This is a genomic window from Actinoplanes sp. NBRC 101535, from assembly GCF_030269225.1.
GTDB classification, from domain to species: domain Bacteria; phylum Actinomycetota; class Actinomycetes; order Mycobacteriales; family Micromonosporaceae; genus Actinoplanes; species Actinoplanes rectilineatus.
This window is the reverse complement of the sequence record NZ_BSSY01000004.1, coordinates 230,687-346,029: the sequence shown is the minus strand read 5'-3', so window position 1 is coordinate 346,029 and position 115,343 is coordinate 230,687. Positions and strand designations below refer to the sequence as shown.

Below are 115,343 nucleotides of genomic sequence, written 5' to 3'. Positions count from 1 at the left end.
TCTGCTGTCGGGCAGCGGCCACGAGTGTTTCGGTGACGATGGGCAGTGCGGACGGATCGCCGAGTCTCGTCAAGGCGGACAGGATGCCGTTCGCCTCGGACGGCCACTTCTCGGACAGGTCGGCGTCGCGTAGCCGATCGTGCAGGCGCGGCACCAACTGATCGGCTGCCTGCGGCAGTGCTCCGGCCACCTCGACGGCGAGCCAGGCGTCGACGTCGCTGTCCAATGCCACCCGCAGGCTGGGAAGTGCCCGAGCGTCGCCGAGCCGGGCCAGCGCCATGGCCGCTTTCTGGTGCAGTCGGCGCAGGTGTGGTCGCTGGGTCGTCCATCCGTCCGGCCCGTGGCTCGCGAGCCGGCCGGCCAGGGCCTCACGGGCGGGTTCGGCGATCGGGTGGTGCCGCTCCAGCAGCGTTGCCGCCTCGGCCGCGACCTCCAGATTGTTCGCGGCGAGTTGGGCGGCGACGAGCCGGATCAGAGCGCTGTGGTCGCCACGGAAGGCTTGGAGAAGATCGCTCGTCATCCGGATCGCGTCCAGCCGGACGCCGGGCTCGGGGCTGCTCAGCTGCGCGGTCAGGAGATCGGTGCGTTGCGAGACGCGTGCGCCCAGCGATTGGTGCAGTGTTCTCAGCAGATCCGTGGTGAGTGCGTAGCGCCGATCGGCGCGCTCCAGATCGTCGAACGCGGCGGAGACGAACGGCGGCACATCGTCGGCCGGTGGCGTGACCGGTGGCGGCTCTGGCCACGGCTGCTCCTGCGGTGCCGCGTCGGCGATCTCGCGCAACAGAGCGATCGCGGCCGGTACGAGATCGTCGCTGATCGCCTCCGGATCGCATCCGGCCTGGTGGATCAACGCGGCCAGCCGGAACTCGGGTTCCCCGAGCGGGTTCCGGACCAGGCCGGCGAGCCATGCCGTCGCGGCCGGCCTGATCTCCGGCAGTCGCCGGGTCAGCGTGGCTGTCGTCCGTGTCACCAGGAGGCGTTCGAGGAGGCAGAAACTCATCGCCGAGCGGTCCTGCAACACGGCGAGCGCCCGGTCGGCGTCGTCGAGGAAGAGGCCCAGGCTGGGGATGGCGGCCTGACGAACCCGGCAGTCGGCATCCGCGGTGAAGTCGGCGAACGCCTCCGCATGACTGCGCGCGAACGCTGCGGCGCCGATGAAGTCCGCATCGGCGTAGTCGGTATCACCCTGCCCGACCGCCTCCGTGCCGATGTTCACCAGCAGGGCGATGACCTTCTCACGATCCGGGGTGGCCGGATCACCGGCCAATTCGAGCAGGAACGGCAGGCTCGCTGTCGTGCTGGAGTAGACGCTGCCCTGGTGATGAACCTTGCTGTAGAAGTCGCCGAGCGCCCGGTCCCGTTCCCCGGCGTCGGGGGAACGCATCGCCTCCAGAAGTGCCGGCACCTCGTCGGCTGAGCCGTAGGCATGCTGCAATGACGCCCAGTCGACGTCATGAATCCCGCTGAACATGCCGGACACTATGCCCGGACCCACCGACAGTTCTCAGAGCTGGCTGGCTCCGGCCGCGACGACAACCGTTACAGTCGCGTTCGTGAGCGCAGATCAGGGTCTTGTCCGGGTGTCCGAATCGTTTGGCGTACGCCGTACCCGAGCCGGATCGATCCTCGCGGATGACGGGGCAAACTACCAGGTCAAGTGGGATGACACCGGTGAGGAGGAGCTTGTCCCGCGGGGCGCCGGCGTTCACGTCGCGACGAGGGGTTCGCTGCGTTTCCTGGCTCTGTCCGACTCCCGGCTGTTCCACGCCGTCTTCGCCCAAGAGCCCCTCGCGGTGGTTCTCCACCTGCTGGCCGAGTCGTCGGTCCCGCTGAAGGTGCGAGAGATCCGGGAGAGTCTGGCCGAGCTCGGTCTCCGGAACGAGACCTGGGCCCGGCACGGGCCCCGCGCCCTGGCGGTTCTGCCCAAGTGGCCGAATGTCGTCCGACGTCAGAAGGGCGACACTCTGGCCTACGTCTGGGTGGGGGACGACCTTCCCGACCTTCCGGCAGAGGCCGAGCCTGAACCGGAGCCGGCACCTATGCCCGCGCCTGTGTCGAAGCCTGCTCCTTCTCCCGTCAAGCCGATCGTGACGGCTGCGACACCGGCCGAACCGGCGGTGCCGTCTGCCGAGCGCCTTCGGCGCCAGATGAGCGCGGCGCGGAGCCTCGGCGAGGTCGCTCGCCTGCTCACGCTTCCGAGAGAGTTCGTGGCTGAGCTGTCGCCGGAGGTGGTCGCCTCCGCGCTCCGCCGGATCGCCGCTGAGGATCGGCTGGTCGCGGGCTTGCTCGACGCCCTGACCGCCTCCGGGCCGATCGGTGCGCTGACCGAGGAACTGGCGACGGCCCGGGCGGCGAACGCCGCACTCCAGAGCCGGGTCGATGAGCTGGAGGAGTGGTGGACGGCCCTTGAGCAGAGCACCGATCCGGGTGCCGCAATCCGTCAGCCGGGTAGCTGAGGAGCTTCGAGGGCATCGGAACGGGCGCGAATCACCGTCGAGCGGTTGACCCGCAGGGCCGCGACATCGAACACCCGCTGGCGGATAAGCACCTGCACAGCAGGTGGAGCCCGGCGACCCCGCTCCGCCGGGCGGGACGCGCGGTCTTCGCCGACCTGCTCGAACGGGGCCTCGACCCCGCACAACTGCACCTGGATGGCCGAGACGTCGACAACATCGTCATGCCGTACTTTGCCGGCTTTTCAATGCGCCGCATGAGGTCGATGGCGCGATGCCTGACCGATTTCGAGGGCAGGGAGTGGCTCGAGGTCGTCAACCCAACCCGGACCAAAGACCTCGGCGCTTTGCGGATCCTTCCCAGATCTCCGGCCGCCCTCGAACGGTTGTCCCGCGTGCGCCTATAGCAACGTTCACCGCGTCAGCCTCGGTCCCCACCAGGCCGAACAAGTCTCCGAGGACTGACCGACGGGGTAGGGCGGCAGCGATTTGTAACAAGGGGTTGCAGGTTTAAATCCTGTCAGCCCGACGTAACAAAAGGCCAGCATGGCTGGCCTTTTGTATTTCTGGACATTGATGCGCATACGGTGCCGCGACACGTATTTTGCACGTACGCGCGTACGGGTTACGCCGGGATTCCGGATGATCTCCGTGGCCGGTTCGTGCTCGGTAGTTCTTGAGTCCTCTCTCTGGGTCTGCCTCGCTGTTGGGGCGTCCGGTCGAGCAGGACGTTCATGGCTGGAGTGATCAGCTCTCGAGGTGACGGGTCGCCTTGTCGGTGACGTCGAACGCCGATGCGATGCCGCCTTCTATGCGGATGATTGTGACACCTGGATGACACGAACGCTCGTACGGTGATCTTCATCTGTTCGGCCGGTCCTGTAGGGCCGGTGAGTCCATGATCGTGGTTGGTGGCGGGGTGCGGAAGCTGGCTGTGGTTGGCTCGTGTTGTCCGTGGTGGTCCCGGCGGTCGACCGATTGGCCTGCGGCGTACCGAGATCGGATGAAGGGCCCGTCGGTGTTGGCGGTCAGACGGCTGTGCTGGTCAGCAGATCCCGTAGTTGGGCCGCGGTGGGGATGTGTCCGGCGAGGACGACGTGCTCGTTGACGACGAGGGCGGGTGTGCTCATGACGCCGTAGCCGACGATGGTGGGATAGTCGGTGACGCTGGTGACCTCGGCGGTCAGGTTCAGTTCGGCGAGCGTGTCGCGGGTGATTCTCTCCAAGGTGTGGCAGTTGGTGCAGCCAGGCCCGAGGATCTTGATGATCATGGTGCCGGTCCTTTCAGAGGATTGCGTTGAACAGGTAGCCGGTGACCACGATGGCGGTGGCGACCACGCCGACGAAGGTGGCGAGCAGCGGTGGTTTGAGGACGCGGCGCAGCAGGATCAGTTCGGGTAGCGAGAGCGCGACGACGCTCATCATGAATGCCAGGACGGTGCCGATCGCCATGCCTTTGGCGTAGAGGACCTCGACCAGGGGCAGGATGCCGGCGGCGTTGGAGTACAGCGGCACTCCGATGGCCACGGCGATCAGTGGGCCGAACGGGTTGTCCGGCCCGGCGGCGCGGGTGAAGAAGTCCGCGGGTGCCCAGCCGTGGATCACCGCGCCGAGGCCGATTCCGGCGAGCAGGTAGGGCCACACCTTCCGCAGGATCGTGGCGACCTCCTCGCGGCCCATCGTGACGCGGTCCGACCAGGTCAGCTGTTGCCCCGGCACGACGGGCGTGCCGCGTAGCGTGGTCTGGTAGACGAACTCCTCCACCCAGCGTGCCGGGCTGATCCGGCCGAGGACGTATCCGGAGATCGCGGCGATCAGCAGTCCGGAGATCACGTAGAGGACGGCGATACGGGCGCCGAACATGCCGTAGAGCAGCACGACGGCGACCTCGTTGATGAGCGGGCTGGCGATCAGGAACGACAGGGTCACGCCGAGGGGGACTCCGGCGGTGACGAAGCCGATGAACGCGGGCACCGCGGAGCAGGAACAGAACGGTGTGGCGACACCGAGTCCCGCTGCGGCGAGGTTGGTGACTCCTTCGCGGCGTCCGCCCAGCAGGGCTCGGGTGCGTTCCAGGCTGAGGTAGGAGCGGGCGATCGTGATCACGAAGATGATGCCGGTGAGCAGCAGCAGGATCTTGACGCTGTCGTCGAGGAAGAAGTGCACGCCCGAGCCCAGCCGGGATCCGGCGTCCAGGTCCAGCCATTCGTAGACGACCAGGTCCCACCACGGCTGGTTCAGTTGGTACGCGGCCAGCCATGCGCAGGCCACGGCCACCAGGGTGGCACCCTGGGCGGCCGGTCGGTGCCAGCCGCTGACGGCCGGTGCGGGTACCCAGTTGCTGGTCATCGCGGCCTCCCGGGAAAGGTGGGCAGCGCGGCCTGGAGACGGACGGCGGCATCACCGGCGATGGTGTAGTCGATCCAGCGGCCGCGTCGCCGGGTGGTCACCAGGCCTGCCTCACGCAGCGCCTTGAGGTGGTACGACAGCAGGTTCGGTGCTACCGCGGCGACCGGCTGCAGATCGCAGACGCATCGGGTCCGGCCGTCGGCCAGATGGGTGAGCAGCCGCCACCGCACCGGGTCGGCGACCACGTCCAGCAGCGCCGCCGATTCGATCGGGGTTGCTGCAATCGCCGTTGAAGTGTTCACCCCCGCAGCGTCCACCCGCCGTCGTCGGCCTGCGTAGATCCTGTCGACTCGTTCGACAAGGACTGATGGGCCGTCGGCGTCTTGCACCGTGGAAGCCGTGAACTGTTCGTCTGTCGCCTCGATGCCGGGCACCAAGCCACCGGTGCATCCTCGGTGGCGAACACGCCGGCGACGTGGGTCCGGGTGCTGGGCGAGTCGCCCTTCACGTAGCCCTCGTCGTCGAGCTCGATCTTGCCCTTGAACAGCTCGCTGCGCGGGTCGTGCCCGATCGCCACGAAGACGCCGGTCACATCGAGAACTTGGACTCACCGGTCTGCACGTACTTCAGACGGGCACCGGCGACCTTGCCGTCGGAGCCGAGGATCTCCTCGACCACCGAGTTCCACTCGACCTTGATCTTCGGGTTGTCCAGCGCCCGCTTCTGCATGACCTTGCTGGCCCGGAAGGAGTCGCGGCGGTGCACGATCGTCACGGTCTCGGCGAACCGGGTCAGGTTCTACCGGTGACGTTCTCTGGCCGGCCGACGCGTGGCTGACCTGGTGTCCGGTGGCTTCCACGGGCCGACCAACACCGAGATCAGCGCCGCTGAGAGGAGGCGGATCTTGGCTGACATCCGTTCCGGACTCCGTCACCGAACGCCTGACGAAGATCCAAGAAGTCCGCAGCACGTGGCTTCCACCTTCACCACGGCCTGCGATCATGACCAGGCGCCGCGTGTCGCGGCTCGTATCAACCGGGAGTGCCCGCAGCGTGCCGGCTCACCACGAGGCTGAACAGATCGGTCCATATCGACATCTCATAGTTGAACTTCGGCGACAGAGAACCTGTCGCTGATCTTCAAGGCAGCGCGGGCCCGTGACGTCTACCGTCGCCGCGTGGATCTTCTGCCCGGATTGTGGGTCGAGGGGTTCGGGCCTCTTCGCGCGTATGCCTGTGGTGCTGAGATCGATCTCGGGCCGCCCAAGCAGCGGGCCGTCTTCGCGCTGCTCGCCCACGGTGGAGCCGGGATGGTGTCGCGGGCCGAAATCGTCGACGGGGTCTGGGGCGAGTCGCCGCCCAGCACGGCGGCGGGCAGTGTGCACACGTACGTGTCCGGGTTACGGCGTGTGCTCGGCCCTGCCAAGGGCCTGCTGATCGCCGACCGGAACGGGTACGGCCTGCGGATCCACCGGGATCTGTTCGACATCACCCGGGCCGAGGATCTGGCCGTCCGGGCGCGTGCGAGCCGGGCCCTCGGCGCGTACGAGCAGGCGCTGGAGCAGTGGCCGGCCGGCCCGGTATTGACCGGGGTGCCGGGCCCGCATGCGGCCCGGGAACGCAGCCGTCTGACCGGGCTGCGACTGCAGGTGCTGATCGAGTACGCCGAACTGGCCCCGCAGGACAGGCTGCCCGAGGTGGCAGGTCAGCTGCTTGCCGAGGTCTCCGGGCATCCGCTGGACGAGCGGCTGTGCGGTGTGCTGATGAGCGTGCTGCACCGGGTGGGCCGTACCGGTGATGCGCTGGCCCTCTACGGCGCGTTGCGACGGCGGCTCGTCGCGGAGCTGGGCATCGGCCCGTCCCCGGCGTTGCAGGCCGTGCACGGTGCGATTCTGGCCGACGACCGTGGTGACGTCGGCGACCCGCCGCCGTCCGCGGCCGTCACTGTCGGCGGGCCGGTGCGCCCGGCGCAACTGCCACCGGGCAGTGACCTGTTCGTCGGGCGGGCCGACGAGATGCTTGCCGTGGTGCGTGCCGCGGCCGGGGACGTGACGTCGCGGTGCCGTACCGTGCTGGTCGCCGGTGTCGGCGGGATCGGCAAGACCGCCCTCGCGGTCCGGGCCGCGCAGCTGGTGCGGGACAGCTATCCGGACGGTCAGCTCTATCTCGACCTGCGGGGTTTCGACCCGGACCGGGCAGCGCTCACCCCGGATGCCGCGCTGCGGCACCTGCTGACCTCGGTGGGTGCCCCGCGGATTCCGGCTTCCCGGACCGGCCGGGTCGCGTTGTGGCGCAGCATGACTGTCGGCCGTCGGCTTCTCTTGGTGCTCGACGATGCCGCGTGCGCCGCCCAGGTCGAGGATCTGCTGCCCGGCGGGGACTCCTGCTTCACCGTGGTGACCAGCCGTGGCCGGCTGTCCAGCCTGGCCGTGCACCATGCGGCCCGGCGTATCACGCTGGGTCCGTTGGCCGAGCGGGACGCGGTGGAGTTGCTGACCGTGGCGTTGGGTGCGTACCGGGTGCGCACCGATCCGGAGGCGGCCCGGCGGCTCTCGGTATTGTGCGGCTACTCGCCGATGGCCCTGATGATCGCGGTGGAGCGGGTGTCCTCGGCGCCGGAGGGGGAGCTTGGCGCAGCGGTGGCGGAGGGGCCGGGCCGGTTGGACACGCTGCAGGTGGCCGGGGAGCCGCTGCTGTCGGTCCGCCGGTCGCTGGCCGGGACGGTCGTGGTGCTCGACGACGCGGCGGGCCGCGCGTTCCGGCTGCTCGGTGTCTTTCCCGGTCCCGCGCTGACCGCCGGTGCCGCCGCCGCGCTCTTCGGCACCGGGCCGGAGGAGGGTGGTGTGCTGCTGGACCGACTGATCGAGTTGTGCCTGCTGGAGCGGCGTGACCAATGGTTCGGCGCCGACGAGCTGACCCGGGCGTACGCGGGGGAGCTGGCCGCCGAACTGCCGGAGCCGGAGCGGCGGGCGGCACTGTCGCGGGTCTTGGACTGGTACCGGGCCATGCTGACGCGCGGAGACGAACGCGATCTCCGCGACTGGTGTGCCGCCGAGTGGCGCAATCTGACCGCGCTGATCACCGCCGCCGAGCAGGCCGCCCTGCATGCCGCCGCGTGGCGGCTGGCCGGGCTGATGACCGGGCAGTTCATCGCGGTGGGCCGCCCGCTGGAGTGGCTGGACCTGCTGCGTGTGGCGCTGCGTGCGGCCGAGGCCGACGGGGACCGGGCCGCTCGGGCCGTCCTGCTCGGGTTCCGGGCCACCGCGTACTGCCGGCTGGGCCAGTCCGGTGTCGCGATCCCGCAGATGCAGGCGGCGCTGGACCTGCTGACCGAGCCGGGCGACCGGCGCAACCGGATCACCGTGCTCCTGCTGATGGGCGGCACGCTGCGCCGGGCCGGCCGGTACGACGACGCCTTGGTCCGGGCCACCGAGGCGGGGGAGCTGGCGCGGGCCGGCGGGGACGACCAGTCTCAGGCTCGGGCACTCGCCCTGCTCTGCCAGCTGCACGCCGACACCGGGCGATGGGCGGAGGCACTGCGCCACGGCGGCACCGGGATGGCGTACGCCCGGCGGGCCGGTAGCCCGATGCTGGTGACCCGGTTGCACCTCGGGCTGGCCCTGGCCCATTCCGGTCTGGGCCAGGCCGGGGAGGCCGAGCGGTCGTACCGGGAGGCCGCCCGGATCAGTCAGGGGGCCGGCGACCGTTTCCACGAGGCTCGCGCCCTGTTCGGACTGGCCCGGTTGGCGGTGGGGGAGCCGGTTTCCGCGTCGGTGCTGGCCCGCCGGGCGCTGGCCCGGTTCGAGGACCTCGACGTCGGTGAGGCCAACGAGGTGCGGTTGTTCCTGGCCGGCTGCGAGACCTGAGCCGCGGTCAGGTGCGGCCCTGTTGCCAGATCAGGACGGCCTCGACCCGGTTGCGGGCGCCGAGCTTGGCGAAGATCCGGTTCACGTGGTTCTTCACGGTCTTCCGCTGGATCCGCAGGTGGGTGGCGATGGCGGTATTGTCCAGCCCACGACCGATCGACTCCAGCACCTGCGCCTCACGCGGGGACAACACCGCGGTGGCGTCGGTGGCCGAGGCCCGGGGCGCGGTGTCCTGCGCCGCTGCGGTCCGGGCCTTGGGCAGCACGTTCAGCCGGTAGCGGGCCGTGGCCGGACCCCGGCGGCGGGCGTGTGGACCGGCCATCCCCTTGATCGCGGCGGCGATCGCGGTCCCGGCCACCGGGGTGCCGGTGACAGGGGTGATCAGCACCTCGACGGTGGGGAGGCCGTCGATGCGCACGTTCAGGCCCTTGACGGCGAACTCGTGCCGGATGTGGGCCAGGATCTCCGGGCTGGATACGGCGATGCGCAGCCACCCAGCACCCCGGTCCGGTACGACGGACTCACTCGACATGGCGGTCAGTGTCGCCACCGGTGGTGTCCGGGTCCTTCACATTCGCTCCAGACGGACCGGTACGTGCGGTGACGCCCGCGATGACGGTCAGGCGGCGCGCAGGCGTACCGGCTGCGCCAGTAGCCCGGTGTCCACCGACCCGTCCATCCCGACGACGAAGCGCCAGACCGGGTCGGCGGGTCCGGCGGTCACCACCGACCAGCGGCGTACCCGCTCTGCCAGCAGCAGGTCGACCTGGTAGCGGTCGCGTCGCTGGGGTGGAACCGCGAACAGCAGGACACCGGCGTCCATACCGGTCAGCAGCGGTCCCGCCTCGGCGAGCCGGCCGACGTCCAAGCCGGTGAAGCCGGGATCGGGCTCGAAACCCACCCGGACCACCCGCAGCCCACCTGACCACGGTGCGGCGGTGAGCCGCCGTGCCCACGACCGGATCAGGCTGCCGGCCAGCCCGAGATCGCCCTCCAGACCGATCACGCCGGGGGCCGCGGCGAGGTTGAGCAGCAGCCGCGCGTCGCCGACCGTACCGAGGGAGACCAGCGCCGGGCAGGGATGGGGCAGCCGGTCGTCCACCGGGGCCCGGTCCAGCCGGTTCAGTTCGGTGCTCCAAATGCGGCCTGGCGGTTCGGCGAACCAGCCCGGCGGGGGCGCGAGGTCGGGTCCGGTCAGCCTCAGCGTGATCGTCGCCGGGCCCAGCTCGACAGTGCCGATGCCGGGTGCCGGCCGGCCCTGCTGACGGCAGCCGGTCGCCAGCGCCCGGACCGCCCGGTCGACGGTCCAGGCGCCGGCCCGCTCGTACGCCCGGGGCTCATGGCTGTCCTGCGCGGCTGGTCCCCGCCCGTTCATCGTCGGCTCCTTCACCGCTGTCGCCCGCCGTCCGGGCTGTCCGAAATCGTGGGTGCCGTGGTCTCGGGTGTCAACGACGGGCGTGGGCCCCTGGGCCCAGGCGGACTACGTCCGATCTGGACTATCCACGCTCATGGTTCCTAATTTGTACGGCGTTGCCGATCGAGGTGGTCGGCGTACGGTGCGGCTCGCAAACCCCCGAAGGGACGACCCCCATGGCGAATCTGAACATCACCTACCAGGAGATGTCGGACAGCGCGACCCGGATGCGGAACAACAAGAACGAGGTCGACGCCCGGCTCACCGAGTGCAAGTCGATCGTCGACGACCTGACCGCCTCCGGGTTCGTCACCGACCAGGCGTCCGGCCGTTTCGGTGAGGTCCACACCGAGTTCGTCGGCGCGGCCAACGAGCTGATGGAGAACCTGACTCTGCTCTCCGAGTGGCTCGACCAGGCCGTGGCGGCCATGCAGGACATGGACACGCAGCTCGCCGGCTCGCTCAACCAGTAAACGGGGAAGCACCGTGCGCATGCTGATCACCCTGGCGTCCCCGCCCGCGTGGTCGGCCGACGTGGTCGTGGACGCCGAACCGGTCACCCCGGTGCGGGACATCGTCAAGAACCTGCTGGACAACCTCGACCCCGTGCACGGCGCCGCTCTGCCCGCCGGTCCGGTCCACCTCGGCGACCGGCCGCTGAACCTCGATGCGCCGCTGTCCGCCAGCGGTCTGCGGGACGGCTCGGTGCTCTGGTTCGGCGGGCCGGGCCCGGCGCCGTTCGCTGTCGGCGGGCTGGTCACCGTCCGTGCGGTGGCCGGCGCCGACGCCGGCCGGATCTGGTCGCTGGGCCCGGGCGAACACCGGATCGGGTCGTCCGGCGTCTGTGCCGTGCGCCTCTCCGGTGATGTGGCGCCGGTGGCCGGGACCGTCCGGGTCACCTTCGGCGCGCAGTGTTTCGTCCGCCCGGACGCCGTCGGTCTGCTGCTCGACCGGGCCGCGTTGGCCGCGGGTGAGACCGCCTGGCGTGAGACCGCCCAGCTGGCGGTCGGCGGTACGGTCCTGGAAGCACACCCGGTTCTCTGCCCCGACGCGGACATCGCGCCGTCGGAGGAGAGCGAGTACCTGGATTACAACCGTCCGCCGCGGCTGCTGCCGCCGGTACGCCGGGACAAGTTCAAGATCCCGGCGGCGCCGAAGCCCCCGAATCCGAACGCCCTGCCGTGGCTGGCGGCGGCGCTGCCGGCGGTGTTCGGTGCGGTGATGGCCACGGTGCTGGGCAACCCGGTCTACCTGATGTTCGCGGCCATGTCGCCGCTGATGGTGCTGGGCAACTGGTACAACAACCGTCGCCAGGGCGGGCGCAGTCACCGCAGTCAGCTCGACGAGCACCACCGCCGGGTGGCCGCGATCGAGGCGGACATCGAGGAGACCCTGGTCCTGGAGCGCCACGACCGGCGGGTGGCTACCCCGGACCCGGCCGAGATGCAGATCATGGCGACCGGTCCGTACGCCCGCCTCTGGGAACGCCGACGCACGGACCCGGACCATCTGGTGGTCCGTGCCGGGACCGCGGATCTGCCCAGTGCGATCAAGGTCGATCGGGCCGGTGACGACCGCCCGGCCGAGCCGCGGTGGCTGCAGGACGTGCCGGTCACCCTCTCGCTGGTGGAGTCCGGTGTGGTGGGGGTGGCCGGCCGCGACGACTGGCCGCGCCGGCTGGCCCGGTGGTTGGCCGGTCAGCTGGCGGTCATGCAGAGCCCCCGTGACCTGCAGCTTTACATCCTGACCGACCCGTCGGGCGGGCCGCTGTGGGAGTGGGCGGTCTGGCTGCCGCACACCCGGCCCGGGCTCGGCCAGCAGACTCTCACCCTGCTGGGTACCGACGCCGAGACGATCGCCCGCCGCGTCGCCGAGCTGATCGAGCTGATAGACGGCCGCCGCCAGGCCCGCCTCGACGCCGGCCGGCACCACGTCAGCAGCGACCCGGACGTGGTGGTGGTGCTCGACGGCGCCCGGCGGCTGCGGGCCCTGCCCGGGGTGGTGTCCATCCTGCTTGCCGGCCCGTCTGTCGGTGTCTACTTCATCTGCGTCGACGCCGACGAGCGGACCCTGCCCGAGGAGTGCTCCACGGTGCTCGCCGGCGGTGACGGGCTGCGGACCACCCTGCGCCGGCAGCGCACCGCCCAGGTCGACGACGTCCGGGTCGACGAGGTGGTCGACGACTGGTACACCACCGTGGCCCGCCGGCTCGCCCCGGTCCGCGACGTCAGCGACACCCAGGGCGAGGCCGCGTTGCCGCCGTCGGCCCGGCTGCTCGAGGTGCTCGGCCTGCAAGACCCGACACCGGCCGCGCTCAGTGCACGGTGGGCGGCCTCACCGCGCGGCACCCGCGCCCCGATCGGGTACAGCCTGGACGGCCCGTTCGCCCTCGACCTGGTGCAGCACGGGCCGCACGGCCTGGTGGCCGGCACCACCGGCTCCGGCAAGTCGGAGTTCCTGCAGACGGTGGTCGCCTCTCTGGCCGTCGCCAACCGTCCGGACGCGATGAACTTCGTGCTGGTCGACTACAAGGGCGGCGCGGCTTTCAAGGACTGTGTCGACCTGCCGCACACCGTCGGCATGGTGACCGACCTCGACACGCATCTCGTCGAGCGGGCGCTCACCTCGCTGGCCGCGGAGCTGACCCACCGCGAGCACGTGCTGGCCGCGGTCGGTGCCAAGGATCTCGAGGACTACGTCGACTACGCCACTCGGCGGCCGGTGCCCGAGACGATCCCGCGGCTTCTGATCGTCATCGACGAGTTCGCCTCGATGGCCCGTGAGCTTCCCGACTTCGTCACCGGCCTGGTCAACATCGCCCAGCGGGGGCGGTCGCTGGGCATCCACCTGATTCTGGCCACTCAGCGGCCCTCCGGGGTGGTCTCCGCCGAGATCCGGGCCAACACCAACCTGCGGATCGCGTTGCGGGTCACCGACCCGGCCGAGAGCACCGATGTCATCGACGCCCGGGAGGCGGCGAGCATCTCGGCGGCGAACCCGGGCCGGGGGTACGCGCGGCTGGGCCACAGTTCGCTGATCCCGTTCCAGACCGGCCGGGTCGGCGGGCGCCGGCCGCAGGAACGGGCCACCGTCACGGTGGCGGCGCCGTTCCTGCGTCAGGTGAGCTGGCTCGATCTGGGCCGTCCGGCGCCGCAACGGCCACGGGGCAAGGTCGAGGTGGACGAGGCGACCGATCTGTCGGTACTGGTCGCCGCGATCCGTACCACCAACGACATGCTCGGTGTCCCGGCGCAGCGGCGGCCCTGGCTGCCCCCGCTGTCGGCGGTGCACGTGCTCGATCTGAACCGGGAACCAGCCCGGGACTCCCGGGGCGAACCGTCGTTCGTGTGGGGTGTGCAGGATCTGCCGCGTACCCAACAGCAGTTGCCGTTGACCATCGACCTGTCCACCTTCGGGCACCTGCACATCGCGGGTGCGCCCCGGTCCGGGCGGTCGCAGGCGCTGCGGACCATAGCGGCGGCCGCGGCCAGTGCGGCGAGCGTCGCCGACCTGCACCTGTACGGCCTGGACTGCGGCAACGGAGCCCTGTTGCCGCTGACCCGTTTCCCGCACTGCGGGGCGGTCGCCCAACGTTCCGAGGTGGACCGGGCGAGCCGGTTGCTGAACCGGCTGCACGCCGAGGTGCAGCGCCGCCAGCAGCTGCTCGGCGAGGGCGGGTTCGCCGACGTCACCGAGCAACGCGGCACGGTGCCGACCGCCGAGCGGCTGCCGCACATCCTGCTGCTGGTCGACCGGTGGGAAGGCTTCATGGGTTCGCTCAGCGAACACGACGGCGGCGCGCTGACCGACCTGATCCACACCCTGCTGCGGGAGGGCGCCAGCGCCGGGGTCCACGTCGTGATCGCCGGCGACCACGCCCTGCTCAGTGGCCGGATCAGCTCGCTGTGCGAGGAGAAGCTGGTGTTGCGGCTCTCCGACCGTACCGATGCGGCGCTCGCGGGTTTGAATCCGCGCAAGATCCCGGAGAGCATGGCGCCGGGGCGTGCCTATCGGGCGCCCAGCGGTGTCGAGACGCAGGTCGCCCTGATCACCGGCGATCCGGCCGGCCCGGCCCAGGTCGCCGCCATGCACGAGCTGGCCACGGCGTTGACCGGGCGGGAGGCCGGGGTGCCCAAGACGAGGAGGCCCGCCCGGATCGCGTTGATGCCCAGCAAGATGGACTTCGAGCAGGTCTGGGAGCAGGTCGAGCGGCCGGTGACGCTGTGGGCACTGCTCGGTGTCGGCGGCGACGAACTGGAGCCGGTCGGCGTCGATCTGGGCGGCGGGCCGCCGACCTTCCTGATCGCCGGGCCCGCGCAGTCCGGGCGCAGTACCGCGCTCGGGGTGATGGCGGAGTCGCTGCTGCGCGGCGGCACCGAGCTGGTGATCGGCGCCCCGATGCGGTCACCGTTGCGGGAGCTGGCCGGGCGTACCGGTGTGCGCGGGATCCTCACCGGTGACGCACCGGCCGAGGCGGAGTTCGCCGCGCTGGTCGATCCCGGGGAGGGGCCGGTCGCGCTGCTGATCGACGACGCCGAGGTGTGGCGCGACATCGCGGCCCGCGACTACCTGCGGCGGCTGATCCGTGGGGCCGCGGGCAACCGGCGTGCGGTCGTGCTGGCCGGGGATGTCGCCTCGGTGGCGATGGGTTTCTCCGGCTGGCAGATCGAGGTCAAGAAGAACCGGCGGGGCGCGCTGCTGTCGCCGCCCACGATGAGCGCCGGCGATCTGGTCGGGGTGCGCCTGCCCCGGTCCGCGATCGCCGATCGGGTGGTGCCCGGCGCCGCCCGGGTCCACCTGGGCAGCGGTGACCTGCAGGCGGTCCAGATTCCCCTGCTGCACGCGGATCCGGGCGGATCGCCCGGCGAGAGGAAGTGGTGAGCGCGATGGCCGACCTGGTGGTCAAGGACCTGGCCGACCTGTCCAGCACGCTCAAGGCCCTGGTCGCCCAGTTCCAGGGTGCGCTGGGTCTGGAGGAGGAGTTCCGCGACGAGTGGGGTCAGGCGAACGCGAATCAGTCGATGAGCGTCTTCGCCGACAACTGGACCCACAACCGCTACAACCTGGAAGAGGACATGGGCGGATACGCCGACAAGGTCGCCGAGGTCGACAAGGCCTGGGCCGAGGCGGAGACCGACCTGGCGAACAGCATGGAGTCCCAGTGAGCGACGGCCGCCTCGACACCCTGCGCAAGGCCGACCTCGGCCGGATCGCCGACGCGCAGCAGCGTTATCAGCACATCGCGGTCACCATCGACGACGCCGTGACGAAGCTCCAGAGGATCGTCGACGCCGGGTCGGAGACCCTGCAGGGGCAGTACGTCGAGCCGCTGCGCGGTGACGCCGAGGAGATCCTGGGCAAGCTCACCGCGGCGTCACGCCGGTACCACGACGTCAGCAGCGAGATCGACAAGTACGAACCCGAGCTCGCCCACGCGATCGACGAGGTCGGCAAGGCCGAGACCGCGGAGGCCGACGGGCAGAGCAACCTGACCAAGGCGAACGCGATGCCGGACGCCCAGCCCGGCCCGGACGGCACGATCCCGCCGGAGGAGCAGGACAAGGCCGATGCCAAGAAGCGGGCACTGGAGGCGGCGAACGCCGACATCACCGCCGCGCAGACCAAACTGACGACGGCCCTGGACGCGTTGGACCGGGCCGGTGAGGCCTTCGGCGCGGCGGTGGACTTCAAGCGGTACGACGACGGGCTCACCGACAAGGTCCACTGGACTCTCATGCGTCTGTTCGCCCTGCTCAGCAAGATCTTCGGCTGGATCGCGCTGGCCCTGACCATCCTCGCCTTCTTCATTCCCGGCGCCGGCTGGCTGGCCATCGCGGGCCTGATGGCCGGAATCGTCACCCTGGTCAGCGACTCGGTGCTCTACCACGGTGGCGATGGCAGCGTCGCCAGCCTGGTCCTGGGCGCGCTCGGCCTGGTCTTCGCAGGTCTCGGCACGCTGGCCGGCAAGTTCGCCGGGATCATCGGGAAGTTGATGCCGAAGGGCCTGCCCGGCGGTGGCCTGCAGGGCGCGAACGTGTTCCTGATGGGCGGACCCAAGTTCCTCGGTGCGGGCGCCGGCGGCAACATCGTCACCAAGCCGGGCTTCTTCACCAACTTCAGCAACCTGTTCACGGGCGGGCCCAAGGCGACCTTTTTCACCTGGTGGGCGTCCTACTCCGGGGGCAACACCCTCGGCCACCTCGGCATGCTGGACAAGTTCAACCTGCTCGGCTTCACCGTCAGCGGCACCACCGGCCAGTTCCTCTGGGCCGGATGGAACGTCACCAACCAATCCTTCAACTTCATCGGCGGCATGGTGATCGGCGGCCTGATGGTCGCCGAGGACCCGGCCGTTGCGGGCTGGGAATGACGGCCCCGGCCGATGCTGTCGCGACCACCTGGTGGTGGGACTGGGTGCCGGACCCGGACAGCGGCCCGGCAGACCGGGCGGCCTGGATCGCGGCGGTCACCGCCCGGCTCGACGAGTGGGTCGGTGCCAAGGTGGCTGCGGCCCGCGAGGCCTGGACCGCCGGGGATTTCCCGTTCGCCGTCGGCTCGATGGGTGACCAGGTGACGCGGGCGCTGCTGGAACGCGCCGCCACGCTGCCCGGGCACGCCCGGCTGCTCTGGGGCGCGGGCTTCCTCAACGGTGAGGCCCGCTGGCTGCCGGTACTGCTGCTGGTCGAGTTCCGGGTGCCGCTGCCCGGCGATTCCGCCTACCTGATGGCCACCGTCGGCGCGGAGGGCCGCCCGGACGACGTCCGGGAACCGGTGATCGAGTACGTCAGTACCGACCACGGCGACGGCGTTCAGGTGTTCGCACTGGTCGACAACGCCGATGAAGGCCTGCACGCCCGGGTCGAGGCGGCCCTGCGCCTGGAGTCCTTCGGCGCCGACGTCCTGATCAGTACGAAGGTCACCGCCCTGGACCAGATGCCGGTGATCGGAGCCGGGTTGACCACGGCGATGACCATGATCGACGCCTCGCTCGCCGCCGGGCCGGTTCGGTTGCCGCTGCCCGCGGAGGACCAGCCGTGATCGACTTCAACCTGATCACCCCCACCGGATGGGTACGCATCCCTACCACCCCCGACACGAGCCGGCTCCGCGAACGTGTCATCACCGGCGTCGTCCGTACCGTCCTGCCCGACGACCTGCCACGGGACAAGGCCGGACCGTGGCGGCGGATGCTGCACCGGCAGCTCACCGAGGCGGCCGGCCAGGCCGAACAGCAGGGCGCCCGATCGGTGGTGGTGCCCGTCCAGGAGATGTACGGCATGCGCCTGCCCGGCACCCTGGTCCTGTCGATCGTCGAGGACGACGAACCGCAGGACCCGCGGGCATTACTGGCCGCGATCGTCGCCGACGCCGGCCCCGGTGGGGAGATCCTCGACATCGGTGGCTGCCCGGCCGCCCGGGTCCAGACGGTCATCGCCAGCGACACGATCAAACGAAAGGCGCCATCGATCCGGGTCAACTACTACGTCTGCGCGCCCGGCCATCCCGGCGTGTGGGGTGTGCTGACCTACACCGTGCTGACGGACGGCGACGTCGAGGCCGACGCGGTGCAGGCGGTCGTCCTGATGTTCGACGCCGTCGTCGCCACCCTGCAGTGGGGCGACCCCGGTGACCATCCCAGCGAATCCTGAGAGTCCGGAGAAAGTGAGAACCCTCTGATGGTCCGGATGCCGAGGTTGCGCCGGCCGGTAGTGCTGGGCCTGGTGTTCGGCCTGGCCGGGCTGCTCGGGGCCGGTGGCTTCGCCGCCCGGCAGGCGGCCGCCGCCACCGAGCCGCTGGCGGGCAGCCAGGTCAGCGCCGGGGACATGCGCATTCTGGTACGCGCTGCCGCCTCCTGCCCGGCACTGACCCCTGCCCGGCTCGCCGGACAGGTCATGGTCGCGTCCGGGTTCGGTGCCGAACCTGTCCCGGAGATGCGCGACGGCGGCGCCACGGGCGTCGCCGCGCTCACCGCCGAACAGTGGCGCGCCGCGGCACCGTCGGCGGACGCCGACCCCACCGACCGGGCGGCCGCCGTCACCGCCCTCGCGGTCACCGTGTGCCGGCTGACCGGGCAGGCCCGGGCGCTGGGACTGGACGAGGATCCGTGGCGGATCGCCCTTGCCGCGCACCGCCGTGGCATGGACCAGGTGGTCGCGGTCGGCGGCATCCCCGTCGACGCCGCGGACTACGTCGGCACCGTCGAACGGTACGCCACCTGGTACGCGCTGCAACCCGCCTTCGGCGGCGCCGCGCCCACCCCGGTGGCCGTGGGCGCGGGCGTGGTCCCGCCGGTACCCGATCAGTACGTGACCCTGATCGCCGCTGCCGGTGAACGGTGCGACGAGATGCCACCGGCCCGGATCGCCGCACAGCTGATGGCCATGTCCGGCTTCGACCCCGACCTGCTCGGCCCGACCGGCGAACAGGGCATCGCCCAGTTCCGCCCGGTGATGTGGACCGGCTACGCGAAGGCGAAGAAGAAGCAGACGCCGTGGCAGCCGTCGGCGGCCATTCCCGCACTGGCCCGCACCATGTGCAAGCTGGTGCGGGAGTCCGGCGGACAGTACGGCCCGGCACTGGCCGCATTCACCCGCGGCGACGCCCGGGCGGTGTCCCCGCTGGCCGAGTTGGTCACCGAGGCCGAGACCACGTACGCCACCGACACGCGGCTGGGTGGGGCGCCACCACCGGTGGCCGCCTCCGTACCGGCGTCCGAGACGCCTCTCGCCGGGCAGCCGCCGTCAGCAGCACCGGTTCCGTCGCTGTCGCCGTCACCTGTGCAGACCGGCCGTAACCAGCCGGTGGTCAAGGCCGCCGACCGGGGCGCCGACGGCAGCTACGGCCCCTACTTCCTGCTCAACCTGGCCAGCGGACTCTGCGCGGACCTGAAGAGCTTCGGCACCAACCCGGCCGGTACCCCGGTTCAGCAGTTCACCTGCGGCAAGACCATCAAGGAGAACCAGGAGTGGGTGTTCGTACCGGCCGGAAAGGACGCTGCGGGCTACCAGCACTACCGACTGCGTAACACCACCGACAACCTGTGCATGGACCCGCCCGGCACGGGTGCGGCGTCGGCCGGCGCCCGGCTCACCACCGCCACCTGCACCGGCGGCGACAACCAGACCTTCCGCCTCGAACCGACCACCGTGACCGGTGGCTTCGAGTACTACTGGCTGCGCAACATCGTCTCCGACCTGTGCCTGGACGTCCCCGGTGCCGGCACGGCCACCCAAGGCCTCGACGCGCCGCTGCAACTGGCCGCCTGCAATGCCGGCGGCGACCACGAATGGGCCCTCGTCCAGAAATCGGAGTGGTGACCGTGCGCACGACGACCCGGGCAGTACTGGCCGTCATGCTGGGCGCCGCCGTGTCCGCCGGGCTCGGGGCACCCGCCGCCGCGGCGAACCAGTACTACTACACCGTCACGGCGAGCCACGGGGGAGCGCCGGAGAACCTGTGGGAGATCGCCGCCCGGTTCCTCGGCGACGCCGGCCGGGCCGGAGAGATCCTCGACCTCAACGCCGGCCGGCCCCAGCCCGACGGCGGCACCCTGAGCGACGCGAGCCGGCTGACCGAGGGATGGCGGCTCGTGCTGCCGTTCGACGCCGTCGGCACCGAGCTGCAATACGGGCCGTTGCCGGCGGTGAGGGCCGCCGCCCCCGCCTGCGACCACGATGACAGCACGGCCGACGGGGCTTGGGGGCAGGAAATGCTGGCACCGCAGCGGGTCTGGGCCACCGCCGACGGCACGGGCGTCGACGTGGCGGTGGTCGGTTCCGGGGTGGACGGCACCGCCGCCGCCCTGGCGGGGAGGGTCACCCCCGGTGCAGACCTGGCCGCGGGCACCGGCCGCGGCGACACCACCTGTGCGGGCACTGGAACAGCCCTGGCCGGGATCGTCGCCGGTGACGACGGCGCCGGGGGAGAACAGTTCGGGCTGGCGCCGAAAGCCCGTATCGTGCCGGTCCGCATCGGCAGCGGCACACCGTCCACCACCCTGGCCGCGTCGGCGATCACGGTCGCGGCGGGCACCGGAGCCCAGGTCATCCTGGTCGCCGACGGTGTCGACGCGACCGGCCCCGAGGTCCGCGCCGCGATCCGCGAGGCGATCACTCGCGACGTGGTGGTCGTGCTGCCCGCGACGGCCGGCGCCGAACCCACCGAGGGCCTGCTGCGCACCACGGCCGTCGACGAGACCCGCCGGCCCGCCGCTGATCCGTCCGGCGGCGGGGAACCCGGCGGCGGACAGGCCGGCGGCCCGGTGGACGTGCCGGCAGTCGGCGTGGACGTTTCCGGGCCGGGCGTCGCCGTGACGAGCATCGGCGGAACGGGAAGCGGTCCAGGCCGGGCAGCCGCGTTCGTCGCCGGCGCGGCCGCCCTGCTCCGCTCGGCGCATCCGGCTCTACCAGCCGTCGAGGTGACCCGGCAACTGCGGGCCACCGCCACGGACGGCCTGATCGATCCGGTCGCCGCGATCAACACCCCGCTACCCGAAGGCGTCGGGGCGAACGCCGACCCGGTCGCCACCGAGAGCGCCCTGAACATCACCGGCCGGGTACTCCTCCGGGCCGGCGCGATCCTAGGTGCGCTGACCCTGATGGCACTGCTGCTGCAGAGCCCGGCCCGCCGGCTCCGGACGGTCCTGGCCCGGCGCCGGGACCACCGTCAGGCCCTGGCCGCCCGAGCCCAGGTCTCCGCCGACATCGACGACCCGTTCTGGGATGCCCCGGCCGACCACCCGAACAGCGACGCCACCCAGCAACTGGTCATCCCGCCCCGCTGACACCGTCTTCATTCCGACCCCACGCTCCCGGAGGAGCGTGCTCACCAGGCGACGACACCCTGCCGGCTCGGCTGGATCGTGCCGATCTTCAGCGACGCCATGGTGATGCCGTTCTTCTCCGGCGCGGGGAAGCCCTCCAGTTCGGCCGGCTTGCCGGTACCGCCTCCGAGACTCACGCTCAGACCGTTACCTGCGCCGCAGCCGGCGTCACCCTTCTCGCAGATCGTCCACTTGATGCCCTGGTAGGCGCTGTTCCCCGACTTCAGGACAGCCGCCACGGAGGCGCCGGGCTGGTCGACGTTCTCGGCCGGCACGTCCACGACCTCGTTCGCCGGGTTCGTCAGGGAGACCGTCGCCCAGCCATCGATCCCGCACTCGGTACCGGACTCGTTGGTCAGCGTGACCAGCCCCATCCGGGTGTCACCGTCGCCGTCCGGTTGCAGCGTGATCGTCGCCGCCAGGGCACCGGTCTCGCAGTCCGGAACCTCGCCGCCGGTTTTCTCCGCCGCCGGGGAAGTCGTCGTGTCCGCGGCCTCCGAGGGCGAGGGGACCGCCGCCTTCGAGGCCGCGGGGGCAGCCGCAGGTTCGGCGGCCGTGGCATTCCCGCAAGCCTGCTGGGAAAGCAGCACACCGGCGGTCATGACACCGAGAAGAGCAATCTTTCGAGTACGCATAAAGCACTCCACCAATCGCCAGGGGATTCAGCTACGCCACCGACAATGCCCGGAAAAGCACCCTGCCAATCAGCGAAAAATGGATAGCAAACTGTTTTCGATACAGCTTGAATATGCGCGCCATTCCGTCAGGACATCGGTGACAGCCCCGGGGCCGGACGTCCTGTGGGACCCCGGCGGGCGTAGTCGGTCGGCGTACACCCGTATCGCTGTTTGAAGGCCCTGCTCAGGTGTCCACTGTCGCTGAACTGCCAGCGCGCGGCGATCTCGGCGACGGTCAGCCTTCCGTCCGGGTCGGCGAGGTCCTGGCCGGCGCGGACGAGCCGCTGTCGCCGGATGTACGCCATCACCGGCTCACCCTCGGCGGCGAACGCCCGGTGTAGCGTCCGCGTGGACACGTGCAGGTCCGCGGCCAGCGTGGCCGGCCCGAGATCGCGGTCGGCGAGCCGGTCGTCGGCGAGGCGCCGCGCGGCGTCGGCCAGTGCCGGGGCAGTCAGCGTATTCTCACTGCCGGCCGCACTCCGCAGCACACCCACGGTGAGTTCGACCAGGGCGTCGCGGGCCGACCGCATCCCGGCGGCTAGTTCCGGCCCGGTGCGGCGCAGCAGGTCGGCGTACGCGATCAGCAGCCGCATCTCGGCCGAGCCGGACTCGCCGCGTACGATCCGGTCGCCGAGCAGCGACCCGAGTGCGGCACCCGGCAGGGTGAGTGACATACCCGCCGTGCCGGGCCCGTTGGTGAACGCGACCGGCCGGTCGAGCCGCCGGATCAGAAAACTCCCGGCGCCGATGGCGTGCGTGTCACGCGGCGCCTCCAGGGTCGCCGACCCGCGCCGCACCAGGATCAGCGACACCGCCCCTTCGACGCCGGCCGGCTTTCCCGCCCGTACCGGAGAAAAGCCTTGATGGGTGTGGATCAGAGCGTCACCGACCCGCGTCTGCTGAAATCGCACCCGTAGGTCGGCCATCGTCGCCCGATCGTAGGCGGGTGTGGCGGACCGTTCCCCCAGAAACGTCTGCCACCTGCGTAGCGACAGGGGTAGCCCGGAGGCCCCGCCGACCCTGGTATCCAGTGTGAACGTTCGAACCCCGGCATCACTGGTCACCGGTCCCAGCCTATCCCGATACGTCGTGGACCGCGGCGGTACCCGGGGCGCCTGACGCCGAGGGCGGGCCAGGATCCGTGGTGTGTGCACGGCCCGCGCCGGGGAGGGGCGCGGGCCCTCGTCGGCGGGTCGGCGGATGTCGGCGTCCGGTGAGGTGGCTCAGGTCGTCATGACGGTCGATGCGTGGTCGACCTCGTTGCTTCCTGTGCGGATCGCGTCGAGGGTAGCGGTCCCCGGGGGCCACCCGATCGTGATAGACCAGTTTCAATGAAACAGCTGTGTAATGTTTCCGAAACGAGGTGGGCATGTCTGTCAGTCGTCGTGGTGTTCTGGTTGCCGGTGCGGGAGTCGCCGCCGGTTTTGCCCTTCCCCGGGCGGCGCGGGCCGGCCGGGCGAGCGTCCGGTTCCGGCTCGAGGCGCGGACGCTCGACGGTGGGGAGCAGGTCGTCGCGGTCACGTTGGCGACCGCGAAGCTCGGGCGGATCGATCCGGCGACGCTCACCAGCGGGACCTTCGCCGTGCACGCCACGGCCACGAGTCCGCTGGCTGCCGACGATGTGGTGCTCGGGACGTACGACATGGACCGGGTCGTGACGGCCGCGCGGCTGGACCGGCACGGGGACGTCGTGCTGGAACTCAGCCATGCCGAGGGTCAGGCGGGTGGGGCCACGCTGGGGTGGGCCGCGCTGCGCGGGCGCAACGTCCGGCTGGTGCTGGAGTACACGATCACGCAGCTGGCGCCGCTGCGGCTGCGCGGCGGCCGGACGGTCACTGTCGACGACTTCGTGCAGGGTGACCTGGTCGATCCCGAAGTGGACGCTTTCGGCTACCACACCTCCAGGGGCGGCTTGAAGTACCGGCTGTACGAGCCCGCACGAAGCGCCCGCCCCCGCCCGTTGGTGGTGTGGCTGCACGGTGGGGGAGAGGGTGCATCGTTGCCGGAGTACTACGACAACGAGACGCAACTGCGGGCCAACCGGGGCGCCCTCGGGTTCGTGACCGCCGAGGGGCAGCGGGCGTTCGGCGGCGCGTACGTCGTGGCCCCGCAGAGCACCTCCTTCTGGCTCGAGGACGGCGACCGGTTCGCCCCGCAGATCCGCGCGGTCATCGACGAGGTGGTGCGCCGCCACCGGGTCGACGCCAGTCGTATCCACGTGGTCGGGTGCAGTAACGGCGGTTACATGAGCCTCAAGATGACCACCGTGTACCCGGAGTTGTTCGCGTCGTCGGTGCCGATCTGCGGTGTGGTTCAGGCGTTCCAGCCGGGTGGCCCTCGCATGATCACCGACGCGGAGCTGGCCGCGATCGGCACCCCGACCTGGCTGGTGGCCTCTCGTGACGATGACACGGTGGCGCCCGAGCCGAACACCGTGCACGCGCACGACCTGATCCCGGGGTCGCGGCTGTCCCTCTACGACCGCGTCGAGTGGGGTGGTTACCGGTTCCCCGGTCACTGGTCCTGGATCTATGTCGGCCGCAACGACCCGCGCGTCGGCGGTGAGCGCATCTGGCAGTGGATGGCGAGGCAACGTTCCGAATGATGCGCGGCCATCTTTTGCATACTTAGGCAAAAGTTGACGCTGATCCATATGAAGACATGGACACGTCGATCGATGGCTTCTACTGTGTGTCGCACGTAACAGGTCGGTAACTCAGCGTTGAGGAGTTGCGCGTGCGTATCTCAGTCGACCCGCCCTACCTGCGACTTCTGCAGATGCTCCGGGACGAGGGGCCCCTCTCCCGGGCCGAGCTCGCGGACCGCCTCGAGCTGACCCGGCCGCGGCTCCTCGCCGAGGTGGAACGGCTCGTCGGCGCCGGGTACGTCGCTGAGGCCGGAATGGCCGCCTCTCGCGGGGGCCGGCGGTCCACCCTGGTGGAGTTGCAGCCGCGTCTGCGGTTCGCGGCCGTCGACCTGGGCGCCAGCTCCATCGACGTCGAGGTCGTCAACGGCCGGCTCGAGCCCGTCGCGGCGTACACCGAGGCCGCCGACATCCGGTCCGGGCCGAAGAACATCGTGCACCGGGTCAACGAGCTGCTCGCCAAGGCTCGTATCGACGGCGCCTACGAACGCCTCGACGGCATCGGCATCGGGGTGCCGGGGCCGGTCAGTTTCCGCGACGGCGTGCCGGTGTCGCCGCCGATCATGCCGGGCTGGGACCGGTTTCCGGTGCGCGAGCTGATGGCCCGGGAGCACGGTTGTCCAGCGGTGGTGGACAACGACGTGAACATCATGGCGATCGGTGAGCGGCACGGGGGAGTGGCGCACAGCGTCGACGACTTCCTGTTCATCAAGATCGGCACCGGGATCGGCTGCGGCATCCATCTCCACGGCGACGTCTACCGGGGCACCGACGGTTGTGCCGGGGACATCGGCCACATTCAGGTCGACCCGCAGGGCCCGGTCTGTTCCTGTGGCAACACCGGTTGTCTGGAGGCGGTGTTCAGCGGTGTGGGCCTGGCCCGCGACGCGACCGCCGCAGCCCGGTCCGGCGCCTCGCCCGCGCTCGCTGAACGGCTCGCGGCGAACGGAGTGCTCACCGCCCGGGACGTCGCCGACGGCGCCGCCGAGGGGGACGTGGCCTGCATCCGGCTGATCCGCGACGGCGGGCACCGGCTCGGCTCGGTGCTCGCCTCGCTGGTCAGTTTCGCCAACCCGTCGATGATCGTGATCGGCGGCGGGCTGGCCCACCTCGGTCACCTGCTGCTGGCCGAGATCCGCAGCGCCGTCTACCGCCGCTCCCTGCCACTGGCCACCGGGAACCTGCCGGTCGTGCTCTCCGAGCTGGGCTCGCGTGCTGGAGTCACCGGTGCTGCGGTGCTGGCCAGCCACGTGGCCTTTGAGCAGGCGTCATGACAGCCGATGTCATCCTGCGGCTTACCGACCTGGTCAAGACCTTTCCCGGGGTACGCGCACTCGACGGTGTCCAACTGGAGGTGCGGGCCGGGGAGGTGCACTGTCTGCTCGGGCAGAACGGCGCCGGTAAATCCACCCTGATCAAGGTGCTGGCCGGCGTCCACCGCCCCGACGAGGGAGTCGTCGAGTGGCTCGGTGAGCCGGTCGCCTTCGCGAACCCGCAGGCCGCGATGAAGGCCGGCATCGCCACCATCTACCAGGAGCTGGACCTGGTCGAGGACCTGACCGTCGCCGAGAACGTGTTCCTCGGGCACGAGCCGTGCCGCGCCGGGTTCGTCCGCCGGGGGCACGCCGCGGCGCGTACCCGGGAGATCCTCGGACGTCTCGGCCACGGTGAGATCCCGCCGCGCCGCCCGGTGCACAAGCTGCAGGCCGCCGCGAAGCAGATCGTCAGCATGGCCCGCGCGCTGTCGCACGACGCCCGGCTGCTGATCATGGACGAGCCGAGTGCGGTCCTGGCCCACGACGAGGTGGCGAACCTGTTCCGGATCATCCGGGAGCTGACCGCCCAGGGCATCGCGGTCGTCTACATCTCGCACCGGCTGGAGGAGATCCGGACCATCGGCGACCGGGTGACCGTCCTCAAGGACGGCCGCACCACCGCCGCCGGGCTGCCGGCCGCGCAGACCCCGACCGCCGAGCTGGTCAGCCGGATGACCGGGCGCACCATCGAGTACGTCTTCCCGCCCCGGCCGCCGGAGAAGACCGGGCAGAAGGAACTGCTGCGGGTGGAGAACCTGAGCCGCGGAGGCGAGTTCAGCGGCGTCTCGCTGACCGTCGCCGCCGGGGAGATCGTCGGGATCGCCGGTCTGGTCGGCTCGGGCCGTTCGGAACTCCTCGAAACCGTCTACGGCGCCCGCCGTCCCGATGCGGGCACGGTCACCGTCGACGGCCGCCGGCTGACCCCGGGCAGTGTCGGCGCGGCCGTCCGCGCCGGGCTGGGCATGGCCCCCGAGGAGCGCAAGAGCCAGGCGCTGCTGCTCGGCGAGCCGATCTACCGCAACGTGACCCTGTCCACCTTCACCAGGCTGGCCCGGTTCGGTTTCACCAGCGCCCGCCGCGAACGCGAGTCCGCCGGCCGGGTGACGAGGTCGCTCGACCTGCGACCGGCCGACGTCGACCGCCGGGTGCGCACGCTGTCCGGTGGTAACCAGCAGAAGGTGGTCGTCGGCCGGTGGCTGCTCGGCGGCACCCGCCTGCTGATCCTCGACGAACCGACCCGTGGTGTGGACGTCGGCGCCCGGGCGGAGCTGTACCGGGTGATCCGGGATCTGGCCGCCGACGGGGTGGGCGTGCTGCTGGTCTCCAGCGAGGTTCCGGAGGTTCTCGGGCTGGCGGACCGGGTGCTGGTGATGCGGGAGGGCCGGCTGGTGCGCACCGCGGCCGCCGGCGAACTCGACGAAGACACCGTCCTCGATCTCGTGATGGCGGGATCGCTCATGGAAGGGGCGCCCGCGTGACCGCCACAGCGGTGAAGAGCGACGTCAGACGCCGATGGGCCGGCGAGAACAGCGAGAACACCACGCGCAACCTGGTGCTGCTCGGGGTGCTGGCGGCGCTGATCGCGATCGGCGCGATCACCCGGCCGCAGCTTTACAGCGACTCCACCTGGGTCTGGAACAACGTCCTCTCCATTCTGCAACTGGCCTCGGTGATCGGCGTGGTCACCGTCGGCATGACCTTCGTGATCATCGGCGGTGGCATCGATCTGTCGGTCGGGGCGATCGTGGCCCTGGCCGGGGTGTGGGCCACCACCGTCGCCACCCAGTCGTTCGGCGCCGGCGGCATGATCTTCACCGCGGTGGCGGTCGGACTGGGCGTCGGGCTCGTCAACGGGCTGCTCATCGCGTACGGAAAACTGGTGCCTTTCATCGCCACCCTGGCGATGCTGGTGGCGGCCCGCGGCCTGGCCGCGCAGATCTCCGGCAAGCAGACCCAGATCTCCGAGAGCGCCGTGATCAACGGCATCGCCAGCACCAAGATCCTCGGTATCCCGCTGCTGGTCTACATCCTCGCGGTGGTCGCCGCGGCCGGATGGGTGCTGCTCAACCGCACCACGTTCGGCCGGCGCACGGTCGCCGTCGGTGGCAATGCCGAGGCCGCGCGTCTGGCGGGCATCGACATCAAGAGACACACCATGCTCCTGTACGGGCTGAGCGGGCTCTGTTGCGGCCTGGCGGCCATCATGTTGACCTCGCAGGCCACGTCGGCGCAGGCGGCCATGGCCAACCTGTACGAGCTGGACGCGATCGCCGCCGCCATCATCGGCGGGACGCTGTTGAGCGGCGGACGGGGCACCATCGTCGGCTCGCTGCTCGGCGTGATCATCTTCGCCACCATCACCAACCTGTTCGCCATCAACGGGCTGTCCACCGAGGCCCAGAACATGGTCAAGGGCGGCATCATCATCGCCGCCGTCCTGGTTCAGCAGTTCCGGTTCGACGCCGTCACCCGGCTTCTCGGCCGCATCAGGAACTGAGTTCCGGCCGGCCGCCGGGTCCCGTGTGCCCTTTTCTCGCTCCATCCATACCGATATATCGGGAGAAAAGATGACTCAGAGCAGTCGCGACCTGTCGCGGCGCCGCCTGTTGCTCGGCGGGGCCGCACTCGGCGCGGGAACCCTTCTCACCGCGTGCACCAGCAACGAGGCCGAGCCGAACGACGCCCAGATCAAGACCGGCGGGTCCGAGGCGGCCGGTGGCAACGCCGCGCCGGGCACCGAGGTCGTGATCGGGTTCTCCGCCCCGGCCGCCGACCACGGCTGGCTCGGCGCGATCATCACGAATGCGAAGGCGCAGGCGCAGGCGTACCCGGATGTGGAACTCAAGGCCGTCGAGTCGGGTTCGGACGCCGCCACCCAGCGGGCCGCCCTGGCCACCCTGCTCGGGCAGAAGCCGAACGTGATCGTCCTGCTGCCGCACGACGGCAAGGAGCTCAACGCGTTCGGCCTGGAGGCGATGGCCGCCGGGATCCCGGTGGTGAACCTGGACCGGGCCTTCCCCAGCGCCCGCGCCTACCGCACCCAGATCCTCGGCGACAACTACGGCATGGGGGTGGCCGCCGCCGACTACGTCATCGCGCAGATGAAGGCGAAGGGCGTGGCCGCCCCGATCATCGGGGAGATCGCCGGGATGGACGAACTGGAGCTGACCCAGACCCGGTCGAAGGGGTTCACCGACACCCTGGCCGCCGCCGGATTCGAGGTCGCCAACCGGCGGGCCGCCCGGTTCACCGTGGACTCCGGTCAGCAGGAGGCGTCCCAGCTGCTGCAGGCGTTGCCGAGGATGGACGCGCTCTGGAACCACGACGACGACCAGGGCGTGGGCGTGCTGGCGGCACTGAGCCAGGCCGGCCGCAAAGAGATGATCATGGTGGGTGGCGCCGGCTCGAAGAAGGCGATCGAGTCGATCCAGGCCGACGACTCGCCGTTGAAGGCGACGGTCACCTACAGCCCGTCGATGGCGTCCTCGGCGATCTCCCTGGCCCGGCTGATCGGGCAAGGGAGGGGCCTCGGCGACCTGGTCGAACTCCAGGTGCCCAAGGAGATCGTGCTGGCCTCGGAGACTGTCACCAAGGACAACGCGAGCGCGTACCTGAAGCTCGGTTTCTGACCGTACCGGAGGGGGAGACCCATCTTGTCCACGCAGACCACGGACCTGCGCATCGGCATGGTCGGCTACGCGTTCATGGGCACGGCGCACTCACAGGCGTGGCGCACCGTGAACCGCGTCTTCGACCTGCCGCTGCATGCCCGGATGACGGCGGTCAGCGGCCGGGATCCGGGCAAGGTCGCCGCGGCGGCCGCCCAGCTCGGCTGGCAGGAGCACACCACCGACTGGCGGTCGCTGATCGCCCGGGACGACATCGACCTGATCGACGTCTGCACCCCCGGCGACAGTCACGCCGAGATCGCCATCGCGGCCCTGGCCGCCGGCAAGCACGTCCTCTGCGAGAAACCCCTCGCGAACACGATCGACGAGGCACGTGCGATGGCCGCGGCCGCGGCCCGTGCGGCGGCCGGCGGCGTCCGGGCGATGTGCGGGTTCAACTACCGGCGGGTGCCCGCCGTCGCCCTGATGCGCCGGCTGATCGCCGACGGCAGACTCGGCGAGATCCGGCACGTCCGCGCGGTCTATCTGCAGGACTGGATCACCGACCCGCAGTTCCCGCTGGTCTGGCGGCTGCAGAAGGACAGGGCGGGCTCCGGCGCGCTGGGTGACATCGGCGCGCACATCATCGACCTCACCCAGTACGTCACCGGCCGGCGTATCACCGGAGTCAGCGCGCTGACCGAGACGTTCGTCAAGGAGCGCCCGCAGGCGGCCGGCGGGCTGGGCACGGTCACCGTCGACGACGCCGCGCTGTTCGTGGCCCGCCTCGACGGTGGCGCCATCGCCACCTACGAGGCCACCCGGTTCGCCACCGGCCGCAAGAACGGTCTCCGGGTGGAGATCAACGGTTCGCGGGGCTCGGTGGTCTTCGACTTCGAGCGGATGAACGAACTGGAGTTCTACGACGCCGCCCTCCCCTCGGACGAGCAGGGCTTCAGCCGGATCCTGGTCACCGAACCGGACCATCCGTACGTCGCCGCCTGGTGGCCGCCCGGCCACCTCATCGGGTACGAGCACTCCTTCACCCACCAGGCTCGCGACCTGATCGAGGCGATCGCCACCGGCGGCCCGATCACACCGTCGTTCGCCGACGCGCTCCAGGTGCAGCTGGTGCTGGACGCCGTCGAGCGGTCCGCCGCCCTGGGTTCCTGGTCGGAGGTGGAACCGGCGCTGACCGGGATCGCCGTCTGACCGCCGTCTGTCGCCGCCCGCGAGTGCGAAGGCTCGATGTCCCGGTGAGTCCCCCGCGACCGATGTGAAGGCCCTGCTGTGGGAACCGTCCGGAAGCCGAAGGAGCTGATGAGAGTGGCACGACCGATCACCCTGTTCACCGGCCAGTGGGCCGATCTGCCGTTCGACCAGGTGTGCCGGCTGGCCTCCGAGTGGGGCTACGACGGTCTGGAGATCGCCTGCTGGGGTGATCACTTCGAGGTCGACAGGGCGCTCGCCGACGACGGGTACGTCGACCGCAAACGTGAGCAGCTCGCCGAGTACGACCTGCGGGTGTACGCGATCAGCAACCACCTGGTCGGCCAGGCGGTCTGCGACCATCCGATCGACGAGCGGCACCGGGACATCCTGCCGGCCCGGATCTGGGGCGACGGCGAGCCCGAGGGGGTACGCCGACGGGCCGCCGACGAGATCAGGGACACCGCCCGGGCGGCCGCGAAACTCGGGGTGAACACCGTCGTCGGGTTCACCGGGTCGTCGATCTGGCACACCGTGGCCATGTTCCCGCCGGTCCCGCCGTCGATGATCGAACGGGGGTACGCCGACTTCGCCGACCGCTGGAACCCGATTCTGGACGTGTTCGCCGAGGTGGGGGTCCGGTTCGCGCACGAGGTGCACCCGAGCGAGATCGCCTACGACTACTGGACGACGAAGCGGACCCTGGAGGCGATCGGGCACCGGCCGGAGTTCGGCCTGAACTGGGACCCGTCGCACTTCGTGTGGCAGGACCTGGATCCGGTGAATTTCATCCTCGACTTCGCCGACCGGATCTATCACGTGGACTGCAAGGACGCGAAGGTGCGCACCGGTGACGGGCGCCGCGGCCGGATGGCCTCGCACCTGCCGTGGGCGGACCTGCGGCGGGGCTGGGACTTCGTCTCGACCGGTCACGGCGACGTGCCGTGGGAGGACTGTTTCCGGGCGTTGAACACGATCGGCTACGACGGTCCACTGTCGATCGAGTGGGAGGACGCGGGCATGGACCGGCTCGTCGGCGCGCCGGAGGCGTTGCGGTTCGTCCGCGGGCTGGCGTTCGACGCGCCATCGTCGGCGTTCGATGCGGCGTTCTCGTCGAACCGATAAGGCTTTTCTCAGATCGTGCGGAAGTTCAAGTGTTTCATAAAGATGTCCTACTAGTGACGAACGTGAATGCAATGTAACGTCCGGAAAGAACGTCGTTCTGCGTGAAAAGTTGCCGACCGCGGGGGTGCCGCGGTCATCCGCGTTCATCACCGAAACCGGAGGCACATCGACCATGCCTGAAATCAGCCGACGTCATCTCTTCGGCGTTGCCGCCGCCGCCGGCGCGTCCACCGCCCTCGGCACGCCCGCGTTCGCCGGTGCCGGATCGCAGCCCGGAACCGCCCACCGGGTACCCCGCGAACAGATCAGCGTGCAGCTCTACACGCTGCGCAACCAGCTCGCCGTCAACCTGGAGACCACCTTCACCGAGCTGGCCGCGATCGGGTACCGGCGGGTCGAGCACGCCGGGTTCGTCGGGCGCACCGCCGCCCAGTTCCGGGCCGCCCTCGACAACGCCGGCCTGAAAGCCACCTCCGGGCACGCCGGCATCCCGCAGCCGTGGAACGCCGACACCTGGAAGCGCACCCTCGAGGACGCCGCGATCGTCGGCAACGAGTTCATCGTCCACCCGTACTTCGGCGCCGGCGCGAACGGGCCGGTCCGCGACGCCGCCGTCTACCGGGCCTTCGCCGCGGACCTCGACAAGGCCGGTGAGCTGGCCCGCCGCGCCGGTCTCAGCTTCGGGTACCACAACCACCAGAACGAGTTCGTCCGCCAGAACGGCACCAGCCGGACCGGGTTCGACATCCTCACGAGCGAGACCGATGCGAAACTCGTACACCTGGAAGTGGATCTGTATTGGGCGTGGCGCGGCGCCGCCGACCCGGTCGACCTGATCGAGCGCCACCGCCGACGGATCAAGCAGGTGCACGTCAAGGACATGGACGTGGCCAGCGGTTTCGCCGACCCCGGCACCGGGCTGATCGACTTCGAGCGGATCTTCCGGCGGGCCGCCGACGCCGGCCTGGTCGAGTACATCGTGGAGCGCGACGACGCGGGCAGCCCGCCCCGCACCCCGGCCCAGGCGCTGGACACCGCCCGGGCCGGCTACCGGTACCTCGCCGGACTGAGGTTCTGACATGCGTGGACTTCTCGCGGCCGGTGCCGCCGCCCTGCTCGTGCCGGCCGTGCCCAGCCCGGTGCATGCCGCCCCGCCGCCGGACAGCGACTTCCAGAAGGTGACCCTCAACGACTTCCCGGGCGAGCCGATGGCCCTGGCCGTGCTGCCCGACGGCCGGGTGCTGCACACCGCCCGCAAGGGCCAGGTCCGCATCCACGAGCCCAGCACCGGCCGTAACGTGCTCGCCGCGACCATCCCCGTCTACCTGCACGACGAGGAGGGGGTCCAGGGCATCGCCGTCGACCCCGACTTCGCGAAGAACCAGTGGGTGTACGTCTATTACAGTCCGGTCCTGAACACCCCGGCCGACAACCCGGACACCCCGGTCAACGAGGGTGACGCACCGTTCGACGGCACCGCAGCCGACTTCGCCCCGTACAAGGGGCACCTGCAGCTGTCCCGGTTCAAGCTGCGCGGCAACACCCTCGCGCTCGGCAGCGAGCAGAAGATCCTGCAGGTTCCGGTCGACCGGGGCATCTGCTGCCACGTCGGCGGCAAGATCGATTTCGACGGCGACGGCAACCTGTACCTGTCCACCGGGGACGACACCAACCCGTTCTTCTCCGGCGGCTACACCCCGATCGACGAGAGCCCCGGGCGCAACCCGGCGTTCGACGCCCAGCGCAGCTCGGCCAACACCGACGACCTGCGTGGCAAGCTGCTGCGGATCACGGTCAAGCCGAACGGCTCGTACACGGTCCCGAGCGGCAACCTGTTCCGCAAGGGCACCGCGAAGACCCGCCCGGAGATCTACGCGATGGGTCTGCGCAACCCGTTCCGCTTCGACGTCGACGACAAGACCGGCGTGGTCTACCTGGCCGACTACTCACCCGACGCCAAGGAACCCGATCCGGCGCGCGGACCGGTCGGGCACGGCCGCTGGATGGCCGTCGACAAACCCGCCAACTACGGCTGGCCGTACTGCGTGTCACCGGACCTGCCGTACATCGACTACGACTTCGCCACCGGCACCTCGGGTGCGCCGTTCGACTGCGCGAACCCGGTCAACGACTCGCCCAACAACACCGGGCTGCGCCGACTGCCGCCGGTGGAGAAGGCCGAGGTCGTCTACAACTTCGGGGCCGGCGCGGAGTTCCCCGAGCTGGGCGCCGGTGGCGTCGGCCCGATGGGTGGGCCGGCCTACCACTTCGACAAACGCAACAAGTCGCCGTTCCGGTGGCCGGCCGACTTCGCCGGCAAGCCGCTGTTCTACGAGTGGACCCGCGACTACATCAAGGCGTTCAGCCTGGACCGCCGCAACCGGGTCACCGACATCGCGTCGGTGCTGCCGTCGATCGTCTTCGACAACCCGATGGACCTGGAATTCGGTCCGGACGGCGCCCTGTACGTTCTGGAATACGGCGACGGATACTTCGCCGAGAATCCCGAGGCGCAGTTGGCCCGGGTCGATCACGCGCCGAAGAACAAGACCCCTATCGTGAGGACGAGCGGCAGTCCGACGGTCGGATCGGCGCCGTTCACCGTCGACTTCTCCAGTGCGGGAACCGTCGATCCGGACGGCGACCGGCTGCGGTACGCGTGGGACTTCGACGCCGACGGCCGGGTCGACTCCCGGCAGCCGAACCCGTCGTACACGTACCTCGAGAACGGTGACTACCGGGCCACCCTGAAGGTCACCGACTCCACCGGCCGGTCCGCCTCCGCGGAGTTCCTGCTGCACGTCGGACCGGTGGCGCCCACGGTGTCGTTCGTGACGCCGGTCGCCGGGCAGGACTTCGCCTTCGGCGACACCGTCGCCTTCGCGGTGAACGTGGTCGACGACGCCCCGGTGAACTGCGCGAACGTAGAGGTGACCTACATCCTCGGCCACGACCAGCACGGCCACCCGCTGTCCACCGCGTCCGGCTGCACCGGCTCGATCACCACCTTCGTCGACCCCGGTCACGAGGGCGCGGAGGGCCTGAACGCGGTGTTCGTCGCCGAGTACACCGACGCCCAGGGCCAGACCGGTTCCGCCCAGGTCGTTCTGGCGCCCACCGGCGACTGAGGAGAACGAGAGCCTGCACCTGGCCGAGTTCGCCCGGGTCTGCCCGGCCGAGGCGCTGCTGCTCGGCCGCCTGCCCGGCTGACCCGGGCCCGCCGGCATGGCTTCCGCGTCGGTGACTGTCCGGACCGGTCAGCCGGTTGCGGCGGTGCGGGCCCGATGCCGGAACACGTGCCGGTAGGACTGGGGCGACACACTGATGATCCGCCCGAAGTGCTGGCGCAGGCCGGCGCTGGTGCCGAAGCCCGCCCGACGGGCGATCTGCTCCACCGTGTCGTCGGTGGTCTCGAGCAGTTCCTGCGCCAGCCGCACCCGCTGCTCGAGCAGCCACTGCAGGGGGGTGACGCCCAGCTCGTCGCGGAACCTGCGGGCGAACGTGCGGGCGCTCATGTGCGCCCGGCCGGCCAGGTCGGCCACCGCGAGCGGCTGGTCCAGCCGCTCGCGGGCCCAGGCCAGCACCAGCCCCAGGTCACCACGCTCGTCGGCCCGGATCGTGGGCTGCACGAACTGTGCCTGACCGCCCTCGCGGTGCGGCGGCACGACCATCCGGCGGGCGGTCTCGTTGGCCGCCGCCGCGCCGTGGTCACGCCTGACCAGGTGCAGGCAGAGATCGATCGCCGCGGCCGTGCCGGCCGAGGTGAGCACCGACCCCTCGTCCACGTAGAGCACCCGCGCGTCGACGGTCACGGCCGGATAGCGGTACGCCAGGTCGTGGGCGTTCAGCCAGTGCGTGGTGGCCCGGCGGCCGTCGAGCACACCGGCCGCGGCCAGCACGTATGCGCCGGTGCAGATCGACACGATGCGCCTGCCCGCCGCGTGGGCCCTGCGGACCGCGTCGACCAGCGCGGCCGGCGGGTCGATCTGTTTCGGACGGGTGCACGCCGGCACCAGCACCGTGTCGGCGGCCACCAGATCCTCGAGCCCGTATGCGGGGTTCACCGCCAGCCCGCCGGCAGTCCTCAGCGGACCCGGCTCGGCGGCGCACAGGCGCAGGTCGTACCAGGGGGAGGCGATGTCGCTGCGGTCGTTGCCGAACACCTCGACCGGCACCGACAACTCGAAGATCGGCATGCCGTCGGTCACGGCGACCGCCACCACATGAGGCGCCATGGCAGGAATCTAGCGCATCCCGACGTTTCTGCCACTATCCACGATGGATCGACCTGACGAGAGTAGGCGCCATGAGCGAATCAACTGCCCAGTCGCCCGGCGGCCGCCTGAACACCATCCAGGGCACCGCACTGTACGTCGGCGCGGTGCTCGGCACCGGGGTCATCGCACTCCCCGCTCTCGCCGCCGAAGCCGCCGGGCCCGCGTCGCTGCTCGCCTGGCTCCTGCTGGTGGTCGCATCCGCGCCGCTCGCCTTCACCTTCGCCGCCCTCGGCGCCCGCCACCCCGACGCGGGCGGCGTGTCGACGTACGCACGCCTGGCCTTCGGCCATCGCGCCGCAGCCGTCGTGGGCTGGTGTTTCTACCTCGCCGTGCCGCCCGGCGCGGCCGCCGCGGCCCTGTTCGGCGGGGCCTACGTGTCCGCCGCGCTCGGCGGCGGCGCCACGACGACCGCGATCGCCGCATTCCTGCTGATGGTCGTCGTCACCGCCACCAACGCGTTCGGCGTCCAGCCGGCCGGCAAGGTGCAGCTCGCCGCCGCCGTCCTGCTGGTCACCTTCCTGATCGTCGCCGTGGTGGTGGCGATACCCGACGCGAACACCGCCAACCTGCGGCCGTTCGCCCCGCACGGCTGGGGTGCCGTGCCGACCGCCGCCGCCCTGCTGGTGTGGAGCTTCGTCGGCTGGGAGACGATCACCCACCTGACCGCCGAGTTCCGCCACCCGCGCAAGGACGTCCCCCGCGCCACCGCCGCGGCCATCCTCATCATCGGCCTGCTCTACCTGTCGGTGGCGTTCGCCATCATCGCGGTGCTCGGGCCGCGCGCCGCCGAGACGGACGCACCGCTGGGCGAGTTGATGGCCGTGGGCCTCGGTGGCAACGCCAGGATCCTGGCCGCCGTCGCCGCGCTGCTGCTCACGTTCGGCGCCATGAACGCCTACTACGCCGGCGTGGCCAAACTCGGCTCGGCGCTCGGTCGCGACGGCGCACTTCCGGCGTGGCTGTCGCGGGGCAGCCAGGCCGGCCAGGTCCCGCGCCGCAGCCTCGGGGTCAACGCGCTGCTCTCCTTTCTCTCCCTGGGCATCGTCGTCGCGACCGGGTTCGGCGCGAAGCCGCTGGTGCTGCTGACCACCGGTTCCTTCGTGACGGTGTACGCGGTCGGCATCTTCGCCGCGCTGCGCCTGCTCCCGAAGGGCAGCGCGGGACGAGCCACCGCCTACGCTGCCTGCGTGGTGGTCCTGGCGTTGCTCGCGGTGACCGGCGTCTACCTGTTGTGGTCGCTGTTGGTGATCGGTGGGGCTCTGCTCTATCTGCGCGTCAACCGCAGCCGTGTCGCACCCGGCGTCGCGGTGGACACGGCGTCCGGGACTGGTCACCGGATCCGCGGCCGCTCGGCGCGCCCTTCCGCTTCTGCTCAGCGGGGGTGGTGCGGGTTCACCTCGAGGCGTTCACGGTGCGAACAGCCGAGGGCCGACACGAAACGGCGGCCCGGCTGAATCAGCCGGGCCGCCGTCATCGCAAGGCGGTGGATCAGAGCGGGCGGATGTTCTCCGCCTGCGGGCCCTTCTGGCCCTGGGTGACGTCGAACTCGACCTTCTGGTTCTCGTCGAGGCTGCGGTAGCCGCTCGACGCGATCGCGGAGAAGTGGGCGAAGACGTCGGCGCTGCCGTCGTCGGGGGCGATGAAGCCGAAGCCCTTGTCAGCGTTGAACCACTTCACGGTACCTGTAACCATTGTCTGCTCCTTCGCAGGCTGCTGGAGGCCGCACTGTGCGGACTCGCTTGCCGCTGCGTTGATCACCCGCGTCGGAACCGACTAAAAAACGAAAAGCGCCTGCTTGGGTTCAGATAACCCCAACAGGCGCCGAAAACGTCTACGGAAATCAAAACTGCAACAAGATCACGTTAGCACGGCCGGTTGCCCCGCGTCGATGGGGGTGCCGGTCCGAGCGGGTTCGGCCGGTGCGAGGGCCGGCCCGTCGCCGACCGGACGTGCTCCGGGCGAGTCCGCTGCTCGCCCGGAGCACCCGTCACGCCCGGGTGGCCAGCCCCAGGCTCCGGATCAGCAGCGAGTCCATCGTTCGCGCTGGTAACAGCCGGGAGGTGACGATGAGGGCACGGGAGCCGACCAGGTAGCGGGTTCGGGGCCGGGCCGCGGTCAAAGCCCGCTCCACGGCGGCGGCGACGCGGTCCGGGTCGCCGGCGGTGGCTTCGACCTTCCGGTTGGTCGCCAGCAACGCGTCCATGGTGGGGCCGTAGCGTTCCTCGGCGGCCCGGCCCAGAGCCGTACGGTCCGCGAGCGCCGCGGCCTCGGTGGCGTCACGGTTGCGGGACCTGAACGTGCCGGGCTCGATCACGACGACCGGGATCCGCCACGGCCGCAACTCCTGGCGCAGGGCGTCGGCGACGGCCTCCACGGCCTGCTTCGACGCGCAGTACGCCCCGTGCAGCGGGATCGTCACGCGCCCGGCGGAGGAGCTCATCATCACGATGCGCCCGTGCCCGGCCCGGATCGCGGGCAGGAAAGCCTGGGTCACCGCGACTGTCCCGACGACGTTGACGTCCAGCTGGGTCCGCAGGCGGTCGAGGGGGAGATGCTCCAGCGGGCCCACGAAGGTGACACCCGCATTGTTGACCAACCCGTCGAGGCGGCCGACGCGGGCGGACGCGTCGGCCAGCTGCGCCGGGTCGGTGACGTCCAGCAGCAGGGGGCGTACGCGGGGATGGTCCGGGGCGTCGGCGGTGCGGCGCACGCCGGCGAGCACGTCATGGCCGCGGGCGGCGAGCCGGAGAACGGTTGCCCGGCCGATGCCGCTGGAGGCCCCTGTCACGAGGTATGTCGCTGTCACGAGAAACCATGGTCACCGGTGGAGCCGTCTCTCGTGATCATGTGAGCGGATCCCGGGCCGGGTGGTGGCAGTCGCTGTCGTAGGCTTCGCGGATGCGCTGGGATGCCGAGGAGAACCGGGTCCGGATCCTGGCCGCCGCTCGCGCGGTGTTCGCCGAGGTGGGCGAGGACGCGCCGATGATCCGGGTCGCCCGCCGCGCACGGCTCTCCGTCGCCACCCTGCGCCGGCGGTTCCCCACACGCGACGACCTGACCGTCGCCGACTTCCGGCTGCTGATCGCGGGGAACAGGGGTGTGGTGGCGGCCGCGGGGACGGATCCCGCCGTCGCCTCGCGCCGCTACGTCACACACATGCTCCGTTCGTTCGCCTGAGCCGGGACGTCCCATGGGCACCGGTGGGCTCGCGGGTGGCCCTCGCCGTCGCCCAGCCTGGCAGCGGTGATGGGCCGGTGCGGTACTCGGCGAACACGATCGGTGATCGCTCCGCACCCGAAGGAGTGTTCATGAGTGACCTGTGGCGGCAACTGGATCACAGCCGTGCGATGGACGGCCGCTACACACGGATCATCAGCGACCGGCCGCACCTGGCGGGTCTGCTGACGGGCCTGCGGGACAATCATCGCGCCCACGCGGCGGAACTGGCCACGGCCATCGCTGCCGAGATCCGTGATGACAGCGATGCCGTGGTGGTGGCGGGCCTGCTGCGAGAGGAGACGGCAGGGGCGGCGGAGGCGGTCGGCGCCTGCATGTCGGCCGAGCCTCGGCATGCCGCGCTGTTCGGCAGCATCGCCGCTGCCCTCGCGACACACCGTGCGGTGTTGGAGGATCTCCCTTGATCACGGCCGAGCCATGACCGTGTGGCCGGGCCGCCCCGGCGGGCGATCCACACCGTCGTGGCCGAGGTCGTCAGGACCGCGGCGCCACCCGCGGCGAGCGGAGGGCGACGAAACGCACATGGGTGCGAACGTCGAAACCCATCGATTCGTAGAGCCGGATCGCCGCGGTGTTGCCGTCGATGACGTGCAGGAAGGGAATCTCGCCCCGGCTGCGGATGCCGTGCGCGACTGCCCGGACCAGCCGCGCCGCCAAGCCCTGTCCCCGGACCGCGGGATCGGTGCAGACCGCGCTGATCTCGGTGTACCCCGGTGGCCGGAACCGTTCACCGGCCATGGCTACCAGGCGACCGTCCCGGCGGATGCCGAGGTAGGAGCCGAGTGCGATGGTGCGGTCACGGAACGGCCCGGGCCTGGTCCGGGCGACCAGATCGAGGATGTCGGGCACGTCCGCGGGGCCGAGGGGGACCGCTTCGGGATCCGGTTCGGTCCGCATGCCGGCGCCGGTGTACTGGATGCCGTGCAGGGTGCCGGTACGGGTCCAGCCGGCGGGCGGTGCCGTCAGCCGGTCGAGGAGCAGTGTCTCCGTGCCGGGGGTGGTGAGCGCGGCCAGCCCGGCCCAGGCGGCCGGATCGCCGGTGTCGTCGAGGGCGCCGAACGGCGCGATGTCGTCCGGGTAGCGGACTGCGGATCCCGCCGTGTCGGCCAGCGCGGCGTGGGGGCCGCGAAGAGAGCTACCGACCGGGTCGTCCAGCACGGTGAAGTCGGTGATGGTGGTCAACTGTTTCCCTCCGTCGTTCGAACACCTGGCAGTCTTCGTTCGCCGGGTGCTCAGACGACAGGTCAGAAGCGGTCACCGACGGCCGGGGGCCGGTGCCGGCGTCCATCCGTGGTTCTCGACCGCGAGGTGCGGATCGAGGTGTGGTTGCCGTCTGCGCGACGGGGCGTCCGTACCTGATGAGACGGTCGTGGACGCGTACGCCGTGCGTGCCGCGGCGCGGGGCTGAGCGGGCCGTCACGGCCGCATGCCGTCCAGCTCCTGCTGCCACAGGGAACGGCAGATGCCGTCGACCGCGGCGCGGAGTCGCCGTTTGAAGGTGCTCTCGGCCACGCCGAGCCGTTCCGCCGCGACGGCGTACGGGATCCGCCTGCCGAAGTAGGCGACGCGGAGAGCCTCGTGGGTGTCGTGCAGACGCCGGTCCGCACCGAGTTCGGCGGCCGCTCGCTCGATGACCCGCCGCAGCCCGGTCACCGGGTCACCGTGTTCCGCGGCCACGACCCGGGTCCGCAGCAGCGGGCTCGCGGCGAGTCGTACCGGATCGTCGAGCACACGCAGCGCCTGGCGTACCCCTTGGGTGAATGCGTCGGCGGTGAGCACGGCGAGCGGCGGCGGCCAGGGCGCGGCACCGTCCAGCACTCGCTGGTCGAGCGTCCTGCTCCAGGTACTGACCGGCACGGTACGCCAGTCGTGGGTGTAGAGCCGCCGGCCCTGGTGGAGGCCCGGCAGTTCGGTGAAGCCGAAATAGTCCAGGAACCGGTGCCAATCCGCGGAGGCCGGGATCGCCACGTACGTGGCGGCCAGCCGGGGCGTCGTGAACAACTGCGCCGTGACCCGGAGGATTCCCAGGTCGGTGGCGGGCGACGGCTGGTAGTACCGCTGTGGCGAGACCAGGAAGCGCACCACGTTGAAACGTTCGCCGGGCCGCAGGTCGGCGGTGTCCCGTAGGTGGCGGCGGGCGTCTCCGGCCACCGGGTCGGTGTCGGACGCGTCGTCGTCGCCGTTCAGGAGCAGGCAGCCGACGAAACCGGTGAGCCGGCCCGTGACGGTGTGCCGGTGCACGTGGAACGCTTCGGGCTGCCGGTCCGACCAGAACGCGACCGCTTCGGCGCCCGCCGGTCCCTCGGCGCTGGCGGCGAGCTCCATCAGGGCGGCGCGGTCGTCCGGGTGGTACGGCTCCTCCCGCAGGCCGTCGTGCGGCCATGATCGCAGGTGGGGGCCGGAGCCCTCGGCGCGGTGATGGAGGTGGGTCAGCGCGGCCACGATCGGCAGTTCGGCGGCGCCGGTCACGGTGCGCAGCCGTCCGGTGAAGTGGCGGCGGATGCGAGCGTGCAGCTTCCGGTAGCCCTCCGGGTCGCGCCAGCGCAGGTCGTCGTCGAGGTGGCGGCGTACCGGCTCGTGCGGTACGAGCCCGTGTCGTCCGGCCTCGATGAACGGTTGCTCCCGCAGCCAGTCGAACAGCTCCTCGCCACCGTCACCGGTGACCTCGCGCAGCAGGCCGGCTGTCGTGTGGTGGGCGTGCGCGCAGACGTCCAGAGCAAGCTGATGTGCCGCGCTGGGCGCAACGCCGACGACTCGGCCGAGCAGGGTGGCAGAGGGGTCGACCGGAGGGGCACGCCGGGTCGCGAGGGCCAGGGCCAGCGGATACCCGGCGGCGTGCCGGAGCAGGCGGTGCCGTGACGCCGGTGGCACACCGTGCCGGTCGAGTATCGAGGAGGCCTCGGCGTCGGACAGCCAGGGCAGGGCGATCACCCGGAGCAGATCGGTCCACCCCGGGTCGGCCGCCCAGAGGGGGTCCGGTGGCCGACGGCAGGCGATCACCACGCGTACCTCCGCGCTCAGGTGCGGAAGGAACGTCTGCCAGAGCCATCCGGCGAGGGGATGACACAGTTCGAAGCTGTCGATCAGCAGGACGGTGCGCCGTCGCCATCCGGATGCCGCGGCCGACGCCCACAGGCCGTGGGTGGTCGGTGCGACGGTCCGGCAGTCGACCGACCTCACCGGGAAGCCCGCGGCCTCGGCGATGTCCGCGTACCGCCGCAGCAGCATCGTTTTGCCGATGCCACCGGGGCCGTGCACGTACATGACCCGGGCCGGGTCCCTGTCGTCGAGCATGGCCCGGAACCGGTCGATTTGGGCGTCCCGGCCGACGAACGACGTCCGGGCGGTCGCCCTCAGCCGTTCGGCCCATGTGTTGATCATCAGTCCCTCGATGTGCGCTGCCGCTCTGGTCGAGCGCCACCGTGCACCGGCGGACTGTTCAACGGTCAGGTCATTCGTTGTTCACTACGCCGGGTTCTCCGTGCGTAGCGGTTTCCTGTGCCCAGAGGCGGTCCGCCACCCGTTCCGTAGCGCGGGTCACATGCCGCCGGTATGTCGTCATGGGCAGCCGCAGCCGTGCCGCGGCGGCCTCCTGCGACGGCAGGTCGTCGAAGTAGGTGACGCGCAGCGCCTCGGACTCCCGGCCGAGTCGCTCGACCGCTTCGTGCAGGAGCAGGTCCAGGGCGGCGACGGGGTCGGGTTCCGGGTGCTCGGCGACCAGCCGGGTGCCCAGCAGCGGATTCTCCGAGGTGCGTTGTGGGTCACGACGCGACCGGAGGGCGTCGCGGACCGCGGTGTCGAAGCCGGACCGGGAGAGGATCGTGTAGCCGCCGGCCGGGACGCCGTCCGGATCCGGACGGCGTCCGAAGAGATCCTCGGCGCCGACCGCGGCCAGCCAGCCGGACAGCGGCCGGGACCGCCAGTCGTGGCCGTAGAGCCCGCCCTGCGGCAACGTCGCCACCGACTCGTGCTGGGAGTACGTCATCAGCTCGTCCCAGAACGACGGATCCGACCAGAGTGTGTAGGTCCAGGCCGGTGCCGCCGTGAGATAGGTTCCGACGAGACGTTGCAGCGCCAGGTCCAGGATCGCGGACGGTCGCTGGTAGTGGACCGGGTCGATGATGAACCGGGCGATCTCGATGTGTTCGCCGTCACGCAACGGTGCGGTGTGACGAGTGTGCTCCCAGGCGGCTGCCGTGACCGGGTCGGAGGCGGCGAGTCGTTCGTCGGCCGGCCCGAAGCGGAGCCGGGTGAGGAATCCGGCGGGCTCGTCGGTGTCGCAGCGGCGGTGGACGTGGAAGGCGTCCGGCTGGTGCCGCAGCCAGTGATCGACCAGTGTGACGGATTCCGGGCCTTCGGCACGGCGGGTCAGGTCGAGCAGCGCTGTTCGGTCCCCGGGGCGTACCGGCGTCTCGGTGACCTCCCCGCACCCGGTGAAACGGTAGTAGCGGCGTTTGATCCGCCCGTTACGGTGCAGGTAGTTGACGGCGTCCACCCGGTGCAGCAGCGAGCCGGGGGCCGCCGTCCGCACTTCCTGGACCAGATGTTCGAGCATCCTCCGGTGCATCGCCCGGTACTGCTCGGGATCACGCCACCGCAGATCGGTGTCGAGTACGTCGCGGATCATGTCGTGCGGCCGGAGGCCGTCACGGCCCTCCTCGATGTAGGGCTGGACCCGGAGCCAGCGGAAGATCGGCTCGGTGTCCCGGTCCGGGAGGGCGGCCCGTAAGAGCGCCTCCGTCGTTCCGCGGGCGTGTGCGCAGATGTGCAGGGCCTGCCGGTGCGCCGGTGACGGGACATCTTCGATCAGCCGGCGGAGCAGGGCCGAGGTGACGTCCTGCGACGGCTGCCAGACGCCCTCTCGCAGGGTCACCTCCGCGGCGAGGGAGAGCGCGAGCGGGTGACCGTTGGCGTAGGCGATCAACGGTGGCTGCTGTTCGGGCGGGACCCCACGGGCGCAGAGCAGCTCCGCCGATTCCGCCGGGGTGAGACCGCTGATGGACAGCACCCGTACCAGCGGGAACCAGCCGGGATCGGTCCGCCAGGCGAGATCCAGCGGGCGGCGGCCGGCCAGAACGACGACCGCCCCGTCGGGCAACCGGGGCAGGAACCGCTCTCGGAGCCAGCGTTCCAGGCCCTGACAGTGTTCGAAAGCGTCGATCAGCAGTACCGGACGGTCAGCGGTGAGCGCACCGGCGGCCTCCGCCTCGAACGCGGCGGGCCCGCCGGTGACCGCCGTCCCGTCGACCTCGATCGCGGGCCGTCCCGCAGCGGACGCCATGTCCGTGAAACGGCGCAGCAGCGCCGACTTGCCGATGCCGGCGGGACCCTCCAGATACAGCAGGACGGGAGCGCCGGGCGTTCCCGCGAGCGCCGTGCGGAACTCGTCCAACTGGGGATCGCGGCCGGTGAAGGTGGTGCTGCGGGTCTCTCTGAGCCGGTCCGCGAGACGGCGTGGCGGTGGATCGTCGGTCACGGACACGACGGCCATCGTATGCCCGTGTCGCGGGCCACCCGGCCGGTGGTCCAGGCGGGTGGACGGAGAACGGCGGGGAATCGGACGCTGATCGGCCCGGATCGGCGGTGTTCCGGTCTGGGATCGGCCGGCCCGGTCGCGAAGGCTGGACACCGCATGGCCGTGACCGGTTCGTGCACAGCAATCATGAGGAGTGACATGAGCAAGGCCTACGTCAGCGCGGTCGTCCCGGGAGAGGCCGCCGACGTCTGGGCGGTGATCCGGGACTTCGACGGACTCGCCGCCTGGCATCCGGGAATCGCGAGCAGCGAGATCACCTCGGGTCATCCGTCCGCGGTCGGGGCGGTCCGCGCCGTGAGGTTCGCCGCGACCCCGGCCGGAACCGGGGAACGGCTGACCATGCTCGACGACACCCGCCGGACGCTGGGCTACGAGGTCATCGAGCACCCGTTCCCGGTCCGCCGGATCGACGCGGTGATGCGGGTCCACCCGATCACCGACAGTGGTCACGCCTTCGTCGAGTGGTGGGCCGACCTCGACGTCGACGCCGCCGACGAACCCGGGAGCGTCGACTTCGTCATCGGCCTCTACGGCGCCGGCCTCACCGCTCTGCGCGATCGGTTCACGGCATGAGCGCCCCGGACGGCGCCACCTTCGGCGAGCCGCTGCTGGGCAGGACCGTACTGGTGACCGGCGGGGGCCGGGGGATCGGGGCGGCGATCAGCCGACGGCTGGCACGTGCCGGCGCCCGGGTCGCGTTGCTCGGCAGCGGGGCCGATCATCTCGCCCGCCTGGCCGGCGAACTCCCGCACGACCCGACCGTGATCCACATGGACCTTTCCCGGCCCGACGCCCCGGTGGCCGCGCTGCGGGAGGTGATCGCCCGGTTCGGCCGGCTCGACGTCCTGGTCAACAACGCGGGCTTCGGTACGTTCGGATCGAGTGACGAGGTCACCCCGGAGGCGTTCGACGCGTTCATGGCCGTGAATCTGCGGGCTCCGCTGCTGCTGGCCGGGCATGCCGCCCGGCACATGGCGGACAACGGTGGCGGCAGCATCGTCAACATCTCCTCCGGCATCGGGGCGACCGGTAACACCGGTTGGATCCTCTATGCCACCGCCAAGGGCGGCATCGAGGCGGCCACCCGTACCCTCACCGCGGAATGGGGCCCGCACAACGTGCGCTGCAACGCCGTGCGGCCGGCTCTGATCCGGACCTCCGACGCCTGGCCCCCGCCGGGCTGGGACGAGACGGTGCGGGACGGCTACCTGCGGGATGTTCCGTTGCGGCGCATGCAGGAAGCGGCCGACGTCGCCGAGGCGGTGCTCTTCCTGGCGAGTGACGCCGCCCGCAACGTCAGCGGCGCCTTCCTTGATGTCGACGGTGGCTGGGGTGCGGTCAAGCCGTCGGTCGTGGGCGCCGACATCTGACCCGGATCCGAGCCGGACGGGCGCCCGGCACGGTTCAGTGTCCGGACCGACACGGAAGGCGGTGACCGGCCGAAGGATGGACGCCATGATGATCACGATTGCGCTGCTGGTAGGTGTCGCCGGCGGGGGGATGCTGCTCGTCGCCCGATTTCTACGGCGGCGGACGCGGTCCGTGCCGGAGCATCCGGTGGACGTCGCGGACCTGAACGCCGAGGTGCTCAGCACAGCCGCGGGCCAGGGCGATGTCGCCGCCGTCCGGATCTACCGGCGCCGTACCGGGGCCGGTCTGCGGGAGGCCAGGGACGCGGTGGACCGGATAGTCCGGGAAAATCGTGACGTAGAGCCACATTAAGAGTGTCGCCGAATCGGTCACGGCGGCGGGTGCCGCCGTGACCGTGATACTCCTGCGCCCGACCGGCGCCGTCGGTACCCGGCGGTACGGCGCCGCACCATCGGCCCTCCTCGCCCGAGTGGCCGCCCGTCAGGACACCCCGCCCCGCCAGAGGTGCTGTGTGACCTCCTCGATGCCGCGGGCGAGGTGCCGGCGGTAGGTGCTGAACGCCATGCCCAGCCGGGCCGCGGCGGCCTTCTGCGTGGGCGTTCCGTAGAAGTACGTCGTCGCGAGCGCCCGGTGCATCCGGTCCCCGCAGGCCCGGGCGCGGAGCTCGTCGACCGCATCCATGATCTGGTCCCGCAGGAACTGTTCGGCGTCGTCGCCCTCGAGGCCGGCCGGGACGACGTGACTGGTGATCAGCGCCCCGGCACGGAACGCGCGAGGATCGGTCCAGGAACCGAGGGCTTCCCGGACCGCGGCGGCGAACTCCGGGCGGGTCAGCGCGGCAGGCGAGCCGGCAACCCGGTCGTCACGGACCGCCCGCCCGTCGATGACCCGATTGCTGATCGCCGTGATCCATGCGGGACCGGGTACGTGACGCCAGTCGTGACCGTAGAGGCACAGGACCTCGGTGCCGTACTCGATGGGGTCACCCAGACGGTCGTGCCCTGCCTCTTCCAGTGATCGTCCGAGGGGGATGGTCGCGGGCAGCACGACGAAGGACCATGCGGCCTGCCCGGCCTCGAGCCAGTTCTCGAAGGCCGCCACCCGTACCGCCGCGGCCAGTTCCGGCGACCACCGGCCGTTCGGCAGCAGGTGCAACCAGGTGACCAGGACGTGTCCACCGTCCTCCGGCATGCGGTCGGCGATACTCCGCCAGAGGCTCGTGGTGACCGGATCGTCGCCGCCGGCCGCCTCGTCGGGGGTGTGCCGCCGCCGGGTCACGCTGATCGCGGCCACCTCACCGGTACCGGTGTGGCGGAACATGCGTACCTGCGCGTCCGCCGTGACTTCCGAACCGGCGGGCAGCCCGTCGAGCAGAGGGCGATCCCGGGGGTGTGGTGTGCCGGCGAGGTACTCACCGGCGTCCTCATCCCCGGTGTCCGGCAGGTCCCGGTACAACAGCCACGACAGGCCCCGCGCGGTGTGTGCGGCATCGCCGTCGGTCTCCCGGCGGGCGTGGAACAGATGCTGAACCAGGGCGTGCCGTATCTCGGCGTGCCTCTGCGGGTTCCTCCAACGGAACTCCCGGTCCAGCACGGTTCGTGCCGTCCGCATCGGGCGCAGCCCGCCGGGTGCCGCCTCGATGGCCGGGTGGCGGCGCAGCCATGCGTAGAGACCGGGTGCCTGGTCTCCGGCGACCGAACGGAGCAGGGCTTCCGTGGTGACCAGGGCGCAGGCACTCACCGCCAGGGACAGCGCGTGTGCCGCCGACGGCACCGGGCCGGTCAGGCGCCGGGCCAGCGTGGTGACCAGTTCGGGGCCCGGTTCCCAGGAGTACGGGTCGGCGGCCTGCCGGGTGGCGGCCGCGCCCAGAGCGAGGGCCAGGGGATTCCCGCCGGCGAACGCCAGCAGAACGGCCCGGGCCGGGCCGGGTACGTGCCGGCGGCGAAGCAGTTCGGCTGCCTCCCGCACTCCGAGGTCGTTGAGCTCGATCACGGGTATCGGGTCCGGCCACGATCGAGCACACCACTGCGTTCCGGGTGGTTGCCGGGCCGCGACGACGATGACCGTTCCCGGGCCGAGCGTGGGGAGGAGCCGGCCGGTCAGCCAGTTCATCATGGCCGGTGACTGCTCCAGCGCATCGATGAACAGGACGTCCGCGTCGGACGCCACATGAGCGCGTGCCCCGGGAACCGGCGGTGGCCCCCCGATCAGGGTGCCGTCGAGGTGGACGACGCTGCGTCCCTGCTCCCGTGCCTCGTCGGCGAACCGGTGGAGCAGGGCTGATTTACCGGTTCCGCTGCGGCCGTGCACGTAGAGCAGGCAGGGCGGGCCGGATCGGTTCGCCAGAGCGGCCCGGAAGATTCGCAGCTCGGCCTCCCGGCCGACGAAGGCGCGGCGACGGGCGTCGCGGATCCGCTCCTCCAGGGTGTGGGGTACGCCAACGCTGGTACGCATGATCTGCAGGCTCCCGACGTCGCTCATCCGGTGTGGTGGACACCGTCATCGTGGGCGCGTCGTCTGCTCGTTTCCCAGGCCATCGTCTGTTCACCCGGATCGCGGCAAGGGGCGCCGTGAGGCCCGGGATGAACACGTCTGGGCCGGTATTCGAGCCATGCCGGACCGCATGATCATCGCTGCGACACGTCAGCCGTGAGGAGAGGAAGTCCCGTGACAGCAGCCGTTGACGAAACTGAGCCCGAGGTGGCGTTCGGCCACCTGTCGGTGTGCCGGGTGCGGATCGATGATCTCGACCCGTTCGGGGTCATGCACAACAGCCGTTACGCCCTGGTCGTCGAGCGGGCGATCGAGGACTACTGGGCAGACCGCGGTTACGCCTTCGTGGGCACCGAGGCGACCAAGCCCGACGTCTACCAGTTCGCCCGCGAGATGACCGTCGGGTACCTCCAGCCGGTGCGTGGTGCCGGCGACCTCGTGTGCCATTTCTGGCTGGAGAAGATGGGCAGGACCAGCGCCGAGTACGGCTTCCGGATGCTCTCCCCGGATCGGGAGACGACCTATGCCGAGGGCTCACGGGTGGTGGTCCGGATCGACCCGGCGACCGGTCGTCCCACCTCCTGGACGCAGGAGGGCAGGGACATGGCCGCCGCGTTGATCCGTCCCGTGGATGCCGGTCTCTGAGACCGGTGCCGGCGGGGCGGCCGGCGGCACGCTCGCCGGCCGGGTCGGCTCGCGTGAGCAACGGTGGCCTGCGAAGTGAGCACCGCCGTCCGGCACTCTGCATCTCGACCGTGGCGGCGAGCGGACGCTCATGTCATCTCGTCGCCACGCCGGGGTCAGGGCCCGGGTCGTCGTCCTCCCCAGGGCCGGCCCGGGCCCGTCGTCATTTGTGGGGACAGGACACCACCCCGCTGACTGCCACGATGTCCTCGGACTCGACCGCGCACCCGCGGCCGGAGACGGTTCACCGTTTGACCCTCACCCCAGCACGGTGTCGGGGCTGTGGTGACATTCCGGAGTTGATCCCACAGTCGGCGATGACCGTTCGTGACGGGGAAGCCATGGTGGCATTGATCATTAAAACTGGTCTGTTAGCCCGGAAGGCCTACGATCACTCGCGCATCAGATGTTGATGTGACGCAATGTGATCGTCTTATGAACACACAATGAGATACCAGGCGGAGGTGCCGTGACATGATCACGTCGACATCCACGCTGCTGCGAGACCAGCGCCAGACCCAGCGCCAGGTCCACGTCGGCCGTACCCCAGAGATGACCCTGTTCGGACGGATGCTGGCGGGTGACCCGCAGGCGCCGTCCGTTCTGCTCGTGCACGGCCCCGGCGGGGTGGGGAAATCCGCGCTGCTGACCCGGATGGCCGAGGAGGCCCGGGACGCTGACCGGACGGTGCTGCGACTCGACGGCCGCACGACCGTCTCGGCGCACCGGTTCGAGGCGGCGGCGCACACCGTCAGACACGACGAGCGCGCCGTCATCCTGCTCGACTGCTTCCAGGCGGGCGAAAACTGGGAGAACTGGCTGGCCGAGAGCTTCCTTCCGGGCCTGCCGATGGGCGCACTCGTCGTGATCGCCGGCCGTCGTCGCCCGTCCGGAGACTGGCGACTCGATCCCGGCTGGTCGCAGATGGCGGCGGAGGTCGCGCTCCGCGAGCTGACCACCGTCGAGAGCCGGCAACTCCTGCAACCGTTCCAGCTTTCCGCACATCACGGGGACGCCGTTCTGCGGTTCGCCGCGGGGCATCCGCTGGCCCTCGTCGCGGCGGCCATGGACGCGGCCCGGAAACCTCACGCCGACCCGTGGGAGCCGGGACCAGGCCTGTTGGACATGCTTCAGCGGCGTGTCCTCGGCGACGTACCGTCCGAGGAGCATCGTGCCGCGCTGCGGATCGGCGCACAGGTCCACAGCATCACGCAGGAACTGCTCGGGGCCGTGCTCCCGGGCCGGGCCGACCAGTTGTTCGTCTGGCTACGCGACCGGCCCTACATCGACCGGAGCCCGACCGGACTCCACCTTCGGCAGGTGGTCCGGGAGATCCTCGTCGCGCACTGGGCACACCGCGATCCGGAATCGTTGCGGGCGGCCCGAAGCCGGGTGGGTTCCTTCCTCGTCCACAAGGTCCGCGACGCCGCCGAGGTCGCCGTCATGCCCGCGGTGGCGGAGCTCGACCACCTGGGACGCGGCGCCGGACGGCCCGGCTACCCGCGGGGAAAGGTCGTCGACGAGGCGATGGAGCCGGCGGACCGGGCGGTGATCCTGGACCTGGCGGAACAGGCCGAAGGCGCCGAGTCCGCTGCCGTCGTGCGATTCTGGCTCGATCGGCGACCGGAGGCCTTCCGGGTCTACCGGAGCTCGCCCGACGCGCCCCCGCACGCCTTCATGGCCTGGTTGCGGCTGGCGGCGCCGGACCCGGTGGAGTCACGGGCGGATCCCGTCGTCGCCGAGGCTTGGCGGCATTGCCGTTCGGTGGGCCCGCTGCGTCATGGCGAGTACATCGGGATCTGCCGGTTCAGCGTCGATCCCCTCACCTACCAGCGCCCCTCCCCGACCCGTGAGCTCATCGGGATGCGGGTCGCCGCCCACTGGTACCGGGAGAGCCCGCTGCGGTGGTCCTTCGTCTCGGTGGCGGACATCGGCGACTGCCGTCCGGACGCCGGCGGCGTCGAGCACCGTCCGATTCGGGCCCGGCCGCGCGTCGGTGACCGTACCCATGCCCTGCTCGCCCGGGAACGGAACGACCAGGCCGGGGAACCGGACCAGGCCGGGGAACCGGACCAGGCCGGGGAACCGGATCGGGCCGGGGAACCGGATCGGGCCGGCGGCGGGAATCCCGGTGCCGGCCTGATCGTGCTGACCCGTCCGGAGTTCGACGCCGCCATCCGTGCGGCTCTGCATGCCTGGCGGCGGCCGACCACTCTGGCCGCCAACCCGCTGCTGCAGACCCGTCTGATCGTGGATGCCGGGGAACCCGACCGGGCCGGAGTTCTCCGGAGCCTTCTTCAGGACGCGATCGAGTCCGTCGGGGAACTGTCCCGGTACACGAAGGCGTATCACGCGCTGACCGTCACGTACCTCAAGGGCGCGCCGACGCAGAGGGTCGCCGCCGCGGCGCTGCGCCTGCCGCTGAGCACCTACCGACGTCACCTGCGGACCGGGCTCGCCGCGGTGTGTGAGGTGTTGTGGGCACGTGAGTTGTGGGGAGGCACGGTCACGCGGCCGGAGCGGTCCCCGGCGCGTTCCCGCCCGGTACCCGGGACGCCTTCCTCGCCGCCGCTCTGACGTGCTCGCCGTCGTCACCATGGTGACGACGGCGGTCCGGCGCCGGGCCGTACCCGCGGACCGGCGGCGGGAGGAGACGATCGGCCGCGATCGCCTCCTCCCGCCGCCGGATCAGAAGACCTTCAGCTCGTACACGGAATAGCCGTAGTCGCCGGCACGCCGGGTGCCGGAGACCCTGACGTAGCGACCGGTCAGATCGTCGACGGTGATGGTGACGTTCCCGCCCTGTCCCGAGGAGGTGCTGTGCACGGTGGTCCAGGTGGCCGCGTCCTCGGAGACCTCGACGCGATAGGCGACGGCGTACGCCCGTTCCCAATCGATCTCGATTCGCCGGATCCGCCATCGTCGGCCGAGGTCCACCTGTAGCCATTGCGGGTCGCTGAAAGCGCTGCCCCACCGGGTCTCCGGATCACCGTCGACGGCCTGCCCGGCGGACCAGCGGTCGCCTTCGGCACTCGACGCCGTAGCCGTCGTCCCGAGCGCGAGGTTGCGCCCGGACGGGTTGGCGGAACCGTCCGGAGCCGAGGAGGCGGGTTCGGTCCGGGGCGTGGCCGGTGCCGCCGACCCCGTGCCGGCCGACGGCGACGGCGTGCGCTTTCGCACCCGTGCGGGGGCGGATGACCCGGCCTCGGATCGCGTCGCACCGGCCGGTGCCGAACCGGTGGGCGCGACGCTCGCCGAACTGCCGGGCGGCGCCGCACGTTGCTGGGCGTTGCCCTCCCCGTTGGCCACGATCGTCGCGCCGATCAGCCCGGCGACCGTCAACAGACCCGCGGCGGCGACCGCGGCGGGCCGGGCATGGCCGCCCCGGCGCGGCCTTGCCGGTTGTCCGGAGATCTTGGGGGTACGCGGCCGCGCGGTCGCGACAGAGCCGGCCGCATGCCCGTTCACCATCATGGCGAGCAGTTCCGGAGCGGTGGGCCGGTCGGCGGGGTCCTTCGCCAGGGCATGCAGCACCGGTTCGCGCAGGAACTCGGCGATGCCGTCGACTCGTGGTGGCCGCGACAGGATGCGGGCCACCGTCGCCTGCGGTGATTCGCCCCGAAAGGGGGTCCGCCCGGTGGCCGCGTACGTCACGAGGCAGCCCCAGGCGAACACGTCGGCTGCCGCGGTGACGGCCGAGGCCGGGTCGTCGGAGAAGAGCTCCGGTGCCATGTAGGTGATGGTGCCGACCATCATGTCGGTGCGCGTGTGCCGGCTGGTCGCCTCGAAGGGCCGCGCGATGCCGAAGTCGATCACCTTGGGCCCGCCGAGTGCCAGCAGCACGTTGCCGGGCTTGAGATCCCGGTGGATGATACCCACGCTGTGGATGCCGGTCAGAGCCGTCGCGGTCCCCACCGCCAGCGAACGCAGCGCGGCGTGCTCCAACGGCCCCTGCCTCGCGACGACCTGCGCCAGGCTGGGCCCGTCGACGTACTCGACGACCAGATAGGGCGGATCGTGGTCGAGGTCTGCGCCGAGAAAGCGCGCGGTGCAGAAGGCCGGCGCCTGCCGGGCCCGTTGCACCTCGCCACGGAAACGTCCCCGGAACTCGGCGTCACTCGCGAGGTGGGAATGGATGAGCTTGACCGCCACCCGCTCCCCGTCCCGGGACCGGGCCAGATAGACCACTCCCATGCCGCCTTCACCGAGCCGGCCGACCATCCGGTACCCCCCGAGCCACGCGGGATCGGATCTACGGAGTGGACTCACGCGACCTGCGGTGTCCACAGCGCTTCTCCTGATCTGTCGTGGGGCCGAGCCGCCGTGCGGAACGAATCGCCCGTCATTCTGATGCTCCCGGCTGTCCAGTCACCGGCTCACCGGTGCTCATCACGTGCTCGCGAACGACGATCGGGAGCCGCTGCCAGAAGGGTCACCGGGCCCGCACCCGGCGAGGTGAGCAGCGCTGACATCGCGAGTGAATAGCCGTCCTTCCTAACTTGCAGTGGTGAAATCTCGTTCCAGGGACTACCCGGGTTCAGGGGCGGTCCTGCTGGCGGCCGTCCTGTGGGGAACCATCGGCCCGGCGCAGCTGTTCGCCGGAAGCCATCTCGGCACGGCCGCGCTGGCCGGATGGCGACAGCTCGTCGGCGGACTCGCGCTCGCCGCGGTGTGTCTCCTCCGGCGGCCCGGGCGTCGCCGGTCGCTTCGTGGCGCTCCGTGGCAGGTGATCGGTGCGGCGGGCGTCATCGGTGTCGTCTATCAATACTTCTTCATGTCGTCGGTGACGCACAGCGGTGCGGCTCTCGGCACGCTCCTCGCCGTAGCGTTCATCCCCCTCTTCGCCGGGGTGTTCGACTGGGTGCTCCACGGCCGGCGGCCGGGCCGGACCTGGCTGATCGGCTCCCTGACGGCGACCGTCGGCTGCGGTGTGCTGCTGGCCCCGGCCAGTGGCACCGCTCCGGACCTCATCGGCCTAGCCTGGGGACTGCTGGCGGGTGCGACCTTTGCCGGCTACACCGTCACCGCGCAGCGGATGGCGTCGTCGTCCACATCCCTGCTGCCGGCCACCGCCGTCAGCATGCTGGTGGGCGCGGTCTGTGCGTTCCCCTGGATCGTGGGGGAGGGCGGCACCGTTCTCCAGCCGCACACGGCAGCGCTGGTGGCCTGGCTCGGCTTGGCCGCGACGGCGTTGCCCTACGCGCTTTACGCCCGAGGGCTGCGCAGCGTCAGCGCCGGCGTCGCGGGAGTCCTCGCCCTCGCCGAGCCGGTGACCGCGGCGGCCCTGAGTGCGGTGCTCAACGGCGAGCGCCTGTCGCCTGTTCAACTGGCCGGCTGCGGCTGCGTCCTCGCCGGTCTTCTCGTGGTCGTGTCCCGGCCCCGCCGCACTGGTGCCGTCGCGCCCGGAACGGCCCGCTCCGTCACAGACCGTTCCGAGTCGATGGACACACCTGAGGAACGGGTGGGGAGCCGGTGATCACCCGGCCGATTGTCCGCCGCACTGGACGTGACGGATCCGGAGCCGCCGCCGGCCGGTCACCCTCTGCGGACGGCGCCGAACGTACCGATCACCCCGCATGTCGGTGCGTTCACCGAGAGCATGCGGCAGCGGATCTACCGGCTGGCATCGGCGCAGGCTCACCGATACTTCTCCGGGGTGCCACTGGTCGATCAGATCCGGCGATGGCACCGTGCCCGCTACGGTCCGCCGTAGCGGGCACCGCAACGGATCACCCCAGCTTGCCGGTACGGATCCATTCCTCGGTGTAAGCACGTGTCACGACGTCCGCGTACTCGATCCGGGTGCCCAGAATCGGGTCCGGCGCCGTGATGACCGCGATCGGCAGCGCGTCCGGCGCCGTGCGGATGATCGACTCCAATCGGATCCCCTGCTCGGCGAGGATCGCCAGTCGTCGCTCCATGTCCTCTTCCCAGCAGCCGTAGTACAGGATCTGCCCCATGTTCCGCCGGCTGAAGATGCCGTCGCCGACCGCCTCGATCAGCTCGAAATAGGGTTCACGGGTCTGCGACATCGCCTGCCGCTGCTGGAAGTTCGTGAAGACCCTGCCGCCGTCCTCCAGATGGGGGCTCGTCGTGACGCTCGGTTCGGTGAACGTGATCCCGAAGACCTCGCTGTAGCGTTCGATGGCCGCCTCGATGTCCGGGACGACCACACCCACGTGGTAGTACGACTCGGGGAGATGCGCGGTGGTGATCATGATTGCCTTTCGCTCGGCTACGAGCGCCACCGTGTGCCGACAGGGTGTCCAGCGGCCAGGTCACCGGTGTTCGTGTGGCCGGCTGTGCCGCCATTCGCGTGGTTCCGGCCGCACATCAGTCCACTGCCCCGGCACCACCGTCGTCACGGCGATGAACCTTGCGGCCCGTGATGTCAAGGGCGCGGAGTGATGAATCGGCCCTGTTCGTGGGCGTAATCGCCCATCGTGGTGCAGACGTCGGTGAGGAAGTGTTCGACCTGGGCCAGCAGCTCGGGTGGGTATCTGCTCATCATCGTGCCCAGGCGGTCGACGAGCGGGGCGAAGAAGGCGTCGACCGTGGCCTCGACGCCGTCGGTGGAGCGCAGCGTGACGGCCCGGCGGTCGGTGGTGTCGCGGGTGCGGGTCACGTGGCCGGCGTTCTCGAGCCGGTTGAGCAGGGCTGATGTGGCGCCCGGCGTCAAACCGATGCGGTGACTCAACCCGACCTGCGTCAGCGGGGTGCCCTGGTCCTGCGCGGAGAGGATCTCGACCAGCGCGGCGGCGTCGGTGGTGTGCAGGCCCATCCGTGTGCCCAACTGGCGGCCCAGGTCGCCGTGGAGGGTCGCGTGTGTCCGCAACGCCGTCAGTAGCCGATCCCGCTGGTCGTCGGCTTCGGCCACGGGGAGCCCTTCGGCCACGGGGAGCCCTCCTCTGTCTCGGTGCCGGATGCGCCACGAATAGTATCATCGCAGAATGGTTTCACGGTGATACAGTATCGCGGTATAACTAATGGGCTCGCTCCACCACTCCGACGGAGGGAACCTCCATGGGACACCGGCCGACCGTCCTCATCGCCGGCGCGAGTATCGCCGGGCCCGCCCTGGCCTACTGGCTGGACCGGTACGGATGGGCCACCACCGTGGTCGAACGCGCGCCCGAGTTCCGCACCGGCGGCCAGAACATCGACGTTCGCGGCGCGGCACGGGAGGTGCTGCGCCGTGCCGGCCTCGAGGACGCGGTCCGGGACGCGACCACCGGCGAACGCGGGACCCGGTTCTTCAGCGAGCACGGCAAGTTGATCGCCGAGTTCCCCGTCCAACGATCCGCCACGGCGGGCGCCACCGCCGAGGTCGAGGTGCTGCGCGGCGACCTCGCCCGGATCCTGGTCGACAAGACCGCGGGGCGGACCGGCTATCGCTACGGCGACGAGATCACCGCGCTCACCGACACCGGCTCCGCGGTCGAGGTGACCTTCGCCGGCGGCCGGCAGGAGGGTTTCGACCTGGTCGTCGCCGCGGACGGCCTGCGCTCCTCGACCCGGCGACTCCTCCTCGATCCGGCCGACGTCGCGGTCCGGCCGCTCGGCATGGAGATGACGTACCTGACGATCGCCCGCCAGGACGACGACACCGACTGGTGGAACTGGTACAACGCCCCCGGCGGCCTCGGCGTCACCCTGCGCCCCGACCGGCACGGCACGACCCGCGCCGTCCTCTCCGCGATCCTCTACGACCGTGCCGGCGCCGCGGACTGGGGCCGGCGCCGCACCGCATCGGAGCAGAAGGACCGGCTGCGCCGGCAGTTCCACGGCGTCGCGGGGCCGGCACGCAGGATCCTCGACGCGCTCGACGACGCCGGCGACATGTACTTCGAGTCCCTCGCCCAGATCCGGGCGACCCGCTGGTCCCGGGGCCGCGTCGCGCTTCTCGGCGACGCCGCCTGGTGCGCCGCCCCCGTCAGCGGGATGGGCACCACCCTGTCGATCGTCGGCGCCTACGTCCTCGCCGGTGAGATCGCCCGCCACGCCGACCATCGTCAGGCCTTTGCGGGGTACGAGCGGATCATGCGCCCCTTCGTCGACCGGGCCCAGCAGCTCCCGCCCGGGGTGCCCCGGATCGCCAACCCGCGCACTCCGGCCGGCCTCGCCGTCTTCCACGCGGGGCTCCGCCTCGCCGCGACGCCGCTGGCCTCCCGGATCGGCGCACGCCTCGTCGACCCGCCCGCGGACCGGATCGACCTGCCCGACTACGCCGACCTCGATCAGCGACAGGACGGGCTGGACCGCATCTGACAAGCGGTCGTTCCGGTGCTGTCCTCGGGCGGGATGCGGGCGGCGACCCGGCGTACCCACGCCTCGGGGCTATCGGCCTGCGAGACCGTGGGCCAGTGTTGCCAGGCCCGGCGTACGCCTCGGCCACGGCACTGTGTGACGGTAGTCACTCCTCGTAGTAGCCGGGGAAGTAGACCTGGGCGAAGTGCACCGCCTGCCCGCCCCGGGTCGTCAGGAGGACGGTGTCGTCGTTTCCCGTCAGCCATTTCCGGAACTCCGTCGCGGTCGCCTTGCAGGTGGCGGCCACCAGGTCGGTGTCGGTGCACTTGCGCCAGTCGTCCGGGTCGATCAGGGCGTACGTGGCGTCGTCGGCGCGGGGCAGGGTGATCCGGGCGTCGCTGAACTCGATGCCGAACGGCGCCAGGCACTGCTTGTCGTCCGCCGGGATTCCGAACGCCTTACAGAACTCCGGCTTCTTGAGGAAGATGACCGGTTCCACCACGACCGAGCGGTTCCTGCCGGCGGTGAACGCGCGGATCCGCACGATCGAGGTCGTGTCGCCGACGCGTACATCGGTGAAGGTCGGTGTGGTGTCCGGGGTGGCGGACGGCGGCGCCGCCGAGGACGGCGCCGGCGACGACGGGGGCGTGCTGGTGGAACTGCACGCCGCCAGTGTCGCCAGCAGCAGGGACAGCGGCAGCAGGACCCGGGTTCTCACAGTTCTCGGATCTCCACATCCTGGAAGGTGACGTTGCCTTCGGTGGTCTCGGAGTAGGGCTCCTGGCCCATGCTGAGCCACACCTGACCGCTCTGGCGGCTGCGTGCGGGCAGCTTCCCGTCGAGGAGCGGGGCGTCGTCGACCGACACGGTTACCGCCTTGTCCTCGACCGTGATCTGCACGCGGTGGCCGGCCTTGTCGGCGAGGACCTCGGTCGGCGCCTCGGCGAGTGTCGTGCGGGAGTCCTCCTGCTGGTCCCACACCTCGGCCTTGGCGGCGCAGAGGTCGACGGCGAACTCGCCGCTCTCGGTGACGCCGTCCGAACCCCAGAACCAGATGACCGCGCAGCTGGTGGGCGTTCGCAGCGCGACGGTGACGGCGATGGCGTGATCGCCGGTGATCTTGTCGTCGGGGCCGTCGCAGGAGACGAACTCGGCCGGGAACTCCTCGTTCCCGCTGCGGGCGACCAGCCGGCCGTCGGCGAACTCGCAGATGCCGTTCTCGTTCGACTCGTGCCATTGGCCATCGCGTTCCAGCGGGTCACTGATCAGCAAGCCTTCACCGATCGGGGACGACGGGGGCAGTGCGGCGGCCGAGGGCGCGGCCGACGTGCCGGGCAGCGTGGCCGTGTCCCCGTCGAGAGCCGCGAGCCGCAAGCCGCCGATCGCCCCGAGCAGGGCGAGGACGGCGACCCCGGCGGCGGCGACCGCCACACGCCGGCCTCGGCGGCGCCTGCGGATGCCGCCCCGCCGGGCCGCCTGCGCGGCCCGGCGCAACTCCGGGCTGCCGGCCAGGTTGCCGACACTGTGCGAGCCGGTGTCCAGGAGGAGTTCCAGCAGCGCCGCCGCGGTCGGGCGGCGTGCCGGGTCCTTGTCCAGCGACCGGCTGACGATCTCGCGCAGCGGCGACGTGAGCCCACCGAGATCCGGCGGCTGCGTCAGGATCCGTGCCGCGGTCGCCGCCGGCGAATCGGACTGGAACGGGGTCCGGCCGGTCGCCGCGTACGCGACGACGACACCCCAGGCGAACACGTCCGCCGCGGGCCCGACACCGCGGGCATCCGCCTCGAACCTCTCCGGCGCCATGTACGCCAGAGTGCCCACCATCTGATCGGTCCGGGTGTGGTTGCTCGTCGACTCGAAGGCCCGCGCGATGCCGAAGTCGATCACTTTCGGCGTGCCCAGCGAGAACAGCACGTTGCGGGGCTTGAGATCCCGGTGGATGACACCGGCCCCGTGGATCGCGGTCAGCGCGGTCGCCACCCCGATCGCGACGCTGTAGAGCTCGCCGCCGCTCAACGGGCCGCGTCCGGCGACGACCTCGGCGAGATCCGGGCCGTCGACGAACTCGACCACCAGGTAGGGGATGGCGCCCTCCGGGTCGGCGTCGAGCACCGCGGCCGTACAGAAGGAGGGAACCTGACGGGCCCGGTTGACCTCGCTGCGGAACCGGCCCCGGAACTCGGGATGGCTGGCCATGTCGGCGCGGATCGCCTTGACCGCGACCGGCCCGTCCGGCCCCTGTCCCAGGTAGACGGCACCCATGCCGCCTTCGCCGAGTCGTCCGAGCAGGCGATATCCGCCCAGCTCGGTGGGATCGGACGATCGAAGAGGCTCGGTCGGCATGGCAGGAAGGCTACCGACTTCGAAAAGCGAACTTCGATCGCCGTCAGTGCCCGGCCATGTCTCCGGAGAGGCTCTCGGCCCGGCGCTGTGGCGAGGCGGCAGCGCCATCACGGCCCGGCGTGCCGAGGTGCTGCCGCGCACCGTCGAGAAGGTCGCATACCGGATCTTCCGGCGGTACCGGCCGCACGCGGTCGCCTTTGCGGTGCGCTCGGGCATCGTCTGAGGTCACAGCAGTGTGGTCAGGACACCTCCGTCGACGCGGACGGCCGTCCCGTTGACGGCGGAGGCGACGGGGCTGGCGAGGAAGGTCACCGCGGCGGCGATCTCGGCCGGTTCGATGAAGCGGCCCAGCAGGGACGTCTCGTTGGCGCCGATGATCGCGGCTTTCATCTGCTCCTCGGGGAGCGCCTGGGCCTGGGCCAGCGACCGGACCGTCTGGGCCACGCCGTCGGAGTAGGTCGGGCCGCCGAGCACCGAGTTGACGGTCACGGCGGTGCCCTTCGTGAGTTTCGCCAGGCCGTTGCAGACCGCGAGCATCGCCGTCTTGGAGGTGCCGTAGTGGATCATGTTGGCCGGGATGTTGACGCCCGACTCGCTGCTGACGAAGACGATCCGGCCCCAGCCCCGGTCGAGCATCGCCGGCAGGAGCCGGCGGGCGAGCCGGACTCCGCCGAGCACGTTGACCTCGAAGTACAGCCGCCAGTCGTCGTCGGTGACGAGCTCGAAGGGCTTGAGCTCGAAGAGGCCGACGTTGTTGATCAGGATGTCGACGTCCGGGAGCCGGCCGCACAGCCGGTCGACGTCGGCGGCGACCGAGAAGTCGGCGGGCAGGCCGCTGACGGAGGCGCCGGGCACCTCCTGGCGCAGCTCCTCGACGGCCTTCTCCAGTTTCGCCGGGTCGCGGCCGTTGAGGATCACGCCGGCGCCCTCACCGGCCAGGGTCCGGGCCGTGGCGTAACCGATGCCCTGGCTGGATCCGCTGATGAAGGCGGTCTTCCCGGCGAGCTTCAGGTCCATGTGTTCCTCCTCGGTGATGGCCGCTGTCCGTCAGCGGCAGACTCGATGCTGCCTGCGCCCGATGAGCATCCGATGAGTGAACCGGTCGCGGGTCCCGGTACGCGGAGAACGTCGCGGGAACCGGGCGGAACGCGGCCACGGGCGGCACGGCGGCGGACCGGTCCGCCGCCGTGCCGGGTCTCACGACGTCAGCCGGCGCAGGAGCGTGGTGAGGACGACGTCGGGGGAGTCCATGCCGGCGATCTCGGCGGCCACCGCGGCGGCCGCCGCCGGGGCCGATCCGGCCAGGATCTGTTCCACCGCGGCACCGGCCGCACCGGGCCGCGAGACGACGAGACCGGCGCCGCGTGCCGCCACCCGTTCGGCGTTGACGGGTTTGTCCAGGCCCATAGGGAGCAGCACCATCGGCAGCCCCGCGCTCAGGGTGGACAGCACGGTGCCGGCGCCCGCGGTCGTGACCACGAGGTCGCTCACCGCGAGGAGATCCTTCATGGGTACGAATCCCGCGCTGTGTACCTGGGGATCGGGCAGGTCCCGTTCCTCGAGCCCGTATCCGCTGTACGGCGCGACCAGGATGTCGACGTCGAGCGGTGTCAGCGAACTGACGACGAACTCGACGGCGTCGCGGTCCTCGACCACCGTTCCCATGGTCACGAGGACCACGGGCCGTTCGCCGCGGCCGCGGAACGCCGGTGGGTGCCACGAGTCGCCGGGAACGCTGTGCGGTTCCGGCCGGATCGGGATCCGGGTGACCGGGAACCTGTCGGTGGGACGCAGCAGGCTGTCCGGCCACGGGTCGAGATAGGCGACCGGCGGCGTGGGCTTCACCCCGTACCCCGGGAAGTGGTCGTTGATCGCCTGTTCGAAGGCGGTGGCGAGCGGGGCGGCCAGGGGCAGGGCCGACCCGTGCACGGCGAACGGGATGCCGCGTGCGGCGGCGACGAGTCGGCCGAGGAAGTCGACCATGTCGGCGACGACGAGGTCGGGACGGAACTGTTCGGCCGCGGCGAGGGCCTGCTCGGCTCCCAGGTTCAGCCGTGACGCGACGAAGAACTCGGTCGCGCCGCGGGCCATGTCCTGCAGGGCGTCCAGCGTGGTCCGGTGGGTGACGTCGGCGAGGGTGGTGGCCATGTCCGGGCCGGCGGGCAGCAGGTCCAGGTCCGGGGCGGCGCTGTGCATGCCGGGGTGGGTGAGCAGGGCGACCTGGTGCCCGGCGCGGGCGGCGGCCCGGGCGAGGGGCAACAGCGGCAGCAGGTGGCCGTGGGCGGGGACGCTGGAGAACAGGATGCGCATGACGTCGCTTTCAGAGAGCCAGGAGGGTTTTGCCGACGACTGCGCGGTTCTCCATCGCGGTGTGTGCCGCGGCCGCCTGGTCGAGCGGGAACCGCCGGCCGATGAGCGGGCGTAGCCGGCCCGCTGCGGTCAGGGCGAGCGCCTCGGTCGTGCGCCGGGTCTGTTCCTCGGGCGGTCCGAAGACGCCGCGCTGGACCCGGATGCCACGTTCGGCGGCGACCTCGTCGGTGATCTCCGGCCAGCCGGCGGCCGCGCTGAACCCGAAGCTGATCATGCGGCCGCCGGTGCCGAGCAGGGTGAAGGCGCTCTCGGCGACAGCGCCGCCGACGCCGTCGAGGACCACGTCGATGCCGCCGCCGCTCGACCGGACCGTCTGCGGCCAGTCGGGTTCGCGGTAGTCGACCGCGATGTCCGCGCCCAACTCCAGGGTCGCCTCCCGCTTGACGGCCGATCCGGCCGCGGCCACGACCTCGGCGCCGGCGGCATGAGCCAGCTGTACGAGCAGGGAACCGACGCCGCCGGCGGCCGCTTCGACCAGGACCCGTTCGCCGGTCCGGATCCCGGCCGCTTCCATGATCATGAGTGCGGTCCGGCCGTCGGCGAGCAGGGCGGCGGCGTCGTCGGTCGCGACTCCGTCCGGCACCTCGATCACGTGCCGGGCGTCGACGGCCACCCGCTCGGCATAGCCGCCGGCGCCGCCGGTGCCGGTCACCACCCGCCGGCCGACCAGGTGCCGTTCGGCGCTGGATCCGGCGGCGACCACCGTGCCGGCCACGCCGTTGCCCGGGATCATCGGGGGTTTCGGGAACGGCCCGAAGCCGGTGGCCCGGAACATCGTCTCGATCCAGGTGATCCCGGCGAAGTCCACCGCCACCAGCACCTGGCCCGGCTCGGCCACCGGATCGGGGGTGTCCTCGATCCGCAGCGTGTCCGGTGCTCCGAAATCTCTCAACCACACTGCACGCACGAGACTCTCCTTCATTGGATAGAGCTGACTCTGACGAAAACTAGCAGCTATGATCAACTGATGACACCTCGAGGACGACGAGCGGAATACGCGCAGCTCACCCGGCAGGCGATCCTGGACGCCGCCCGCGACCTGTTCGTGCGCAACGGATACTTCGAGACCCGCGTCGAGGAGATCGCCGCCGCCGCCCGGGTCGCGCCCGCCACCGTCTACGCCGTCGGGGGTGGCAAGAACGGGCTGCTCCGGACCCTGATCGAGGACGGCGCCACCGCCGCCGACGTCACGGCGATCGTCAGCCGGATCCAGGCCGTCACCGATCCGGGCGAGCTGGTCCGGTTCATCGTCCACGCCACCCGGATCACCTTCGAGCAGTGGTCCGGGCTGATGCGGCAGGTCGCCGCCGCAGCCCCCCGCGAGGCCGGCGTGCGGGAGAGCCAGGTCATCGCCCACGACAGCATGCGTGGCGGCTTCGCGCTGGTGGCCGCACGACTGGCCGCGATGGGCGCGCTGGGCGACGGGGTGGACGAGAAGCGGGCGACCGACATCCTGTGGCTGTACCTGTGCAACGCGGCGTACTTCATCCGCACCGACGATCTCGGCTGGCCCCTCGACGACTCGGAGAGCTGGCTCACCGGCACGCTGACCGCGGCCCTTCTCGCCCCCGGCGCCACCCGATGACCACGTTCGCTGAGCACGTCCAGACGGTCCGGGCGGAGAGTTTCGCCGGGCGGGCGGCCGAGATGCGGCTGTTCCGGACCGTGCTGACCCGCGATCCGGCCCTTCCGGCGGTCCTTCACGTGCATGGCCCCGGCGGCATCGGCAAGACCGCCCTTCTGCACCGGTACGCCTCCGTCGCCCGCGCCGCCGGGCGGCCGGTGACACTCCTCGATAATCCGGAGGACGTTCCCGTCGCCGTCGCCGCCGCGTCGGACGCCACCGGTCCGGTATTGCTGATCGACGCGGTCGACGCGGTCGACGCGACCGACCGAGGGGACAGCGTGTGGCGCCGGCTGCGGGACACCCACCTTCCCCGGCTCCCGGCCGGCGCCGTCGTGGTCGTGGCGGGCCGTCGTCCGCCGGATGCCGACTGGCTCTCCGATCCCGGCTGGTCCCGGATCTTCCACGCCGTCGCCCTCGCCCCCCTGGCCCCGGCCGAGGTCGAGTCCCTGCTGGACATGCACGGGCTGACCGGCGAGCGGCGTACGGCGGTGGCGGATCTCGGCTGTGGCAACCCGTTCGCCCTCAACCTGGCCGCCCGGATGCCGGCCGGCCGTGATCTGACCCGGGCCGTCCTGGCCCGTGTCGTCGGTGACATCCCCTCGGCCGCGCACCGCCGCGCCCTCGACGTCTGCGCCCACGCCTACGACACCACGGAGGAACTGCTGCGCGCGGCGATCCCGGACGCCGACGCGACGGCGCTGTTCGACTGGCTCTGCGACCGGCCGTTCATCCACAGCGGCGACGACGGCCTGTACCCCGCCGAGGTGGTCCGGCGGGCGCTCGGCGACGAGCTGCGCTGGCGCGACCCCGACACGTACCGGGCCACCCACGCGGCGGTGAAGGCACACCTGCTGCACCGTGCCCGGACCGCGTCCGACGACCGTCTTCTCGCCGCGATCCGGGACGTGACCTTCACCCAGCGTCTGCTGATGTCCCGGTCCTTCGTCTTCGACCGCGGTCACGACCTGCGCGAACACCCTTATCGCGCGTCGGACCGGGAGGCGGTGCTGGCCATCGCCCGCGCGACGGAGGGTTCCGGGTCCGCCGCCGTCGCCGCCTTCTGGCTGGACCACCGGCCCGACGCGGTCACGGTCTACCGGGCGGCCGGGGACGAGTCGCCCACGGCCTTCCTCATCAGGCCGCGGCTGACCACACCGACCGCGGCGGAACTGTCCGCGGACCCGGCCGTCGCGGCGGCCTGGCGCCATGTCCAGCACACCACGCCGCTGCGGCCCGGCGAGCACTTCGCCGTGATGCGGTTCGCCGTCGACGCCCGGCAGCCCTGGCGCCCCTCGGCGTCGATGGACCTCATGCAGATCCGGTGCGCGGCCGAGATGATCCGGGCACGCAACCTCGCCTGGCACTTCATCGTGGCGCCCACGTCCGGTTTCTGGGCCGAGGCGTTCACCGCGCACGGCTCGGGCACCGAGATCGCCGCGCTGACCATCGGCGGCCGGGACCTGACCGTGTACGCGGCCGACTGGCGGGTCCGGACATCCGACGACTGGCACTCCTGGACCGACGACCGGATGCTGTCGCGCCGTACGGTCGACGACGCCGGCCGGGAACAGCTCGTGGCACGCCCGACGCGGCTCGAGTTCGACACCGCACTCCGCGACGTGCTGCGGCACTGGCGCCGGCCCGACCTGCTCGCCGACAGCCCGCTGCTCCGGGGCCGGCCGGTGGCGGTGATCAAGGAGAACGTCGAGGGAGCGCTGGGTGTCCTCGCCGGCGACCCGCGTCACCACAAGTTCTCCCGCGCGGTCCGGGCGACGTACCTCATCGGCGTACCCACGCAGGAGGCCGCCGCCGAACGTCTGGGCCTGCCGTTCAGCACCTATCGCCGGCATCTGGGCCGTGGCCTCTCCGCGCTCGCCGACATCCTCTGGAAGCAGGAGATGTACGGCGTCGACCCCGCCGGGGCGTCGTGACCCGGACGATCGTCACCGCCGTCACCGTCCCGGCCGGCAGTCCGTCCCGGGGTGCGATCAGGAACCGGCGCCAGCCCAGGAATTCGCCGCTGCCCGTGTCGACGGCGATCTCCACCCGGTCGCCCCGGGCGTCCAGGGTGACCGCTGTGCCGTTGCGGCCGTCGCGCAGCACGACCGGCTGTGGGTCCATGCTCAGCCCCGGCAGGGTGGCGAGGGCCCGGTAGATGTCGGCGCGGCTGCGGGCGGCGATCCCGCTCTCCAGGGCGGCGGCCGCGTACAGCAGCGACTCCTGCTCGAGGCCGGCCGCGTCGAGCTCGGCGCCGTCGGCGACCACGTCCGCGTGCAGCCGGGCGACGAGCGCCGCGGGTTCCTCCGGCAGCCCGGCGAGGAAGACCGGCGTGGGGTCCTGCCACAGGCCGGGCCGGGTGCAGGGGTCCTGACCCGGCGTCGGGAAGTAGTCGCCGCAGACACCCTGCCAGTCGTTGATCACCACACCGGTGTCCGCGCCCCGGTCCGGTGCCCATCCCTCGTCCGGGGCGAGTTCGCGGGTGCGCCGGTGCCACGGTTCCTCCGGGTCCGCGGGGATCCGCTCCCGCACCAGGAAGTCGTGGCGGTCCACACCGGTTCCGCCGTCCTCGCTGGGGAAGACGTCGAGCTCGAACTGCCGGATCGTGACGAGCCGTGCCTCGCCGTGGTCCGGCGCGGACCGTTCCGCGGCCTCGGCGGCGGCGCGCAGGGCGGCGGCCGCGTCCGGCGGCGTCGCACCGCGACCGGCCACCTTGGTGGCGGTCATCAAGCTGAGGATCAGCGCGCCGGCCGCCGCTGCCGCCACGATCCGCCCTCGCCGCCGGGATGGCGGGGGTGGGGGCGGGGTCGCGGTGTCGAGGTCGATGGCGCCGTCAGGATGCGTGGACATGATGGCGAAGACGACCACGCGGCGGTGCTCATTCGGAATGCCATCGGATGCTCAGGTCAGACCTGGTACCGGGCGGCCATGGTGTGCACGGCCTCGTCCACGGCCCGGTCGATCGCGGCCCGGTCCGGCGCCCAGTGCGGGAGCAGCAGGCCGGGCCAGAAGACGAAGTTGGAGATCATGCCGAGGAACTGGGTGGCGGCCAGTTCGGTGTCCTCGACCTTCGCGGCACCGGCGGCGTGCACGGCGGCCAGGTACCGGCTGACGGTCTCGAAGTAGGGCATCTTGCCCCGGCTGAACTGGGCCTCGCCCAGTTCGGGGAAGCGGGGCAGCTCGGCGATGACGATGCGGAACAGCGCGGTCATGCCGGGGCGGGTGAGCAGCTCGACGTAGCGGTGACCGATCGCGGTCAGTCCGGCGGTCAGGTCGCCGGGCGGCGGTTCCGGGCTGTCGTCCTCCTCGACCTGCCAGGACTCGGTGACGATCGCGTCGAAGAGGGCCGCCTTCGTCGGGAACTGCTTGAAGAGCGTGGCCTTGGACACCCCGGCCCCCTCCGCGATCTTCGCCAGGGAGGTGCCGTCGTAGCCGGAGGCGAGAAAGAGGCTGGTCGCGGCTTCGAGGATGACGGCGCGTTTCTGCTGCGCCACCCGCTGGTGGTACGCCGAGGGTTCGGTGCTCATGGCCCCAGTATGCCGGAAGGCGAGGTGAGTCACTTGACTCGCCACCGTGTGCGGCGGTAGCTTCAAATGGCGAGGTGAGCCGGTTAGCTCACCATTCGGATTTCATCGGAAGGCCGCCATGACACGCTTCACCTCACACACCGTCCTGATCACCGGTGGCACCGGCGGCCTCGGCGAGAGTCACGTCCGCGCCTACCACGCCGAAGGCGCGAACGTCGTGATCGGCAGTTCCGCCCGCGGACTGAGCCGGGCCACCGCACTCGCCGCGGAACTCGGCGACCGGGCCCTCGCGGTCCGCCTCGACGTCACCGCCGAGCAGGACTGGACCGCAGCGGTCAGCGCCGCCGAGCAGACGTTCGGAAAGCTGACGATCCTGGTCAACAACGCCGGTGTGCAGAACGCGGCCACACCCGTCGAGGCGACCGACCCGGCGGTCTGGGAACGGACGTTCGCGGTCAACGTGACCGGCCAGTTCCTCGGCATCCGGGCCGTCACCCCGGCACTGCGCCGGGCCGGCGGCGGCTCCATCGTCACCATCGGCTCGACGATGGCGTACGGCGGCACCGCCCTCTACGCGTCCTACGTCGCGAGCAAATGGGCGCTCCGCGGCCTGACCCGCAGCGCCGCCCTCGAACTGGGCCGCGACGGCATCCGGGTCAACGCCATCCACCCCGGCGTCATCTCGACCAAGCTGATCCACGAACCGGCCGAGCCCGGCGGACAGCCGATCGCGGACTTCTACGACCCGGCGCCGTTCGCGATCCCCCGCCTGGGACAACCGGCCGACGTGACCGCGGCCCTGCTCTACCTCACCTCCGCCGAGGCGTCCTTCACCACCGGCACCGAACTCGTCCTGGACGGCGGCCTGCTGCTCGGCCCCGCCCTGCCGGCCGCCTGACCCGGGGCACCCATGCCGACGGACCAGGCCATCCGCGCGGCGCTGGCGCTGACCCCCGCGTCACCCACCCGCGCCCGCATCATCGACATCACCACCACCGGACGCCGCACCGGCCGCCCGCGACGGATCGAGATCTTCTTCTACCGCGTACACGGCCGTTACTACCTCAACAGCGGGCTCCTGTCCCCGCCGAGCTGGTACGCCAACCTGCGGGCCCACCCCGAGTTCGTCTTCCACCTCAAGAACGGTGTGCGGGCCGACCTGCGCGCCCACGCCCGCCCGGTCACCGACCCGCAGGAACGGCTGACGGTCTTCACCGCGGTGGTCGACGACCTCAACCAGCCGAGCAACCCGGGCACCATCGCCCAGCCCACGCACCTCGCCGACTGGCTCCGCACGAGCCGCCTCGTCGAAGTGACCTTCCCCGGCGGGCCGGCATGAGCCGCCCGGCCCGCCCCACGGCATCAGCGTGAAAGGAACCACCATGCAACGCTTCCTCGGAAAGACCATCCTGATCACCGGCGGCGCCGGCGGCATGGGCGCCTCGCATCTGCGCGGCTACCTCGCCGAGGGTGCGAACGTCGTGATCGGCGACATCCGTGACGACCGCGGCCGCGCGCTCGTCGCCGAGGCCGGCGACCGGGCCCACTACGTCCACCTGGACGTCACCTCCGCCGCCGACTGGCAGAACGCCGTCACCGAGACCGAGAACCGGTTCGGGCCGATCTCGGTGCTGGTCAACAACGCCGGCATCCTCAGCCGGTCCGCGCCGATCGAGCAGAGCGATCCGGAGAACTTCCGCCACGTCGTGGACGTCAACCTCACCGGACCGTACCTGGGTATCCGGGCGGCCGTCCCGTCCCTGCGCCGGGCCGGCGGCGGCGTGATCATCAATATCGCCTCGACCTCGGCGAACGTCGGCACGGCACTCATCGCCGCCTACGTCTCCAGCAAGTGGGCGCTCCGCGGGCTGACCCGCTCGGCCGCCATGGAACTCGGCCGCGACGACATCCGGGTCAACTCCATCCACCCCGGCGTCGTGAACACCCCGCTGATCACCGAACCCCTGCACCCCGGCGCGCAGCCGGTCAGCGACTACTACTCGCCCGACGCCTTCGCCATCAAGCGGCTCGCCGAACCGCAGGACATCACCCGTCTGCTCCTGTTCCTCAGCTCCGACGAGGCGTCCTTCGTCACCGGCTCGGAGTTCGTCGCGGACGGCGGCATGCTGCTCGGCCCGGCCCTGGCCGCCGGACAGACCCAGAACCAGAGCTGACCCTCCGCTGCGAAAGGCCCCGGGCCGTCGTCCGGGGCCTTTCCCGTCCCGTCAGGAAGAGAAATGCCGTTTCACCTGCACCCCCGGATCAGCACCCTCATCGCCGCGGGCGCCGGACCGTCCGGATCACCGGGATTCGCCGGCCTCCGGCGCGGAGACCCCGCCGGACTGCGTGCCGTCCTCGACCACGGCCTGGCCCAGATGAGCGCACTGCCGCCCACCCCCGGCGTCACCGCCCGGACCTACCGGACCACCGCCGAGGACGGGACCCCGCTCCGGCTGCGCTGGTACACCCGCGACGGAACCACACCCGGTTCCGCGGTCGTCCACCTGCACGGCGGCGGCATGATCGCCGGCAGCGCCGATCTGTACGAGCCGCTCGTGCGCACGTATGTCGCGTGGACCGGGGTCCCGTTCCTCGCGGTCGACTACCGCCTCGCCCCGGGCGCGGCCGTCGGCGTCCCGGCCGGCGACGCCTTCGCCGGGCTGCGCTGGGCGCGGGCGAACGCCGGTGACCTCGGCATCGACCCGGCCCGGATCGCGGTGATGGGTGACAGCGCCGGCGGCGGCGTCGCCGCGGCCACCGCGATCCTCGCCCGCAACGCCGGCATACCGATCGCCCGGCAGATCCTGATCTATCCGATGCTCGACGACCGCAACCTGATCCCGAACCGGCACCTCACCGCCGAGCCGACGATCTTCTCGTACGACTTCAACTTCACCGCCTGGCGCGCGGTCCTCGGCGACATCCACGGCACCGACGCCGTACCCGCGATCGCCGCCCCGGCCCGCAACACCGACTTCGCCGATCTCGCACCCGCCTACATCGAAGTCGGTGAACTGGACATCTTCCGCGACGAGGACGTCGACTACGCCCGCCGGTTGTGGGCCGCCGGCGTCTCCACCGAACTGCACGTCCACCCCGGGCTGCCGCACGCCTTCGACGTTCTGCTCATCGGCGACGAGGCCGGCGAACGCCACAAGACCGAACGCGTCCGGGTGCTGCACGACCTCTGAGCAGGGTCACGGTGTGTCGCGGCCGGCGAGCAGGGCGGCGTCCAGCGCGGCCAGGTGACCGGCGACCGGTCCCAGGCTCAGCAGGCCGCTGGCCGCCCCGGCCCACTCGGCGGCCGCCGGGGCCAGGGCCCGCCGGGCGCGCGACATCGCCGGCCGGTCACCGGCGGTGATCGCGGCCCGGCCGAGCAGCGCCCACATCGCCTCGGCCAGCAGATCCGCGGGCGGGCCGGGCACCTCGGCGAGCACGGCCCCACCCGGGTCGAGCAGGGGACGGACCCACGGCTCGAACGGACCCCACTGCGATCCGGCCGGCGGCAGGTCCCGCCGCATCCGGAGGCCGAGCAGGGCCAGCGGCAGGAGACCGTCGTGCATGCCGGGCATTCCCGCGGTCGCCAGGCGGGCCGCCGCCGCACGGTAGAGCTCCTCCGCCCGCTCCACCGGCACCTGCTCGGCGACGTCGGCCCGCAGCGCCCGGTACCACTGGGTGAAGACGCGGGCGAGGGGACGGTCGTGCCGGTCGGCGAGGGTGTCGGCGGCGTGCGCGTGCTGGTCGGCGGCGTCGAAGTCGACGACCGCGCAGCTCGCCTGCAACCGGATCAGGTGCCCGAGCAGTTCCAGGCCGGCCATGCCGTGCCGGGTGGCCAGACCGACCAGCTCGGCGCCGATCGCGTCACGCCCGGCCGACCCGCCGGTGCGATGGCAGCTCTGCATGAAGACGGCGTTGAGGGCGAACCCGAGCAGCGCCGGGTCGTCCAGTTCCCGGGCGATGGCCTCGGCCTGCCGGGCACAGTCACGGGGCCGGGCGTCGTGAGAGCCCCGGGACTCGACGCCGATGGTGGCGAGCAGCCGGGCCCGGGCCGGCAGGTGACCGGTGCCGGGCAGGGCGGCGAGAGCCCGCTCCGCGGCGGCGACGATACCCGCGGCCTGGGCGGGATCGTCGGAACGGGTCCAGATCGCGGGCACGTCGTAGGCGCCGATCACCCGGGCGGTCAGCTCCGGGTCGCCGAGCTCCTCGGCCGCGGCGACCGCCGCCGCCCGCTGCTCCCGGGCCACCTCGAGGCCGTCCGGGCCGGTGACGGCGAGGTTGCGCAGCAGCCCGACCGCCGACTCCAGCCGCACCCGGGAACCCCCGGCCTCCAGCGCCGCCGACGCCCGGCTCCACACCGCCGCCGCCGGATCCTCCAGCCGCGCTTCCTGGCGCAGGATGTCGGTCTCCAGCCGGCGCAGCGCCGGTCCCGGTTCCACCCCGAGCTGACCGTCGAGCAACTCCCGCGCCCGTCGCAGCACGGCCAGCGCGTCACCCTGCCGCCCCGAGCGGTACAGGGCCAGCGCCAGCAGCCGCCACCCCGACTCCCGCCACGGATGCGCGGTGACATGCTCGTCCAGGTCCGGCACCGCCTCGGCGGCCCGGCCCACCCCGAGACACGCCTCCGCGCGACGTTCGACCGCCTGCGACCTGAGCTCGGCGAGACGGGACCGGTCCGCGACCGGCCAGGCCGTTTCCAGGAAGTCGGCGTACGCGGGACCGCGCCACCAGGAGAGCGCCTCGTCGAGCACCGCCAGCGCGGTGACGTCCGGTGCCGTGGCGGCCCGTCCCACGGCGTGCTCGAACCGCCAGGCGTCCACCGAGTCGGGGGCGGCTCTCAGCGCGTACCCCGAAGCCTGGGTGACCAGCAACGTGGCCGGCGCCCTGGCGGGTCTTCCGGGTTCGAGCGCGCGGCGCAGCGCCGCGACGAAGGTGCGGACCGCGGCCACCGCCCCGTCCGGCGGCGACACCCACAGGTCGTCGACGAGAACGGTCACCGGCACGATCCGGCCGCGGGCCACGATCAGGCGGCCCAGCACCGCGCGGTGCATCGGCCCCTTCACGTCGAGCGGCCCGTGCGCGTCCTCGGCGGTGACCGGCCCGAGAACGCCGAACCGAATCTCCCCACCCACGCCGTCACGCTACCCGCGGTGCTAGTTGCCCGCGCCGAGGGAACCCATCATCGCGGTGGGGTAGCGGTCGCCCCGGGCCGCGCCCGCGGGAACGGCCTTCTCGATCTCGGCCAGGTCGTCGGCGGTCAGCGTCAGGTCCAGGGCCGGCAGCGCCTCGGACAGCCGCTCGCGGGTGCGGGCACCCACCAGCGGGACGACGTCGGCGCCCTGGGCGGCCACCCACGCGATGGCCAGCTGGGCCACCGTGGCGCCCTTGGCGTCGGCGACCCGGCGCAGGGCCTCGACCAGGGACAGGTTGTGGTCGACGTTCTCGGCCGAGAACCGCGGGGTCATCCCGCGGAAGTCGCCCTCCCGGCCGCTGCCGGCCGCGTTCCAGTGGCCGGAGATCAAACCACGGCTGAGGACACCGTACGCGGTCAGCCCGATCCCCAGTTCGCGCAGCGTGGGCAGGATGTCCTGCTCGACCGCGCGGGAGATCAGCGAGTACTCGATCTGCAGGTCGGACACCGGGTGCACGGCGTTGGCCCGGCGGATGGTCGCCGCGTCGACCTCGGAGAGCCCGACGTGCCGGACGAAACCGGCGTCGATCATCTCCTTGATCGCGCCGACCGTGTCCTCGATCGGGACCGACGGGTCGAGGCGCGCGGGACGGTAGATGTCGATGTAGTCGGTGCCGAGCCGGTTCAGCGAGTACGCCAGGAAGTTCCTGACCGCCGCGGGACGCCCGTCGTTGCCACCCCACGAGTCGTCGGGGCCGCGCAGCGCGCCGAACTTCACGCTCAGCACGTAGCTGTCCCGGGGCCGGCCGCGCAGCGCCTCGGCGAGCAGCAGTTCGTTGTGGCCCATGCCGTAGAAGTCGCCGGTGTCGATCAGTGTGACGCCGGCGTCCAGCGCCGCGTGCACCGTGGCGATGCTCTCCTCGCGTTCGGAGGCGCCGTAGACGCCGTGCGACATGCCCATCGCGCCCAGGCCGAGCGCTGAGACGACAGGACCGGTGGTGCCCAGGTTTCGTTTCCGCATGGATCCCACCCTGTGCCGGTCGCCGGGGATGCGGGAGAGGAGCGCTTATCGTAGGAGTGCCGCTCCCTGGAAAGCCGTCCGGTCGGGAGGCACAGTGGGATGCATGCAGAGTGACGAGCTGGCCGACTTTCTGCGCCGCCGCCGGGAGGCGATCAGGCCGGCCGAGGTGGGCCTGGCCGAAGGGCCCCGCCGGCGTACGGCCGGGCTGCGCCGTGAAGAGGTGGCGATGCTCGCCGGCATGTCGTCCGACTATGTGGTACGCCTCGAGCAGGGCCGCAGCAGCCAGCCGTCCACGCAGATGCTGGCGGCGCTGAGCCGTGCGCTGCGGCTCTCCGACGACGAACGTGACCACCTGTTCCACCTGGCCGGTCACCAGCCGGTGCCCGCCGACGGCACTGCCCGGCTGGCCCGCGCCGGCCTGCTGCGCATGCTCGACCTGCTCGTCGGCACGCCCGCGCTGGTGGTGTCCGACCTGGGGGAGACCCTGGCGCAGAACCGGGCGGCGCTGCTGCTGGTGGGGGAGCAGACGGCGTACACGGGTGCCCGGCGCTTCCACGTGTACCGCTGGTTCACCGACCCGCGGGTGCCCGAGAACCACCCGCCCGAGGAGCGCGCGCACCTGGCCCGCGCGATCGTGTCGGACCTGCGGGCGGTCGCCGGGCGGCGGCACGACGACCCCACTCTGGTACGCCTGATCGCGGCGCTGACCGTCGAGAGCGAGGGGTTTCGCACGTTGTGGGCCGAGCACGAGGTCGGCGTCCGCCGGGCCGACCGCAAGACGTTCGTCCACCCGCGGGTGGGGCCGGTGCAGATGAACTGCGAAACCCTGGTCACGCCGGATCAGCGGCAGCTGCTGCTGGTGCTCACCCCGGCCGACGCCGCCGCCCGCGAACGCCTCGACCTGCTGAACGTGATCGGCCTCCAGGAGTTCCCGGCCGGCGTGTAGGGCATCGAAGATCTCCCCTACATGTTGCGGAGAATAAAGTCTGCAATCGCGGAAGTAAACCCTGCAGATGCGGAAAAATGATGGCCTCTCCGGCATGGATGGGGCTCTTTCCGGCATCGCTCAACGGCAGCTCACAGGGGTTTTGAGCAGGAGGTTGGCGGAGGAGCCCGCGATCGTTCTCAACGGTCCTCGGACGGTGGGCAAGAGCACCCTGCTTCACGAGCTGGCAGACCGGTCGCAGCAGCCGGTCATCGACTGTGACGATCCGGCGACGAGAGCGGCGGTCCGGGCCGATCCCGGGCGCTTCGCCAGTGGCCCGGGCCCGGTTCTGATCGATGAATACCAGCATGTCCCCGAGCTTCTGGACGTCATCAAGGCAGGGCTCAATCGCGACCTCAGCCCGGGACGGTTCGTCCTGGCCGGTTCGACGCGATATGAGACGGTTCCGCAGGCGGGCCAGGACGGCACCACGGTCGTGCCGCTCGACGCCCTCTGGACGAACCGCTCCTGATCTCAGGAGTCGCGCTGGCGGCGGCGCATGACGAGCCAGGTGATCCAGCCGGCGCCGATGATGAAACCGAAACTGATGATGCGGTAGAGCACGACGGCGGCGATCGCGGTCGCCATGCTGGTGCCGCCGGCCACCAGGCCCAGGATCAGGGCGTTGTCGATGATGCCGAGGCCGCCGGGGACCAGGGTGACGGTGCCGGCCGCCATGCCGGCGCAGAAGGCGAGCAGCACCTGCGTGGCGCTGACCGGCTGGTCGGTGACGGCGTGCAGGCACATCCACAGGCACGCGGCGTCCAGGCCCCAGTTCAGCACCGCGAAGACGGCGGCCATGGCGCCGCGCCCGGCGGTCAGGCGGGCCGAGCCGAGCTGGCCGACGAAGGCGCGGACGTGGTCGAGGCCCTGCCCGGCGGGCCGGCCGCGCAGCCGGTTGACCCGGGCCAGCACCGCCCCGGCGGGGGCGTCGACGATCTCGGGGCGACGGGTGACCTGCCGGATGCCGATCATTATCAGCGCGATGACGGCGACCAGGCCGGCGATGCTGAACCACTGTGGGTCGCCGTCGGAGGCCACCGCCCCGGCCGCGGTGACGACGGCGAGGGCGGTGGTGGACAGGATGCCGGACAGCGCGATGCACCAGGAGGCGACCGCCGGTGTGGCCCCGAACCGGCGCAGCTGCTGGTAGTTGAACTTGGCGGAGAACGCGGGACCGCCGGGCAGCGTCTCGTTGAGGGAGTGCGCGGCGTACGCGAGAGCGAGGTTGCGGTGCACCGGAACCCGCAGGCCGGCGGAGAGCAGCAGGGACTGCTGCATGCGGGCGTAGGCGCCCATGGCGATCAGTTCGGCGGCGAGCGCCGCGGCGAGCCAGCCGGCGTGCGGGGCGCGGAGCTGCGACATCGCGGAGACCAGCGACGGCCAGCCGAGCACGAGCTCGACGGCGAACAGGACGACGATCGCGGTGACCATGGTGTGCCGCAGCCACGGACGGGTCCGGCGCGGTGCGGCGGTGTCCGGGCCGTCGTCGTCGAGGTTCCGTTCGATGATCACGGTTGGTACTGCCCGGCCGGGGACGAAGTCACGCATGGGAGCGGCGCTCAGCCGATGTCGCGGGTCCGAGACCCGGGAGACCGCGGACGCGCTCGGCATCCCGGAGGGCACGGTCAAGTCCCGGGCCCACTACGCGCTGCGGACGCTGCGCCGCCACGCCGAGCCGCCCCGGCGTCCACACAGCTCACCCACTCTTTGCCCACAGGGGTCTTCCTAGCCTGAGCCCGGTCGGCCGCCGCCGCGACGCGACGGCGGCCGCGGACAGAGGGAAGGAACCCACAGTGCCCACACCCGTCATCTTCATCCACGGCCTATGGCTGCATGCCAGCTCCTGGCAGCCCTGGGCCGACCTGTTCACCGAACGCGGCTACCAGACGATCGCACCCGGCTGGCCCGGTGACGCCGAGACCGTCGCGCAGACCCGGTCCCACCCGGAGGCGCTGGCCGGGCACGGCATCGACGACGTCGTCGAGCACTACGCCCAGATCATCGGCGGGCTCGCCGAGAAGCCGATCCTGATCGGCCACTCGTTCGGCGGCATGATCGCCCAGAAACTGCTCGGACTGGACCTCGGCGTCGCCGCGGTGGGCATCGACGCCGCGCAGATCAAGGGCGTACTGCCGCTGCCGCTGTCCGCCCTGCGCTCGGGCCTGCCGGTGCTGGGCAACCCGGCGAACAAGAACCGCAGCGTGTCGCTGACCGCCGAGCAGTTCCGGTACGCCTTCGGCAACGCGATCAGCGAGCAGGAGTCCCAGGAGCTGTACGACCGGTGGTCGATCCCGGCCCCCGGCAAGCCGCTCTTCGAGGCAGCGGCCGCCAACTTCAACCCGCACTCGCCGGCCAAGGTCGACACCGCGAACGAGTCGCGGGGTCCGCTGCTGCTGATCGCCGGCGGCAAGGACCACACCGTCCCGGAGACGGTCGTGCGGGCCACCCTCAAGCAGTACCGGCACTCGCACGCGGTCACCGACATCGTCGATTTCCCGGACCGGGCCCACTCGCTGACCATCGACGCCGGCTGGCGTGAGGTCGCCGAGCGGACCCTCGCCTGGCTGAAGGAGCAGGGCCTGTGAATCTCACCGCCAGGGGGCTGGCCGCGCTGCTCGTCGCCGCCGTCGCCCTCGCGATCGGTTCGAGCGGCAGCGCCGCGCAGAGCCGGGACGTCGCCGCCGACCGGGTGCCGGCCGGTTTCACCGAGCAGAAGGTCCGGGTCGGCGACGTCGGCATCAACTACGTGCGCGGCGGCCGGGGCCCGGTGCTGGTGCTGCTGCACGGCTACCCGGAGACCTGGTACGAGTGGCACGACATCCTGCCGGCGCTGTCCCGCCACTACACCGTCATCGCCCCCGACCTGCGCGGCGCCGGCAAGAGTGACGCCCCGGCCGGCGGTTACGACAAGAAGACGATGGCCGCCGACATCCACGGCCTGCTCACCCGGCTCGGCCTCAACCGGGACGTCCGGCTGGTCGGCCACGACATCGGCACGATGGTCGCCTACGCGTACGCCGCGGCGCACCCGACCGAGGTGAAGAAGCTGGTGCTCAGCGAGGCACCGATCCCGGACGAGAGCCTCTACTCGTTCCCGGCCCTGACCGCCGACGGCCCCGGCCCGTGGCAGTTCGGGTTCTTCCTGCTCACCAACGGCCTGCCCGAGCAGACCGTGAACGGGCGCGAGGAGCAGTGGGTGCAGGGCTTCACCGACCACCTCGAGGTGGTCGAGGACGGCGTGGACGCCACCGACGTGCGGGTCTTCGCCGGTTACCTCAAGGACGACGCGCACCTGCGGGCCAGTTTCGAGTGGTTCCGGGCCTTCCCCCGGGACATCGCCGACAACAAGATCAACCAGAAGCGCAAGCTGCGGATGCCGGTCCTGGCGATCGGTGCCGACCACAGCCTCAAGGACGTGGTCGGCAAGCAGGCGGCGGAGTACGCCACCGACGTCACCCCCGCGCTGATCACCGGATCCGGTCACTGGATCTACGAGGAGCACCCGGAGGAGATGACCGAGCGCCTCCTCGACTTTCTGCGCTGAGACCGGACCGATCAGAAGGAGTCGTCGTGGATCCGCTTCTCTCCGGTAAGACCGCCCTGGTCACCGGCGCCAGCCGCGGTATCGGGCTGGCCATCGTCCGGGCCCTGGCCGGCGAGGGGGTGACGGTGGTGGCGGTGTCCCGTTCGGCCTCCGCCGAGCTCACCGCCCTCGCCGGGTCCGGGTCCGTCCACCCGGTCACCGCCGATCTCGGCACCGCCGAGGGTGCGGTCACCGCCGTCGAGCAGGGCGCCGCTCTGCTCGGCGGCCGGCTGGACATCCTGGTCAACAACGTCGGCGGGGTGCGTCCCCGGGTCGGCGGGTTCCTGTCGGTCACCGACGAGGACTGGCTCGGCGCGTTGACCATCAACTTCCTTTCCGCGGTACGGGTGACGCGCGCGGCCCTGCCGTTGCTGTTGCAGCAGGGTGGCGCGATCGTCACGATCGGCTCGGTGAACGCGGCGCTGCCCGACCCTCTGGTGATCGACTACAGCGCCGCGAAGGCGGCCCTGGCCAACTTCTCCAAGGCGCTGTCGAAGGAGGTCGGGCCGCGCGGGGTACGGGTCAACACGATCAGCCCCGGGCCGGTCGAGACGGACCTGTGGCTGGGGTCCGGTGGCATGGCCGAGACGGTCGGCGGCGCCCGGGACGCCTCGCCGGAGGAGATCGTCAAGGGTGCGGTCAGCGGCACCGTCTCCGGTCGTTTCACCCGGCCGGACGAGGTCGCCGACCTGGTCCTGCTGCTGGCCGGTGGCCGCGCCATGAACGTCACCGGCACCGACGTCGTCATCGACGGCGGCCTGATCACCACCCTGTGAGGGCGCGGATTAAGTCGCCGGTGGACACCCGCGTGTCCGTGACGTAGTCACCGTACGGATGCCCCTCGCGATCGCACGCCGCAGAGTCGACGGTGATCGTGAGGGGTGGATCCATGAAGACAGAACGACCGGTGTGGTTCAGCGTGCTGGGACCGGTGCAGGCGTGGCGGGACGGCCGGGAGATCGACCTGGGCGCGCCCCAGCAGCGGGCCCTGCTGGCGCTGCTGCTGGTGAACGCGGGACGGCCGGTGAGCCTGGCGGACATCGTCGACGCGATGTGGGGCGAGTGCCCACCGGACAGCGCCGTCAACTCCGTGCACCGCAACATCGGCACGCTGCGCCGGATCCTGGAACCCGGCCTGGCGGTCCGTGATGTCGGCCGGTGGCTGGTGCGCTCGGCCGGCGGATACCGGATGGACGTGGACGCCGGCACCCTCGACCTGCTGCGGTTCCGCGTGCTCGCCGACCGGGCCCGGCAGGAGGAGCCCTGGGCGGCGGCCCGCCTGTTGGCCGAGGCTCTGCTGCTGTGGCGCGGCGGGATGGACGTGGAGTGGTCCCGGCACGCGGTCAGCGTGGCCCTGGACCGGGAATACCTCGCCACCGCCCGGTGTGCCGCCGACGCCGCGCTCGCCGGGGACGCCGCCGACGAGGTGCTGCCGGCACTGGAGCAGGCCGCCCGGCGCGGACTGCTCGACGAGGCGTTGCAGGCCCGGCTGGTGCTGCTGCTGGCCGCCGCCGGCCGGCAGGCGGACGCGCTGGAGGCGTTCGGCAGGGTCCGGGAACGGCTCTCCGAGGATCTGGGCATCAGCCCGGGGCCGGAGCTGGTCGCGGCCCGCGACGCGGTGCTGCGCCGGCACGGTGCCCCGGAACGGTCGCCGGCCGCCGGTTCCGTTCTGCGGCCGGCCCATCCGCAGTGCTGCTGTTCCTGCCGCGGTGCGGGGCACACCCGGTGGGCGACGGCCCGGCCCGTCTCCTCCGGGACGCCGGCCTGGTCCGTCCCCGCCTGGCCGGCGCCCGCGGGCCGGTGAGTACCGGACCGCCGCCGCGGATCAGGTGCTGACGACGGCCCGGCGTCACGCCTGCCGGGCCGTCACACGGCGCGCCGGGCCGGGCCGTCACACAGCGGGCAGGGCCGGGCCGTCACACGGCGCGCAGGGCCGGGCGCCGCGCGGGCACCTGGTGCCGGTCGCCGAGCCGGGCCACCACCGCGTCGCGGTACTCGGGGGTGTGCGCGGCGATGGCCTTACGCCGGGCGAACCAGCGCACGATGCTCAGGTAGCGGTAGTGCTGATAGCCGGCCGGCTCGATCAGGTGCGCGTCGACGAGCACCTCCAGCATGCGTTCCGCCTCGGTCGCCGGCAGGTCCAGCAGCCGGGCCGCCCCGTCGACGGTGGCCTCGTCGCCGTCCGGGAGAGCGACCAGGCCGAACGCCACCGCGCTGAGCGGGTCGACGGCGCGCAACGCCGCCAGGTCCCGCTCGAACGGCGCCTCCACCCGGATGCAGTCCTCGTGCACCGCCACCGGCTGGCGCATCTCCACCCGCAGCCGCTCACCGATCGCCGCGATCGGCCAGTCCGGCCGGTCCGCCAGCCGTTCGGCGCCGAGCCGGACCGCCAGCGGCAGGTGCGAGCAGGCCTCCGCGAACCGCAGCGCCGCCGCGGTCTCCGCGTCCACCCGGTCCCGGCCGGTCACCTGGCGGAACAGCTCCAGCGACTCCTCCGGGCCGAACACCGGCATCCGGAACCAGCGGGTCACCGGCAGGTCCGGGATGCGCCGGCTGCCGGTCAGGATGACGGCGCTGCCCCGGTCGGCGGGCAGCAACGGCCGGACCTGCTCGGCACTCTGCACGTGGTCGAGCAGCACCAGCACCCGGCGCCCGCACGAGACGCTGCGCCACAGGGCGGCCCGCTCGGCGACCTGGCGGGGGATCGCCGCGTCCGCGACCCCGAACGCGCGCAGGAACCGGGCCAGCACCGTGCCGACCTCCACCGGGTTGCCGGCTGTGCCGCGCAGGTCGGCGTACACCTGCCCGTCCGGGAACGCCGGCCGGATCTGGCGGGCCACGTGGACGGCCAGGGTGCTGCTGCCCATCCCGCCGAGGCCGGTCAGGCCTGCCACCGGCGTGCTGGTCCCGTCGGCGAGCAGCAGCGCGGTCAGCCGGTCGACGAGGTCCGCCCGGCCGACGAAGTCCCGGATCCCGATCGGGAGCTGCTCGGGCGCCGTCGCGACGGGCGGCACCGGGGCCGGGGCGGCGGGCGGGGCGGGCACCGGCGGGGTGGCCGGCTCGCCGTCCAGGATCCGCTTGTAGACCTGGCGCAGCCCGGAACCCGGATCGAGCCCCAGCTCGTCGGCGAGCAGCGTGGCGATCCGCTGGTACTGCTCGATCGCGGCCGCCTGCCGGCCGGTCCGGTACAACCCGAGCATCAGCAGCCCGCGCAGGCCCTCGTCGAGCGGGTGCTGATCGACCAGCTCACTCAGTTCGGTCACCGCCGCGCCGACCAGCGGCGAGTCGACGTCGAGCCGCAGCCGGTCCTCCCGGGCGGCCTGGCGCTCCCGTTCCAGCCGGGTCCGCTGGGCGTCGGCGTACGCGCCCGGGATGTCGGCCAGCGCCGGTCCCTGCCACAGTGCGTCCGCCTCGCGCAGCGACCGTGCCGCGGTGGTGTGCTCGCCGGCCGCGGTCGCCGCGCGGGCCCGTGCCAGCGCGGCGCCGAAGTCCGCCAGGTCGAGCGTCGCGGACTCCAGGCGCAGCAGGTAGCCGCCGCCCCCGGTGACGATGACGCCGTCGCCGAGGGCCTGCCGCAACCGGGAGATGTAGGTCCGGACGGTGACCGCACTGGTCCGCGGCGGGTCGTCGCCCCAGACCGCGTCGATCAGGGCGTCCCGGGTGGCGTGCCGGCCCTCCCGCAGCACCAGGGTGGTCAGCACCGCGCGCTGCTGCGGGGTGCCCAGGTCGAGTTCGGCACCGCCCCGCCAGGCACGCACCGGCCCGAGTACCGAGATCCGAAGTTCGTGCCCGGTCATCACGTCAACCCTCTTTCGCTGCTCACCGAACCGTCGAGCGCGTGATCTGCGCGTCTACGTTTCACCAACTCTTCGTCCACCGCGCCACCGGCCCAATGGTGAGGCCGGTGCACCACCGGCGTCACCACTGTCGAGAAGGGCCGTTCCTCGTGAGCGCAACAGCCTCCCCCGAAATTCCGTCCGCGGCGGCCGTCGCCGCCCTGCGGGACGCCGTCACCGGCCCCGTCCTCGTCGCCGGGGACGCGGACCACCCGGCGGAACTCGCCACCTACAACCTCACGGTCGTGCACACCCCGGCGGTCGTGGTCGGTGCCGCCACCGTGGCCGACGTCCAGGCGGCCGTCCGGTTCGCCACCACCCACGGTCTGCCGGTCGCCGTGCTCGGCGCCGGGCACGGCAGCTCGGTCTCCTCGGCCGGCGCGGTGCTGATCACCACCCGGCGTCTGGCCGGTCTCACCGTCGACGAGGAGACCCGGACCGCCCGGGTCGAAGCCGGCGTGCGCTGGGCCGAGTTCATCGAACAGGCCCAGAAGGCCGGCCTGGCCGCTCTGAACGGCTCGTCGCCGACGGTGACCGTGGTCGGCTACACGCTCGGCGGCGGCCTCGGGCCGTTCGGCCGCAAGCACGGGTACGCCGCCGACCACGTCACCGCGCTGGACGTGGTGACCGCCGACGGGGAGCTGCGGCACGTGACCGCGGACAGCGAACCGGACCTGTTCTGGGCGCTGCGCGGCGGCAAGGGCAACTTCGGTGTCGTCGTCGCGATCGAGTTCACGCTCTTCCCGATGCAGGCGTTCTACGGCGGCGGCATCTTCTTCCCCGGCGAACTGGCCGGCGACGTGCTGCACCTGTTCCGCGAGTGGACCAGGGACGTCCCCGAGGAGATGTCCGCCTCGGTGGGCCTGCTGCACCTCCCGGCGGCGCCGTTCGTGCCCGAGCCGCTGCGGGACCGGCTCGTGGCGCACCTGCGCATCGCCTACCTGGGCAGCCCGTCCGAGGGGGCGTTGATGGTCGCGCCGTTCCGGGAGCTGGGCACGCCGATCCTCGACACGGTCGGGCCGATGCCCTACGCGGCGGTCGCCTCGGTGCACAACGACCCGGTCGATCCCCTTCCGCTGTACGAGCACGGGGCGCTGCTGCGGGAGCTTCCGGCGGAGGCGGTCGACACGATCCTGCGGTTCGCCGGCCCGGGGGCGCCGTCGCCGCTGGTCCTGGCCGAGATCCGGCACATGGGCGGCGCGCTCAGCCGCCCGCCGGCGGTCCCGAACGCGGTCGGCAACCGGGACGAGACGCTCTACAACGTCTTCCTGGTCGCGGCGGGCGGGCCGCCGGACGCCGCCGCGCTGCACGCGTACGAGCAGGAGCTGATCGACGCGCTGGCGCCGTGGTCGACCGGCCGCCGCTACCTGAACTTCATGTTCGGTGGCGAGACCGATCCGCAGACGGTCGCCCTGGCGTACGCGCCGGAGTCCTTCGAGCGCCTCACGAAGATCAAGCAGCGGTTCGACCCGGCCAACGTGTTCCGGATCAACCACAACATCCCGCCCGCGGCCTGACCGTGGGCGGCGGGTCCCGCACGATGCCGCGGGACCCGCCGGGCACAGGGCACGAGCCGGCATCAGAATCAGTCCTTCGCGTCGGCGATCGTCCGGAGCGCCGCCACGAACGCGGCCCGCCCGGACGGATCCAGCGGCTGCAGCAGATCGCACTCCGCCCGCCGGATCTCGTGATCAAGACCGGTCACGACGTCGAGGCCGCGCGCCGTCAGCACCGGTTTGCGGGCCCGCCGGTCACCCGGCCGGGTCTCCCGGCGCAGCAGGCCGGACTTCTCCAGCGCGTCGATGCGGTGGGTCAGCACGGCGGGGTGCACGTCGATGCGGCGGCCCAGATCGGCGAGGGTGCGGTGGTCGTCGCCGGCCATCGCCCGCAGGATCTCGTAACCGTGCCGGCCGCCGGGCAGCGACCCGAACAGCTCCCGGACATCGGCGAGGTACCGCTGCAGCACCATGCGCAGCGCCACCCCGAGGTCCTCGACGGGTCCGGGGTGCGGCGACGTCCGGGACGGGTACGGCACGCTGGCGCCTTTCTGCGCGGGGACGGTGCGCTCATCCTCCTCGCCCGGGTGTGGACGAACTGTTGGCGATCCGTTGACGGCCGCCGCTGCCGGATCCGCGGACGTCACCAGCCCAGAGTGGCCGCGGCATGTGGACGATTCGTCAACGCGGTGTTCCGCCGGGGTTGCCCGTCGTCGTGACGTGGCGTTCTATCGGGGATGAACGCCGGCGTCCTGCCGGTCGAGGGCCGCCTGGAGACCGGCCCGGGACACCACGCCCAGCTTCGGGAAGATCCGGTGCAGGTGGGTGCTCACGGTGCGGTGCGAGACGTACAACCGCTGACCGATCTCCCGGTTCGTCAGCCCGACCGCGGCCAACTGGGCGATCTGCAGTTCCTGCGGGGTCAGCCGGTCCAGCGCGGCAGGCGACCGGACTCCACTGGATTCGCCGGCGGCCCGCAGCTCCTGGCGGGCCCGCTCACCCCACGGGACCGTCCCCAGCGCGTCGAAGGTGTCCCGGGCGGTCCGCAACATCAGCCGGGACTCGGCCCGCCGCCGGGTGCGGCGCAGGCGTTCCCCGTACACCAACTGGGCCCGGGCCCGCACGAAAGGCCAGCCACCGAGATCGGTGGCGAGCAGCGCCCGCAGACGGTCCTCGACCTCGTCGTCGGCGGCCAGCAGCGCCCGGGCGTAACCGAGACCGACCCGCAGCGCGGCGGTCGGCACCCGCTCGGACACGGCCTCCATCCGGTCCATCGCGTCGCGGACCCGGTCCTGTTCGGCGCCGCGGAAGGCGGCCTCGGCGAGATCACCGACGGCGTCCCAGCAGCGCAGCATGTTGCCGGCCGGATCGGCGTCCGCGAAGATCCGCAGCAGATGCCCGACGGCGTCGGTGTACCGGCCGGTGGCCAGCGCGGCGAGCCCCCGGGCGTGCTGCACGGTGGCCAGCGCGGCCGCCGCCCGCAACGGCGTGGCCAGCAGTTCGGCCTGCGCCGCGCTCTCCTCGAACTCGTCGAACCGGCCCCGCAACGCGGCGATCTGCGCGTGCTCGGCCCAGCCGAGCGCCTCCACCGGCGGCACCGAGATCTCCCGGGCCAGCCGGATCGTCTCCTCGGCGGCCGGCACCGCGACACCGAGGTCGGCCAGGTTCGCCGCGGACCGGCCCTGCACCGCGAGCGCCCTGGTCAGCAGCCCGAGCCGGCCCTGATCCCGCAGCCGGGTCAGCGCGGGGGCGATGAACGACAGGCACAGCCGGTGCTCGCCGACGGCGTTCGCGGCGGTGGCCAGCGTCCACGCCGCCGTTGCGTCGCCTGCTCCGGAGGTGGTCCGGGTGGCCGGCGTGGCCGCTGTCGTGTCGCCGGTCGCGGAGGTGGTCCGGCTGGCCGGCGTGGCCGCTGTCGCGTCGCCTTCTGCGGACATGGCCCGGGTGGTCAGTGCGGCCGCCACTTCGGCCGCGCACTCCACCGGGTCGAGGTACGCCAGCACCAGCAGCAGCCGGGGATCGCCGGCGTCGACCGGGACCCGGCGGGCGGTCTCCACCGCCGAGCGCCGCAGCCCGGGGCCCGGTTCCGACCACGCGCACACCAGACCGACGGCGTGCAGCAGGTCGAGGGTCAGGTCGGGTTCACCCTGGCCGAGGGCCTGGCGGGCGTACGAGACCAGCCCCCAGGCGCCGTCGACGCTCCCGGCCAGGTGGTTGTCGAAGCGGCCGCGTACCCACGCGGTCCGGGCCTGCTGGACGGTGCTGATCTCGGCCGGGCCGATCAGGTCGAGCAGCCGGTCCACCTCGGTACGCCGACCGATCTCGGTGGCCAGGACGGCGGCCGACAGCAGTCGCTCGACGCGCCGGGCCGGGTCGGTGCTGAGCCGGGCCGCCATCTCCAGGGTGTGCACGGCGCCCGCGACGGCGCCCCGCTGCCGGGCACGTGCGGCGGCGGCCTGCAGGTCGAGGGCGATCCGCTCGTCGGGGCCGGCGCTGCCGCGGGCACGGTGCCACAGCCGTCGTTCCGGCTGGTCGGCGAGGACCGTGGCGAGGGCGTTGTGGACGGCCAGGCGTTGTACGCCGCTGATCCGGTGGTGGATCGCGGACCGGATCAGCGGGTGCCGGAACCGGATCCGGGTCCCGTCGACGGTCACCAGGCGGGCCTGAATCGCGGGCTGCAGGGCGTCCGGGTCGACCGGGTGGTTCCCCAGGCGGTCGGTCGGACGGTCCGCCGGGCGGCGTTCCAGCAGGCCGGCCGCGGCCAGCGTCTCGGCCAGCACGTCGCCGTCGTTGAGGGCGGCGACCCTCAGCACGCTCACCGCCGTCGGCGGCAGATCGTCGAGCCGGGCCGAGAAGGCCTGCTCCAGCCGGGCCGTCAGGGGCAGCCAGGGGCCGGCCGGGTCGAGCGCGCCGGCCACCGCGGGCAGTTCGACCAGGGCGAGCGGGTTGCCCTGCGCGGCCGCCAGGATCGCGGCGCGGGCCGGCGCCGGCAGACCGGGCGCCCGGGCGTGCAGCAGGGCCTGCGCGGCCCACGGTTCGAGGGCCGTCAGGCGCAACTCGGGGACGTCCGGGGCGACCGGGACGTCGCCCGCGTCACGGGCCGCCAGGAGCACCGCGATCGGCTCGGCGGCCACCCGGCGGGCCAGGAACGTGAGCGCCGCCGCGCTGGCCGGGTCGAGCCAGTGCGCGTCGTCGACCACGACCAGTACCGGCTGCCGGGCGGCGGCCTCGGCGAGCAGGCCCAGTGAGGCCAGGGCGATCAGGAACAGGTCCGGCGGGGCGGCCGCGGCCAGACCGAAAGCGGTCAGGATCGCGGTGCGTAACGGTCCGGCCAGCTCCTCGACGAGATCCAGGACCGGGGACAGCAGCTGGTGCAGGCCGGCGAAGTCGAGGTGGCTCTCCGCCTCGACGCCGGTGGTGCTCAGCACCCGGACACCGGACTTCCCGGCCACCTCGGTCGCCCGGGACAGCAGGGCCGACTTCCCGATCCCGGCGTCGCCGCGCAGGATCAGGGCGGCGCCCCGCTCGGGCAGGTCGGCGAGGAGACCGGTGACCCGGCGCAGTTCGTCCGCGCGTCCGAGCAGGCCGGCCTCGTCCGCCATCGGGCCGGTCACCTCGGTCTCTGAGTAGTAGCCGAGATGATGATATGACAGCGGACTATTCGATGGCCGACCGTCGATCTCCGGCCGGCGTTGCGATCACCGCACCGCATGCCCGCAGTTCGAGGTGGGCACGGTTGACCCAGGCCGTCGCGCCCGCCTCGGCGAACGTCGTCGCGGCGTCGGTCAGCTCGGCACGTGCCCGTTCCGGGCGGCCGGTGCGGCGCAGGTGGACGCCGTACATCAGGCGGGCCCGGGCGATCTGCAGGGGATACCGGTCGGCGCCGGCCGTCCCCACCACGAGCAGATGGCCCGCGTCGCCGTCCGGGCCGAGCAACGCCCGACTGCGACGGATCACGAGGGTGGTCAGCAGCGAACCGGCCGGCCCGACCCGCCGCTGGACCGCCGCGAGCGCGGACCGCGCGTGCTCCTCGGCCTCCGCGTCGCCGTGAGCGGCCTCGGCCAGGTCGGCGATCGCCAGCACGGCCACGTCCGGATGGACCGCCGTGGCGCGCAGCAGCGCGAACGCCTGTGCCGTCCGGCCCCGGGCCAGTGCCGCCACCCCGGCGGCCCAGTCCTGCAGGGAACCGACGTCCGCCCGTATCGGTTCACCGCCGGCGGCCGGCGTCCCCGGGACGTCGTCCTGCCAGGCCCGGACGGATGCGGTCACCGCCGACGCGAAGGCGATCGCCAGCGGCAACCCGGCGTCGTGCGCGTCGCGCAGCACCGCACCGGATTCCGCGGCGGCCTCCGCCAGCCGCCCCTCGGCCAGCAGCGCGAACCCCAGCCGGCTGCGAACCGCGGAGTGGTCGGTCATCGCACCGGCCACCCGGTAACGGTCCGCGGCGACCTGCCACAGGAGGGCCGCCGACGACCACTCCTGCAGGGCTTCAGCGGCGACGGCCAGGCCGGTGGCGAGTGCGGCCGGCAGCGCCGCCGTGTCCCGGGCGAACGCGCGGACCACCGGCCCGGTCGTCTGCGCGTACCGGGCCGGGGCCAGCACCGAGCGGGCGATGACCGATCGCAGGTCGGAGTCGGGTACCGCAAGCCCGGCGAGTTCCCGGTCGATGCGTTCGCGGGGTTCCGCCGGCATGCTGATCATGTGGCCGAGCACGGCGGCGCAGGAGATCAGGTCGATCGCCGGGTCGAGGTGGCCGGCCCGGGCGGCGCGCAGGGCCTGGTCGAGCAGGCCGTCCGGGGTGCAGGTGCGGGTGCCGGTGCTGACGTCGAGGGCCATCGCGGTCATCGCGACCGCGCTGTGTACCCGGACGTCACCGGTGCCGGCGGTGGCCTGCGCCGACAGCCGGCGGGTGGCGTCCGGCAGCCCGGCCAGGCGGGCGGCCTCCGCGGCCTGGGCCAGCCGCCGTCCCCGGTCGTCGGCGGCCGGGGACAGTTGCGCGGCCCGCTGCAACGACCGCATGGCCGCGCCGGGGACGCCCCGCGCGAGTTCCCGGCCGGCCGCCTCCTCCAGGTCGTGGGCGACCGGCTCGTCCGCGCCGATCGTCGCCGCGGCCCGGTGCCAGGCCGCCCGGGACGGGTCGTCGGCGGTCAGGACGTGGGCGAGCGCCTGATGGACCTGGATCCGGCGGTGCAGGCCGGCCGTGCGGCGTACCACGGACCGGATCAGCGGGTGGCGGAACCGGACCCGGGTGCCGCTGGTGGTGATCAGCCCACTGCCGATGCTCTCCTCGACGGCGTCGGCGCCGAGGTCCAGCCGCCGGGCCGCGGCCAGCAGTTCGGGCAGGGCGGGCTCGTCGTTCGTGGCGGCGAGCAGCAGCACGTCCTGGGCCTGCGGCGAGAGCGCGGCCACCTGCCCGGCATAACCCCTCTCCAGACGGGTACGCGGTGAGGTCCGCACCGCCGGCGCGGCGGGGGAGCGCCGTCCCCGGTCCGCCGCGTCGCGGGACAGTTCGACCAGTGCCAGCGGGTTGCCCTCGGCCTCGTCGACGACCCGTTCGACGAGGTGGTCGTCCAGGCCCGGCCGGCGTTGGCGTACCAGGGTGCGGGCGTCGGCGTCGGTCAGCCGGTCCAGCCGGATCTCGTCGAGTCCGAGGGCCGGCAGGGCTTCCGGTTCGCCGGGCCGGCGGGTCACCAGCATCACGATCGGGACGCCGGTCACCCGGTTGGCGAGGTAGCCGATCAGGTTGATCGTCGGGTGGTCCATCCAGTGTGCGTCGTCGAGCACCACCAGCAGCGGCTGCCGGGCCGCCAGGTCGGCGAGCAGGGTGAACACGGCGGTGGACAGCAGCAGCCGGTCGGGTGCGGTCCGCGGGCCGAGGCCGAACACGCTCAGCAGGGTGTCCCGGTACGGCGCGGGCAGGTCGTCGGCCCGGTCGACCACCGGGTGCAGGAGTTCGTGGAGTCCGGCGAATCCGACCTGGGTCTCACTCTCCACCCCGGTGCAGGTGAGCACGGCCCAGCCGGCCGCGGTGGCGATACCGGCGGCGGCCTCGACCAGGGTGGTCTTGCCGGCGCCCGCCTCGCCGGTGAGCAGGATCGCGGCACCGCCCTCGTCCACCGTGCCGATCGACGATGCGATCCGGGACAGCGGCTGTCCCCGGCCGACGATGCCGGGTGGTACGGACGACAGGTGACTCACCTAGGAAAAGTAGGTCCGGTCCGGGCCGCCGCGCATACGTCACGTGACGGACTCCCGTACCCGCAAATGTGGCTGAAAGGGGTTTATCGCCGCTATTCACTTTCGGTTGACACTGCTCTTTTCCGCCCGGATCGGCTGAGGTTAGGGTCTCGCCATGCATGGGCGGGCACGGGAACAGGCGCGGCTGCTGGCACTGCTCGAGGACATCGACGCCCGCGGCAGTGCGCTCGTCATCCGGGGCGCCGCGGGCATCGGCAAATCGACACTCGTCGACCACGCGCGGTCCGCCGCGATCGACCGCGGCTTCCGGGTGCTGACCTGCGCCGGCGCCCAGCGCGACAGCAACGCCGGGATGGCCGGCCTGCAACAGCTGCTGCACGTGGTGGTCGACCGCGCCGACCAGTTGCCGGAGCGGCAGCAGGCCGCCCTGCGCAGCCTGTTCGGGCTGGGCCCGAGCATCTCGCCCGACCAGCTGGTCCTGTCGGTGGCGGTCCTCGGGCTGCTGGAGAACCTCGCCCAGCAGCAACCCCTGCTGCTGATCGTCGAGGACCTGCAGTGGATGGACCAGCCGACCGCGAACATGATCGGTTTCGTCGGCCGACGGCTGCGGGAGACGGCGATCATCATGCTGATCACCTGCCGCGCCGACGGCCCGGACCCGGCCGCCGACCTCGGCCTGCCCGAACTGCCCCTGGGCCGTCTCACCGACGACGAGGGCGCCGGCCTGCTCGCCGAACTGAGCCCGTCGATGCGCCGCGAGATGCGCGACCGGGTGCTGGCCGAGGCGGAGGGCAACCCGCTGGCGCTCGTCGAACTCTCCCGCGGACTGCTCGACCGCGGCCTGCACGACGCGTCCCGCCTGCCGCTCCGGCTCCCGCTCGGCGCCCGCCTGGAGAACGCCTTCGCCGACCAGGTGGCCCGGCTGAGCGTGCCGGCGCAGGACTATCTGCTGCTCGCCGCCGGCCACACCGGCATCACCCCCGCCGAACTCGACCGGGCGGCCCGCCGGCTCGGCGTCGACGCGCCCGAGGACTGCCTGCGCGAGGCCGAGGATGCCGGGCTGGTGCGCTCGACCGGTGGCGTACCGGGGTTCCGGCACCCGCTGATCCAGTCGGCGATCTACGGCGCGGCGACGTTCCCCCGGCGGATCGCCGCCCACCGTGCGCTCGCCGAGGTGTATGCCGCCGAACCGGAACGCGCCGCCTGGCACCGCTCGGCCGCCACCGTCGGCCGGGACGAACTGGTCGCCCGCGACCTCGAGACGGCCGCCGGGCTGGCCGGCGGACGCGGCGACCTGGGTGGCGCGATGCGGTACCTGGAACGGGCCGCGGACCTGTCCCCGGCACCGGACGAGATGGCCCGCCGGCTGGCCCGGGCCGCCGAGGCCGCCCGGCGCAGCGGCCTGTCCACCGCCGTCATCCGGCTGGTCACGGCGGCCACCGCCGTCACCAGCGACCCGGTGGTCCTCGCCGACCTGGCGCTCACCGAGTCCCGCCTCGGCCTGACCACCGACGCCGCCGGCCCGGACACCGACCAGCTGATCACCCTCGCCCGCCGTGCCGTCGCCGCGGACCGTGAGGTCGCCGCCAACCTGTACACCTTCGTCGCCCTGCGCTGCGCGCTCTACACGCCCGGGGCGGCCGTCGGTGACCTGGTCCTCGACGAGATGCAGCGGCTGCTGCCGGACGAGGACCCCCGGCTGCTGATGGCCGAGGCGACCCTCGCGCCGGTGCGGTACGTGGACCGGATCAGCGGCGCGGTCCGGGCCGCGACCCGCGACTCCGCGTCGCTGACCCCGCTCTGGGCCGGTGGCCTGGCCACCGCGGCCGAGTCGCTGCACGACTGGGTGCTCGCCGGCCACTGCTGGGCGGTGGCCGTCGCCGGGTACCGCCGGTCCGGGGAGGTGAGCGACCTGGTCAACACCCAGCTGCGGCAGTCACGCAACATGCTGGTCCGCGGTGACCTGTCGGACGCCGCGCTGATCGGCGGCGAGGCCCACCGGCTCGGCACCGACCTGGGCCTGCCGGCGCTGGTCGCGCACGGCGCCCTGATGACCGCGCACGTGGCGGCCTGGCGGGGCGACGACGCCGTCGTCGCCGCGTCGCTGGCCGCCGTCGCCGAACTCGTGGCGGTGCCGCGTGCCGAGCTGATCATGTTGACCACCTGGGCCCGCGGCATCTGGGCCCTGGGTGCCGGGCGCTACGACGAGGCGTACGACGAGCTGTCCGCGGTCGTCGGGCACCCCGACTTCGGTCCCCTGGTGGTGGCCGACCTGGCCGAGGCGGCCTACCGGCGCGGCACCCTGGACCAGGCGGCGGAGGTGGTGGCCGCGGTCGGGGAACGGGTCCGGCCGCTCGGGTCGCCGTTGCTGCGCATGCTGATCGATCGCGGTCAGGGGGTGCTGGCGGCCGACGACGAACAGGCCGAGCGGCACTTCCGCCGGGCACGCGACGAGCCGGGCGCCGCCGACTATCCGCTGCAGGTCGCCCGGACCCGGCTCGCCTATGGCGGATGGTTGCGCCGGCGGCGGCGTACCGCGGCGGCCCGTGACGAACTGGCGGCCGCCCAGGCCGTCTTCGACCAGGCCGGCGCCCACCCGTGGGCGGCCCGCGCGAAGGCGGAGCTGCGCGCGGCGGGTGTCGCCGTGCAGGGGCCGGCCGAACCACGCGACGTCGTGCTGACCGCGCAGGAACTGCAGATCGCCCGGTTCGCCGCCGAGGGCCGGACCAACAAGGAGATCGCCGACCTGCTGTTCCTGTCGCACCGGACGGTCGGCGCCCACCTGTACCGGATCTTCCCGAAACTCGGCATCACCAGCCGGGCGGCCCTGCGCGACGCCATCGCCGATCTCACCTGAGACGGCCGTCAGGCCATCGAGCGACGCCATCGCCGATCTGGCCCGAGACGGGCGACGGGCCATTGAGTACGGTCAAGCCGTGATCGGCCGTGAACGGGAACTCGCAGAACTGCTCCGCCTGCTGTCCACGGCCCGCGACGGGACCGCGACCACCGTCGTGCTGCGCGGCGAGGCCGGGATCGGCAAGTCCACGCTGATCACGGCCCTGCGACGGGAGGCCGCCCGGACCGGGTTCCAGACGCTGACCGGCACCGGGGTGCAGAGCGAGACCTCGATCGGGATGGCCGGCCTGCACCAGCTGCTGCACGCCGCCGTCGACCGGGTCGGCGGGCTCCCGCCGCAACAGCGGGACGCGCTGCGCAGCGCGTTCGGGATCGGCCCCGACGTCACACCGGACCGGCTGCTGCTCTCGGTCGCGGTGCTGAGCCTGCTGGAGGACATCGCCGCCGTCGCGCCGCTGCTGCTGGTCCTGGAGGACGTCCACTGGATGGACGAACCCACCCTGGGCATGCTCAGCTTCGCCGCCCGGCGCCTCGGCCCGGCCCCGATCCTGCTGGTGGCCAGCTGCCGCAGCGACCTGCCGAACCCGTTCGAGCCGCTGCGGATGCCGGAACTGACCCTCGGCCGGCTGCCGGACGACGTCGCGACGCGGCTGCTCGCCGAGGTGAACCCGGCGCTCGGGCCCGAGCTGCGCGCCCGTGTCCTCGACGAGGCGGAGGGCAACCCCCTCGCCGTGGTCGAGCTGGGCCGGGGCCTCGCCGAACGGGGGCCGTCCGAACCGGCCGGCCTGGTGTCGCGGCTGCCGCTGCCGGAACGGCTCGAGACGTCCTTCGCCGCCCAGGTCGCCCGGCTGCCCGAGCCGACCCGCGACCTGCTCCTGCTGGCGGCCGCGAACACCGAGCCGGCACTCGGTGAGCTGGCGGCCGCGGCCGGTCGGCGGGGCCTGGGACTCGACGCCCTGGCCCCGGCCGAGCAGGCCGGCCTGATCAACGCGGTCGGTGACGAGATCCGGTTCCGGCACCCGCTGATCCGTTCCGCGGTCTACGCGGCGGCCGGCCCGGCCCTGCGGACCGCCGCCCACCGGACCCTCGCCGACAGCCTCGCCGACCAGCCGCGCGCCGCCTGGCACCGGTCGGCCGCCACCACCGGCGTCGACGAGCGGATCGCCGCGGACCTGGACCGCGCGGCGACCACCCTGATGGCCCGGGGCGACGTCGGCTCGGCGATGCGGTCCTGGCGCCGGGCCGCCGAGCTGTCCGGGGACGGCGAACACCGGGCATCCCGGCTGGCACGCGCCGCCGAGGCCGCCCGGCAGGCCGGCTTCAACGCCACCGCCCAGGACCTGGCGGCGTCGGCGGCCCAGAGCTCCGCGGACCCGGTCGTGCTGGCCCGGACCGGCCTGACCCAGAACGTCCTCGCCCTCACCACCGGGGTGATCATCCGGGACCCGTTGGACCTCGGCTCGATCGCGCGGGCGGCGGCCGCCGCGGGCCCGTCGCCGGCCGAGACCGGCGTGCCGCTCGCCCTGCTGATGAACACCGCGATCCTCTGCTCGGCCCACGCCGCGAGCGATGGCGTACGCCGTCGGGTGCTGGCCGACCTGGACGCGGTCGCGCCGGACGCCGACCTGCCGCACACCGCCGCGATCCGGGCGCTGCTCGACCCGGCCCGGCACGGCCAGGCCGCTCTGACCCGGCTGCGGGACACGCCGCCACCGGCGCATCCGCTGGAGGCGCTCAGCCTCGGACTCGGCGCCGAACCGGCCCACGACTGGGTCACCGCCGCCGGGTTCCACCGGTCCGCGGTCGACCGGGCCCGTGCCGACGGCCAGGTCGGTGACCTCGCCACCGCCGCGGTCACCCTGGGCCGCGCCCTCGCCGCCCAGGGCCGGCTGAGCGATGCGCTGGCCGTCGCCGAGGAGGGCCGCCGGCTCGCCGAGGACCTCGACGAGCGGCTGCTCATCGCGCTCGCCGACGCGGTCGTCGCGCACCTGCACGCCTGGCGCGGCGACTCCGCGGGACTCGCCGCAGCCCTCGACCGCAGCCGGTCCCTCGGCTCGTCGGCCCGGATCGACATCACCCTGTGGCAGCGCTGGAGCGCGGGCCTGGCCGACCTGGGCGCGGGCCGGCACTTCAACGCGTACGTCCATCTCGGCGCGGTCAGCGACGTGGCGGGCCTGGGTCTCTTCGCGATCGCGGACCTGGCCGAGGCGGCGTGCCGCGGTGGGTACGCCGAGCAGTTCGGCGAGCGGCTGGCCGCCGCCCGCCGGTTCGCCGGGTCGTTCGACAGCCCGCTGGTCCGGATGCTCCTGCTGCGCGCCGAGGCGCTGCTGACCGAGGACGAGGGGCTGTTCACCGCGGCCCTCGAGGTGCCGGGCGCGGGCGACTATCCGCTGCAGGTCGCCCGGACCCGTCTGGTGTACGGCGAGTGGCTGCGCCGGCAGCGCCGGATCGGCGCGGCGCGGACCGTCCTGACCGCGGCGTCCGCGGCGTTCCGTGCGGCGGGCGCGCAGCCCTGGGCCGACCGGGCGGAGAGCGAGCTGGCCGCCGCCGGTGTCGCGGCGACGGCACCGGCGGAGCTGCCGACGGCGGTGCTGACCACACAGGAACTGCAGATCGCCCGGCTCGCGGCGCGCGGCCTGACGAACAAGGAGATCGCCGACCAGCTGTTCCTGTCGCACCGGACGGTCGGCACCCACCTGTACCGGATCTATCCCAAGCTCGGCATCACCGGCCGGACCGCCCTGCGCGAGGCCATCGCCGACCAGGCGTAGGCCCCGGCCGGGACGGTTCAGTGGCCGGGGCCTCTCACTGGTCAGTGCCTTTCATCGGCCAGGGCCTTCAGCGGGCGAGGCCTTTCAGCGGGCGGGACTGATGCCGTAGATCAGGCGCAGGATCGCGTCGGTGAGGGTGTCGAGGAGTTCGTCCTCGTCGTGGGCGTCCGGGTCGGCATAAGCGTCGGCGAACATCGCGCTGCGCAGGTGGACGACCATCTTGGCGAGCAGGTCGGGCGGCCCGCCGACGGTCAGGCCGGCCCGTGCGTCGACCTCGATGCGCTTGCTGAACTGTGAGCAGCCCTTGTCGAGGAGCTGGTCGCGGACCTGGGTCACGTCGGGGCCGGGGTCCGGGGCGACGAACGCCTCGCGCAGCCAGCGGCCGTCGATCTTCCACCGGGCCAGTCCGGAGGCGAGGGCCCGGCGCAGTGCGCCGCGGTCGGCCCCCTCCGACTCGAGCCACTCGGCCATCTCCAGGTCGGCCTCGGCTATCCGCTGGCTGACCAGCGCGGCCAGCAGCGCCTGTTTGGACTCGAAGTAGAAGTAGAACCCGGACCGGGTGATCCCGGCGGCGCCGGCCAGCTCGTCGATGGTGACCTGGCTGATCGGTCTGTCGCGGAAGACGGTGCGGGCGGCGTCGACCAGGGCCTGTTCCCGCTGGTCGCCCTTCGTGGGGGCCCGGCGGCTCTTGATGGCTGACACGCCGTCGACTCTACAGACCATCAAATGGAATTGACGTCACGCCTCTGGTTTTTGACTCCGTGTTGAAAATGCTTGGCGGCGCGTCTACGTTGAGGGTCATGCCCCTGAAAACCCGTGCCGCGTTACCCATCGCCTGTTACGCGGTGCTGCTCGTCTCCGCGCTGCAGACGCTGGTCGTCCCGGTCGTCGCCGACATCCGGGCCGACCTGGACGTCTCCACCAGCGCGGCGAGCTGGGTGGTCACCGCCAACCTGCTCGCCGCCGCCGTGCTCACCCCGATGCTCGGCCGCCTCGGCGATCTGCACGGCCGCCGCCCCGTGATGCTCGGCGTGCTGACCGTGGTGCTGCTCGGCTCGGTGCTCGCCGCCACCACCTCCAGCCTGCCGCTGCTCCTGCTCGCCAGGGTCGCCCAGGCCGCCAGTTTCGGACTGTTCCCACTGGCCATCGGCGTGCTCCGCGACGAACTCCCGCCGCACCGCCTGACCGGCGCGATGGCCCTGGTCAGCGGCATGCTCTCGGTCGGCGCCGGCTTCGGCCTGGCGGTCACCGGCCTGCTGATGCGCGACGGCGGCGACTACCACCGCCTGTTCTGGCTGGCCACCGCGCTGACCGTGATCGGACTGGCCGGTGTCTGGATGCTGCCGCGCCGGGCCGGCGCCGCCACCGGTGGCCTGGACTGGGCCGGCGCCGGACTGCTCGGTCTCGGCCTCGTCCTGCTGCTCCTGCCACTGGCCCAGGGCAACGGCTGGGGCTGGGGCTCGGCCCGGGTGCTCGGCCTGCTGGCCGCCGCGGTCGTCGTGCTGACCGCGTTCGTGCTGTTCGAGCGCCGGACCGCGCACCCGCTGGTCAGCACCCGGATGCTCACCCACCGGCCGATCGTGGTGGCGAACGCCGCCGGACTGTTCCTCGGCTTCTCGATGTTCGCCGTCTTCCTCGCCGTCTCCACCCTGGTGCAGACCCCGCCCGAGGTGGCCGGTTACGGCTTCGGCGCCTCGGTGCTCACCGCCAGCCTGGTCTACCTGCTGCCCGGCACCGCCAGTGGCGTGGTCACCGCCCCGCTCGGCGGCCGGCTGGTGGTCCGCTTCGGCGCCAAGGTCACCCTGGTGGTCGCCGCGGTGATGGCCGGCGCCGGCTTCACCATGCTCGCCGTGCTGCACGACGCCACCTGGGAGGTCATCGTCGGCGCGCTGGTGGTCAACACCGCGGTCACCATCGGGTACGCCGCCCTGCCCGCCCTGATCATCGCGCACGTCGAACCCGCCGAGACCGGCATCGCCAACAGCGTCAACTCGATCGCCCGTTCGGTCGGGATGTCCCTGGGCACCGCGTTCGTGGTCACGATGATGACCCGCAACCCGATCCCGGGACCGCTGCCGCTGCCGCACGAGGCGCAGTTCGTGACCGTGTTCGTGGCCGGTGCCGTCCTGGCCGCGGTCGCCGCGGTCACCGTCGGGTGGGCACTGCCCCGGGCCCGGCGGGTGGACCTCACCCTGGCCGAGGTGGAGGCCGACGAGGTGCTCGGCGCGGCCGGTCTGGACCTGCCCGCCCCGCACCTCACCGCGCCGCGCAACAGCTGACGGCGGAGACGGCGGCCGGCCGGGTGGTGCGACCACCCGGCCGGCCGCCGGGGGCTGTCAGCCGCGACGCCACTTCTGGTTCAGGGTTCCGGCGCACTCCCACAGCACCAGCACGGCGCCGTCGTCGCCGTTCCAGGCGTCGATGTCGATGCACTTGTTGGCCTGCGGGTTCACCAGATCACCGGCGGCGCTGAGCACCCACTGCTGGGCCGGGTTGCCGCTGCACGTGGCGATCTGGATGGCGGCACCGTTCGCCGTCGAGCCCCACGCCACGTCCAGGCACATGTTGTTGCCGGTCCGCAGGGTGCCGCCGGTCGCCTCCCAGCGCTGCGCGCCGGTGCCGTTGCAGTTCCACATCTGCACCCGCACGCCGTCGGAGAAGTTGCTGTTCGGCACGTCGACGCACTTGTTGTTCCAGTTGCTGACGATCGCGGTGCCGGCGTTGCCGGTGGTGGTCAGCGACAGTCCGTAAACCGAGAGGATCTCGTTGACCGGCTGGAACCACATCGTGCCGCCCGAGGTGCAGTCGCCGGTGCCGCCCGAGGTGACGCCCTGCGCCTGGTTGCCGGAGATCCACGATCCGCCGGAGTCGCCGGGCTGGGCACACGCGTTGCTACGGCTCAGGCCGGAGACCGAGCCCTGCGCGTAGTTGATCGTCTCGTTCTTGCCGAGCAGGGTGCCGCAGCGCCAGCCGGTGGTGCGCCCGGACCGGCAGATCGAGCTGCCGATCGCCGCCTCGGTCGAGCCCGCGACGGTCACGTTGCCGCCGCTGTAGTTGTTCACCCACGGCTGGGACGTCCAGTTGCCGTTGGTCCGCACCCAGGCGTAGTCGTTGCCGGGGAAGCTGGAGCCGGCGAACGTCCCCTGCGCCACGTTGTTGTAGCCGAGGGTCGGGCTGCCCGCGCCGCCGCAGTGGCCGGCGGTGACGAACCCGCCCGCGACCGAGAACCCGACGGAGCACAGGGTGTTGCCGTTGATCACGTACTGGTCGCCGCCGCGGGTGTCGTACATCGGCACCGGTTGGGCCGCGGCGGTGCGGACCGTGACGGCCGCGGCGCCACTGGCGGCGGCGAACCGGCGGGCCGCGGCCTCGGTGCCGGGTTTCGTGGTGACGACGACGCTGTTGGTGGCGGGGTCGACGGACCAGCCGCGGACGGCGTCCGGTGCCGCGTCGCCGTTGCGGTCGAGTCTCGCCAGGTCAGCGTCGAGGGCGTCGCCGCCACGCTGGACGATCGCGGGGACGGCGCCTTCGGCGCGTACCCTCGCTGCCTGGTTCTTGTCGGTGATCGCGACGGTGAGGCGCGTCGCGCCGGCCGGGATCCACGCGCCGGCGAACCGGTCGCCCAGCGCCGCTCGCAGCCGCTGTTCGACGACGGGCGCCGCGGCTTCGACGGCGAGCCGCTGGGCGATCTGCCGGTCGTCGAGCCCGAGGTCGCGGCGCAGGGCGGCCACCATCCCGGGGTCCAGGCCGAGCCCGGCGGGCGCCGCGGCCGGTGCGGGGGCCGGTTGTGGACCGGCGTGACCGGCGACGGGGGTCAGGGCGACGGTGGTGAGTGCCGCCGCGCCGACGGCGAGGGCTCGAACGAGTGCACCTGGCATCGAGAGGTCCTTTCACGCACGCGCGGTCACGTCCGGCCGGGGCCCGGGCGTGCGGAACCGCGCGGTGCTGGGGATGGGCGAAAGAGAGCGCTCTCGAAGGGAATTCTCGTCCGTCGATGCATAATCGTCAACAAACTTCACTGAATGCGGTGGAGGCGGTCCCGCAGGTACGGGGCGAGCGCCCGGGCGAGCTGCCGGCAGGACACCCGGTCACCCTGCCGGACGGCGACGCTCAGGGCCGCGAGCAGGTTCGGGCACTCGGCGTCGAACCAGGCGAGCGCCTCGGCCACGGCGATCGGTGGCGGAAGCGGGCCGCCCCGGGGGACCAGCACCGCGGACGCCACCAGCGCCGATTCCCGGTAGTGGTCGACCGCGCGCCGGACGACCAGCTCCCGGACGGCCCGGGCGTCGTGGCGGTCGGCGAGCTCGGTCGCGTACGCGCGCAGCAGGTCGTGGAACCGGAACCGGCCCGGCCGGTGCTCGCGGATCAGGTGCGCGGCGACGAGCTGGTGCAGCGAGCGCCGGACGATGTCCGGAGCGGTGGCGGACAGGCCGGCCGCGGCGGCCACCGTGACGTCCGGTCCGGGGTGCAGGGCGAGGTGGCGGAACAGCGTGGCCGTGGCGTCCGGCAGATGCCGGTAGGACCAGGAGAGGACGGTACGCGGATCGCGGCTGACACCGGCCGCCGCGAACGCGTCGAGGCGGCCCGCGCCGGTCAGCTCCCGGGCGATGGCGGCCAGCGGGAACGAGGGGTTGGCGGCGATCCGGGCGGCGACCACGGCCAGGGCCAGCGGCAGACCGTCGCAGGCGGCGACGATCGCCCGCGTCGCGCCGGGATCGGCGGCGGCCCGCGTCCCGCCGATCCGCCGGGTCAGCTGGTCGTGGGCATCCACGGCGGCCAGCGGAGCCAGGCCGACCGGGTACGCGTGATGCGTGGTCACCAGGTCGGTGAGCAGGACCCGGCTGGTGATCAGCACCGCGCAGCCGGCACCCCCGGGGATCAGGTCCCGGACCTGGGCGGCGTCGCGGGCGTTGTCCAGGACGATCAGCACTCGTTGCCCGGTCAGCAGGCTGCGCAGCAGTGCGGCCCGGTCGGGGATGCCGGACGGCAACGCGCCGGCCGGGGTGCCGAGAGCGGTGAGCATGCTGCGGAGCGCGTCCGCGGCCGGCACCGGTTCGGCGGCCGGATCGAATCCGCGCAGGTCGAGATGGAGCTGCCCGTCCGGGAAGTCGTCCCGGTGCTCGTGGGCCCAGTGGACCGCGAGCGCCGTCTTGCCCACACCGCCCATTCCGGTGATCACCGCGACCGGCACCGTGCCGGCCGACGCCCGGACCAGGGCGGTCAGTTCGTCCTGTTCCCGCTGCCGTCCGGTGAAGACGGCCGGCCGGGACGGCAGCTGCGCCGGCCGCGTCCGGTGCCCGCCGGTCCCGGCCCGCAGCACCTCCCGGCGCTGGCTCAGGATCGCCTGTTCCAACGTGGTCAGGACCGGAGCCGGGTCGAGGCCGAGCTCGTCGCCGATCAGGTGGCGGTGCCGGCGCAGCACGTCGAGCGCGTCGGGTTCCCGCCCGGCGGCCCACAGCGCGAGCGCGGCCAGGCGGCAGCCCTCGGTGCGCAGCGGCTCGTCGTGGACCAGCTGCCGCGCCTCCAGCAGCGCCTCGGTGTGCTCGCCGATCCGCAGCGCGGCCCGGATCGCGTGTTCGCGGGCGAGCAGGTGCAACTCGTCGAGCCGGGTCGCCTCCGGGGCGGCCCAGGGTTCGTCGCGGGCCTCGCCGAAGACCGGCCCACGCCACCAGCGCAGGATGCCGGTCAGCTCCGGGCGGGCCTGCTCGGCCGGCAGTGCGCGGGCCCGGGTCAGCGACTGTTCGAAGCGCCAGGCGTCCACCGCCTCCTCCGGCAGGCGTACCGCGTAACCGGTGGCCCGGCGCACCAGGACGGACGCCGGTCCGCGCCGGGGCCGGCGGGGTTCCAGCACCCGCCGCAGGTTGGACACGTAGGTCTGCAGCGACACGACCGGCCGGGCCGGCGGGCGGCCCCGCCACAGGTCCTCGACCAGCCGGTCGGTCGACACCGCCGTGCCCCGGGCGGCGAGCAGGATCCCCAGGAAGGCCCGCTGCTGGCGCCGCCCGAGGTCCACCGGCCGGCCGCCGACCTCGGCCTCGATCGGCCCCAGCATGCGGACGCCGACCGCCGGGTGCGGTGGTCCGGGCCAAGTTTCCGTCAAGTGCCCGCTCACATCATGGGGTCTCCCGTCCGGGGAGAGCTGATGTCGATGCCGCTGCCGCGGGCAGGGTGGGCGCCTGTCGTGGCCGGTGCCGGCACCGGCCGGCCCGGCATCCGGTCCCGCGGTCGCGGGACGAGAGGCGATAGGCGAATTCATGAGTTCAGTGCTCCTGCCGGTGGTCGCCGTCCAGGCGATGTGGAAGCGCCACCGCACGGTGGCGATCCCGGTGGCTGACGGCCCGGCGTCGGGCGTCGTCCCGGGCCGGGACGACCTGCGCCCGCTCCGGGTGGTCGTGCTGGGTGACTCGGTGGCCGCCGGGTACGGCGTGGCCACCCACGACGAGGGTTTCGGCGGCTCGCTGGCCCGTGACCTCGCCGAGCGCACCGGCCGGCCGGTGGCCTGGAGCGCGGTCGGCCGGTACGGCGCCACGTCGCGCCGCATCCGGCACCGGATCCTGCCGCTGATCGTCGAACGGGCCGACGTCGCGGTGCTCCTCGCCGGCCCCAACGACGTGCTCGGCGACCGGCCGCCCCAGGAGTGGGCCGAGCACCTGGGCGTCATCGTCGACGACCTGGCCCGCCGTGCCGAGCAGGTGATGGTGGCCGGGATCCCGCCCTTCGATCACCTGCCGTGCATGCCCCGGATCCTCGGCCGGCACCTGGCGCGGCGGGCGGTCGTCCTGGACCGGGCCGCGCGGCAGGTCTGTGCCGAACGCCCGTCGGTGACCTGGGTGGACGGCGAACTGCTGCTGCCGTTCGTCCCCGAGTACTTCGCGGCCGACGGGTTCCACCCCTCGGCGCCCGGTTACCGCCGATGGGCGGCCGCGGTGGCGGGAGCGATCCCGGCGACCGCGGGCCTGCACCGGAGCGACCGGTCAGGGTGAGAAACCCGCCGGGAATGTCCGTCTTCATCACGGCGGAAGCTTAGGGAGGCGACCCCGGCGAGCGGCATACGTCGCGTGACGTATCTACCGGTCCGGGGGCACCAGATCCCGCAACTGGGCACGGGACGTGACACCCAGTTTCGGATACGCCTTGTACAGGTGGGTCGACACCGTGCGGGCGGACAGGAACAGGGAGGCGCCGATCTCCCGGTTCGTCATCCCGGTGGCGGCCAGCCGGACGACCTCGCGTTCCTGGCCGGTCAGGCTCGACCAGGCCGACGGCACCACCCCGGGCGCGGTGACCCCCGCCGCCCGCAGCTCGGTGGCGGCGAAATCAGCCCACGGGAGTGCTCCCATGCGTACGAAAGCGGCGGAGGCCGATGACAACGCGGCGCGAGCGTCCCGCGACCGTTGGCGGCGGCGCAGCCAGGCGCCGTACTCCAGCTGGGCGCAGGCGAGTTCGAACGGCCACTCGGCGGCGGCCGGATCGGTGGTCGCGGCCAGGTGCAGCGGCTCGGCGTCGTCCCCGGCGAGCTGCGCCCGCGCCCGGGCCAGCTGCAGGCGCAGCCGGGGACCGGCACCGGCCAGCCGTTCTCCGGCGAGCGCGACGACCGGCCGCAGCTGGTCGCCGACCCCGGCCCGTACCCCGGTGACGACGTAGAAACCCAGCTCCCGGTACGACATGTGCGGGTGAAACGGCTCGCCGTCCGGGCCGAAGAGCGGGCGCAGCGCCTCCCACGCCCGCTGCGCGTCCCGCTCGGCGAACGCGAGATAGGCGCTGGTGACCAGGTCGGTCACCGTCGGCACCCGGAACTCGGTGGTCTCGGCGGTGAGCTGCGCCTTCTTCTCCATCGTACGAGCGAGAGCGATCTGCCCGCGGACGGCGGCGACCCGCGCACCCACCCCGTGACCGTGCTCGCCGGCGAACGCGTGCCGCACGGTGCCGGCCAGATCGACCATCACCCGGCCGGTCTGCTCGGCCGCGTCGAAGTCCCCGACGTCGAGCTGCACCTGGGCCAGCGCCATCAGCACGTTGGTCATGTTGGCCGGCCCGCCCTGGCGCATCAACGCGATCGCCCGGCCCAGCCGGGTCAGGGCGGTCCGGGAGTCGTCGAGCAGCCAGGCCGCGGCGCCCAGCATCATCTCGACACTGGCCACCCAGGTCGGTGCCCCGTCCGGCGTCGGCGCGGTGCGGACCAGGTCGAGGACGTCGAGCGGCCGGCTCAGCGGGTCGGCGCCCACCCGGATCCAGGCCCGGGCGGCGGCGACGGCCTCGGTGTGCCGCTCGGTGATCGCGTCGTAGCGTTCCATCCACTGCCGGACGACGGACTCGTCGGCACCGCGGCGGTAGGCCAGCACCGCCAGCGTGGTGAGCGAGTTCCAGCCCCAGCCGGGGTCCTCGTCGAGCAGCACCCGCAGCGCGTCGAGCACCGCCCGCCAGGCGTCGCGCTGCCGGTTGGTCTGCGAGATCGCGTACGCGACCAGATGCGCGGCCACCGCACGGGTCGTCGCGGTCCGGGCGGTGTGGCTCAGCGGCCCGGCCAACTGGATGATCCACTCGAAGGCGCCGCCACCGGCCGCCATCCAGCTCGCCCGCAGGACCCGCCGCTCCCGGTCGTCACGGTCCGGGCTGAGCTCGGCCGACCGGATCAGCAGCCGGACGGCCTCGGCGTACGCCCCCCGCCGCTCCGCCCGGTCGGCGACCTCCGCCAGCGCGGCCGCGACCGTCTCGTCCGTGACGACGGTGGCCTCGGCCAGATGCCACACCCGGCGGTCCGGGTCGTCCCGGTAGGCGTCGGCGAGCTGCCGGTGCGCGCGGACCCGGTCCTGGGCGGTGCCCAGCTGGTAGGCGGCGGACCGGGCCAGCGGGTGCTGGAACCGCACCGTCCGGCCGGCGATCACGACCAGGCCGGCCGCTTCGGCCGGAGCGAGCCGTTCCAGCAGAACCTCCGGCGCGAGCACCCGCCCGACCGTCCGCAGATCGCCGTCCCCGGCCGCTGCCAGCAGCAGGGCCTGCCGGGTGCCGTCCGGCAGCACCCGGAGACGGTCGGCGAAGGCCAGCTCGACGCTGGTCGGCTCGGCGTCGGCGGCCGCTGCCCGGCCCAGCTCCAGCAGGGCCAGCGGGTTGCCGGCGGCCCGGTCCAGGAGCCGGGGCAGGGCGGTGCCCGGCAGCCGCACCCCGGCCTGCTCCAGCAGACGGGCCGCGTCCTGCTCGTCCAGTGGGGCGAGCGCGACGGTGGGCAGGCCGGCCAGAGCGGGCGGGACCTCGCCGTCCCGGCAGGCGGCGAGGAACGACACCCCCGTGCCGGACAGCCGCCGGGCCAGGAACCCCAGGACGGACAGCGAGGTGTCGTCGGCCCACTGGGCGTCGTCAAGGACGATCACCAGCGGACCGGCCTCGGCCTCGGCCTCCAGCCACGACAGCACGTCGAGCCGCAGGCGCAACGGATGCGGCGGATCGTCCACGATGTCGGCCAGCAGGCGTTCGTCGGTGACGAGACCGGCGAGCACCGCGTACGGAAGACGACTGTCGCTCACCACGCCGGTGGTGTGCAGGGCCCGGCCGCGCGCCGCCCGGACCGCGTCGAGGACAGCGGTCTTGCCGGCGCCGGGGAGGCCGGTCAGCACGGCTGCGGCGCCCGTACCGTCGAGCAGGTCCGACAGGCTGCGCAGCGTCTGCCGGCGGCCGATGAGCATCCGGGCATCCTACGGCGGCCCCCTCGGCATCCGGTAAACGTGCCGCGACCCTGCCCTTGCTCCGGCGGGCCTCCCCTCAACGATCCCACCGGGCAGCTCCGTTGCGGGTGGCGGCGGGTCAGCGGGTGATCTGCAGGAGGCGGGCCGCGGTCGCCGCCACCCGGCTGCGTTCCCCGTCGTCCGGCAGGTCGTCCGGCGGGACGACGGCGGCGAGCAGTTCCGCCTCCGCGGCCACCGCGCCGGCGCACCGCCGCAGCGCGGCCGCCAGGACGGGGGAGGTCAGCATCGCCTCCGCCGCGGGCAGCAGACCGTCCGCGTAGTCCGGGTTGCCGTACCCCCAGTAGTCCCGGGCCCAGGGGAGGAGACCGCCCGCGAAGCTGTCGAGGATGTAGCGGTCCGCCGTCATCGTGCTCAGGGAACCGGTCTCCCGCACCAGGTCGTGTTCCGTGGTGAGCAGGTACGTCCGCAGCATCGGGGCCGCCTCCCAGAGCACCGACCGGGCCGCCCGGACCTCGTCGGGCGCCAGCCCCGAGTCGGGGAGCACCAGCGTGTCGACCAGCTCGCCCGGCTCCAGCCACGAGGGGTCCCGGGTCATCCCGGCCATGTCCCGCCGGACCAGCGGGCCGGCGAAGCGGCGCAGCATGCCGATCAGGGCGGGCGTGCCGGTGAGCCGGTGCAGGACCCGGATCGTCAGCGGGTCCTGCAGGAGATCGTCGCCGCGCGCCAGCATGTCCTCCATGACCGCGATCCCGCGGCGTACCACCGGAACGTCACCGCGTTCGGAGGCCGCCTCCATCACCGGGTGCATGTAGGCGCCGGAGAGGTACGAGTAGGCGCTGATACCGCCGTCGTCGCCGCTGTCGTAGTCCAGCCATTCGTTCTGCGTCTGCAGCAGGTGCTCCCGGCACTCCGGGAGCACCGCCCACAGGTAATCACGGATGCCGAAGTAGGTGGGAACGATCATGGGCACACCCTGCCATCCGGGAGCCCGAGACTCGACCGGATGACGGTGCTCCGGTGGTGTCCCACCGGAGCACCGTCGGTCATCGACCGGTCTTGGGCAGATCGAACTGGTCGGCGGCGCGACAGTCCTTGTGATTGCCGATAGCGGCCGGACCCAGCTCCTTGATGACGTCGCGGGCCTGTTCCCGGCCGAGGTTCCACGCGTACCAGGGGTCGGGTTCCAACAGATCCTCGGCGATCCAGCTGAGCGTGCACCGGCGTACCGGATCGGGCAGCTCCGCCAGAGCCGGGGTCGCGTCGGCGGAGAGCGCCCGCAGATACCAGGCGTCGATCTTGCCGGAGCCCTCGTAACGGGCCGCGTTACGGCTGGCCACGTAGCCCTCCGGGTCGAGGACGGCGAGACCGAGCAGCATCAGCACGGCGAGCCCGACGGTGGTGCTCGGGATCCACTTGCCGCGCCACGTGATCCCGGCGAGCGCGATCAGCACGAAGACCACACCGAGCAGCATCTCGGAGGCCATCACGAAGATCCGCTCACCGGTGAAGCTGTAGACCCGCTGGTACTCCCACATCCGGGACAGGGCGGAAGCCACGATCACGACACTCAGACCACAGAGCAGACCGAGGAGTACGCGCAGAAGGACCCGTTCACCCTGCTGGTCCCGCTTCGCCCAGCGAGCCAGTCCCGCGATCAGCGCCAGCGACAACAGCGTGACCGCGACCAGCTGCCAGAACCCGCTCCGGGCGTACTGCGAGTAGCTGAGCCCGGCGGTCTCCAGCACGTGCCGGCTCCCGCCGAACAGCACGGTGAACTGGACCGCGACGAAACCGCCGAAGAGCAGTACCAGCGCGGCGCCGGCCGGCGCCCACTCGAGCAGACCGAACCGGCCCTTACCCTCGGTGTCCAGACTCGACGTCGTGGGCGGGGCGCTCAGCGTGTAGATGCCGGAGACGGCGAGCAGGGCACCCGCCACCGCCAGGATGATCCACTGGAAGATCGAGCCGATGTCGAAGTCCGGGACGGCGTCGTCGAGCAGCGCGGAGAACGCGACGTCGGCGGAGGAGAGCAGCGCGCCGAAGACGAACAGCACCACGACGGTGAGCGCGACCGAGAAGAGGATCCGCCCGGTGATCCCCGGGTTGCGGCCCTCCCGGAAGTGCCGGCGGACCCACGGGATGCCGGCGAACGCCGCCCACGGCGCGGCGAACAGGCTGAACAGGATCGACCGGACCTGCCGGCCGCCGACGATCGCCAGCGCGGTGCAGCCGATCGCGCCGAGCACGCTGAACGTGACCAGCCACCACGCGTTGCGGAACGCCGGGACGAGCAGCAGGGCGAGCGCGGCCGCGGCCCAGCCGGACCGGATCAGCCGCTCGGTGCGCGGCAGGTCCTTCGCGGTGCGGACCGCGAACCCGACGCCGAGGGTGAGCACCAGCCACCCGAGGAACCAGCCGATACCGACCCGGTCCAGCGGCAGGAAGATCAGGAAGCCGAGGGCACCGGCGAGCACCCCGGCCGGGACGGCCCAGCCCTGGGCGTCCTTCGGGCCGGGCCAGTTCTTCTTGCGGAACGTCTGCCAGGTGGACGGCGGCTGCTCGTACATGCCGAACGGGCGGACCGGGCGTTGGGCGGCCGGCGGGTGCGGCCGTTGGTGCGGTGCCGGTTGCGGGCGCGACACCGGAGCCGCCGCTTTCGGCGTAGGCGCGGACTCCGGCTCGGGGGCCGGCGTCGGTGCCGTTGCCGGAGTCGCTGTCACCGCCGGGGCGGTGACAGTCGGCCTGGCTGCGGGCTTCGCCGGCTGCTCCGCGGGTTCCTTGACGGCCGGCGTCGCGGCCGGCTTCTCAGGCGGCTGTGCGGGCTGCTGTGCGGCCGGCTGTGCGGGCTGTTTCGCGGGTGGGGAAGCAACCGCCGACTGGACCGGAACCATCGGCACGAACAGGGCATAGCCCCGCGTCCCGGAGGGGATCTGGACCGGGATCGCCCACGCCGTCTCGCCCTCGGCCCCCGGCCAGACCATCGACGGGATCGCGTCGGTAGGGGGCATGACCAGCAGCTGGGGCGCCGGTGCCGGGGTGGCGGGAACGTCGTGGTCCGCATCCGGGGGAGTGGTCTCCGCCGGATCGGGCTGCGCTGGTGGCAGGTCCGCCACTGCACCCTCCTAGGTAGCTCGGTTCGCACACTGTAGGCCGTGCGTACGGCAATTTCTACGCTGGGACGGGTCCGTATCGCCGCGACGTTCGGACGGAATGGCACGGATGCGGGAGGTCCGGCGCCGCGGCCGTGGGGTGGGACACCACCGGAGGCGGCTGGGCGACGGCGATACGGTGTGCCGGTGAGGCCGGCGGAGGTGGTCGCCAAGTCGACGACGATCCTGCCGGCGTCGGCCGACGCCGCACGCCCGGTCACACTGCGCCGGCTGCTGGCGACCCTCGGGCCGTTCGCGCTGCGCCTGGTCGCGGGCGGCGACGACCTGCTGGACCGGCCGGTCGGGGAACCCCTGGTGTACGGGCCGGGCGAACCCCTGCAGGACGCCGGTGACGCCGTCGTGCTGCTCACCGGCAGCAACCTCGGCGAGTCCGGGCTCCGCTCGTGCCTGCACCGGCTGGCCGACGAGGGCGGCCGGGTGATCGTCCTCAAGTCCTGGGGGCAGGATCTCGGCACCGCCGCCGAGGTGGCCCGCGATCGTGGGCTGACCCTGCTGTGCACCCCGGACGAGATGGCCTGGCGGCACCTCGACGCACTGCTCACCGCCGCCCGGCTGGCCGGCGCCACGGTCGGCGAGACGGCCGCCGGCGCGACCCGCGGTGACCTGTTCAGCCTGGCCAACGCGATCGCCGCCTCCCTCGGCGGACCGGTGACGATCGAGGAGACGTCCGGGCGGATCATGGCGTACTCGAACCTGCCGGGTCAGGAGATCGACGAGATCCGCCGGCTGGCCATCCTCGGCCGGCAGACCCCGGACCGGCCCGGCAACGCGGTGGAGTACCAGGCGATCCTGCACGCGCCGGGGCCGGTGCTGTTCGAGAGTTCGCATCCCGCGTACGCGTCGCGGATGGCGATTGCGGTCCGCGCCGGGCACCAGGTGCTCGGCGTCATCTTCGTGCTGTGCGACCGGCCGCAGCTGGTCGACGACGCCGACCGGGTGCTGCTGGACGCGGCCCGCACCACGGCGCTGCACCTGCTGAGTCTGCGCGGCTCACCGGATCCGGGGCGGGCCCGGCGCGGGGAGGCGCTGCGCGGGCTGCTCGCCGGGACCCTCGACGCCGGTGCGGCGTCGGCGGCGATGGCCCTGCCGGTCGACGGGGCGGTGGTACTCGCCGTCGTCCGGCCCGCGCCCGGGACGCAGTTGCGGGCCGTCGCGGCGGCCCGGGTCGCCGACCTGGTGGCGCTGCACGGCGAGTACTGGCATGCCGGGGCGGTCTCCGTACTCGACGGCGGTGACCTGCTGCTTCTGCTGCCGACGTCCGGTCGCCCCGAGGGCCGGCGGGCCCACGAGCGGCTGGCGGCGCGGCTGCGCAAGCTCGGCGCCGACCTGTCCACCGCCGCCCGCCGCGCGGCCGACGTCGAACTGCTGATCGGATTCGGTCCGGTGGTGCGGGGACTGGACGGGGCACGGCGGTCCCGGGAACTCGCCGACCGGGTGCTGGCGGTGTCCGGAACCGGGGTGGCGACGATCGAGGACACCCGGACCGCGGTCGTGCTGGCGTTGCGCGGCGCCGGCCCGGCCGACGACGAGGACCTGCGGCTGTGGCCGGTGCGGGCGGTGCTGGAGCACGACGCGGCGCACGGCACCGACTACGCGACGACCCTGCTGACGTACCTCGGGGCGTTCGGGAACATCGTGGCCACCGCGCAGGCCCTCATGATCCACGAAAACACCGCCCGCTACCGGGTACGCCGCCTGACCGACGTGTTCGGTGTGGACTTCGGCGCCGGCGACGAGACGCTGGTGATGTGGCTGCAACTGCGGGACGCCGTGACGGCCCTGTCGCCGGCGACAAGCCCGGCCCCGGAGATCGGGATCTGACGACAACCGGCGGGACCGGTCCGGCGCCTAGCCTGGTCGCATGCTCACCCATGCGGAATACGCCTGGACCGGCGGCGACGCCGGCCTGGCACGTCTCGTCGAGGACCATCCCTGGGTGACGATGGCCAGCGCGACCTCCGCCGGTCTCGTCGTCTCCCACCTGCCCGTGCTCGTCGAAGCCGCTGGCCCGGGCGTCACCGTGCTGGGCCATCTGCCGGTCACCGACGCCGACCGGCACGAACTCGGCACCGCCGAGACGGTGCTGATCGTGCAGGGGCCGCACGGGTACATCAGCGCGAGCTGGTACGCCGGCAGCCCGTACGTGTCGACGTGGAACTTCGTGGTGGCGCACCTGCACGGCCGTCCCGTGCGTCTCGGGCCGGACGACACCTTCGAGGTGCTGCGCCGCACCCAGGACCACTTCGAGTCGGCCCGCCCGGAGCCGTACCTGCTGGAGCGGGTCCCCGCGTACGCCCGGCGGCTGGCCCCGCACGTGGTGGGTTTCCGCCTGGTCCCGGACCGGGTCGAGGCGAAGGTGAAGTTGAGCCAGGACAAGCCGGCCGTCGACGTCGACGGCGTGCTGCGCGGCCTGGAGGATCCCGCGGACGTGCACGCCGACCCGGCGCTGGCGGCCGCGATGCGTCTGGTGAGGGAGAACCGATGAGTGGCACCGAGTCCGTGATCCTGCGCGGCGGACGGTACGGCCTGGGCGGCCCGGTCCGCGACATCCTGGTCGAGGACGGCGTGGTGGCGGCCGTCGCACCGGGCGGTGAGCTGTCCGGCGCCGCGGTGCTGTCGCTCGACGACGCGACCGTGCTGCCCGGCCTGGTCGACACCCACGTCCACGTCGAACAGTGGGTGATCCACGAACGCAGCGTCGACCTGGCCGCGGCCACCGGTCCCGGGCACGCCGCCCGGCTGCTGCGCGAGCACGCCGCCGGGAACGGACTCCTCTTCGGGCGGGATCTCGTACCGGCGCTGTGGGACGAGCCGCCGCACAAGAGCCACCTGGACGCGGCGCTCGGCGACGTCCCGGTCGTGGTCCGCAGCATCGACCTGCACACCACCTGGTTCAGCAGCGCGGCGCTGGCCCTGATCGGCGAGGCCGGCCACCCCACCGGGGTGCTGCGCGAGACCGAGTCGATCGAGGCCAATGCCCGGGTCGGTGAGCTGCTGCCGGCCGCCGAGGTGGACGGGTGGGTGGCCGCCGCCCTCGCCCGGCTGCCCGCCCGGGGACTGACCGGTCTGGTCGACCTGGAGTACGGCGACAACCTGGCCGCCTGGCGCCGGCGGGCGCTGTCCCCGGTCCGGGTGCACGCCGGGATCTGGACGCCGTGGCTGGACGCGGCCATCGCCGAGGGGCGCCGCACCGGTGACGTCCTGGAAGACACCGGCGGGCGGGTGCACGTCGGCCCGTACAAGATCGTCAGTGACGGTTCGCTGAACACCCGGACCGCCTGGTGCGCCGACCCCTACCCGGACCACTCGCACGGACTGTGCCTGGTCGGCGGGGACGAGCTGCGTGCGCTGATGCGCAAGGCGTCGGCGGCCGGACTGTCGCCGGCCGTGCACGCCATCGGCGACCGGGCCAACACCGAGGTGCTCGACGCGTTCGAGGAGATCGGCTGCGGTGGGCGGATCGAACACGCGCAGCTGGTCGGCGTCGAGGACATGCCGCGGTTCGCCCGGATCGGGGTGATCGCCTCGGTACAGCCGCAGCACGCGGTCACCGACCGGGACGTCGCCGACCGGCACTGGGCCGGGCGCACCGGCCGGGCTTTCGCCTACCGGTCGCTGCACGATGCGGGGGCCCGCCTCGAACTCGGCTCGGACGCGCCGGTCAGCCCCCTCGAACCGTGGCACGCCATCGCCGACGCGGTGTACCGCCGCGACGACGAGCGCGCGCCGTGGCACCCGGAGCAGGCCCTGCCGGTCGACGTCGCGATCACCGCGGCCTGTGGTGGCCGGTCCGTGCCCGCCGTCGGCGCGGTGGCCGACCTGACCGTGGTCGCCGGCGATCCGCTGGTGGCCACGGAGACCGGGCTGCGGCGTACCCCCGTCATCGCGACCCTGGTAGCCGGTGCCTTCACCCACCGGAGTTCATGATCGCTGACCGTGCCCAGGACAGGCGGCGCCGGGCCAGCGTGGCGAGCAGCGCGGCGTGCTCGTCCAGGCGGGAGTCGTCGAAGACGGCACGATCCGAGTGCATCGGACCGGACGTGCCGTCTTCCGGCTGGACACCGAGGAAGATCAGGGTGCCGGGGACCTCGTCCAGCACGTACGCGAAATCCTCCGAAGCCATGCCCGGGAAGGGCAACCGGACCACCCGGTCGCCGTAACGCTCGTCGAGCAGCGCGAGAACCCGCGCGGTCTCGGCCGGGTCGTTGACGGTGACCGGGTACGACTCGACGAACTCGGTGGCGACCGTGCAGCCGTGCGCCGCCCCGATCGCGGTCACCAGCTTCGGCAGTTCGGTACGGATCAGTGCCAGGGTCTGCCGGGACAGGGCCCGGACGTTCGCCTCCAGACTCACCGTGGTGGCCAGTACGTTGCTCGCCGGCGAGTCGGAGGAGAGCCGGGTCACCGAGATCACCGCGGGGTCCGAGACCGGGATCCGGCGTGCGGTGAACGACTGGATCGCCAGGATGATCTCGGCGGCCACCGGCACCGGGTCGACGGAGTCCTGGGGGAGCGCCGCGTGTCCGCCGGTGCCGGTCACCCGGACCCGCAGCGCGTTGGCGCTCGACATGATCGGCCCCGGCCGGGTGACCACGTGGCCGGCCGGCGTCACGCAGTCCACGTGCACGGCGTAGGCGGCGACCGGGCGTTCGCCGGCCGCGTCGAGCACGCCTTCCTCGATCATCAGCTTGCCGCCGGCGAAGCCCTCCTCGCCCGGCTGGAACATGAACACCACCGTGCCGGGCAGGTCGTCCCGTTCCCCGGCCAGGATCCGGGCCGCCCCGACCAGGCCGGCCATGTGCAGGTCGTGGCCGCAGGCGTGCATCGCGCCGTTGACCGACGCGTACGGCAGGCCGGTCGCCTCGGTGACCGGCAGGCCGTCCATGTCGGAGCGCAGCAGCACGACCGGTCCGGGCCGCCCGCCGCGCAGCACCGCGGTCACCGAGGACAGGCCGCGGCCGGTCGTGATCTCCAGGCCGAGACCGTCGAGGGCGTCCAGGATCGCCCGTTGGGTGCGGGGCAGGTCCAGCCCGACCTCGGGATGGCCGTGCAGCGCGCGGCGCAGGCCGGCGAGGCCGGTCATGCGACCCGGGCCCGGGTGCGCTCGCCCAGCCGGGCCAGCGGTCCGGCGGCCTTGACCGACACCTTGATGGTGGGGGTCTCGGTGTATGTCACCGGCGTCTCCAGGATGTCGACCACGGTGACCTGCAGCGGGTCGGCACCGGCCTGGATCGCCTTCGCGACGGCGGCCTCGGATGCCTGCGCGATCGCCGCCTCGCGGTCGTCGAGCCGGCTGATCTGGTCGGCGCGGCCGCCGGCGAGCGAGATGGCGGCGCCCACCGCGTTGGCGACGTCGCCGTGGGCGGGCCGCACCACCGGGCCGGCGCCGGGCAGGTCGTCGGGGACCAGGAACCCGCCGCCGCCGACCACGACCAGGGGTATGTCGGCGCGGCCCAGCGAGAGCCGTTCGACCGCGTCCGCCAGCCGAACCCGGGCCTGGGCCAGGGCGGTCCGCAGCGCCGTCCGGAGGTGCGGCGGCAAGTCGCCGAGGGTGCGGCCGTCGATCGATGCCCCGGCGAGGGCGGCCGCGTCGGTGAGGGTCGGTGTGTCACCGCCGAACAGCAGGGCCTCGGTGGCGATGCGGTACCCGACCGAGCCCGGTCCGGCGGTGCCGGTCGCCGGGTCCACGGTGGTGCCGCCGCCGATTCCCAGGCTCAGTACGTCCGGCATCCGGAAGTTCGTCCGCACCCCGCCGATCTCCCGGGGCAGGGTGGACTCGCGGGGGAAGCCGTTGACGACGACACCCAGGTCCGAGGTGGTGCCGCCGACGTCGATGATGATCGCGTTGTCGGCGCCGGAGAGTGCCGCCGCGCCCCGGATCGAGTTGGCCGGCCCGGAGCCGATGGTGAGCACCGGGTACTGGGCGGCGTAGTCGAGCGACATCAGCGTGCCGTCGTTCTGCGCGAAGAAGGTGACCGCGTCCAGGCCTTCCTCGGCGACCACGGTGACCAGCGCCTCGGTCACCGACCGGGCCACGCTGTAGAGCGCCGCGTTGAGGATCGTCGCGTTCTCCCGTTCGAGCAGCCCGGTCGGCCCGATGTCCTGGCTGAGGAACACCCGGGCGTCCGGGCCGAGGTGCTCGCGGATCAGGTCGGCGACCGCGAGTTCCTGCTCCGGCGACGACGGGCTGAAGATGCCGGTGACGGCGACCGCGTCGAACGCGCCGAGGCCGTCCAGGAACCGCCGGATGCCGTCGCGGTCCAGTGGCGCGATCGGGGTGCCGTCGACCATGTGGCCGCCGCCGACCATGGCGGAGCCCGCGAGCACCAGGTCGGCCAGCCCGCGGGGCCAGCCGAGCAGCGGCGGGTACTCGGTCGCGGCCGGCGCGCCCAGCCTGATCGCCGCGACCCGGTCGAGCTGCCGGCGGGCGACGATCGCGTTCGTCGCGTGCGTGGTGCCGAGCATGACCCGGGAGACCCGGGACCGGTCCTCGCCCAGGGCGGCGAGGACCGCCACGATGCCGGCTCGGATGCCGCCGGTCACGTCGTCGGTGGTCGCCTGCTTGGTGGCGGCGAGCACCCGGCCCGTGCCGTCGATGACGACGGCGTCGGTGTTCGTGCCGCCGACGTCGACGCCGAGGGAGAGATCGCGCATGGCGCTCATCGAGTGGGTCCTCCGAACGGGATGTAGGGCAGGTCGTAGCCGAAGGCCCGGGGGCCGGCGAGTTCCAGGCCGCGCGGCGTGCGCCAGATCGGGTCGCAGGCCCAGGCGAGGACCGAGACGCGCTGGCCGTACCGGAGCATCTCGGTGGTGATCGCGTGGCCGGTCTCGGCGTCGATGATCGTCACGTTGTCGGGGACGCTGACGAGCACCTCGCCGTCCTCGAGCACTACCAGGTTCTCGTTCTGCAGTTCCAGGCGCTGCAGCCGGCCGGCGTCGGTGCCGGTCCCGGCGACGGTCACCGAGCCGCGGGCGAAACCGCCCTCGGTCCGCCGGTCCAGGTCGACGACCTTGCCGGTGAGCAGGATGGATCCGCCGAGTTCGGCGGCGACCGCAACGACCGGGTCGGACGAGGAGAGCAGCGCGTGACCGACCCGGACGGCGGCGCTCACCGTGCCCTCGACGACCGCGCCCCGCGCGGTGTCCGCGGTCAGCGGGTAGTGGACGCCGAGGCAGATGGAGCCGCTCGCGACGGTGAGGGCGCGGGCGTGTCGTTCCAGCCAGTGCAGGTCGACTGTCTTGATCACCGACACGTTGCCGACCACGTCGCTGAGGACGGAGAAGTCGCAGGGGACACCGGCGACGTTCATCGACACCATCGCGGCGTTGGGGAAGGCCCGTCCCATCGCGTCGGCGTCGAGGAGTTTCAGGCCGAGGCGGGCGGCCCAGCCGACCGGGGCGACGCCGTTGCTCCCGCCGATC

At 72.3% G+C, this 115,343-nt stretch carries 93 protein-coding genes and 1 pseudogene (2 of these 94 running past the window's edge); 52 read left to right on the top strand and 42 right to left on the bottom strand.

The window, feature by feature from the left end; translation table 11 throughout:
* Positions 1-1,471, bottom strand: partial view of a HEAT repeat domain-containing protein gene (locus QSK32_RS13530; RefSeq protein WP_285472081.1) — the 5' portion only. It extends 566 nt beyond the left edge of the window; 1,471 of the gene's 2,037 nt are visible here — the first part of the coding sequence; its start codon is at positions 1,469-1,471; its stop codon lies beyond the left edge, outside the window.
* A gap of 10 nt (positions 1,472-1,481) precedes the next feature.
* On the opposite strand from QSK32_RS13530, the gene QSK32_RS13525 reads away from it, so the two are divergent.
* Positions 1,482-2,456 carry a hypothetical protein gene (locus QSK32_RS13525; RefSeq protein ID WP_285472080.1) on the top strand — a complete coding sequence of 325 codons (975 nt, stop codon included), beginning with the start codon at positions 1,482-1,484 and terminating at the stop codon, positions 2,454-2,456.
* Positions 2,457-3,481: 1,025 nt separating this feature from the next.
* Here QSK32_RS13525 and QSK32_RS13520 read toward each other — a convergent pair.
* From QSK32_RS13520 to QSK32_RS13505, 4 genes and pseudogenes are all read right to left on the bottom strand, one after another.
* On the bottom strand, positions 3,482-3,724 hold the full coding sequence (locus tag QSK32_RS13520) for a thioredoxin family protein (RefSeq protein ID WP_285472079.1): 243 nt from the start codon (positions 3,722-3,724) through the stop codon (positions 3,482-3,484).
* Positions 3,725-3,737: 13 nt separating this feature from the next.
* Positions 3,738-4,802 carry a permease gene (locus QSK32_RS13515; RefSeq protein ID WP_285472078.1) on the bottom strand — a complete coding sequence of 355 codons (1,065 nt, stop codon included), beginning with the start codon at positions 4,800-4,802 and terminating at the stop codon, positions 3,738-3,740.
* Entirely contained in the window at positions 4,799-5,104 is a 306-nt protein-coding gene (locus tag QSK32_RS13510) for an ArsR/SmtB family transcription factor (RefSeq protein WP_285472077.1), read from the bottom strand. The genes QSK32_RS13515 and QSK32_RS13510 overlap by 4 nt, the downstream gene beginning before the upstream one ends.
* Positions 5,105-5,250: 146 nt before the next feature.
* A pseudogene (locus QSK32_RS13505) lies at positions 5,251-5,597 on the bottom strand (NAD(P)/FAD-dependent oxidoreductase); the annotation flags it as partial.
* A gap of 382 nt (positions 5,598-5,979) precedes the next feature.
* Here QSK32_RS13505 and QSK32_RS13500 point away from each other — a divergent pair.
* Complete coding sequence (locus QSK32_RS13500) at positions 5,980-8,667, top strand: AfsR/SARP family transcriptional regulator (protein WP_285472076.1); 2,688 nt, start codon at positions 5,980-5,982, stop codon at positions 8,665-8,667.
* 7 nt (positions 8,668-8,674) lie between these two features.
* Here QSK32_RS13500 and QSK32_RS13495 read toward each other — a convergent pair whose 3' ends face one another.
* Together QSK32_RS13495 and QSK32_RS13490 are read right to left on the bottom strand one after the other, a co-directional pair.
* Positions 8,675-9,199: a helix-turn-helix transcriptional regulator gene (locus QSK32_RS13495; RefSeq protein WP_285472075.1), complete on the bottom strand. Its 525-nt coding sequence runs from the start codon at positions 9,197-9,199 to the stop codon at positions 8,675-8,677.
* Between the two features lie 87 nt (positions 9,200-9,286).
* Complete coding sequence (locus tag QSK32_RS13490; protein ID WP_285472074.1) at positions 9,287-10,042, bottom strand: hypothetical protein; 756 nt, start codon at positions 10,040-10,042, stop codon at positions 9,287-9,289.
* 215 nt (positions 10,043-10,257) lie between these two features.
* On the opposite strand from QSK32_RS13490, the gene QSK32_RS13485 reads away from it, so the two are divergent.
* Genes QSK32_RS13485 through QSK32_RS13450 form a run of 8 tightly spaced genes read left to right on the top strand, consistent with a single transcriptional unit; the run spans position 10,258 to position 20,864 of the window.
* Positions 10,258-10,554 (top strand): WXG100 family type VII secretion target, encoded by a 297-nt coding sequence (locus tag QSK32_RS13485; RefSeq protein WP_285472073.1) that lies wholly within the window; start codon positions 10,258-10,260, stop codon positions 10,552-10,554.
* Positions 10,555-10,573: 19 nt separating this feature from the next.
* Positions 10,574-14,962, top strand: a complete 4,389-nt coding sequence (locus QSK32_RS13480) for an FtsK/SpoIIIE domain-containing protein (RefSeq protein ID WP_285472252.1) — start codon at positions 10,574-10,576, stop codon at positions 14,960-14,962.
* Between the two features lie 5 nt (positions 14,963-14,967).
* Positions 14,968-15,246 carry a hypothetical protein gene (locus QSK32_RS13475; protein WP_285472072.1) on the top strand — a complete coding sequence of 93 codons (279 nt, stop codon included), beginning with the start codon at positions 14,968-14,970 and terminating at the stop codon, positions 15,244-15,246.
* Positions 15,243-16,451, top strand: a complete 1,209-nt coding sequence (locus QSK32_RS13470; RefSeq protein WP_285472071.1) for an AAA family ATPase — start codon at positions 15,243-15,245, stop codon at positions 16,449-16,451. Before QSK32_RS13475 ends, QSK32_RS13470 begins: the two co-directional genes overlap by 4 nt.
* Positions 16,448-17,119, top strand: coding sequence for a hypothetical protein (locus QSK32_RS13465; RefSeq protein WP_285472070.1), 672 nt, complete (start codon positions 16,448-16,450; stop codon positions 17,117-17,119). The genes QSK32_RS13470 and QSK32_RS13465 overlap by 4 nt, the downstream gene beginning before the upstream one ends.
* Positions 17,116-17,730 (top strand): hypothetical protein, encoded by a 615-nt coding sequence (locus QSK32_RS13460; protein ID WP_285472069.1) that lies wholly within the window; start codon positions 17,116-17,118, stop codon positions 17,728-17,730. Before QSK32_RS13465 ends, QSK32_RS13460 begins: the two co-directional genes overlap by 4 nt.
* Positions 17,731-17,766: 36 nt before the next feature.
* Positions 17,767-19,398, top strand: a complete 1,632-nt coding sequence (locus QSK32_RS13455; RefSeq protein WP_285472068.1) for an RICIN domain-containing protein — start codon at positions 17,767-17,769, stop codon at positions 19,396-19,398.
* Between the two features lie 2 nt (positions 19,399-19,400).
* Positions 19,401-20,864, top strand: a complete 1,464-nt coding sequence (locus tag QSK32_RS13450; protein ID WP_285472067.1) for a S8 family serine peptidase — start codon at positions 19,401-19,403, stop codon at positions 20,862-20,864.
* A 41-nt stretch (positions 20,865-20,905) separates the two neighbouring features.
* Here the strand turns inward: QSK32_RS13450 and QSK32_RS13445 are convergent, their stop codons facing one another.
* Positions 20,906-21,538, bottom strand: coding sequence for a DUF4232 domain-containing protein (locus tag QSK32_RS13445; protein WP_285472066.1), 633 nt, complete (start codon positions 21,536-21,538; stop codon positions 20,906-20,908).
* Between the two features lie 128 nt (positions 21,539-21,666).
* The gene (locus QSK32_RS13440) at positions 21,667-22,506 is read right to left on the bottom strand and encodes a helix-turn-helix transcriptional regulator (protein ID WP_285472065.1); all 840 of its coding nucleotides are present in this window, start codon (positions 22,504-22,506) and stop codon (positions 21,667-21,669) included.
* Between the two features lie 443 nt (positions 22,507-22,949).
* Between QSK32_RS13440 and QSK32_RS13435 the strand changes: the two genes are divergently transcribed.
* The 9 genes from QSK32_RS13435 to QSK32_RS13395 all read left to right on the top strand — a co-directional run bounded on the left by QSK32_RS13435 (position 22,950) and on the right by QSK32_RS13395 (position 34,610).
* Entirely contained in the window at positions 22,950-24,185 is a 1,236-nt protein-coding gene (locus tag QSK32_RS13435) for a prolyl oligopeptidase family serine peptidase (RefSeq protein WP_285472064.1), read from the top strand.
* Between the two features lie 131 nt (positions 24,186-24,316).
* Positions 24,317-25,498 carry an ROK family transcriptional regulator gene (locus tag QSK32_RS13430; RefSeq protein ID WP_425394605.1) on the top strand — a complete coding sequence of 394 codons (1,182 nt, stop codon included), beginning with the start codon at positions 24,317-24,319 and terminating at the stop codon, positions 25,496-25,498.
* Positions 25,495-27,018 (top strand): sugar ABC transporter ATP-binding protein, encoded by a 1,524-nt coding sequence (locus QSK32_RS13425; protein WP_285472063.1) that lies wholly within the window; start codon positions 25,495-25,497, stop codon positions 27,016-27,018. Before QSK32_RS13430 ends, QSK32_RS13425 begins: the two co-directional genes overlap by 4 nt.
* Positions 27,019-27,029: 11 nt before the next feature.
* On the top strand, positions 27,030-28,037 hold the full coding sequence (locus QSK32_RS13420; RefSeq protein ID WP_245673788.1) for an ABC transporter permease: 1,008 nt from the start codon (positions 27,030-27,032) through the stop codon (positions 28,035-28,037).
* 70 nt (positions 28,038-28,107) lie between these two features.
* Positions 28,108-29,169, top strand: a complete 1,062-nt coding sequence (locus QSK32_RS13415; protein ID WP_285472062.1) for a substrate-binding domain-containing protein — start codon at positions 28,108-28,110, stop codon at positions 29,167-29,169.
* 57 nt (positions 29,170-29,226) lie between these two features.
* Positions 29,227-30,360 (top strand): Gfo/Idh/MocA family protein, encoded by a 1,134-nt coding sequence (locus tag QSK32_RS13410; RefSeq protein WP_502872533.1) that lies wholly within the window; start codon positions 29,227-29,229, stop codon positions 30,358-30,360.
* 114 nt (positions 30,361-30,474) lie between these two features.
* Positions 30,475-31,482: a sugar phosphate isomerase/epimerase family protein gene (locus tag QSK32_RS13405; protein WP_045739944.1), complete on the top strand. Its 1,008-nt coding sequence runs from the start codon at positions 30,475-30,477 to the stop codon at positions 31,480-31,482.
* 172 nt (positions 31,483-31,654) lie between these two features.
* Positions 31,655-32,560, top strand: a complete 906-nt coding sequence (locus QSK32_RS13400; RefSeq protein ID WP_285472060.1) for a sugar phosphate isomerase/epimerase family protein — start codon at positions 31,655-31,657, stop codon at positions 32,558-32,560.
* Position 32,561: 1 nt separating this feature from the next.
* The gene (locus QSK32_RS13395) at positions 32,562-34,610 is read left to right on the top strand and encodes a PQQ-dependent sugar dehydrogenase (RefSeq protein ID WP_285472059.1); all 2,049 of its coding nucleotides are present in this window, start codon (positions 32,562-32,564) and stop codon (positions 34,608-34,610) included.
* Positions 34,611-34,739: 129 nt separating this feature from the next.
* On the opposite strand, the gene QSK32_RS13390 is transcribed toward QSK32_RS13395, so the two are convergent.
* The gene (locus QSK32_RS13390) at positions 34,740-35,717 is read right to left on the bottom strand and encodes a DJ-1/PfpI family protein (RefSeq protein WP_285472058.1); all 978 of its coding nucleotides are present in this window, start codon (positions 35,715-35,717) and stop codon (positions 34,740-34,742) included.
* Between the two features lie 71 nt (positions 35,718-35,788).
* Between QSK32_RS13390 and QSK32_RS13385 the strand changes: the two genes are divergently transcribed.
* Positions 35,789-37,213 (top strand): APC family permease, encoded by a 1,425-nt coding sequence (locus QSK32_RS13385; RefSeq protein ID WP_083448710.1) that lies wholly within the window; start codon positions 35,789-35,791, stop codon positions 37,211-37,213.
* A gap of 34 nt (positions 37,214-37,247) precedes the next feature.
* On the opposite strand, the gene cspE is transcribed toward QSK32_RS13385, so the two are convergent.
* A complete protein-coding gene (gene cspE / locus QSK32_RS13380) occupies positions 37,248-37,451 on the bottom strand; it encodes a transcription antiterminator/RNA stability regulator CspE (protein ID WP_045739787.1) in 204 nt (67 codons plus the stop codon).
* 295 nt (positions 37,452-37,746) lie between these two features.
* Complete coding sequence (locus tag QSK32_RS13375; RefSeq protein ID WP_083448711.1) at positions 37,747-38,565, bottom strand: SDR family oxidoreductase; 819 nt, start codon at positions 38,563-38,565, stop codon at positions 37,747-37,749.
* A gap of 92 nt (positions 38,566-38,657) precedes the next feature.
* Between QSK32_RS13375 and QSK32_RS13370 the strand changes: the two genes are divergently transcribed.
* Both QSK32_RS13370 and QSK32_RS13365 read left to right on the top strand, forming a co-directional pair.
* Entirely contained in the window at positions 38,658-38,936 is a 279-nt protein-coding gene (locus tag QSK32_RS13370; protein ID WP_285472057.1) for a TetR family transcriptional regulator, read from the top strand.
* 131 nt (positions 38,937-39,067) lie between these two features.
* On the top strand, positions 39,068-39,400 hold the full coding sequence (locus tag QSK32_RS13365; protein ID WP_157410679.1) for a hypothetical protein: 333 nt from the start codon (positions 39,068-39,070) through the stop codon (positions 39,398-39,400).
* Positions 39,401-39,470: 70 nt separating this feature from the next.
* Here the strand turns inward: QSK32_RS13365 and QSK32_RS13360 are convergent, their stop codons facing one another.
* From QSK32_RS13360 to QSK32_RS13350, 3 genes are all read right to left on the bottom strand, one after another.
* Entirely contained in the window at positions 39,471-40,178 is a 708-nt protein-coding gene (locus QSK32_RS13360; RefSeq protein WP_045739789.1) for a GNAT family N-acetyltransferase, read from the bottom strand.
* 234 nt (positions 40,179-40,412) lie between these two features.
* Positions 40,413-42,377, bottom strand: coding sequence for an ATP-binding protein (locus QSK32_RS13355; RefSeq protein WP_045739790.1), 1,965 nt, complete (start codon positions 42,375-42,377; stop codon positions 40,413-40,415).
* Between the two features lie 70 nt (positions 42,378-42,447).
* Positions 42,448-44,478, bottom strand: coding sequence for an RNA polymerase sigma factor (locus QSK32_RS13350; protein WP_157410680.1), 2,031 nt, complete (start codon positions 44,476-44,478; stop codon positions 42,448-42,450).
* A gap of 192 nt (positions 44,479-44,670) precedes the next feature.
* Here QSK32_RS13350 and QSK32_RS13345 point away from each other — a divergent pair, with 192 nt between their 5' ends.
* The 3 genes from QSK32_RS13345 (at position 44,671) to QSK32_RS13335 (ending at position 46,254) form a co-directional block, all read left to right on the top strand.
* Positions 44,671-45,105 (top strand): SRPBCC family protein, encoded by a 435-nt coding sequence (locus QSK32_RS13345; protein WP_045739792.1) that lies wholly within the window; start codon positions 44,671-44,673, stop codon positions 45,103-45,105.
* Positions 45,102-45,902: an SDR family NAD(P)-dependent oxidoreductase gene (locus tag QSK32_RS13340; RefSeq protein WP_045739793.1), complete on the top strand. Its 801-nt coding sequence runs from the start codon at positions 45,102-45,104 to the stop codon at positions 45,900-45,902. The genes QSK32_RS13345 and QSK32_RS13340 overlap by 4 nt, the downstream gene beginning before the upstream one ends.
* A gap of 85 nt (positions 45,903-45,987) precedes the next feature.
* Positions 45,988-46,254 carry a hypothetical protein gene (locus QSK32_RS13335; protein ID WP_157410681.1) on the top strand — a complete coding sequence of 89 codons (267 nt, stop codon included), beginning with the start codon at positions 45,988-45,990 and terminating at the stop codon, positions 46,252-46,254.
* A 129-nt stretch (positions 46,255-46,383) separates the two neighbouring features.
* Here QSK32_RS13335 and QSK32_RS13330 read toward each other — a convergent pair whose 3' ends face one another.
* Positions 46,384-48,357: an ATP-binding protein gene (locus QSK32_RS13330; protein ID WP_285472056.1), complete on the bottom strand. Its 1,974-nt coding sequence runs from the start codon at positions 48,355-48,357 to the stop codon at positions 46,384-46,386.
* A 213-nt stretch (positions 48,358-48,570) separates the two neighbouring features.
* Here QSK32_RS13330 and QSK32_RS13325 point away from each other — a divergent pair, with 213 nt between their 5' ends.
* Both QSK32_RS13325 and QSK32_RS13320 read left to right on the top strand, forming a co-directional pair.
* Positions 48,571-49,041, top strand: a complete 471-nt coding sequence (locus QSK32_RS13325; protein ID WP_045739796.1) for an acyl-CoA thioesterase — start codon at positions 48,571-48,573, stop codon at positions 49,039-49,041.
* 513 nt (positions 49,042-49,554) lie between these two features.
* Positions 49,555-51,657 (top strand): P-loop NTPase family protein, encoded by a 2,103-nt coding sequence (locus QSK32_RS13320; protein ID WP_285472055.1) that lies wholly within the window; start codon positions 49,555-49,557, stop codon positions 51,655-51,657.
* 111 nt (positions 51,658-51,768) lie between these two features.
* Here QSK32_RS13320 and QSK32_RS13315 read toward each other — a convergent pair whose 3' ends face one another.
* Entirely contained in the window at positions 51,769-53,301 is a 1,533-nt protein-coding gene (locus tag QSK32_RS13315; protein ID WP_052720074.1) for a protein kinase domain-containing protein, read from the bottom strand.
* A 286-nt stretch (positions 53,302-53,587) separates the two neighbouring features.
* On the opposite strand from QSK32_RS13315, the gene QSK32_RS13310 reads away from it, so the two are divergent.
* Positions 53,588-54,556 carry a DMT family transporter gene (locus QSK32_RS13310; protein WP_285472054.1) on the top strand — a complete coding sequence of 323 codons (969 nt, stop codon included), beginning with the start codon at positions 53,588-53,590 and terminating at the stop codon, positions 54,554-54,556.
* Positions 54,557-54,586: 30 nt separating this feature from the next.
* Positions 54,587-54,793, top strand: a complete 207-nt coding sequence (locus QSK32_RS13305; RefSeq protein ID WP_502872532.1) for a hypothetical protein — start codon at positions 54,587-54,589, stop codon at positions 54,791-54,793.
* A 16-nt stretch (positions 54,794-54,809) separates the two neighbouring features.
* Here QSK32_RS13305 and QSK32_RS13300 read toward each other — a convergent pair whose 3' ends face one another.
* Together QSK32_RS13300 and QSK32_RS13295 are read right to left on the bottom strand one after the other, a co-directional pair.
* Positions 54,810-55,298: a VOC family protein gene (locus QSK32_RS13300; protein WP_045739800.1), complete on the bottom strand. Its 489-nt coding sequence runs from the start codon at positions 55,296-55,298 to the stop codon at positions 54,810-54,812.
* A 173-nt stretch (positions 55,299-55,471) separates the two neighbouring features.
* Entirely contained in the window at positions 55,472-55,975 is a 504-nt protein-coding gene (locus QSK32_RS13295; protein WP_285472053.1) for a MarR family transcriptional regulator, read from the bottom strand.
* Between the two features lie 128 nt (positions 55,976-56,103).
* Here QSK32_RS13295 and QSK32_RS13290 point away from each other — a divergent pair, with 128 nt between their 5' ends.
* Positions 56,104-57,348, top strand: a complete 1,245-nt coding sequence (locus tag QSK32_RS13290) for an FAD-dependent monooxygenase (RefSeq protein ID WP_285472052.1) — start codon at positions 56,104-56,106, stop codon at positions 57,346-57,348.
* Between the two features lie 145 nt (positions 57,349-57,493).
* Here QSK32_RS13290 and QSK32_RS13280 read toward each other — a convergent pair whose 3' ends face one another.
* Positions 57,494-58,045, bottom strand: a complete 552-nt coding sequence (locus tag QSK32_RS13280) for a hypothetical protein (RefSeq protein WP_045739802.1) — start codon at positions 58,043-58,045, stop codon at positions 57,494-57,496.
* A complete protein-coding gene (locus tag QSK32_RS13275; protein WP_285472051.1) occupies positions 58,042-59,670 on the bottom strand; it encodes a serine/threonine-protein kinase in 1,629 nt (542 codons plus the stop codon). Before QSK32_RS13275 ends, QSK32_RS13280 begins: the two co-directional genes overlap by 4 nt.
* Before the next feature lie 46 nt (positions 59,671-59,716).
* Between QSK32_RS13275 and QSK32_RS13270 the strand changes: the two genes are divergently transcribed.
* Positions 59,717-59,893: a hypothetical protein gene (locus QSK32_RS13270; protein WP_285472050.1), complete on the top strand. Its 177-nt coding sequence runs from the start codon at positions 59,717-59,719 to the stop codon at positions 59,891-59,893.
* Between the two features lie 2 nt (positions 59,894-59,895).
* Here QSK32_RS13270 and QSK32_RS13265 read toward each other — a convergent pair whose 3' ends face one another.
* The 3 genes from QSK32_RS13265 to QSK32_RS13255 form a co-directional block, all read right to left on the bottom strand.
* The gene (locus tag QSK32_RS13265) at positions 59,896-60,687 is read right to left on the bottom strand and encodes an SDR family NAD(P)-dependent oxidoreductase (protein ID WP_285472049.1); all 792 of its coding nucleotides are present in this window, start codon (positions 60,685-60,687) and stop codon (positions 59,896-59,898) included.
* 180 nt (positions 60,688-60,867) lie between these two features.
* Positions 60,868-61,980, bottom strand: coding sequence for a glycosyltransferase (locus tag QSK32_RS13260; RefSeq protein WP_285472048.1), 1,113 nt, complete (start codon positions 61,978-61,980; stop codon positions 60,868-60,870).
* A 10-nt stretch (positions 61,981-61,990) separates the two neighbouring features.
* Complete coding sequence (locus QSK32_RS13255; RefSeq protein WP_045739953.1) at positions 61,991-62,947, bottom strand: zinc-binding dehydrogenase; 957 nt, start codon at positions 62,945-62,947, stop codon at positions 61,991-61,993.
* A 60-nt stretch (positions 62,948-63,007) separates the two neighbouring features.
* Between QSK32_RS13255 and QSK32_RS13250 the strand changes: the two genes are divergently transcribed.
* Entirely contained in the window at positions 63,008-63,625 is a 618-nt protein-coding gene (locus QSK32_RS13250) for a TetR/AcrR family transcriptional regulator (RefSeq protein WP_045739806.1), read from the top strand.
* Positions 63,622-65,598, top strand: a complete 1,977-nt coding sequence (locus QSK32_RS13245; protein WP_285472047.1) for a P-loop NTPase family protein — start codon at positions 63,622-63,624, stop codon at positions 65,596-65,598. Before QSK32_RS13250 ends, QSK32_RS13245 begins: the two co-directional genes overlap by 4 nt.
* Here the strand turns inward: QSK32_RS13245 and QSK32_RS13240 are convergent.
* Together QSK32_RS13240 and QSK32_RS13235 are read right to left on the bottom strand one after the other, a co-directional pair.
* Positions 65,498-66,514 (bottom strand): hypothetical protein, encoded by a 1,017-nt coding sequence (locus tag QSK32_RS13240; protein WP_285472046.1) that lies wholly within the window; start codon positions 66,512-66,514, stop codon positions 65,498-65,500. The genes QSK32_RS13245 and QSK32_RS13240 overlap by 101 nt on opposite strands.
* A 56-nt stretch (positions 66,515-66,570) precedes the next feature.
* Positions 66,571-67,191, bottom strand: a complete 621-nt coding sequence (locus QSK32_RS13235; RefSeq protein ID WP_045739809.1) for a TetR/AcrR family transcriptional regulator — start codon at positions 67,189-67,191, stop codon at positions 66,571-66,573.
* Positions 67,192-67,309: 118 nt separating this feature from the next.
* On the opposite strand from QSK32_RS13235, the gene QSK32_RS13230 reads away from it, so the two are divergent.
* From QSK32_RS13230 to QSK32_RS13215, 4 genes are all read left to right on the top strand, one after another.
* Positions 67,310-68,089: an SDR family NAD(P)-dependent oxidoreductase gene (locus QSK32_RS13230; RefSeq protein ID WP_285472045.1), complete on the top strand. Its 780-nt coding sequence runs from the start codon at positions 67,310-67,312 to the stop codon at positions 68,087-68,089.
* Between the two features lie 12 nt (positions 68,090-68,101).
* Positions 68,102-68,530, top strand: a complete 429-nt coding sequence (locus QSK32_RS13225; protein WP_285472044.1) for a nitroreductase/quinone reductase family protein — start codon at positions 68,102-68,104, stop codon at positions 68,528-68,530.
* Between the two features lie 43 nt (positions 68,531-68,573).
* A complete protein-coding gene (locus tag QSK32_RS13220; protein WP_045739812.1) occupies positions 68,574-69,365 on the top strand; it encodes a glucose 1-dehydrogenase in 792 nt (263 codons plus the stop codon).
* Between the two features lie 63 nt (positions 69,366-69,428).
* On the top strand, positions 69,429-70,382 hold the full coding sequence (locus QSK32_RS13215) for an alpha/beta hydrolase (RefSeq protein WP_285472043.1): 954 nt from the start codon (positions 69,429-69,431) through the stop codon (positions 70,380-70,382).
* A 6-nt stretch (positions 70,383-70,388) separates the two neighbouring features.
* Here the strand turns inward: QSK32_RS13215 and QSK32_RS13210 are convergent, their stop codons facing one another.
* The gene (locus QSK32_RS13210) at positions 70,389-72,320 is read right to left on the bottom strand and encodes an AfsR/SARP family transcriptional regulator (RefSeq protein ID WP_045739814.1); all 1,932 of its coding nucleotides are present in this window, start codon (positions 72,318-72,320) and stop codon (positions 70,389-70,391) included.
* Between the two features lie 21 nt (positions 72,321-72,341).
* Positions 72,342-73,340 (bottom strand): aldo/keto reductase, encoded by a 999-nt coding sequence (locus QSK32_RS13205; protein ID WP_045739815.1) that lies wholly within the window; start codon positions 73,338-73,340, stop codon positions 72,342-72,344.
* A 103-nt stretch (positions 73,341-73,443) separates the two neighbouring features.
* Here QSK32_RS13205 and QSK32_RS13200 point away from each other — a divergent pair, with 103 nt between their 5' ends.
* On the top strand, positions 73,444-74,286 hold the full coding sequence (locus QSK32_RS13200) for a helix-turn-helix transcriptional regulator (protein WP_285472042.1): 843 nt from the start codon (positions 73,444-73,446) through the stop codon (positions 74,284-74,286).
* Between the two features lie 67 nt (positions 74,287-74,353).
* On the top strand, positions 74,354-74,797 hold the full coding sequence (locus QSK32_RS13195) for an AAA family ATPase (RefSeq protein ID WP_285472041.1): 444 nt from the start codon (positions 74,354-74,356) through the stop codon (positions 74,795-74,797).
* 2 nt (positions 74,798-74,799) lie between these two features.
* On the opposite strand, the gene QSK32_RS13190 is transcribed toward QSK32_RS13195, so the two are convergent.
* Positions 74,800-75,840, bottom strand: a complete 1,041-nt coding sequence (locus tag QSK32_RS13190; RefSeq protein ID WP_285472040.1) for a lysylphosphatidylglycerol synthase transmembrane domain-containing protein — start codon at positions 75,838-75,840, stop codon at positions 74,800-74,802.
* On the opposite strand from QSK32_RS13190, the gene QSK32_RS45500 reads away from it, so the two are divergent.
* From QSK32_RS45500 to QSK32_RS13165, 5 genes are all read left to right on the top strand, one after another.
* Entirely contained in the window at positions 75,758-76,057 is a 300-nt protein-coding gene (locus QSK32_RS45500; RefSeq protein WP_353050969.1) for a sigma factor-like helix-turn-helix DNA-binding protein, read from the top strand. The two genes, QSK32_RS13190 and QSK32_RS45500, sit on opposite strands and share 83 nt — an antisense overlap.
* Positions 76,058-76,121: 64 nt before the next feature.
* Positions 76,122-76,913, top strand: coding sequence for an alpha/beta hydrolase (locus QSK32_RS13180; protein ID WP_045739818.1), 792 nt, complete (start codon positions 76,122-76,124; stop codon positions 76,911-76,913).
* Positions 76,910-77,872 carry an alpha/beta fold hydrolase gene (locus QSK32_RS13175; RefSeq protein WP_052720076.1) on the top strand — a complete coding sequence of 321 codons (963 nt, stop codon included), beginning with the start codon at positions 76,910-76,912 and terminating at the stop codon, positions 77,870-77,872. Before QSK32_RS13180 ends, QSK32_RS13175 begins: the two co-directional genes overlap by 4 nt.
* A gap of 26 nt (positions 77,873-77,898) precedes the next feature.
* Positions 77,899-78,687: an SDR family oxidoreductase gene (locus tag QSK32_RS13170; protein ID WP_285472038.1), complete on the top strand. Its 789-nt coding sequence runs from the start codon at positions 77,899-77,901 to the stop codon at positions 78,685-78,687.
* Between the two features lie 113 nt (positions 78,688-78,800).
* On the top strand, positions 78,801-79,715 hold the full coding sequence (locus QSK32_RS13165; RefSeq protein WP_285472037.1) for an AfsR/SARP family transcriptional regulator: 915 nt from the start codon (positions 78,801-78,803) through the stop codon (positions 79,713-79,715).
* Positions 79,716-79,827: 112 nt separating this feature from the next.
* On the opposite strand, the gene QSK32_RS13160 is transcribed toward QSK32_RS13165, so the two are convergent.
* Entirely contained in the window at positions 79,828-81,708 is a 1,881-nt protein-coding gene (locus QSK32_RS13160) for an AfsR/SARP family transcriptional regulator (RefSeq protein ID WP_052720078.1), read from the bottom strand.
* Between the two features lie 149 nt (positions 81,709-81,857).
* Between QSK32_RS13160 and QSK32_RS13155 the strand changes: the two genes are divergently transcribed.
* The gene (locus tag QSK32_RS13155) at positions 81,858-83,264 is read left to right on the top strand and encodes an FAD-binding oxidoreductase (protein ID WP_285472036.1); all 1,407 of its coding nucleotides are present in this window, start codon (positions 81,858-81,860) and stop codon (positions 83,262-83,264) included.
* A gap of 68 nt (positions 83,265-83,332) precedes the next feature.
* On the opposite strand, the gene QSK32_RS13150 is transcribed toward QSK32_RS13155, so the two are convergent.
* From QSK32_RS13150 to QSK32_RS13140, 3 genes are all read right to left on the bottom strand, one after another.
* A complete protein-coding gene (locus QSK32_RS13150) occupies positions 83,333-83,890 on the bottom strand; it encodes a MarR family winged helix-turn-helix transcriptional regulator (protein ID WP_285472035.1) in 558 nt (185 codons plus the stop codon).
* An 81-nt stretch (positions 83,891-83,971) separates the two neighbouring features.
* Positions 83,972-86,845: a helix-turn-helix transcriptional regulator gene (locus QSK32_RS13145; protein WP_285472034.1), complete on the bottom strand. Its 2,874-nt coding sequence runs from the start codon at positions 86,843-86,845 to the stop codon at positions 83,972-83,974.
* Between the two features lie 55 nt (positions 86,846-86,900).
* Positions 86,901-89,441, bottom strand: a complete 2,541-nt coding sequence (locus QSK32_RS13140) for an ATP-binding protein (RefSeq protein WP_285472033.1) — start codon at positions 89,439-89,441, stop codon at positions 86,901-86,903.
* Between the two features lie 154 nt (positions 89,442-89,595).
* On the opposite strand from QSK32_RS13140, the gene QSK32_RS13135 reads away from it, so the two are divergent.
* Positions 89,596-92,298 carry an ATP-binding protein gene (locus tag QSK32_RS13135; RefSeq protein WP_285472032.1) on the top strand — a complete coding sequence of 901 codons (2,703 nt, stop codon included), beginning with the start codon at positions 89,596-89,598 and terminating at the stop codon, positions 92,296-92,298.
* A gap of 79 nt (positions 92,299-92,377) precedes the next feature.
* A complete protein-coding gene (locus QSK32_RS13130) occupies positions 92,378-95,071 on the top strand; it encodes a helix-turn-helix transcriptional regulator (protein ID WP_285472031.1) in 2,694 nt (897 codons plus the stop codon).
* Between the two features lie 84 nt (positions 95,072-95,155).
* On the opposite strand, the gene QSK32_RS13125 is transcribed toward QSK32_RS13130, so the two are convergent.
* Positions 95,156-95,773: a TetR/AcrR family transcriptional regulator gene (locus QSK32_RS13125; RefSeq protein ID WP_045739823.1), complete on the bottom strand. Its 618-nt coding sequence runs from the start codon at positions 95,771-95,773 to the stop codon at positions 95,156-95,158.
* Between the two features lie 98 nt (positions 95,774-95,871).
* Between QSK32_RS13125 and QSK32_RS13120 the strand changes: the two genes are divergently transcribed.
* Positions 95,872-97,350 (top strand): MFS transporter, encoded by a 1,479-nt coding sequence (locus QSK32_RS13120; protein ID WP_052720080.1) that lies wholly within the window; start codon positions 95,872-95,874, stop codon positions 97,348-97,350.
* A gap of 57 nt (positions 97,351-97,407) precedes the next feature.
* On the opposite strand, the gene QSK32_RS13115 is transcribed toward QSK32_RS13120, so the two are convergent.
* Positions 97,408-98,949 (bottom strand): ricin-type beta-trefoil lectin domain protein, encoded by a 1,542-nt coding sequence (locus QSK32_RS13115; RefSeq protein WP_045739825.1) that lies wholly within the window; start codon positions 98,947-98,949, stop codon positions 97,408-97,410.
* Between the two features lie 137 nt (positions 98,950-99,086).
* On the bottom strand, positions 99,087-101,123 hold the full coding sequence (locus QSK32_RS13110) for an AfsR/SARP family transcriptional regulator (RefSeq protein ID WP_285472030.1): 2,037 nt from the start codon (positions 101,121-101,123) through the stop codon (positions 99,087-99,089).
* Positions 101,124-101,325: 202 nt separating this feature from the next.
* On the opposite strand from QSK32_RS13110, the gene QSK32_RS13105 reads away from it, so the two are divergent.
* On the top strand, positions 101,326-102,054 hold the full coding sequence (locus QSK32_RS13105; RefSeq protein ID WP_045739826.1) for an SGNH/GDSL hydrolase family protein: 729 nt from the start codon (positions 101,326-101,328) through the stop codon (positions 102,052-102,054).
* A gap of 84 nt (positions 102,055-102,138) precedes the next feature.
* On the opposite strand, the gene QSK32_RS13100 is transcribed toward QSK32_RS13105, so the two are convergent.
* The 3 genes from QSK32_RS13100 to QSK32_RS13090 form a co-directional block, all read right to left on the bottom strand.
* Positions 102,139-104,751 (bottom strand): helix-turn-helix transcriptional regulator, encoded by a 2,613-nt coding sequence (locus tag QSK32_RS13100; RefSeq protein ID WP_045739827.1) that lies wholly within the window; start codon positions 104,749-104,751, stop codon positions 102,139-102,141.
* A 118-nt stretch (positions 104,752-104,869) separates the two neighbouring features.
* Positions 104,870-105,715: a hypothetical protein gene (locus QSK32_RS13095; protein WP_045739828.1), complete on the bottom strand. Its 846-nt coding sequence runs from the start codon at positions 105,713-105,715 to the stop codon at positions 104,870-104,872.
* Positions 105,716-105,794: 79 nt separating this feature from the next.
* Positions 105,795-107,864, bottom strand: coding sequence for a DUF4153 domain-containing protein (locus tag QSK32_RS13090; RefSeq protein WP_285472029.1), 2,070 nt, complete (start codon positions 107,862-107,864; stop codon positions 105,795-105,797).
* Positions 107,865-108,047: 183 nt separating this feature from the next.
* On the opposite strand from QSK32_RS13090, the gene QSK32_RS13085 reads away from it, so the two are divergent.
* The 3 genes from QSK32_RS13085 to QSK32_RS13075 are packed head-to-tail and all read left to right on the top strand — an operon-like array spanning position 108,048 to position 111,848.
* The gene (locus QSK32_RS13085; RefSeq protein WP_285472028.1) at positions 108,048-109,742 is read left to right on the top strand and encodes a PucR family transcriptional regulator; all 1,695 of its coding nucleotides are present in this window, start codon (positions 108,048-108,050) and stop codon (positions 109,740-109,742) included.
* A 40-nt stretch (positions 109,743-109,782) separates the two neighbouring features.
* Complete coding sequence (locus tag QSK32_RS13080) at positions 109,783-110,406, top strand: FMN-binding negative transcriptional regulator (protein ID WP_285472027.1); 624 nt, start codon at positions 109,783-109,785, stop codon at positions 110,404-110,406.
* A complete protein-coding gene (locus tag QSK32_RS13075; protein ID WP_285472026.1) occupies positions 110,403-111,848 on the top strand; it encodes an amidohydrolase in 1,446 nt (481 codons plus the stop codon). The genes QSK32_RS13080 and QSK32_RS13075 overlap by 4 nt, the downstream gene beginning before the upstream one ends.
* Here the strand turns inward: QSK32_RS13075 and QSK32_RS13070 are convergent.
* The 3 genes in view from QSK32_RS13070 to QSK32_RS13060 are tightly spaced (each overlapping or abutting the next) and all read right to left on the bottom strand, a layout consistent with a single transcriptional unit that may run on beyond the window.
* A complete protein-coding gene (locus tag QSK32_RS13070; protein ID WP_285472025.1) occupies positions 111,829-113,004 on the bottom strand; it encodes a M20 metallopeptidase family protein in 1,176 nt (391 codons plus the stop codon). The two genes, QSK32_RS13075 and QSK32_RS13070, sit on opposite strands and share 20 nt — an antisense overlap.
* Positions 113,001-114,584, bottom strand: coding sequence for a hydantoinase/oxoprolinase N-terminal domain-containing protein (locus QSK32_RS13065; protein WP_285472024.1), 1,584 nt, complete (start codon positions 114,582-114,584; stop codon positions 113,001-113,003). Before QSK32_RS13065 ends, QSK32_RS13070 begins: the two co-directional genes overlap by 4 nt.
* Positions 114,581-115,343 carry the 3' portion of an S-methyl thiohydantoin desulfurase family protein gene (locus QSK32_RS13060; protein WP_285472023.1) on the bottom strand. 323 nt of this gene lie beyond the right edge of the window, so only the last 763 of its 1,086 coding nucleotides appear in the window; its start codon lies off the right edge, out of view; its stop codon occupies positions 114,581-114,583. The genes QSK32_RS13065 and QSK32_RS13060 overlap by 4 nt, the downstream gene beginning before the upstream one ends.

Coding starts and splice junctions, on each gene's coding strand:
- QSK32_RS13260 (WP_285472048.1), bottom strand. CDS start 61,980: ATGCGCATCCTGTTCTCCAGCGTCCCCGCCCACGGCCACCTGCTGCCG.
- QSK32_RS13075 (WP_285472026.1), top strand. CDS start 110,403: ATGAGTGGCACCGAGTCCGTGATCCTGCGCGGCGGACGGTACGGCCTG.
- QSK32_RS13095 (WP_045739828.1), bottom strand. CDS start 105,715: ATGATCGTTCCCACCTACTTCGGCATCCGTGATTACCTGTGGGCGGTG.
- QSK32_RS13160 (WP_052720078.1), bottom strand. CDS start 81,708: ATGACCGGGCACGAACTTCGGATCTCGGTACTCGGGCCGGTGCGTGCC.
- QSK32_RS13105 (WP_045739826.1), top strand. CDS start 101,326: ATGAGTTCAGTGCTCCTGCCGGTGGTCGCCGTCCAGGCGATGTGGAAG.
- QSK32_RS13100 (WP_045739827.1), bottom strand. CDS start 104,751: ATGCTCATCGGCCGCCGGCAGACGCTGCGCAGCCTGTCGGACCTGCTC.
- QSK32_RS13415 (WP_285472062.1), top strand. CDS start 28,108: ATGACTCAGAGCAGTCGCGACCTGTCGCGGCGCCGCCTGTTGCTCGGC.
- QSK32_RS13245 (WP_285472047.1), top strand. CDS start 63,622: ATGACCACGTTCGCTGAGCACGTCCAGACGGTCCGGGCGGAGAGTTTC.
- QSK32_RS13455 (WP_285472068.1), top strand. CDS start 17,767: ATGCCGAGGTTGCGCCGGCCGGTAGTGCTGGGCCTGGTGTTCGGCCTG.
- QSK32_RS13390 (WP_285472058.1), bottom strand. CDS start 35,717: ATGGCGCCTCATGTGGTGGCGGTCGCCGTGACCGACGGCATGCCGATC.
- QSK32_RS13330 (WP_285472056.1), bottom strand. CDS start 48,357: ATGCGTACCAGCGTTGGCGTACCCCACACCCTGGAGGAGCGGATCCGC.
- QSK32_RS13315 (WP_052720074.1), bottom strand. CDS start 53,301: ATGGTCGGCCGGCTCGGTGAAGGCGGCATGGGAGTGGTCTATCTGGCC.
- QSK32_RS13205 (WP_045739815.1), bottom strand. CDS start 73,340: ATGCGGAAACGAAACCTGGGCACCACCGGTCCTGTCGTCTCAGCGCTC.
- QSK32_RS13395 (WP_285472059.1), top strand. CDS start 32,562: ATGCGTGGACTTCTCGCGGCCGGTGCCGCCGCCCTGCTCGTGCCGGCC.
- QSK32_RS13220 (WP_045739812.1), top strand. CDS start 68,574: ATGCAACGCTTCCTCGGAAAGACCATCCTGATCACCGGCGGCGCCGGC.
- QSK32_RS13225 (WP_285472044.1), top strand. CDS start 68,102: ATGCCGACGGACCAGGCCATCCGCGCGGCGCTGGCGCTGACCCCCGCG.
- QSK32_RS13340 (WP_045739793.1), top strand. CDS start 45,102: ATGAGCGCCCCGGACGGCGCCACCTTCGGCGAGCCGCTGCTGGGCAGG.
- QSK32_RS13495 (WP_285472075.1), bottom strand. CDS start 9,199: ATGTCGAGTGAGTCCGTCGTACCGGACCGGGGTGCTGGGTGGCTGCGC.
- QSK32_RS13400 (WP_285472060.1), top strand. CDS start 31,655: ATGCCTGAAATCAGCCGACGTCATCTCTTCGGCGTTGCCGCCGCCGCC.
- QSK32_RS13065 (WP_285472024.1), bottom strand. CDS start 114,584: ATGAGCGCCATGCGCGATCTCTCCCTCGGCGTCGACGTCGGCGGCACG.
- QSK32_RS13240 (WP_285472046.1), bottom strand. CDS start 66,514: ATGTCCACGCATCCTGACGGCGCCATCGACCTCGACACCGCGACCCCG.
- QSK32_RS13345 (WP_045739792.1), top strand. CDS start 44,671: ATGAGCAAGGCCTACGTCAGCGCGGTCGTCCCGGGAGAGGCCGCCGAC.
- QSK32_RS13335 (WP_157410681.1), top strand. CDS start 45,988: ATGATGATCACGATTGCGCTGCTGGTAGGTGTCGCCGGCGGGGGGATG.
- QSK32_RS13490 (WP_285472074.1), bottom strand. CDS start 10,042: ATGAACGGGCGGGGACCAGCCGCGCAGGACAGCCATGAGCCCCGGGCG.
- QSK32_RS45500 (WP_353050969.1), top strand. CDS start 75,758: ATGGTGTGCCGCAGCCACGGACGGGTCCGGCGCGGTGCGGCGGTGTCC.
- QSK32_RS13080 (WP_285472027.1), top strand. CDS start 109,783: ATGCTCACCCATGCGGAATACGCCTGGACCGGCGGCGACGCCGGCCTG.
- QSK32_RS13425 (WP_285472063.1), top strand. CDS start 25,495: ATGACAGCCGATGTCATCCTGCGGCTTACCGACCTGGTCAAGACCTTT.
- QSK32_RS13365 (WP_157410679.1), top strand. CDS start 39,068: ATGAGTGACCTGTGGCGGCAACTGGATCACAGCCGTGCGATGGACGGC.
- QSK32_RS13250 (WP_045739806.1), top strand. CDS start 63,008: ATGACACCTCGAGGACGACGAGCGGAATACGCGCAGCTCACCCGGCAG.
- QSK32_RS13320 (WP_285472055.1), top strand. CDS start 49,555: ATGATCACGTCGACATCCACGCTGCTGCGAGACCAGCGCCAGACCCAG.
- QSK32_RS13475 (WP_285472072.1), top strand. CDS start 14,968: ATGGCCGACCTGGTGGTCAAGGACCTGGCCGACCTGTCCAGCACGCTC.
- QSK32_RS13515 (WP_285472078.1), bottom strand. CDS start 4,802: ATGACCAGCAACTGGGTACCCGCACCGGCCGTCAGCGGCTGGCACCGA.
- QSK32_RS13215 (WP_285472043.1), top strand. CDS start 69,429: ATGCCGTTTCACCTGCACCCCCGGATCAGCACCCTCATCGCCGCGGGC.
- QSK32_RS13485 (WP_285472073.1), top strand. CDS start 10,258: ATGGCGAATCTGAACATCACCTACCAGGAGATGTCGGACAGCGCGACC.
- QSK32_RS13385 (WP_083448710.1), top strand. CDS start 35,789: ATGAGCGAATCAACTGCCCAGTCGCCCGGCGGCCGCCTGAACACCATC.
- QSK32_RS13435 (WP_285472064.1), top strand. CDS start 22,950: ATGTCTGTCAGTCGTCGTGGTGTTCTGGTTGCCGGTGCGGGAGTCGCC.
- QSK32_RS13110 (WP_285472030.1), bottom strand. CDS start 101,123: ATGCTGGGGCCGATCGAGGCCGAGGTCGGCGGCCGGCCGGTGGACCTC.
- QSK32_RS13115 (WP_045739825.1), bottom strand. CDS start 98,949: ATGCCAGGTGCACTCGTTCGAGCCCTCGCCGTCGGCGCGGCGGCACTC.
- QSK32_RS13355 (WP_045739790.1), bottom strand. CDS start 42,377: ATGATCAACACATGGGCCGAACGGCTGAGGGCGACCGCCCGGACGTCG.
- QSK32_RS13440 (WP_285472065.1), bottom strand. CDS start 22,506: ATGGCCGACCTACGGGTGCGATTTCAGCAGACGCGGGTCGGTGACGCT.
- QSK32_RS13300 (WP_045739800.1), bottom strand. CDS start 55,298: ATGATCACCACCGCGCATCTCCCCGAGTCGTACTACCACGTGGGTGTG.
- QSK32_RS13200 (WP_285472042.1), top strand. CDS start 73,444: ATGCAGAGTGACGAGCTGGCCGACTTTCTGCGCCGCCGCCGGGAGGCG.
- cspE (WP_045739787.1), bottom strand. CDS start 37,451: ATGGTTACAGGTACCGTGAAGTGGTTCAACGCTGACAAGGGCTTCGGC.
- QSK32_RS13520 (WP_285472079.1), bottom strand. CDS start 3,724: ATGATCATCAAGATCCTCGGGCCTGGCTGCACCAACTGCCACACCTTG.
- QSK32_RS13290 (WP_285472052.1), top strand. CDS start 56,104: ATGGGACACCGGCCGACCGTCCTCATCGCCGGCGCGAGTATCGCCGGG.
- QSK32_RS13120 (WP_052720080.1), top strand. CDS start 95,872: ATGCCCCTGAAAACCCGTGCCGCGTTACCCATCGCCTGTTACGCGGTG.
- QSK32_RS13265 (WP_285472049.1), bottom strand. CDS start 60,687: ATGGACCTGAAGCTCGCCGGGAAGACCGCCTTCATCAGCGGATCCAGC.
- QSK32_RS13410 (WP_502872533.1), top strand. CDS start 29,227: ATGGTCGGCTACGCGTTCATGGGCACGGCGCACTCACAGGCGTGGCGC.
- QSK32_RS13525 (WP_285472080.1), top strand. CDS start 1,482: ATGCCCGGACCCACCGACAGTTCTCAGAGCTGGCTGGCTCCGGCCGCG.
- QSK32_RS13165 (WP_285472037.1), top strand. CDS start 78,801: ATGAAGACAGAACGACCGGTGTGGTTCAGCGTGCTGGGACCGGTGCAG.
- QSK32_RS13135 (WP_285472032.1), top strand. CDS start 89,596: ATGCATGGGCGGGCACGGGAACAGGCGCGGCTGCTGGCACTGCTCGAG.
- QSK32_RS13070 (WP_285472025.1), bottom strand. CDS start 113,004: ATGACCGGCCTCGCCGGCCTGCGCCGCGCGCTGCACGGCCATCCCGAG.
- QSK32_RS13465 (WP_285472070.1), top strand. CDS start 16,448: ATGACGGCCCCGGCCGATGCTGTCGCGACCACCTGGTGGTGGGACTGG.
- QSK32_RS13370 (WP_285472057.1), top strand. CDS start 38,658: ATGCGCTGGGATGCCGAGGAGAACCGGGTCCGGATCCTGGCCGCCGCT.
- QSK32_RS13275 (WP_285472051.1), bottom strand. CDS start 59,670: ATGCCGACCGAGCCTCTTCGATCGTCCGATCCCACCGAGCTGGGCGGA.
- QSK32_RS13235 (WP_045739809.1), bottom strand. CDS start 67,191: ATGAGCACCGAACCCTCGGCGTACCACCAGCGGGTGGCGCAGCAGAAA.
- QSK32_RS13230 (WP_285472045.1), top strand. CDS start 67,310: ATGACACGCTTCACCTCACACACCGTCCTGATCACCGGTGGCACCGGC.
- QSK32_RS13480 (WP_285472252.1), top strand. CDS start 10,574: ATGCTGATCACCCTGGCGTCCCCGCCCGCGTGGTCGGCCGACGTGGTC.
- QSK32_RS13145 (WP_285472034.1), bottom strand. CDS start 86,845: ATGGCGGACGAGGCCGGCCTGCTCGGACGCGCGGACGAACTGCGCCGG.
- QSK32_RS13195 (WP_285472041.1), top strand. CDS start 74,354: ATGCGGAAAAATGATGGCCTCTCCGGCATGGATGGGGCTCTTTCCGGC.
- QSK32_RS13445 (WP_285472066.1), bottom strand. CDS start 21,538: ATGCGTACTCGAAAGATTGCTCTTCTCGGTGTCATGACCGCCGGTGTG.